This window comes from Corynebacterium efficiens YS-314 (assembly GCF_000011305.1).
GTDB lineage: Bacteria > Actinomycetota > Actinomycetes > Mycobacteriales > Mycobacteriaceae > Corynebacterium > Corynebacterium efficiens.
In genome coordinates this window covers 228,129-343,471 of the sequence record NC_004369.1, presented here as the reverse complement: position 1 = coordinate 343,471, position 115,343 = coordinate 228,129, and the positions used below count along the sequence as shown (strand labels likewise).

Genomic DNA, 115,343 nt, shown 5'->3' with positions numbered 1-115,343 from the left:
CAGTTGTTGTCCTGCTCGCCACCCTGGTCGGGCTCAGCCTCGGACTCCTCGGCGGCGGCGGCTCCATCCTCACCGTTCCACTACTGACCTATGTCGCCGGTATGGACGCGAAGGAGGCCATCGCGGCGTCGCTGTTCGTGGTGGGCACCACCTCCGTGGTCAGCACCATCGCCCATGCCCGGCGCGGCAATGTACAGTGGCGCACCGGGTTGATCTTCGGTGTGGCCAGCATGGCCGGCGCCTTCCTCGGTGGTCTGCTCGGTGGATTCATCCCGAGCGTGATCCTCATGCTCGCCTTCGCGCTGATGATGATCGCCACGGCCACCGCCATGCTGCGCGGCCGGAAGCAGCGGGCCGACACCGGGGAGAAGACGGCCCTGCCCCTGGGCAAGATTCTCGCCGAGGGCCTGGCGGTCGGCCTGGTCACCGGTCTGGTCGGTGCCGGCGGTGGGTTCCTGGTGGTTCCCGCCCTCGCGCTGCTCGGTGGCCTGCCGATGCCGGTCGCGGTGGGCACCTCCCTGCTGGTCATCTCCATGAAGTCCTTTGCTGGACTGGCTGGTTACATGACCTCGGTCAGTCTCGATTGGCCGCTGGTGCTCGCGGTGACGGGTGCCGCCCTGGTCGGCGCACTGATCGGTGCCCGCCTGACCTCGGTGGTGCCGGAGCAGGCACTGCGCAAGGGCTTCGGTGTGTTCGTGCTGGTCATGGGCGTGTTCATCCTCTACCAGGAGCTCCCCGCCCCCTGGGGGCTGGTGGTGGTCGGCGTGGCAGCGCTGCTCGCGGTCGCCGCCTTTGCTTATCGACGCCTCACCCCCGCCCCACAACCGGTATCCAGCTAACCTACAGTATTTTAGGCACAACCGGTCAGCAGCGCGGTGGCGTAGGACGTGAGCACGGTGGCGGTCACCAGCCCCAGGACGATCAGATGCGCGGAAGTCACCACCGCCGCAAGATAACCACGCCTGCCGGTGGCCGGATTCACCAGGTGTGGGATGCGGTCGGGGCCGGCGGCGAAAAGTGAACCGGTGGCTCCCCCAGCGGGTACCGTCCGTTCACCGAGTACCAGGAGGGCGCGGACCAGGGCGGGGGTTCCGGCGCGTCGACAAGCACGCTCGTCGGCTGCCAGCTCCAGGTAGGACGGCAGCGCGGCGGCCGACTCCCGGATGAACGGCACCCGGTGCAGGTAGGTGTTGATGCTGGCCACCAGGTCCAGGAGCAGGTGATGCCGCTGGCGCAGGTGGGTGGCCTCGTGCTCGATCACCGCGGCCACTTCATCATCATGGAGGCGGTCAAGGGCCGCCGTGGACAGTGCGATACCACCCTGACGGGCGGGGAAGGCCAGCGCCCAGGGGCGGGCATCAGCCACGACGGCGACCTCCTGACCACAGATCCGCCGGCGGGTCGATCCCTCCAGGACCACGGCGGCCATCCGCCCGGAGCGGGTGACCCGCGCCCGGTAGTCCACGGCGATGCCGAGTGCCCCGAGCACACCGACCACCACGGGAACGATGACCAGGACGGCTGCGGGGATCCACGTCCCGACGGGGCCGACGGCGAACGGGCTGGCTGCCGCCAGACACTGCTGGCACACCTGCGAGGCCCCGGCCGGCAGAATCACCGGTCCGGATACCACCCAGGCCAGGACCAGACCGAGGGACAACACCGCCGTGGGCCAGATCAGGATGCCGCCCACCAGCAGGGTGATGGCCACACGCGGTGCCCTGGCCAGCGCCGGGGCGGCTCTGCGGAGGAAGACCGGCCCGGCCACCCCCACGACGCCGAGCATGACCACGACGGCCATCACCCACCACACTGACACCCCGGTCATGGTTGCCCCTCCTGCCGCTGCAGGTAGTCCAGGAGCAGGGCGCGGTCGGACTCCCCCATCGAATCGACGAAGTGGAGGATCGAAGCGGTCCGGTTGTGGCTTGCCTCGAGCACCTGGCCCATGACCCCGGCGGTGTATTCCTCCCTGCTCATCCGCACGGCATGTCGGGCTGATCGTCCATCCTTGACCACGGTGACCATCCCTTTTCGCCCCAGGTGGCGCAGGACGGTCGCGATCGTGGTGTAGGCGGGATCAGCCGGGAGATACCCGATGACCTCCCGCACCGTCAGCTCCCCGTGATCCCAGAGGATGCCCATCACCTGTTCCTCCAGTGGCCCCAGGGAGGGGATCTCCCGCATTTGTGCCATCAGTTCCGGTCCCCCGTCCGGGTGGGAACAGGGCAGGACACCTGTCCGCGGAGTCGCCAGATCAGAGCCACGCCGGTGAGGACCAGACCACCGAGCGCCAGATAGGGCTGGACGGGGGCAAACCAGGTCAGCGCACCGGAATATCCCAAGGCCAGGAGGGCGAGCTTGTTGCACACCGGGCACCCGACGGCGAACCAGGCGAGCATGCCGCCCGCCACCCCCATCCGTCCGGATCGCTGGTCGCCGGGGTCCGGGGGATCTTCCTGTGCATCCGGTTCCCCGGGGGAGACATAGGTGGCGATGAGCATGCCGGAGAAGATCGATGTCAGGATCCACACCGGATAGTTCCACCACACCGGTGGGATATCGCGCCCGAACAGGGGATTCGGGATGAGCACGCTGGAGATGCCGATGAGAACCCCGACCCCCACCGCAGCCACCACCGCGATGAGGATATGGTGTGGGGTCCACAGGGACAATGCGCGGAGAATCTCCGGACGTGTGCGGTCTGGCCGTTCAAGGACTGGGACTGCCGTGTTCTGCATGGTGTCCAGACTGCCACAGATCGACTACCCCACATAGTCGACTATGCAACTTAGTCGACGATGTGACATAGTCGCTGTAGCCTTGCATCTACCTCCCCCGCGAGGGGGACGAAGGGACAACACATGACCAGAGGATCCGCTACCCGCGCTCCCCGCAGACAGACCTGGCTGGTTCCGGCAGTCGTCATCACCGTCGCGGTGCTCCTCATCGGCACCGTGCTCATCATCAACCGGGGTGCCGGTTCCGCCGGCTCCACCGAGTCCGCGACCGGAACCCCCGCCGTGATCTCCGGCCAGGAACCGACGGTGTATGACCCCACAGAACCGGATTTCACCGTCGTAGAGACCCGGGACGAGGCGGATCCGTTGGCAGTCGGCCCGGTGGACGCACCCGTCGGCCTGGTCATCTTCTCCGACTACCAGTGCCCCTACTGCGCGAAGTGGAGCGCGGAGACCCTGCCCCTGATGCTGGAACACGCCGAGGCCGGGGACCTGCGCATCGAATGGCGCGATCTCAACCTCTTCGGCCCCGCCTCCGAGCGCGCCTCCCGCGCCGCCTACGCCGCCGCCCTGCAGGGCGGGGACGCCTACCTCGACTACCACCACGCCCTCTTCAAGGACGGCACCAGCCGGTCCGACAACGAGCTTGACGACGACCAGCTGATCGCCCTCGCCCACACACTCGGGCTGGACACCGAGGCCTTCACCGCCGACTTCACCTCCCCCGAAACAGCCGGGACGGTCGCCGCACATGCCCAGCTCGGCATCACCCTGGGGGTCTACTCCACCCCGGCCTTCATCCTGGGCGGACAACCGATCATGGGTGCCCAGCCCTCCGAGGTGTTTGTCGACGCCTTCGAGACCGCACTCGCCACACAGGGTTAAACCCCATGGATATCGGACTGGTGAGTGCCTTTCTCGGTGGTGTCCTCGCCCTGCTGAGCCCGTGCGCCGCGCTCCTGCTGCCCGCGTTCTTCGCCTCATCCGTGGGGGCCGGGCCACGGCTGCTCCTCCACGGGGTCATCTTCTATGCCGGGCTGCTCATTCTGCTCATCCCGCTGGGCCTGGGCGCGGGCCTCCTCGGCGAGTTGTTTGTCACCCAACGTCAGACCATCATTGTGGTCTCCTCGGTCATCCTGGTGCTGCTGGGCATGGTGCAGATCTTCGGGCAGGGTTTCGACGTCTCACGCCTGCTCCCCGGCGGGTCCACCCTGCGGTCTCGGGCTGGTGTCTCCACCGGCCTGGGTAAGAGCCTTGTCCTGGGGATGACCAGCAGCGTGGCGGGTTTCTGCGCCGGCCCCATCCTGGGGGCTGTCCTGACACTGGCTGCCACCAGCGGAAACAGTGTCTCCGCGGCGCTGATCCTCAGCGCCTATGGGGCGGGGATGGTGGTGCCCCTGATGGTCATCGCCGCCCTGTGGTCCCGGATGGGACAACGAGGGCAGCGCATGCTGCGCGGCAGGGTGTTCACCTTCCTCGGCAGGCAGTGGCACACCACCCCCGTTCTCAGTGGTGGGCTGATCATCATCGTCGGCGTCATCTTCTGGACCACCAACGGACTGGTCGGTGTACCGGAACTGATCCCCGCGGAAACCCAGGCCTGGCTGCAGCAGACAGCCTCCCTGTTCGGCAATCCCCTCATCGACATCGTGGCCATCATCATCGCCGCTGCCGTGATCCTCATCCTGTGGAACCGCCGTCAACGGCACCACCGCAGCACCACCCGGACGGCACCCGAGCGTGGCTGGACCATCGAACGCACACCGAGATGATGTACCCGAGCAACAGTCAAGGCCACTGCCCCCATCAGGGACAGTGGCCTTGGCCTGTTGTTTCATGTGGAGCCGCTTAGGAGAATCGAACTCCTGACCTTCTCATTACGAGTGAGACGCTCTACCGACTGAGCTAAAGCGGCGCGGTGACAACACCGAGTGCTGAGTTTACAACACTCTCTCGGTGTCGCCACAATCAGGGAGCACCAATCAGCCCGGCCGCAGCTACCGCACCTTGTAGGCCTTGCGTAACCGGCCCACGAGAGCGTCCATCGCCACGACGGGCCGGACGTTCTGGCCGAAGTATTCCCGGCTCTTGTTGATGGCGTCGAGGCAGTCCAGCAGCCCCTCCGGGGTGACCTTGGTGGCCAGTTCCGTGGACAGGCCCTCCATGTCGGGGTGGGTCAGGCCCACCTCGGCACCGGAGGCGACGACGAGTGCATCGCGGTAGATGCCGGCCAGGTCGATGAGCGCCAGGTCGAGTGCATCGCGGAGGAAACGGGTGCGGCGTTTCTTCTGGTTGTCCTCCAGTGCCTTGAGCTGGCCGCCGGTGCCCTGCAGTGCCTTGTGCACACCCTTGCCGCGGGAGCCCATGCCGAGGGAGGTCTCCAGTTTCTCCCGCTCCTGCTCCTCCAGCGGTTCGAGGGTTTCCACCATCTCCTTCTCAATGCCCTTGATCAGGGAGTTCACCGCCTGGAAGGCCTGGTCGCCGTGGAAGATGAGTTCGGAGAGGTTGAGGATGTTGGCGCGGCGGACCTGGACCTTCTGGTTGTGCACGAGGTGCCGGGCACGCCCGATGTGCCCACCCGAGGAGGCGGCGGCCAGGCGGGCATCGTCTTCTGCCACCCCGCCCTCGCTGACGAGGATGCGGGTGACCTGCTCGATGGTGGGGGTGGGTATGTAGACGTGCCGGCACCGGGAACGCAGGGTCACCATGATGTCCTCCGGGTCGGTGGAGGGTGCGCACAGGATGATGATGGTGCGCTCCGGTGGTTCCTCCACCGTCTTCAGCAGGGCGTTGCCGGCGGGTTCGGTGAGGCGGTCGGCGTTTTCCAGGATGATCACCCGCCAGTTGGACACCGTGGGCAGGCGGGCGGCATCGTCGACCACGGTGCGCATCAGGTCGATGCCGATGGACAACTCATGGGGTTGGATGAACACCACATCACCGTGGGTATCGGCCAGGGTGGCCCGGCAGTGTTCGCACCGCCCGCAACCCACCTCATCAGGGTCGGAGCACACCAGGGCGGCGGCGAAGGCCCGTGCCGCAACGGAGCGGCCGGATCCGGGTGGGCCGGTGAACAGCCAGGAGTGGGTGAAGGTCGAATCCCTCGCGGTCCCCGCGTCACCGGCCCCAGCACCAGCCCCACCGTCGCGCGCGATCTGGCGGGCGGTGGTGGCGGCGTCGATAAGCGTCTGCACAACCGCGGGTGGGCTGGCCAGATTGTCGAAGACACGGGAGTTACTCACAACGTCCACAGTAATAGGTTGGCACTGCCGGTCTCATGTCCGCAGTCACGATAGAGTATTGGGCATGAGTCGACTGCTTCAGGCACTGAAATGGCTGTGGGGCACTTCGTGGCCGCTGTACGCTGCGACGGTGCTGGGCACCAACGTTCTCGGCGCGCTCGCGATCATGCTGTTTGTCCGGTATCTGATCCCGCATCCGACCGAGGCCAGTTTCGACTCCGACATCTCCTACCTGCCGGTTGTCGGTGGTGTGTATCTGGTGTTCGCGGTGCTCGTGGGCATCCTCGTGACGTTTCTGATGTTCCGCCCGGTGCTGGACTGGCAACGCCACCCCGATGAGCATGATCCGAACATGGTGCGCAACCTGGTGATGCGCATCCCCATCTACCAGGCGATCCTGTGTGCGGTGGTGTGGTTCATCGGCATCATCATCGCCACGGCCATCGCCGCCACCATGTCCACGCCCCTGGCGGTGATCGTGTTTGTCTCCACGATGCTGGCCTGCGCGGTGGTGTCCCTGCTGACCTTCCTGGAGGCTGAACGCCTGGTGCGTCCCGTCGCGGCCACGGCCCTGGCGCGGCGCTATGAGGATTCCACCCTGGAACCACCGGTGAGCCAGCGCCTGCGGATGACATGGGTGCTCACCATCGGTGTGCCGGTGCTGGGCATCCTGCTGATGATCCTGGGATACAACTCCGGCATCTTCGGCGATGACGCCTCCGTGATCCTGCCGGCGATCATCTCCCTGGCACTCGCCGCGATGGTCACCGGTTACTTCGGCACCAGTCTGGCGGTGGCGTCCGTGGTGGATCCCATCCTGGAACTCCAGGACGCCATCGGCCGGGTCCGGCGCGGTGACAACGATGTGCAGGTGGACATCTACGACGGTTCCGAGATCGGCGTGCTGCAGGCCGGTTTCAACGAGATGATGCGTGGCCTGCGCGAACGCCAGCGTGTACGCGACCTCTTCGGCCGTTATGTCGGTGATGAGGTGGCCCGTCGCGCGCTGGAGGAACGACCGACCCTGGGTGGTGAGGACCGCAAGGTCGCCGTCCTGTTCGTCGACGTCATCGGTTCCACCACCTTCGCCGTCAACCACGCCCCGGAGGAAGTCGTGGAGGCGCTCAACGAGTTCTTCGAGCGTGTCGTCGAGGTGATCCACCGCAACAAGGGTGTGATCAACAAGTTCCAGGGCGATGCCGCACTGGCCATCTTCGGCGCTCCCCTGCCACTGTCCGACGCCACCGGCCACGCCCTCGCCGCCGCCCGCGAACTACGCATCGAACTCAAGGACCTGCAGCTCAAGGCTGGTATCGGCGTGGCGGCCGGCCATGTGGTCGCCGGTCACATCGGTGGCCACGACCGTTTCGAGTACACCGTCATCGGCGACGCCGTGAACCAGGCCGCGCGCCTGACGGAGATCGCCAAGACCACCCCGGGCCGCACCGTCACCAATGCCGCCACCCTGCGCGAGGCCAATGAGGCCGAACAGGCCCGCTGGACCCTGATGAAGTCCGTCGAGCTGCGCGGCCGCGGCGAGATGACCCAGCTGGCCCGCCCCATCCGGGCGACCCTGGCCGACCGGTCCTGAACAGAGCTTGTCGACGCCCGACAGCCCCCGCCGCCTATCGAACCTGCAGCCTAATCCGCAGGGTGCGATATAGGTGCCATTACTGCAGCTCAACCACCATCGGGGGTGGTTAGCCTGCCTGTTCTATCAGCTCTCTTCCACCCCGGTCATGTCCGGTGCGACTCCTACATTGATCAGTGAGACATCAACCCGCCCCCTCACAGATCAGGAGCCCCAAGCCATGACCACCCCATCCCCACCCGACAACGCCGCACCGAAGAAGAAGAAAGGTGGCTGCATGAAGTGGGGCGCCGGCATCGTCGGTGTCATCGTCGCCATCAGCATCTTCTCCAGCCTCGGCGATGGCAGCGATGACACCACCACCGCCTCCATGGACCGGGATGTGACCACCTCCGTCACCCGGTCGGTGGAGAATCCCGACAACCCAGCCACAGAGGCAGCCCCTGCGGCAGCTCCGGTGGCTGCGGAACCGGATGACTCGGTGCCCACCGAGTACCGGTCCGCCCTCCGCCAGGCCGATACCTACGCCAACTCCATGCACATGTCCCGGCAGGGACTCTACGACCAGCTGACCTCACCCTACGGTGGGCAGTTCACCGCGGAGGCGGCGCAGTACGCGGTGGATAATGTCGAGGCCGACTGGAATGCCAACGCCCTGAAGAAGGCGGAGTCGTACTCCGACTCGATGCACATGTCCAAACTGGGTGTCTATGACCAGCTCATCTCATCCTATGGAGAGCAGTTCACCCCGGAGCAGGCCCAGTACGCCATCGACACCATCGACGCGGACTGGAATGCCAACGCCCTGGAGAAGGCACGCAGCTACCAGGAGAACATGAACATGTCCCCCGGTGCGATCTATGACCAGCTCATCTCATCCTACGGAGAGCAGTTCACCGCGGCGGAAGCCGATTTCGCCATCGCGAACCTCTAACCCCACCCCGGCAACGGACCTCGGCACCATGGACGGTGTCGCGGTCCGTTATTGCATGCTCAGGTCAGTGGTGGGTGCGGGGGAAGAGGCCGTCGATAAGCAACAGCTGCGCCACCGTGTAGGTCCCCATGACCGCGGCGTCGGCGACCCGCGCGGCCGGGGTTCCCGCTGTCAGGAGGGCCTCTCGGACAAACAACACCGCATCGGAGATGAGGAACAGGTTGCCCCCCATGCCCGAGCCCATAGGTGGCGGGTTCACCCGGATTGATGAGGGCGGGATCATCAGCCAGCACCGAGGTGGTGGCCAGCAGTCCGCCGTAGCCAAGCACCACCGGCAGCAGTCCCGGTGCCTTCCTGGCTGCCAGCGCGGTGGCCGCGGCGAGTGGCACCGCACGGATGGCCACACGGGTGGTGCTGGGGCGGGCACCACGGTTGAGCAGAAGGTAGATATAGGCCGCGTGGTTGGCGGCGAAACCGGTGGCCCCGGCCCGGATGTTACCCGGTTTCATCAACGCCAGGTCCCCTGCCCAGCCACCGGCCAGGCCGATCATCCCGACAGTTTTATCCGGGACCCCGGAACGCCACACGCGGCCGGCCAGCAGGGGCATGAGAGCGGGTTTGGTGGTCTCTTTGAGCCGGGACCACCCCAGCAGTGACGCCAGGGTGTTGGTATCCGCGGCCACCAGGTAGGCGGCCCGCTCAGGTTCGCGACCCGCCCGACCAACCGCGGTGACCAGGGCCCGGACACCCTGCCGGGTGCGGTCGATGAACCCCGTCACCGTCTACGACTGCTTCCTGGAACCGGCCTTGACCACGCGCTTGGTGGTCTGGGGTGCACGCTTGGCGGTGGTCTTCTTGGCCGTTGTTTTCTTCGCAGTCGTCTTCTTGGTGGTCTTCTTCTTGGTGGTCTTTTTGGTTGTCTTCTTGGTGGTCTTCTTCGCGGCACCACCGTCGGCGGCTTCCTTCGCCCGACGCTCAGAGAGCAGCTCATTGGCGCGCGCGTCGGTCAGCGACTCCGGCACATCACCCTTGCGCAGGGAGGCATTGGTGATGCCATCGGTGACATAGGGGCCGAAGCGGCCGTCCTTGACGGTCATCGGCTTACCGGAGACATCATTGTCACCAAGGGTCTTCAGCGGTGGCTGCGCGGCGGTGCGGCCACGACGCTTCGGCTCGGCGTAGATGCGGCGTGCCTCGTCGAGGGTCACCGTGAAGATCTGCTCTTCACTGCTCAAGGAACGCGAATCGGTGCCCTTCTTCAGGTACGGACCATAGCGGCCGTTCTGGGCGGTGATCATCTCACCATCGCTGGGATCCACACCCACCTCCCGTGGCAGCGACAGCAGCTTGAGGGCCTCCTCGAGGGTGACCGTGGCGGGTTCCATGCCGCTGAACAGCGAGGCGGTCGCCGGTTTGAGAGTCTCCTCCACCAGCTGGTTGATGCGCTTTTCCTTCTGGGTGGCCGCGGTCTTGGTCTCCCAGTTCTTCGCACGCATCCCATCGGCGGCGCGCTGTTCATCCTCGGCCTTGCGCTCGGCGGCGACAACCTTCTCGGCCTCCGCCTCCGCGCCGGCGCGCTCATCCTCGGTGACCTGCTCGGTGACATAGGGGCCGAAACGCCCCTCCTTGGCCACGATCATGCGGCCGTTAGCCGGGTTGATGCCCAGTTCACGCCCACCCTGCGGGGTGGCGAACAGTTTCTCCGCCACCTCGAGGCTGAGCTCATCGGGGGTGGTCTCCTCCGGGAGGTTGGCGCGCTGGTACTCCGGCTCGCCCTCGGGGGTGGTGCCCACGACACGTTCGATGTAGGGGCCGTACCGGCCGACACGGACGAAGACGGGGCGGCCCTGTTCGTCGTCGAAAAGCTTCAGGGAGTTCACCGACCGGGCGTCGATCTGCTCGAGGTTCTGGTCCACCAGGGCCTTGAGACCACCCTGGCGGGCGACGGATTCCGCCATGGAATCATCGGCCTCGGCATCACCGAAGTAGAAACCGCTGAGCCACTCGGTGCGGCCCTCGCGGCCGGCGGCGATGTTGTCCAGCTCATCCTCCATGGAGGAGGTGAAGTCATAGTCGACCAGGGAGGTGAAATTGGCCTCCAGCAGGCCGACCACGGCGAAGGCAACCCAGGACGGCACCAGCGCATTACCACGCGAGTAGACATACCCACGGTCCTGGATGGTCTTGATGATGGAGGCATACGTGGACGGACGCCCGATGCCGAGGTCCTCCATCTTCTTCACCAGGGAGGCCTCGGTGTAGCGGGCCGGCGGGTTGGTGCTGTGGCCATCGGCGGTGATATCCGTGGCGGTCAGGGCATCACCCTCGGTCAGGCGCGGCAGACGCTTCTCGGCGTTGTCCGCGACATCGCGACCATCGGCGGTGGGGGTGGTCTCCACATAGGCACGCAGGAAACCGGGGAAGGTCAGGGTGCGGCCCGTTGCAGTGAACTCGGTCTTCTCCCCCGAGGTGGCGGCACCGGCGATGGTCACCTTCATGGAGGTACCCTTGGCATCCGCCATCTGGGAGGCGACGGTGCGCTGCCAGATCAGCTCATAGAGCTTGAACTCCTCCGCATCGAGCTGACCGTGCAGCTGACCGGGGGTGGCGAAGGTTTCACCGGCGGGGCGGATCGCCTCGTGGGCCTCCTGGGAGTTCTTCACCTTGCGGTCATAGGTGCGCGGGGTGGGTGAGACATACTCACTGCCGTAAAGCTCCAGGGCCTGGGCACGCGCCGCCTTGAGGCCCTGCTCCGACAGGGAGGTCGAATCGGTACGCATATAGGTGATGTGACCGTTTTCGTACAGCCGCTGCGCGATGCGCATGGTGCGCTCGGAAGTGAAGTGCAGTTTACGGCCGGACTCCTGCTGCAGGGTGGAGGTCATGAACGGCGCGTAGGGGCGGCGGGTGTACGGCTTCTCCTCCACGGAGGCCACCGACATCTCCTGCCCCTGCAGCGCCTCAGCCAGTGCCTCGGCGCGCTGCTTATCCACCACGACCACATCGGAGATCAGCTCACCGCGGTCGTTGAAGTCGCGGCCCTGGGCCACACGCTGGCCGTCGATGGTGGCCAGACGTGCACTGAAGGTGGAGGGGTTGTCCGCATCCGCCTGCGCGGAGGAATCAATGCGGAACTGGGCGGACAGATCCCAGTAGTCCGCGGAGATGAACGCCATGCGCTCGCGTTCCCGCTCGACGATGACACGGGTGGCCACCGACTGGACACGACCCGCCGACAGGCGTGGCATGACCTTCTTCCACAACACCGGGGAGACCTCATAACCGTAGAGACGGTCGAGGATGCGGCGGGTTTCCTGCGCATCCACCAGGTTCTCATCCAGCTCGCGGGTGTTCTCCACCGCCGCGAGGATCGCGGGCTTGGTGATCTCGTTGAACACCATGCGGCGCACCGGCACCTGGGGCTTGAGCACCTCGAGCAGGTGCCAGGCGATGGCCTCACCCTCACGGTCGGGGTCTGTGGCCAGCAGGAGCTCATCGCATTCCTTGAGCTTGGCCTTGAGGTCCGCGACCTTCTTCTTCTTATCCGGGCTGACCACATACAGCGGGGAGAAACCGTGCTCGGTGTCCACACCCAGGCGTGCCCAGGGTTCCTTCTTGTACTTCGGTGGGACATCTGCGGCACCACGTGGAAGATCACGGATGTGGCCGACCGAGGCTTCGACGATGTAGTCATTACCCAGGTACGGCTGGATCTTGCGGGCCTTGGTCGCCGACTCCACGATGACCAGACTCTTCTTCCGCGATCCCTGTTGTTCTGCCACGGGGCTGCATCCCTCTCATTGACTCCAGCGCCCCCTGATGGATTCCGGGACCACTGTTTCTACGTTGTTGTTCACCGACCATCCCCACCCGATGTCAGTCGGGTGCCGGGGTGCCCAGTTCTGTTGAAAAGCATAACCACACAGGTGCAGCTTTCCCTGAATCCGTCACCCCTCATGGGGTTCCCGCGATCCCGGGCCACCACACCGCCACACCATGTACGACGCTCTAGCACGACACCATGCGCGGGGACTGTTCGGCACATTCACCATTGCCCTACACCGTACACAGTATTATCTGGGGCTCCTGCAAACATGAGGAAAGATTCCTCTGGCACACATTACGCACACTTTCCACCCGGCGCGCACGAGTCCCCCAGACTCCCCCGCATCACTTTCCCCCGTGAAATGCGAAAAAACCGGTAACCATGGTTACCGGTTTCTCGATTCAGCTGCGTTTAGACTGCGCGAACAGACTGTGCCTGAAGGCCCTTGGCGCCTTCGCCGATCTCGAACTCTACGAGCTGGTTCTCCTCGAGGGTGCGGAAGCCGTTGCCCTCAATCTCGGAGTAGTGGACGAAAACGTCAGCGGATCCGTCGGAGGGAGCGATGAAGCCGAAGCCCTTCTCCGGGTTGAACCACTTAACTGTGCCCTGTGCCATTTGTCTTACCTTTACTGATTGGAAAAAATACCGGGTTCGATACCCCCGAGTCCCACAGCATGTGGGACATCCGGCGACATCTGGCCGTTGTTGTTCGAACGTCAACAGTTTGAAATGCCGACGCCCGCGTCTATCCTTGCGAGCGTTAAACACTACGCACTGAAACTGCGACCTGCGGACAAGTCTTTCACGTTTCCCCCGCCGGCGATAGTCATATCCAGGTTAAACTTGAGTTTCAGCAGGTCAGCCCCGCTTAACGCCATGACCAGCGGGGGTGATTGCCCAACCACCCCCGATTTTGAGAACGAAAAACTACCCACTATGTCAGGCACCGACGCCCACAGAAGCACCGCCCCGAGTTTCGGTGAGGATCTCAGCCGGATCATCACCCGCCGCCACCCCGAATCCACCCTGACCCACATGGTGACCCTCCCGGCGCGATCAGCCCGCTTCACCCCGTGGCCGCGGTGGGTGCCCGCCGGGTTGCGTGAGCAGCTGGGGCATCGGGGCGTCGACAAGCTCTATGCCCACCAGGCAGAGACCGCCGAGCTGGCCTGGGCCGGGCATCACGTGGTGGTGGCCACCGGCACCTCCTCGGGCAAGTCGCTGGGGTACCAGCTGCCTATCCTGGCCACCCTGGCCACCGACCCGACCGCGTGCGCGCTGTACCTCACCCCGACCAAAGCCCTGGGATCGGACCAGCTCAACGCCACAACCGAGCTCATCCGTGCCACCCCGGAGCTGGCCGGCGCGGGCATCCACCCCGCCCCCTATGACGGTGACACCCCCACGGAGGCCCGTTCCGGCATCCGGGAGCTCTCCCGGTTCGTGTTCAGCAACCCCGATATGGTGCACGCCTCGCTGCTGGCCAACCACGCGCGGTGGGCGCGGGTGCTGCGACATCTGCGGTTCATCGTCGTCGATGAGTGCCATGCCTACCGGGGTGTGTTCGGCGCCGGCATCTCGCTGGTGCTGCGGCGTCTGCTGCGCATCGCCGCCCACTACGGTTCCCACCCCACGGTGATCCTGGCGTCCGCCACCAGCACCGACCCGGCGATCCACGCCTCCCGCCTCATCGGCGCCCCGGTGCGGGCGGTCACCGACGACGGTGCCCCGACCGGGGAACGCACCGTGATGCTGTGGGAACCCGGTTTCATCGAGGGCGCGGAGGGGGAAAACGGTGCACCCGTGCGCCGGGCCGCCAGCACGGAGGCCGCCCACCTGATGGGCACGCTCATCGCCGAGGGCGCACGCACCCTGACCTTCGTGCGTTCCCGCCGTCAGGCGGAGATCGTCGCCCTGCGCACCCAGGAGGAGCTGTCCCTGCTGGGCCGACCGGATTTCGGCGCGCGCGTGGCCCCCTACCGGGCCGGGTACCTCGCGGAGGACCGTCGCCGGTTGGAACGCATGCTTGACGACGGCACCCTGCTCGGCGTCGCCACCACCAACGCCCTGGAGCTCGGCATCGATGTCGGCGGGCTGGACGCCGTGGTCACCGCCGGTTTCCCCGGGACCATCGCCTCCTTCTGGCAGCAGGCCGGCCGCGCAGGCAGGCGCGGACAGGGTTCCCTGGTGATCCTGGTCGCCCGCGATGAACCGATGGACACCTACCTGGTCCACCACCCGGATGCCCTGCTCAAAAAACCGGTGGAGGCGGCCGTGTTCGATCCCACCAACCCCCACATCCTGCGGGGCCATGTCTACTGCGCGGCGGCGGAACAACCCCTCACCGAGGCCGAGGTGGAGGCCTTCGGCGCCCAGGATGTCGTGGAGCAGCTCACCGATGAGGGGTTCCTGCGCCGGCGTCCCCGTGGCTGGTTCGCAGCGCACCGGCCGACCGGTGACCTGCAGGATGGGCAGGAGCTCACCCCGGACACCGCGCACCAGACGGTGAATCTGCGGGGCGGATCGGGGTCCGAGTTCATGATCGTGGACATCAGCGACGGCCGCCTGCTTGGCACCATCGATGCCGCCCGCGCGATGTCCCAGGTCCACCCCGGCGCGGTGTACCTGCACCAGGGTGAACACTTCGTCATCGATGAACTCGACATCGAGGAGCAGCTGGCACTCGCCCGACCGGAGAACCCGGAGTACACCACCTTTGCCCGCAGTGACACCGACATCCGCATCACCGGTTCCCCCGGGGAGGATGAGGTGTTCAACCCCGGCGGGGGCCTGTGGGTGGCGAATGTGGCAGTCGAGGTCACCGACCGGGTCACCGGTTATGTGACCAAACTGCCCGACGGGACCACCCTGGATGCCACGCCGCTGTACCTACCCCCGCAGCAACTGAACACCCGTGCGGTGGCCTACACCATCGATCCGCTGGCCCTGAGCGCCATGGGTATCGCCCCGGCCGATATCCCCGGCGCGCTGCACGCCGCCGAGCACGCCGCCATCGGCATGTTGCCGCTGCTGGCCACCTGCGACCGCTGGGACATCGGCGGGGTGTCCACCGCGCTGCACCCCGACACCGGGTACCCCACCGTGTTCGTCTACGACGGCATGGAGGGTGGCGCCGGGTTCGCCGACTGCGGTTTCCGACGGTTCGGCGAGTGGATCGAGGCCACCTTCGAGGCGGTGCGCAGCTGTTCCTGCGAATCCGGGTGCCCGAGCTGTGTCCAGTCACCCAAGTGCGGAAATGGCAACAATCCGCTGGACAAGGCCGGGGCAATCAAACTCCTGGGCGCGATAGTGACGTTGCTGCAGGGGTGACCACCCGGACTCTTGACGGTGAGGCATCTACTTTCTAGAATGGAAAGTACTTTCTCACCCTCCTTTTCGGAAGGCCCCCGCCATGAACACCAGCCTCAACCCCCACGATGCCCAGCAACTGCTCGACCGGGCCGACAAACTCCGACACTCCGTCGCCGGTTTCTCCCTCAGCTGGATCGGATTCGTCGGCATCTGCGCGGGCAGCGCCCTCTACGCCATCGGCGTCCCTGTCTGGACCACCACCGACTTCCCCCATGCCATCCTGCTCACCACCGCCCTGGCCTGGATCCTGAGCTTCGCTGTCTTCTCCATCGTGGTGGCCATCCGCGCCGGGAGCGCCCCGCGCGGTTTCGCCATCCGGTGGGGCCTGATGATGGCGGCCTGGGCCCTGCTGTGGGTGGTCACCACCTTCCTGGGGCCTGAATTCACCGCGTGGCAGGCGGCGGGAACGGCAGGTGGTTTCCTCCTGCTCGCCCTCGTCGGACCGACCTGGGAACTGATCAGCACCCCCCGATCGGCCCGGTCAGCACAGTGAACAGCACCAATCGCCGGCACCCCCGGCTGGATCTGAACCCGGCGTTCACCAACCCGCTGCGCTTCTCCCTCATGGCGGCGCTCTCGGGCGCGGAATCACTGACCTTCAAATACGCCCGTGACTTCCTCGACACCACCGATTCCACCCTGTCCAAACACATCTCCGCACTGGAGGAACTGGGATATGTCCAGGTGTCGAAGGGGTTCGCCGGTAAATTCCCCCAGACCAGCATCAAACTCAGCGGCGCCGGGAAACGTGCCTGGCGGGACCACCTGGATGTGCTCCGCGCGATCGCACAGTCGGGTCCGGCACCATCCTGACCTGACCACGGTCACACCGGCCCCGCGCGGGCCTCGGCGCTGGTCCCCCGCACCTCGACGGCCACCACGAGGTCCTCGCCGAGGCTGTCACAGGTGAGCAGGGTGGCGTCGTTGAGGTGGGCCACCTGCCCGGCCACGGCACAGGCCGCCGTGGGGGTGTCCCCGGTGGCAAGGCGGAAGGCCCCGGCCACTGCCGCCAGATCCGCCGCACGCTGTGCCTGCACGGAGGCCACCACCGCCCCGACGTGCCAGGCGAGCAGCGCGCAGAGCATCACCAGGACGGCGGAGAACCCCGCGGCCGCCACGGTGGCATAACCGGCGTCAGTGGGTTTCCCGTGGGAAGACCGCACTCGCACTCACCTCCCCCACGGTGGCGGGGATGGACACCGTGGCAGTGACCAGACCGCCGTGTTCCTCGAAGCTGACAACACCCCGCGGGGGGTGGTAGGTCTCACCGATGGCATGGGCCCGGGCCGCAGCCCCCGCACCACCCACCGCCGCCACATACAACGCCAGTGTGGTCAGCACACCGATGATGAGTGCGCTGACCACAACCAGGGAGCTCAGGGCGAGGGCCGCCTCGATACTGACCGAACCCTCCTCATTGCCCGTCCTCTCATGCATGGCGGTTCCCGGTCACGGCGTGGTGCTCAGGGCATCGACGATGATCTCCTCGAAGGCGCTGCCGACCGCGCCGCTGTTGACCACGGTGTAGAGCAGGATGGCCAGGGCTGCGGCCGCGAGGGTGCCCAGGGCGTATTCCACCGTGGTCAGTCCCTCCTCACCGCGCAGGGTCACAAGGGCCCGCTGGACGGGGTTGATGGGGGTGGTCGGTGTGGTGGGTATGGGATTCTTCTGCATGGTCTTCTCCTTTAAGTGGATTGTCGTTGGGGTGGGCCCGGACGGGGAGTCGGTCCCCGTCCGGGAAGTGGATCGGTAAATGGATTGGTGAATGATTACAGGTTGCCCAGCACCTTCGTGCCCAGTCCCAGCACCACCGGTGCCAGGCCGATGATCATGAAGGCGGGGAGGAAACAGGCGGCCAGCGGCAGGGCGATGAACACCCCGGCCCGCTCGGCGGCTGCTGTGCGGTGGTCCGCCGCCGAGGCCACGAGGGCATCGGCGATGCGGTGACAGCCCTGGCTGAAGGCGCTGCCGGACCGGTGGGACACCTCCGCCAGTACAGCCAGGTCCCGCAAGCCGTCGACACCGGTCATCGTGGTGAAGGCCTTCTCCGGCCCCACCCCGATGCCCAGCAGCGCCACCGTCTCCTCCCACAGGCGTTGGTGCGCGGGGTTCGCGGTGCATGCCAGCAGGTGTGCGGCATCACGGGTGCTCAACCCGGCGGCCAGGCATTCGGCGAACAGGGCGATATCTGCTGCGGTATCCAGGGGGTCAGGACCTGACCCACCCGGTGTGAGCGCTGCCGATAACACCCCCAGCCAGCCTGGGGCATCCGGTCCGGGATCAGGGCCGGCCCGGATGCGCTTCTCGCCGGGGACACCGGCACGCACCCCCGGCATCGGCGGGGTGGTGAGCAGGGCGAGGACAACCACGAGGCAGGCGGTGATCATGTCGGGCTCGCCCCCTCGAGGATCTTCTCGGTGAGGATGAAACCCGCCGCACTGAGTAGCACCCCGGTGATCAGCAGGATCCCACCCACCCCACCTCCGGTGAGGAAACCGATCGGATCAGCGCCCATCGCGGTGCCCATGAGCACCCCGGCCAGTGGCAGCAGGGCCAGGATCACCGCGGTGGCCTGCGGTCCCTGCAACTGGGCGGCGGAGGCCTGGCGGTGGCGTTCCTGTGCCTCCAGGCGGTGTTTCAACTGGTCGAGCAGCCTGACCAGCGGGATACCGTGTCGTTCGGACACCTCCCAGATCGTGCCCAGGCGTTGGAGGTCCATGGTGGGGGCGTCGATAAGCACCGCCGCCCCGCTGCCACCTGAGCGCACCCGGCGCGCCGCCGCGGTGAGCGCCACGGTGGTGGGGCCAGCGGATCCGGTGGATCCCGTCGTGTGGGCCAGGGCGTGGTCCATGGCATCGGCCATGGGGGCGCCGGCGCGCAGGTTGCCGATGCACAGACCGAGGAAACCGGCCAGCACCGTGGTCTGCGCCCGTGTGACGCGCGAGGTGCGTCCCCGTTTCAGGCGCCAGCTCACCACGAGTCCGGCGGTCAGCAGCGCCACCACCGTGGCGGGGTCGATGCCGGTGGCGGCGAACAGGGCCACGCACACGGGGACGCCGGCGGTGATGGCCACCGGTGGCAGGGGTCCCCGACCCGGACGCTTCACGACGCCCCGTCCCCCCGCCGGCCCCTGCCCCGGCACCGCGATCCCCGCGGCCAGGAGGATCAGTGCGGAAACCATGTCGCCACCTCTGCGTCCGCATCCACCACGCCGTGTTCCCAGTCCCACACCACATGCGTCTCGACGGGATTGCCCGCAGCACCCCCAGCTGCGCCAGACGTCGGCCCCGGGTGGTGTGGCGCATCACGATGACCACATCCAGTGCGGCGGCCAGCTGGGAGTGCAGCGCATCCCGGGCAAGCCCACCGAGTGCGGCGAGGGCCTCCATCCGGGCGGGGACCTCCGCGATGGAGTTGGCGTGGATGGTGCCCGCACCACCTTCATGCCCGGTGTTGAGCGCGGCCAGCAGTTCCACCACCTCAGCACCACGGATCTCCCCGAGGACGATCCGGTCCGGGCGCATCCGCATCGCCTGTTTCAACAGGTCCGACATGGTGATCGCACCGGCCCCCTCCACATTGGCCGAGCGGGTGACCAGGTTGACCGTGCCGGGGTGGGCGGGGTTGAGTTCGGCGGTGTCCTCGATGCAGATGATCCGCTGGTCAGGTGCCACCTCCCCCAGCATCGCCGCGAGCAGGGTGGTCTTACCCGACCCGGTGCCACCGACGACGAGGAAGGCCCGGCGCTGCGCCACGATGGTCCGCAACACCGCGGCGGTATCCCCGGTGAGGGTGCCACCTGCCACCAGATCATCCAGCGTCAGACTCGCCTGTCGTAGGATGCGCATGCTCAGGCAGGTTCCGGAATCCGCGAGGGGCGGCAGGACCGCGTGGATGCGGATGGTGCTGCCATCATCGCGGGTGATGCACCCATCGACGAACGGCTGGGCATCATCGAGCCGACGCCCGCACTGGAGGGCCAGCCGGGCGGCCAGTCGACGCACCGCCTCCTCCGACCCCAGATCCAGATCAAGCTGTTCCAGTCCCGCACCACGATCGATCCACACCTCACGGGGTCCGTTGACCAGCACGTCGGTCACCCCCGGCAGGGCGAGTGCCGCCTCCAGCGGGCCGATCCCCACCGATTCGCTGCGCAACCGCCTCAGGACGGCGATGACCTCCTCATCGCTGATCACCCCGGCCTGTTCCCGGATCACCTGCACCACCTCCGGGGAGGTGGGGTGCTCCGGCAGCCCGGCCAGCACCCGCTGCACCTGTTCCAGCAGTTCATCCTGTGGGATCGTGGTCGACATCAGCCCCGCCCCCTGATCTCCGCGGCGATGGCGTTGCCCACCGTGACCAGGGGCCTGGGCAGGGTTCCGGTCAGTCCGTGCATCTCGACGGCGCGGGGCAGGCGGGTGATCGTGCCGAGTTCCGCGATCACCGGGGTGCCCAGGATGCGTTCCACCTCGATGACATCCAGCCCGGACCAACCCCGGTGGCGCAACACCACCGACACCGGCACCGGGAAGGCACGCAGGTGTCGCAATCTCTCCGCGGCTGCCGCCACAGCACGCACCTCCGCGGGCACCACGAGGATGAGGTGATCGAGCAGGGGGATCACCTCCCGGGTGATCTCACCCGGGTTCAGATCCACCACCACCTCCAGCTCACCGTCCGCCGCGGTGAGACAGGTTAGTGCCGCGGTCACCTCATCGGGGCCGAGGTCGAAGGTATCCCCCACCGGGGAGCGTGCCCCGGACAGGATGAACATGGTCTCATCCATCACCGGCAGCGCGGCCAGGACATCCTCCGCCTTCACCGCACCCCGGGTGAATCCGAGATCGGGCCACCGCGCCCCGGTGATCTCCTCCGCGCCGACCAGCAGATCGATGCCGCCGGAGGTGGGGACGGCGTCGACAAGCACGGTGCGGTGGGTGGCCGACCGGATCCGCGCCAGCGCCGCGGCGATCGTGCTCACCCCGACCCCGCCCGCCACCCCGAGGACACCGGTGACCGTGGCGTGGTGACGACCGGGCGGGGCGGATTCATCCTCCCGTCCCAGTGCCTGGAGCAGTTCCGCGGTCTGGGCGGGCAGCAGGAGGGCCTGTTCCGCCCTGATCGCCAGGGCGGTGTGATAATCCGGGGGTCCGGGGTCCGATCCGAGGAGGAAGATGCGGTCCCGGCGTCGGTCATTGGTGATCCCCGCGGCGGTGGGCGCATCGATGAGCACTGCGGAGACCTTGTTGAGATGACGGTGGATATCCACCGGGTCCGTCGTGTCCACGATGGCGCGCCCGGTTGCCGCGGCGACATGCATGGCCTCCGGGTGGAGGACCGGATCCTCCACTGCGACCAGAATGGCCTGATCGCGCGTGGACTGTGTTGACCGTGCCGTTCCGGCTGTCCGTGTGGTTGTGGTGTGTGTGGCTGCGTTCATGCCCCACACTCTGCTGGCTGCGGGGCCCGCCCTCAACGACGCAGCCTCCAGCCTGTGGATAACTCCCGGTTTTGTTGACGGTGACCCAGGAAAATGTGGATAACCCGGGAACCTTCGGCCTCCTGGGAGCGGCCCTCCTGGGAGCGGCCCTATGGACGAGGGGTGGAAATGGGGACGGCCCGCGCCTCGGGGGGGGTGTGCGCGGGCCGTCGGTAACCCGACCTCGGGGGGGTGTGGCCGGGGCAGGCCGCACAGTATATCGGGGCCTTGCACCTGAAATTATTGCATAAGAAGCGGAACATGACAATAACCGCCCGCCCACCGCGTGCTGGGCGAATGGGTTGGGGACCGGGGTGCGGAACGGGGTTGGGGATTAGCACATGTGATCGTTAATTCCCCACCGCAGGGCGGCAGAATCACTGAACCCACCAGTACCAGAAACCACACCAGTCACAGGAATGCGGGACTTCATCCGCTGATTCACAGGAAAACTCGCTACACTACCTGTGTGACCAACCCAGATTTCTCACCCCACGGCCCCCACAACGCCGTGGCCCAGGGGGATTCCACCAGGGCGGCACCACGCAGGGTGGCCGCCTTCTTCGATCTGGACAAAACCATCATCGCCATGAGCTCCACCTACGCCTACGGCCGGGAATTCATGCAGAACGGACTGATTTCACCGGTGACGGCGCTGCAACTCTCGCTGGCACAGGCCACCTACATGTTCGCTGGCCACACCAGTGAACAGATGGACAATACCCGCGACCAACTCACCGCCATGGTGCGGGGCTGGGATGTGCAACAGGTCCGCACCATCGCTGAGGAGACCATGCAGACCGTGGTCACCCCGACCATCTACGCCGAGGCCCGCGAACTCATCGACTACCACCGGGAACGTGGACACGATGTCATCATCATCTCCGCATCCGTGAAGGAACTGGTGGAGCCGATCGCCCGGGAACTCGGTGTCAACCAGACGGTGAGCACCACCCTGGAGACCATCGACGGCCGTTACACCGGGGAGGTCCTCTTCTACTGCAAGGGGGCCGCCAAACAACAGGCCGTCCTCAACCTGGCGGATCAGCACGGTTATGACCTCGAGAGCAGCTATGCCTACTCCGATGCGGCAACGGACATCCCCATGCTCGACATCGTCGGGCACCCGGTGGCGGTCAATCCCGACCGGGCGCTGAAGAAGGCCGCACTGGAGCGTGGCTGGGACATCCTGAGCTTCAAGAACCCGGAACCGCTCTTCCAGATGCCGAGCACCAGGGAGATGGGTATCGGCACCGGTGTGGTGGCCGGCATCGCCGCCGTGACCGCAGGTGGCATCTGGTGGGCCAGACGCGCCAGGCGCGGCAGCGCCTGAGACCGTCGGGCAGCACAGGTGCCGGCACCCCGCCGACATAGGAGCGTGGGTCTTTAGTCGGTGACCTGAACCCGGGTGTCTCCCCCCGGTCCTGCTGGGTGACGTGGGATAATAACCTCCATGAGTGGTGGATCCGATGATGGCTTGTTCCCCGAAGAGACTCTCCAGCGGGTCCCGGCCCCGGACCCGGTGGAAGCGCCGGTGGATAAACGCTTCGCCCCGTTCAACCCCCACGCGGTGATGCTGCTGCCGCCGTCGCTGGATGAGTGGCTGCCTGATAACCACCTCGCCCGGTTCATCGCCGACCTCGTCGACACGGAACTGGATCTGACCGGGTTCTATGATTCCTACACCCGGTCCAAGGGGCGCCCACCCTATGATCCCCGGATGATGCTGCGGGTCATGCTCTACGGCTACTGCACCGGGGTACGGTCCTCCCGGAAACTGGAAACAGCGTGTATCGACAGCGTGGCGTTTCGCTGGCTCGCCGCTGGCGCAGGCCCGGATTTCCGGGCGTTTAGCCGGTTTCGGGCCCGCCACCTTCAGGCGTTGGCCGGGGTGTTTGTCCAGGCGTTGGCCCTGTGCCGGGAAGCGGGCATGGTGAAACTGGGCACGGTTGCGTTGGACGGGACGAAGGTGCAGGCGAATGCCTCCCGTCGTAAGGCCATGAGTTACCAGCGCCTGGTCCCGGCCGAGGAGAAGCTGGCTGAGCAGGTCGAGCAGATGCTTAACGATGCGGCGACCACGGATGAGGTCGAGGATCAGCGTTACGGGGTCGATGCCCGCGGTGATGAGTTGCCTGAGGAGTTGGTCAGCCGGTCCGCCCGGTTGGCAACGCTGCGTCGGGCGCGCCAGCAGTTGGAACAGGACGCCGCGGACAAAGCACGGCAGGTGGCGGAAACCAAGGCACGGGACCGGGGTGATGATGACGACACGGTCGCGGACAAGGGGCAGGCCGCGGCGGATACGGCAGTGGTGAAACCCTCGGCGCAGCGTAATTTCACGGATCCGGATGCCCGGATCATGAAGCTGAGTTCCGGTGGGTTTGATTACTGCTATAACGCGCAGACGGTGGTGGATGCTGAGCATCAGGTGATCGTGGCCACCGAGTTGAGTAACACCGCCACCGATGTCGGTGCGACGGTGCCGATGGTGCTGGCCACGGCTGAGCAATTGGGGGTCTGGCCGGCCCGGTGGTTGATGGATGCCGGGTACTGCTCGAAGAAGAACCTCACCGAAGTCGCTGGCCTGGAGGACACGCACGACACGGAGTTTTTCATCGCGACCGGGCGGGTCAAACACGGAGAGAAGATCCCGGATGCCCCACGCGGCAGGATCCCTAACGATGCCACCTTACGGGAGCGGATGGGACGTAGGCTGCGCACGAAGCGGGGCAAGGCGGTGTACGGGAAACGTAAGTCAGTGATCGAGCCGGTGTTCGGTCAGATCGCCACGCGGCAGGGCAAGCACGTGGTGCTGCGGGGGTTGGCGGCGGCTCGGGCGGAGTGGGATCTGGTGGCGGGGTGTCATAACCTGTTGAAGCTGTTTTCCTTCCGACAGACGGCCTGAGCCCGCCGGGAAACCGGCAGGCCCGGTGGCCCGAACCACGGCTTTCTTGCCGGGGGCGGATATCGGGGTCCGATCGAGTGATTCTGGGCGGGTCGGGGCCGGTGGTGGCTCTGGGGAACCGAATTTTGGTGTCCCCCGCTACCGACTAACGACCCACGCTCCATAGGGAAGATGGGCGGGGTGGGCGTGAATAAAGCATCCCACGACGATGTTGGGGCCGAGATACCTCTATCATGTACTTCAGTGCCCTACTCGAACGTGGAACTCACGTCCGTTGACAACATTTGAACAACATTTCCCCAGCTTAACCGCCGGGAACTCCACCCCGGATGAAAATCCGTGGCACGATTGGGTCTAAAGAATGCACAAGTTATACGCCTTAAAGAACACTGGAGGAGCTTCCAAGTGAGCAACAATGACGGCCTTTTCACCGACGGCACGGAGACCTTCTCACCGAAGGTCAACGCGATCCCGCTCAGCGACGTCGATACCAGCATCAGCGGTGAAGCCTCCATCGGCACGCTGATCTCCAACGCCACCTCCCAGATGTCCAGCCTCTTCCGCGCCGAGGTCGAACTGGCGAAGGCGGAACTGGCCGGCGAGGCGAAGAAGGCCGCGATCGGCGGCGGTGCCTTCGGCGCAGCGGGTGTCATCGCGCTCTACAGTTCCTTCTTCTTTTTCTTCTTCCTCGCCGAAACCCTCAAAATCTGGCTCGACAGCTGGCTGTCCTACCTGATCGTCTTCCTCTTCATGCTGCTCATTGCCGCTGTGCTGGCACTGTTCGGCTGGAAGAAGGTCAAGAAGATGGGTGCGCCGAAGAAGACCATTGATTCGGTCAACGAGCTGAAGAACCTGGTTCCTGGGCAGGCCACCTCCAACCTCGAGCGCTCCGACAAGCGTGGTCTCTACACCTCGAACTTCCACGCCCCCGGATCCACGGCAGCCAGCAGCACCACGATCCCCTCGGGTCACGGTTCCACAGCCGTCAGGAAGTAACCACCTCAGACCTCTCACCCCGCCACCGTCCGCGGAGCGCAGGGGTCTGTTTATTTCCATCGCACCGGGCCCCCTCCGGGTTTTCACCCCCGGGGCGCATCCGGGGCCCGCTCTCCCGGTGTCACCTCCCCCGGTGTCCCACGTGACACCCCCGCAGTACCGTCGCGACCCGTCCCCCGCCCATCCCGGTCTATCCATTCCCTGAGGATTCCCATGACCACACGCACCACATCCCCGGGTGGCTCCCCGGTTCATGCTGACCAGTCCCCTGCGTCCCCTGAGTCCCCGAGGAGTCGGATGGTGATCAAGAGATTCACAGAACCCTGGAAGCTGTGGTGGACCGCCCTGAGGCGGAGGCGCTCGGTCAACCGTGCTGTGGCCTCGATTGAGCGTTCCCCCACGGTGGTGGCCGTGGAGGGACCCTACCGTCATGATCATGTCTACGTCCGGGGTGTGCGTCTGCATGTCGCCGTCGCCGGTTCCCCCGCCGATCCCCTGGTTCTGCTCCTCCACGGGGCGTTCGGCGGGTGGTTCGACTACAAGGATGTCATCGCTTCCCTGGCGGCGCGGGGTTTCCATGTCGCCGCGGTGGATCTGCGTGGTTATGGGCTCTCCGACAAGCCCCCCAGTGGTTATGACATCCGTCGTTCCGCCGGGGATATCAACGGTGTCATCGGCGCCCTCGGCCATGATGATGCCATCTTGGTCGGCACCGACACCGGCGGCAGCCTCGCCTGGGCGGTGTCCACCCTCTACCCCGACCGGGCCGCCGGGGTGATCTCACTCGGTGCGGTCCACCCGGCGGACCTGCGCCGTGCTTTACGACGCAAACCCCACCTGTTCGGCTCCCTGCTCGCCAGGATCGCCCTGTTCAGCCTCCCGATCCCGGTGCTGCGCAGCATCCGCTTCGTGGTGCCCCGTGCGTCCCGCCGGGAGGTGACGCGCGGCACCACCGCGTCCTATCAGCGCAGTAATGCCTACACCGGTGCGATCAGGCTCCGTCAGAAGGCCTTGGCGATCGACCACACCTTCACCCCCATCGTGCGCACCAACCGGCTCATGACCGCCTCCCTGCCCGGCAGATCCGATCACCAGATCGCCCGCTGCCCGGTCTGGCTGCTCACCCCACGTGACAACCGCACCGAATACCTGGCCTCCCTGGCACGTTCGCGCACCTCCGGCCCCTTCCGGTTGGTGTCCATCCCGGGGATCACCGCCCTGTCCTTCCTGGAGGACCCCCTGGCCTTCACCGAGATGATCGCCAGTTTCCTCCACGACTCCTGAAACCGACCAGATCAGGTCAGGTCAGGACACGGCGCACTGCAGCGTGTCCACCGGGGTGGTCAGGCTCTGGAGGTCCCCGATGCGTCGCTCCACCTCGGCAGTGGTGAGGACGAAACCGGTGTCGGACCCGTCGATGGCCGCACCGAAGACAACACCGACAACATTGCCCTCCGTGTCAACCATGGGGCCGCCGGAGTTACCGGAGCGGATGTTGCCACGCACCGAGTAGACCTCGCGCTCGTGCTGGCCGGAGGCGTAGATATTGGCACCGGTGATGAGGATGCGTTCGCGGACACGGGCCGGGGAGGCATCGAAAGGCCCGGAGTGGGGGAAGCCCATGACGATGGCATCCGCCCCGGAGTTGAGGGGATCATCGGACAGTGGCAGGGCCTCCAGCCCCAGGTCGGGGCTGTGGAGCACCGCGATATCAGCGTCCGGGTCGTAGAAGACCACCTCAGCGGCGCGGATGCCCACCACGGTGTCGAGGTTGACCGCGTCCGTTCCGGCCACCACGTGGGCGTTGGTGATCACATAGTCGGGGGCGGCGACGAATCCGGAACCCATGAGACGTCGGCTGCATTCCCCGGCGTCACCCATGACATGCACCACGGAGGGCCTCATCTGCTCGACCAGGGCCACATCCGAGACATTGATGTTGGGGGCCTCGACCTCCCGGACCGGTTGATTATCGAATGGGGAGACCAGCGGTGGCAGACCGGTGTCGGTGAGCATCGCGGCGATCCGGGCGGGGAGGGTCTCCAGCCCGCGGGGGGTGTTGTCATCAACGAAGGCGAGGATGCGTGATTCCCGGATCCCGGACGCCACGGTGCCGGGCATGCCGGTGGCCAGGGGGATGGCCACCAGCCACGCCACGATCAGTGTGGCCAGCACCTGGAAGATGGAACCGACGAGGGAATCAAGAAACCGCGAGCTGCGGAACCGGATCCCATCCCGGATCGCGTGCCCCAGGTGGGCACCGATGAGATTGCCCAGCCCCACCAGCAGCACCACGGTGCCGATCGCCAGCAGGAACCGCAGGGCCGGGGAATCGGTCAGACCCATGGCCAGGGGTGCGACAGCCGCACCGATGACCAGGCCGGCCACCACGCCGATGGTGGCCAGCAGGGAGATGAAGGCGCCCTGTCTCCACCCACTCCACAGCGCGAACACCAGGATGATGCCGATGATGATATCGACGACAGGGATCGAAGCTAACAATGTTCTACGGCGCTCTACTCTTTCACAACCCGGGGCGGACCCGCCGGATTTCGGGGCGTTTCAAAATAACGAGTTTAGGCTACCTGCAGACCCTGGCATAAACCCGCGAAAAGCAGTACAGCTCAACCCCCGGTGTGTCCACCCCCGGCCCCGGCTCCTACCTCAGCGGCTCATTGTTACGGGAGGTGGCCAGGGTGTCCTCCAGGTCATAGATGCGGTCGGTGTCCCAGTCCGTCGCCCAACCGGCCTGGTCGATGATGGCGGAGAGCAGACCCCCGGTGAAACCCCAGATCACATACCCATTGATGCGAAACGCGGGGCCCTTCCACCGTCGCCAGCCGACCATGAGGCGGTTGGCGGGGTCGATGAGCTCGTAGACGGGTGCGTCGAACACCTCATCGGCCTCATCAGGGCTGACCACGGCCACCGGTGAGGGGCTGTGCCAGTGCCCGAGGATGGGATAGACCGGGTAACCGGTGGCCCGGATGTGGACCTCCTCCAGCTGCGCGAGCGGGGTCGCGGTGCGCCGGTCCAGACCGGTCTCCTCCCAGGCCTCCCGGAAGGCGCAGTCGACGGCGTTGGTGTCCTCGGGGTCGATCCGCCCACCGGGGAAGGCGATCTGACCGGAGTGCGACCGCATGGTCGGCGAACGGTGGGTGAGCAGCACGGAGGCATCATTGGGCAGGTCGAAGGAGGTTTCCGACCCGGAGAACAGCATGAGCACCGCTGCCTGTTTCTCGGCGTGGGTGGTGCCGGTGACCTCGGTGCCGGCCAGCGGATTGCGCAGGTGACCGGCCTCGATGCGGTCCATCAGGCGCCGCATCCACACCGGGGCCTTGGCGGGTGCCAGTTCGGTGTTCTCACCGGGGAAATCATGGGGCAGGTCCGGGTAGAGGTGGTTGGGGGTCAGATGCCGGGGCATCACAACACCCCCGCCACGGCCGCTTCGAGGTCCTGCACGCTGTCAAAGGTGCGGGGGAAGGTGCCCACCAGCTCACCATCGGGGTCCACCACCACCGTGATGGGGACCACGGCGGGCAGGCCGAGGGTGCCGGCGAAGAGGTTGGAATCATCCTGGTAGCTGGGCAGCCCGACACCGAGATCACCGAGCATGGCAGCGCCGTTGGCGGCGTTGGTGTCGGCGTGGACACCGACCACGTTCAGTTCGGGGTGGCTGGCGGCGAACTCGTCGAAGACGGGCAGTTCATCCCTGCAGGGTTCGCACCACCATGCCCACACATTGACCACGGTGGGCAGGTCATTGCCCTGCCCCTGCTCCCCGCCCAGGCACGGCAGCTGCACGCCCGCCGCACCGTCGTCCTGGCAGTCGGGGCGATCTGCCACGATGCTTGTCGACGCCTCCCCTGCCCCGTCCCCGGCCGCGCCGGTCGCGTCACCGTCCCCAGTGGTGGAACCGGACAGCAGCTGCGGGATCACGGCAACCAGCACCGCGAGAACCACCACCACGCCCACGAGGGACCATTTAGCGCTCGTTGTCATCTGCTTTACATCCCTGCCATCTTCAGCAGGTGCTCCCTGTCATCACTCTTGATCAACTTCTGTGCCTCCATGGGGTCGGCCGGGCCCTCCAGACCGAAGGAGGGACAATCCGCGGCCAGCATGCAGGCCCCGCAGGCAGCGCGCCTGCTATGGCATATCCTACGTCCGTGGAAGATCAACCGGTGTGAGAACAGCGTCCACTCCTTCTTCTCGATGAGTGCACCGATCTCATGCTCCACCCGGACCGGGTCGGTCTCCTCCGTCAGTTTAAGTCTCCGGGCCAGCCGCCCGAAATGGGTGTCCACGGTGATCCCGGGGACCCCGAAGGCATCACCGAGCACCACATTGGCGGTTTTCCTGCCGATTCCCGGCAGCTTCACCAGTTCCTCCAGGGTGTGGGGAACCTCCCCGTCGTGAAGCGACACAAGGGCGCGCCCCAGACCGATGAGCGAGGTCGCCTTGTTGCGGTAGAACCCGGTCGGGCGGATGAGCTCCTCGAGCTCGGCGCGATCGGCGTTGGCATAATCCCAGGCCGTGGGATAACGCCGGAACAAAGCCGGTGTGACCTGGTTGACGCGCACATCGGTGCATTGTGCCGACAGGATGGTGGCCACGGTGAGCTCGAGAGGGTTTGTGAAATCCAGTTCGCAGTGGGCATCCGGGTAGGCCACCGCCAGGGTCCGGTTGATGCGGCGGGCCCGACGTTTCCGCCCGATATCCGTCTCACCACCCTTGTTGGCGATGTGTGAACCCACGCGGGGGCGTGTGAGTGGGGTGATGGATCCGAATTCTGCAGCCATATATCTAAGAGTGCCAGACCCCTGGTGTGCACGCGAAGCCCGTTTCTCGTTACACTGTGGGCTTATGACTGGTCTCCTCGTAGTGTTGATTCCGCTTCTCCTGCTGTTTTTTCTCTTCGCCATGCAGCGGATCGAGTCCTCCCTACTGTCCACCCAGGATGTCAACAGCTCCCGGGATGTCACCACCAGCAGTTCGGATGATGCGTCAGCTGCCGGTGCCGGGGAGGGCGCCTCCGGCGAGGATGGACCCCAGTCGCAGCCTAAAGCTGCTTGATAAGTTAAACTGCTCAGAGCCGAGAAATTAATTAGATAACGCTGTTATCTTTCTGTGAAAGTTAGATTTCTCCGGTTAAATTGTGACAATCTAGGCATTTCAACTATTGCGGTGACCAATCGCATAGTAGAGTGTGGATAACACATTAGGATGCCCCCACCCAGGCACCGTCCGGATTACTGTTTGACCCGAACACTGAAGGTGTTGCCATTCATCCGGACCCAACTCAACATGTGTTCAGATGAAGGAGAAATGTAAGTGGAAGGTGTACAGGACATCTTGTCGCGCGCCGGAATTTTCCAGGGCGTAGACCCGACGGCGGTCAATAACCTTATCCAGGACATGGAAACCGTCCGCTTCCCCCGCGGAGCCACCATCTTCGAGGAAGGTGAACCGGGTGATCGTCTCTACATCATCACCTCCGGCAAGGTGAAGCTGGCCCGCCACGCCAATGACGGTCGCGAGAACCTGCTGACCATCATGGGTCCCTCCGACATGTTCGGTGAGCTCTCCATCTTCGACCCGGGCCCCCGCACCTCCTCCGCGGTCTGTGTCACCGAGGTCCATGCCGCCACCATGAACTCCGAGATGCTGCGCAACTGGGTCTCCGACCACCCGGCGATCGCCGAGCAGCTGCTGCGTGTGCTGGCCCGTCGCCTGCGTCGCACCAACGCCTCACTGGCAGACCTCATCTTCACCGATGTCCCCGGTCGTGTCGCCAAGACCCTGCTGCAGCTGGCCAACCGTTTCGGCACCCAGGAAGCCGGCGCCCTGCGCGTCAACCACGACCTCACCCAGGAGGAGATCGCCCAGCTGGTCGGTGCCTCACGTGAGACCGTGAACAAGGCCCTGGCCACCTTCGCACACCGCGGCTGGATCCGCCTCGAGGGCAAGTCCGTGCTCATCGTGGACACCGAGCACCTGGCACGCCGCGCGCGCTAGTAGCTCACCCCCATACAAGCCCACCGCCCGGGCCCCCTGACAACGGGGAACCGGGCGGTGGTTGTTTTTCTCGATGTGCTGTGTCTAGATCTGGCCGGTATCCACAGCGGAATTACGACCTGATTCCTCCCGCTCCTGCGCCAGCAGGTAACGGATGGCCACATGGGTGGACTGCTCGGCGGCACCGCGCAGCACCGGATCAACATCATCGTAGATGGCATCGATGAGGTCCTTCATGGAGACCTCCCGACCCTGCGTGGCCCACACCCCGCGGATCTGCTCCAGTCGCTGCTCCCGGCGGTCGATGTACTTGCGGGCGAACCAGGACACATCATCCCCCTCGGGACCATGACCAGGCAAGAGCGTGATGTCTTTGCCCCGCTCCTCCAGGATGGCCAGGGACTCCAGGTACTGGCCCAGGTCACCATCGGTCTCGGAGATCATGGTGGTATGGCGACCGGCGATGGTGTCACCGGTGACGATGCCCTCCAGGGTGGACTCATGCGGGGTGCCGCTCCAGATGAAGAAGGACACGGAATCACGGGTGTGGCCCGGGGTGGCGACCACCTCGATCTGTGGGGTCACACCATCGATGGTGATGATCTCCCCGTCGACAAGCTCCCCGGCCTTCTCACAGTAGGAGGGATCAAAGGCACGGATGGGTGCACCGGTCAGCTGACGGAAGCGGGTGGCACCGTCTGCGTGGTCATGGTGGCGGTGGGTAAGCAGAATCAACCCGACCTCCTCCCCCTTGGCGTTGAGCACGTTGAGGTGCCCCTCATCTTCCGGACCCGGATCGATGACGATGCTCCGGGAATCCTCAGATGCGCGGATGATCCAGGAGTTGGTGCCTTCAAGTGAGCTGTAGCCGGGGTTGGGACACAGCACCACGGAGGCGGACGGGGTGACTGGGCGCAGTTGGCTATAAGCAGGATGCTCCATAAGGTTCAGCTTAGCGCCCATGATGACTTTCGTGGAACCGGGGAGGGACATCCCCCACCGCGGGCTTCAGGCAGACCGTGGGGAGGCTGCAGAAAAAGATAAAACCGGAGACAGACCATGTCTCCGGCCTACTCATGGAAAATCTATTCAGAGACCTCGACGACGAGTTCCACCTCGACGGGCGCCCCGAGCGGAAGCTCAGCGACACCAACAGCGGACCGGGCATGGGCACCGGCCTCACCGAAGATCTCCCCGATGAGGTTGGAGGCGCCGTTGATCACGGCCGGCTGACCGGTGAACCCCTCGGCGGAGGACACGAAACCGACAATCTTGAGCACGCGGGTGATCTTGTCCAGACCCACCAAGGCATCCACAGCCGCGAGGGCGTTGAGAGCCGCGGTGCGCGCGTAATCGGCGGCGTCCTCCGCGGTGACCTCGAGTCCGACCTTGCCGGTCGCGGGAAGTTCACCGGCGACGAAGGGGAGCTGGCCTGAGGTCCAGACCTGGTTCCCGGTTTTGACGGCGGGCACATAGGCTGCCACGGGCGCGGCGACGGCCGGGAGGGTGATGCCGAGTTCGGCGAGACGTTCAGAGTGTGTGGTCATGTACCTATGCCACCTCGCGCTTCATGTAGGCGACGAGGTTCTCGGGGTTCATCCCCGGCATGACGGTGACCAGTTCCCAACCATCTTCACCCCAGGTATCGAGGATCTGCTTGGTTGCGTGAGTGATAAGTGGCACGGTGGCGTATTCCCATTTAGTCATGGGTGCCATCCTACCTTCGGAGACCACCCCATCAGGCGGGGTTCCCCCGGCGCTATCCCCGAGCCTTCTCTCCGAAGCGGGGATCGTCGGTCTAGATACCGATCAGTTCCCCACCCTGTGCCAGGTATTCCGCCCAGTTGGTGATGTGGGGGTTCTTGCGCAGCAGCGCACGGCGCTGACGCTCGGTCAGACCACCCCAGACACCGAATTCCACCTTGTTATCCAGGGCATCTGCCACGCACTGCATGGCCACGGGGCAATGACGACAGATGGCGGCAGCACGGCGCTGGGCGGCACCACGGACAAACAGTGCATCCGGATCACCGTTACGACACTTGGCATGGGTGACCCACTCACCGCGCTCAGCGGTGTCCATACGTGCAGCCACCATGCCATCGCGGGAGAAAGGGTTGTTGCGTTGCTCAGGGATGACAGATGTCATGACTCGCTCCTTAATGGGGACCGCGCAGATTAGTTACAGAAGTTAATGTAATCACATGCAAGTTTTGCTGTCGAATGCATCACACCATATGGGGGAGTCTTGGAGATCTCATTCCGGAGAATCCGGACCCCACCCAAGCTGGCAGAAGTGGCACATCTGCGACAAGTACATGTCATCACATATACCTTCACGGTACATCCCGGGGTTGCCGTCGCATCTTCGTAACTCACGCATACACCCCCGGAGATGGGCATGTGCGTGGCGGGGCGGCTCGTCGACAAGCACGGGCCCCGAGGGGCTACCCGGCGGGCATGATCTCACTCTCGGTGACCCACTTGTGGTTGGTCATGTGCATCCCGTCCACCGTCAGGTCCACCATGTACACCGTCTCCTGCGTTGAATAGTCAATCGTGGCCTCGGCACCTTGCATACCGGACATGTGCCCGGCATCCAGGACCACCTGGGTTCCATCAGGGAGTGGGGCCTCACCCGGGTTGACGAGTTCCTCATGAACAACCCACCGGTGATCAGTGACCGGCTCTCCCCCATGGCGTGGGATGAAGCTGACCGAATACACGGTGGTGTCGAAGGCCCCGGAGATCGTGGCCTCGGCACCATCCATCCCCGGCATGTGATCAGCAGTGAGGATGACCTGGCTCCCCACGGGGTAGGTCGGGTTCTCCTCCGTCTGGATCCCCGCCGGTGGCTGACCACCATGGGCAGGGTGATCATGGGCACCGTGTGGGCCCCCGTGCATGGTTGAGCCGGGAGTGGTGGTGTCAGACGTGCCTGTGGGGGTCTCAGCGGCGGATGTAGTGGTGGTGGTTTCTGACGTTGCCGTAGTCGTGGTGGTGTCCGTCCCGGTCTCCCCGCCACAGGCGGCCAGGGCCAGTACGGAGGTCAGGGTGAGGGCAACAAGAGTGGTGTGGTGCTTCAAGGGAGGTCCTTTCGTGGAAACAAGAAGGGGTCAGCGGGTTGCGGTGGCGGAACTCTGAACAAGCACCTCCTCCCCTGCCGCGTCTGTCGGTGCCAGGCGAGCCGGGTCGAGGTCGATGCGGCGCAACAGCTGGGCATTGAGTGCCACGATGACCGTGGACAGGGACATCAGGATGGCACCGACCGCCGGCGGCAGGATGAAACCGATGGGCGCGAGCACGCCGGCAGCCAAGGGAACGGCCACAATGTTGTAGCCCGATGCCCACACCAGGTTCTGGATCATTTTGCGGTAACTGGCCTGCGACAGCTCAATCATCGACACCACGGCACGCGGATCATCGCTGGCCAGAACCACACCTGCGGATTCCATGGCGACATCGGTACCTGCACCGATTGCGACTCCCACCTCGGCCCGTGCCAGGGCGGGGGCGTCGTTGACACCGTCGCCGACCATCGCCACGCTCAACCCACGTTCCTGCAGTTCGAGGACCTTGGTGTCCTTGTCCTGGGGCAGCACCTCGGCGAAGACCTCGTCGATACCCAGCTCCTGCCCGACCGCGTCGGCGACCTGGCGTGCATCACCGGTGATGAGGGCGACCTTCACCCCGCGGTCCTGCAGGGCACGCACCGTGGCGCGGGATTCAGGACGGATCCTGTCCTCGACGGCCACAGCTCCGATGATCTGACCATCACGCACGACGTGGAGGACTCCGGCACCGCGCCCGGCCCACTGGTCGGTGGTATCGACGATGTCCGCCGGAATGTCCAGTTCCAGTTCACGCAGCATGTTCGGCCCGCCGACGAAGACGTCCACGCCCTCGACGGTGGCCCTGACCCCGCGGCCGGTCGCGGCGGTGAAGTTGCTACCGCCCAATTGCTGCTTCGCCGCCTCGGGGTGTTCCGCCGCGGCCGTAACGATCGCACGGGCGACGGGGTGCTCACTGTCCGCTTCCGCGGCTGCGGCCACGGCCAGCAACTGTCCGGTGGACACGCCCGCGGCGGCGGCGACATCGGTGACCGCGTGCGCCCCCTCGGTCAGGGTGCCGGTCTTGTCGAACAGGACCACATCAACGGTGCGCATGCGCTCAAGTGCCAGACGGTCCTTGATCAACAGTCCCGACCTGGCGGCGCGTTCGGTGGAGATGGCGATCACCAGGGGGATCGCCAGGCCGAGGGCATGCGGGCAGGCGATGATCAACACGGTCACGGTACGCACCACCGCCTGGTCCGGGCTGCCGATGATCGTCCAGACGATCGCGGTGATGATTCCGGCGATCAGTGCGAACCAGAACAACCACCCGGCTGCCCGGTCCGCCAGCGCCTGCGCGCGCGAGGATGAGGACTGCGCATCAGCCACCATGCGCTGGATTCCCGCGAGGGCGGTGTCCTCACCGACGGATTCGACGCGGACCCGGACGGTGTTGTCGGTGGCCACCGTACCGGCGACCACCCTGTCACCGGTGTCGCGGAACACCGGGCGGGATTCGCCGGTGATCATCGCCTCGTCGAACTCGGCTGCGCCGTCGATGATGGTGCCGTCGGCAGGCACCCGGGCCCCGGGCCGCACCAGCACAACGTCACCTTCGGCCAGCTCAGCGAGAGGCACGGTGTGGACTGCGCCGTCGATAATCTTCTCCGCCTCATCGGGCAGGAGAGCTGCCAGGGCGTCCAATGCGGAGGACGCCGATCCCAGGGCACGCATCTCCATCCAGTGCCCCAACAACATGATGGTCACCAGCAGGACCAGTTCCCACCAGAAGTCCAGGTCAAACCCGCCGATACCGAGGGTGGTGACCCAGGAGGCGACAAACGCCACGGTGATCGCCATGGAGATCAACAACATCATGCCGGGTTGGCGCGCCTTCAGTTCAGCCCAACCACCCCGGAGGAATGGGTCACCGCCGTAGATGAAGACCACGGTGCCCAGGATGGGGGCGATCCAGCTTGCCCCGGGGAACTCCGGGATGGTGTAACCGAGCAGGTGCGCAACCATCGGGCTGAAGAACACCACCGGTATCGAGAGGACCAGACTGAGCCAGAACCGGTTTTTGAACATCTCCGCACTGTGATGACCGTGCCCGTCATGGCCACCATGGCCGTCATGGCCCCCGTGGCCGCTGTGACCTGCATGATCGTGGCCACTGTGGTCACTGTGGCCACTGTGGTCACTGTGGCCACTGTGACCATGGTGACCATGGTGGTGATGATTGCCATGGTCCCCCGGCGGGGGATGTTCCTCATCGACTGCGGAATGCGGCGGGGTGCCGGGCATGGCCTGACCGTGGGTGTCAGCTTGCCGGCGATGGTCGTGTCCACTGCGCTTATGGTACTGATCACCGTGGTGCGGGTGGGTATTCATGACTCTCCTTATCGCTTGCCCCGGATCGGGGTAATGGGGTTCCTACGCCCTGACAATGCTGCTGGCGTTGTAAATGCTGCGGATCCCTCCTTCGTGTCGGGGGACTGGGTGGGCACTACCGCCATCATATACCCCCATGGGGTATATGGGGAAGGGGCTGGGGAGGCGGGTGCACATGCCCCGGCGCAACACCCCTGGAGGGGTTCGTCGACATACCATCTGGATAAAGCGGAAGACGGATGGTAAAGACAGATCCCGCCCCGAGGCCGGGTGAGGTAGCACCCAGGGTTCCCCCATGGGCTTCGATCAGAGCCCGGGAGATGGTCAAGCCGATACCTGACCCCCCGTTATCCCGGCTGCGAGCGGTGTCCCCGCGGTAGAAACGTTCGAAAATATGCTCAATCTGGCCTTCTGCCATGCCCTCACCGGTGTCAGCGACCTCGATGGCGACAAAATCCTGTCCCTGCTGGCTGGTTCGGACGGTCACCCGGCCACCAGCGGGGGTATGACGAAGTGCGTTGGAGAGCAGGTTGCCCATCACCTGGCCGAACCTTTGCTGATCGAGAACCACCGTGGTCCGTGGCGGAACGGGAATCAGCTGCAGATCCACAGACTTGGCCTGATATGCCTCCCGGACTGCGTTCAGTGAGGTGGAGAGCACCTCTGCCAGGTTCTCTTCCGCCAGCTCGAGAGCAATGCGGTGCTCCTGGACCCGGGAGACCTCATCCATGTCCTCGGTCAACCGGGTCAATCGGCTCAACTGGTCACTGATGACCTTCTGCGTGGCGGTATTCCAGTCGATCACCCCGTCCTGGAGCCCGTCGAGGTAGACCGCGAGTACCGATAATGGTGTGCCCATCTCATGTGCGAGATCCGACAGCATCTGGCGTCGCACCTGTTCGGTCTGCTCCAACCTGGTGGCCATCGTGTTGAAGGCCCGCGCCAACGTGTCTACCTCAGGTCCGGCCTGCCCCACAGGCACCCTGACATGGTAATTCCCATTCGCCATGCCCGCAGCTGCACAGGTAAGATCCCGCAGGGGTGCCCGCAGTCGACGAGACAACACCAGACTGGTCAGCACCGCACAGATCAGTGCGGTGGGCAGAGCGACGGCCAGCGTGATCAGGTTGGCATACCGGTAGGCCTGTTCAGCGTGGAACTGCTCCAGGGACGGATCCTCCAGACCAGCCATGACCAGGTGCTCGTGAAACAGGGGAGGGCCCACCAGGGATGCCACTGCCACTGCCACACTCAAACTGATCGCCACGACCAGTACCTGGGCAGCCAGAAAACGGAACATCAGTCCAGGCCTGTGAGTCATACCTGCCCCAACCGGTACCCCACCCCACGGACGGTGTCGATAAGACCCCTCCCCCGCGCATCGGTACCGAGCTTGCGTCTGAGATTCCCGATATGAACATCAACAATGCGCTCATCACCCACCCAGGTTGTATCCCACACCTCGGTGACCAGCTCCCGACGCGAACAGACCCGGCCGGGACGCAGTGCCAGGGCCAGCAGGAGATCAAATTCAGTAGGCGTGATGTCCACTGCCCCGCCCCCGACGCGGACCGTATGCGCGGAGGGGTCGATGACAAGGTCCCCGATGATCAACGGGGCGTCCGTCCCCGGGCCGGTGACGGTGATGCGGGGGCGGCGCATAACCGCCCGCACCCGGGTGACCAGTTCCCTGATGCCGAAGGGTTTGGTGATGTAATCATCGGCCCCCATGGTCAGACCGGTGATCTTATCCTCCTCACTACCGCGGGCCGTGAGCATGAGGATGTAGCAGTCCGAGAAGGCACGGACCTGACGGCACACCTCAAGACCATCGAGTTCAGGTAATCCAAGGTCGAGGATCACCACATCCGGGGAGAATCTGCGCGCCTCATGGACGGCATCGATCCCGGTGTGTGCCTGAACAGTTTCGAACCCGGCCCGGAGGAGATAGGTCTCAACCATCTGGGCCAGCGGTTTTTCATCATCGACGATGAGCACGCGCCCCGCAGCCAGAGTGTCGGTTGGTGTTTGGACAGCCATGACACCCAGTATCTCCCCCTCGGGGGATGATCCGGGTGTTTCAGACCTCCCACCGGGCAATCTTCATCAACTCTTTAAATATCACCCCGACCACACGCGGTGACTCCCGGTGGTGCACGCAGCCCACCCCGTGACCCGGTGGCCGGAAAAGGACTGCCCACAGGGCGATGCCCCAGTCCGGTTCACACCGGGACAGACCCCGACTCCATGGCGGGGGTGAACGCTGGAGCGTCTCCAATGTCTTCAGTCCGGGACCGACGGTGACCGGGGCCACCCTGGGTCATTCCCCCTCGCTCGGCCAAACCCACAGGCTGAACCTTGACATTTCCTCCACCTGATCCGGGTGTGCTAGAGAAAGAACCAAGAACATCTGTCAATGGCAATCCCCTCCCTCCCTCACGATTCAAGGAACCCCACGTGAAAAGAACAGCGATCATCCTCGCCACCCTCTCCCTCACCCTGGCCGGATGCTCGGCCACGAACCAGGATCCAGCCCCCACAAATGACGCAGCGGACACCACCGCCACAAATGGCACAGCAGCCACCCAGGACCAGTTCCTCGCCAGCCACGGTCTGGCCGACTTGGATGCCTCCCAGATCATCGACCACCTGGATGCACTGCCCGTCGCCGAGCGCCCCACCGATCTGATCGCCTCGGTGCGCACCGATGAACTGGTGTTGAGTGATGACAACCAGGAGCTCGTGCTCGACCTGCCCGAGAATCAGACCTATGTGTCCATCGCCCCCTATCTCACCCAGACACATGACTGCTTCTATCACAGTCTGACCACCTGCCTCGGTGAGCTGGGCAATGAACCGGTCCACGTCACCATCACCGATGAGGCATCCGGGGAGGTCCTGGTCGATGAGCAGGCAACCACCTTCGACAATGGTTTCGTCGGTTTCTGGCTTCCCAGTGAGACCACCGGCACGATCGAGATCACCCACCAGGACCGGACGGGCACGACCGCATTCTCCACCAGCGACGACGGGGCGACCTGCGTGACCGATCTCCGCATGACCTAGCGGTTCCGCCGAACCCGATCGACCCCACAGTTGTCCCCGCAGCATGAGACACAGCATGGACCACAGCATGGTTGGCCAGATTCACGAAACAGGCTTCAGTAGCTAGGCTGTTACCGTGTCCTTCCCAAAGTCCATGACCAAACTCCTGGCATCCACGGTGGCAGCGGGGCTGCTCGGCGCCCTGGCGCTGGTGCCCGTCGCCAGTATCACCGGGGTCGCCTTCGCACGCACGAATGAGACGATGCAGTCCAACCTCGCCGATCTCGAGGATGGACGTGGCCCCGGGGTCACCACCATCACCGATGCCACCGGCGAGCCACTGGCCTACCTGTATTCGCAGCGGCGTTTCGAGGTGACCGGGGATCAGATCTCCCAGCCGATGAAAGATGCCATCGTCTCCATCGAGGACCGTCGGTTCTATGAACATGACGGCGTTGACCTGCAGGGATTCGGTCGCGCGATGCTCACCAACCTGGCCGCGGGTGGAGTGGAACAGGGTGCCTCCACCATCAACCAGCAGTATGTGAAGAATTTCCTCCTGCTGGTTGATGCCGATGATGAGGCCGAGCAGGCTGCCGCCATCGAGACCTCCATCCCCCGCAAGCTGCGTGAGATGCGGATGGCCTCCGATCTGGATGACAAGCTGAGCAAGGATGAGATCCTCACCCGGTATCTCAACATCGTCCCCTTCGGTAACGGGGCCTACGGTGTGGAGGCTGCCGCCCGTACCTATTTCGGGATCTCCGCTGCGGAACTGACTGTCCCGCAGTCGGCGATGCTCGCCGGTATCGTGCAGTCCTCCTCGTATCTCAACCCGTACACCAACCATGACGGGGTCTTCGAGCGGCGCAACACGGTGCTGTCGGCGATGGCGGATACCGGCGCGATCACCCGGGAGGACGCGGCAAATTACCAGCAGCAGCCGCTTGGTGTGTTGGAGACCCCGCAGGGTGAGCCCAACGGGTGCATCGGTGCAGGCGATCGTGGTTTCTTCTGTGATTACGCCCTGAGTTACCTCGCGGAGCAGGGCATCACCCGGGACATGCTGGACAAGGATGCCTACACCATCCAGCTCACCCTGGATCCCGTGGTGCAGGACGCCGCCCGCGCCTCGGTGGTGAACCACACCGACCCCGCCGCCCCGGGTGTGGCCGAGGTGGTCAATGTCATCGAACCCGGTTCCAACTCGCGTGACATCCTGGCCATGGCCTCCTCCCGTAACTACGGGCTCGACCTGGAGGCCGGTGAGACGATCCTCCCGCAGACCAGTTCCCGGGTGGGTAACGGTGCGGGTTCCATCTTCAAGATCTTCACGGCCGGAGTCGCCATCGAGCAGGGCATGGGCCTGGACACCATGCTGGATGTGCCCACCCGCTATGAGGCCAAGGGGCTGGGAACAGGTGGTGCGCAGAACTGCCCACCCAACACCTACTGCGTGGAAAACGCCGGTACCTACAAGCCCCGGATGACTCTGCAGGAGGCGCTTGCCTACTCCCCCAACACCACCTTCATCCAGCTGATCGAGCAGGTCGGTGTGGACAAGGTGGTGGATCTGTCGGTGAAGCTTGGCCTGCGCAGTTACACCGAGGAGGGCAGTTTCGATGGAACCTCCTCCATCGCGGACTACATGAAGAACGCCAACCTGGGTTCCTACACCCTGGGTCCCACCGCCGTGAACCCCCTGGAGCTGTCCAACGTCGCCGCGACCCTGGCATCCGGTGGCGTGTGGTGTGCACCGAACCCGATCGTCTCGGTCCACGACCGTGACGGCAACGAGGTCTACATCGACCGTCCCGAATGCGAACGCGTGATGGATGAGCGGGATGCCGCCGCCCTCACCGTGGGCATGAGCGAGGACATCACCGAGGGAACCGCCGCGGGAGCCGCGAGCATGTACGGCTGGACCCAGCCGATCGCGGCGAAGACCGGTACCACCGAGTCCAACCAGTCATCTGCTTTCCTGGGCTACAACGACAAGTTCGCAGCCGCGCCGTATATCTACAACGACGGCACCACCACCACGCCCCTGTGCAGTTCTCCGGTGCGCCAGTGTGGCTCCGGTGACCTCTACGGTGGTCGGGAGCCTGCCCAGACCTGGTTCCAGCTCGCCAACAATGTCCCGGCGGCACTCGCAGGTTCCATCCCGGACAACTCCAATGATTTCCAGCTGGGGGCGAACGCGGCTTTCATCCGTGAGCTCACCGGGCAGAGCGAAGCCGCCGCGAGGCGTGCAGCGGAGGCCGAAGGCTACCGGGTGACCACGCGGACGGTCCCGGGCAGCGGGCGACCACGCGGCACGGTGGTCGCGGCGCGCCCGGAGGACGGGACGCTTGTCGACGGTGGGACCATCATCCTCGACATCTCCGACGGTTCAAGCCCCACCCCACCACCGGCCACCAGCCCCGACACCACGCAGGATGCACCGGCACCCCGGCCGACAAGCCCCACCACCCCACAGGCACCCACCGTCCAGGATGGCGTGAACGCTATCAACGATGCTCTGAGGCAGTTGCTGGGCAACTAGGAGCCACTATGCGGTGCGGGTGAATTTGATGTGCCAGTCGGTCGGCCCCTCCCGGAGGTACTCAAGCTCGAAGGTCTCTTCGCGGGCCTCAACCTCCTTGAGGAGCGGCAGCGGATTGTGCGGGGCGATGAGGATCATGGCTTCGCCTACGTTGCGGGTGCCGAGCGCGCCGTGAATGGCGCCGTGGCGCACCGCATGCGGAATCTCGGAGGCGTTGAGGGTGGGGATCTGACCGGCCTGGCCGGTTGCGGAGATCGGAAGCTGCATCGTACACATCCTGTCTGTGGGCGGGAACGGGAAATCCGGCCCGATACTTGGGGAACGGATGAGTTAATAGTACGATAAAACCCGTGCAAATAAAGCATCGTTCCCCGTCGCGGACGTGGAACCCGCCACTGGCGCTGCGCTTCGGTTTCCTGATCTTCGCCGGTATCTCCGTGATCACAGGCCTGCTCGCCGGCACGGTCAAGCTCGGTTACCTGCTGGACAGCCCCGCGACCTCCCTGGCCCAGGACCATGGCCCACTCATGGTCTTCGGGTTTGTCGGCGGGGCGATCGGCATCGAACGCGCCGTCGCCGTGCGCACCAGGTGGGCGTGGCTCGGACCGCTGGCGCATGCATTCGGGGTGGTCACCACGCTGTCCGGTTTTCCCCGGCTGGTACCCGGCGCGTTCTTCGCCCTCAGTTTCCTGGTCCTGGGGGCGACCTACCTCAAGGTCCACCGGCGTCAGGCCACCTTCGCGGTGCTGACCCAGGCTGCCGGGGTCATCGGTGGTGTCGCCGCGGCGCTTGTCTGGGCCCTCGGTGCGCCCTTCGCCTATGCGATGCCGTTCGCCGTGGTCTTTACGGTGGCCACCATCATCGGTGAGCGGCTTGAGCTGGCCCGCATCTCCTTCGGCGGCGTTGCGGCGGAAACCACCGTCACGGCGCTCGTCCTGACGCTGACCGCCTCCTCGCTGCTCTTCAGCTTCTCCCCCCAGCTCGGTTTCGCCGTCATGGGCGTGGCTCTGGTGCTCGTCGCCGTGGCCACCGTGCGTGTCGACGTCGCCCGCCACCTGGTCAAATCACGGGGTCTCCCGCAGTTCTCGGCGGTGTGCATGCTGCTCGGTTATCTCTGGCTCATCATCGGCGGTGTCATCTGGGTCGCGTTTGGCTTCACCGAGACCGGCTTCGCCTTCGACGCCGGTGTCCACGCGGTCTTCCTCGGGTTCGTCATCTCGATGATCCTCGCGCATGCGCCGATCATCCTGACCTCCGTCATCCGCTACACGCTGCCCTACCACCCGGTCATGTACGTCGCGGTGGCGCTGCTGCACGCCGGTCTCGCCCTGCGCCTGCTTGCCGACGCCCGCAGCCACACCACGCTCTGGCAGGCCGGGGGGGCTGATCAACGTCACCGCCGTGATCGTCTTCCTGCTCGTGTCCGTTGTCCTCACGGTGCGCCATGCGCGTCGTCGGGCGGCCACCCGGATGGAGGGAGCACGGGTATGAGCACCCTCAGCGTCTCGGATGTCTCGCTGCGTGCGCGGGGTCGGTGGCATGCCACCGCCGGCGCGGTTATCGCGTTCTGGCTCGTCGTCGGTGTCGCGGCGACGCTCGGTTACCGCCTCGGGCGGGGCGTGACCTGGTGGGATGTCATCCACCCGTTCACCATCGGCGCGCTGACCACCGCGATTATCGCCTACTCCACGCATTTCGCCGAAGCCCTCACCCGCACCGTCACCGCCGGCTACCGCGGCGTGGGTCTGCGGGTGGCGATCGTCAACCTCGCCATGCTCGGCCTCCTCATCGACCGCGCCGGTTACGACTGGGGCCCGCTTGCCGACGTCAGCGCCACCGCCGTCATCGCCGTGCTCCTCTGGCAGATCGCGGTCGTCGTCAAGCGCCTGCGCGGCTCCCTGGCCGGCCAGTTCGCCGTCACCGTCCCGTTCTACCTGACGGCGGCGGGTTTTCTCATCGTCGCGATCCTCCTGGCCATCCTGGCCACCCGGGTCGGAAACTACTCCGACCTCATCGCCGCGCATTCACGGGCCACGGTGTGGGGGTTTGCCTGGCTGACGGTCATCGGCACCGTCGTCACGCTGCTCCCCACCCTGGCCGGCTCCCGGATCCCGGATATCGCCCGGCGTCGCTGCACCCGCGCACTGCAGGTCCACGGTGGCGCACTGGGCGCGGCGCTGCTGCTGCATGCGCTCGGGGAGCCCGCGTGGGCCGGGTTGGCGCAGCTGGTGATGGTGCTGGCTGCCCTGCTGGTGGTGCAGCCGGTGATCGGCACGTTGTTTTCCACCGGTGCGACGTGGACGACCGCCACGGTCTCCGTGGTCGCGGGCCTGCTGTGGATGCTCGCCGTGGCCACCGCCGACGCGGTGATCCTCATCGTCGGAGGGGATCCGCGCGCCGGCACCCTGCTGCTGCTCCCGGCGCTGCTCGGCAGTGGCCTGCTGCAACTGGTCACCGGCGTGCTCCACCACCTGCTGCCGACCCTGGTCGGCGGCGGCCCCGGGAAGGTGCGCGTGGCGCGCGCAACCGCGGACCGAGCCGGCGGTGCCCGCCTGACGCTGATCAACCTGGGCGCACTTCTCACCCTGCTCGACGTGACCGGACCCGCCCGTTCAGCCGGTCTCATCCTCATCGGCCTCGGCCTCATCGGGCACGTCATCACCATCACGCGGGCAATCATCACCCAGTACCGAATGGAGAACTAGAACCATGAGCATCCCGATCGGACCCGCCGGCGGCGCCGGCTCGAATCCCGCGCCGAAGAAACCCCTCGGCGGCGACAACGGCGTCGAATGGGCCTCGTGGGTGCTCGTTGGCCTGGCGATCGCCACCGTGGTCATGCTCGCGATCCTCGCCAGCAGTGGCTTCGGTTCCACAGGTCAGACGACGACACAGGCGTCGACAAGCAGCGGACAGACCGTCACCGACGGTGACACGGTCACACACCAGGTGGACATCGAGGGCATGCTTTTCACGCCGAACACGGTCGAGATCCCGGCCGGGTCGACGTTGGTGTTGGAGATCACCAACAACGACTCACAGAACCACGACCTTGCACTCAACGGCATCAACACCGGCCTGATCCCCCCGGGTGAAACCGTCACCCGGGACTTCGGTATCTTCAACGAGTCGACCGCCGGCTGGTGCACCGTCGCCGGTCACAAGGCGATGGGAATGACCTTTGACGTGACGGTCACCGGCACCACCGGAGCCGCCCCGGCGGGCGGAACCAACCCGGCCGCCGTCGACGTACCCGGAGTCGGCGCCCGCAGCGTCGACCACGAGGGCTTCACCCCGGTCAACCCGGTCCTGGCCCCGGCCCCGACCGGTACCGTCCACGAATACAGCTGGGATATCACCGAGGAGGTCCGCCAGGTCGCACCGGGTCATGAGCAGGTGGTCTGGCTTTTCGACGGGCAGGCGCCCGGACCGACCCTGCGCGGCAGACTCGGCGACACCTTCCGCATCACCCTGCACAACAAGGGCACGATGGATCACTCCATCGATTTCCACGCCGGCGAGGTCAACCCGGACACCAACATGGCGCAGACCCCCGTCGGGGAATCCCTGACCTACGAGTTCGTCGCCAACCGCTACGGCATCTGGATGTACCACTGCGCGACCGCCCCCATGAGCCTGCACATCGCCAACGGTATGTTCGGCGCGGTCATCATCGACCCGCCGGCCGACTCCGCGGAGTCCCTCAGTGAAGTCGATGAGGAGTACCTGCTGGTCGCCAGCGAGATGTTCCTCGGCGAAACCGAAATCGGCGCCGACGCCCAGCGCGTCAACGACCGCGACTACGACCTGACGGCGTTCAACTTCTATCCCAACCAGTACGACCTGGCCCCCATTGAGCACAAGGTCGGCGACACCGTGCGGGTGTGGCTGATGAATGTGGGCCCGGACCAGTCGCTGAGTTTCCACGTCGTCGGGGAGGTCTTCGACACCGTCTTCTCCGAGGGTCGCTACCTCATCCGCGACGCGGGGACGCGTGGCACCGGTTCACAGGCCGTGAACGTGTCCGTCGCCCAGGGCGCGTTCATCGAACTGACCTTCAACGCGCCCGGCAACTACGCGTTCGTCAACCACCAGATGACCGACGCGGAGAAGGGCCAGCACGGATTCTTCACCGTCACCGACTAAACAGCTGATCCCTCCTAGGACAGGCGACTCTTCACAGCGGTGGAGAGTCGTTTGCCGTCCACCTGGCCGGCGGCCTTTCCGGTGGCAGCCTTCATGACCTGCCCCATATGTTTCATGGTGACTTCCTCCCCCGTGGCCTGGGAGATCTCGGCGATGCTGTCGTCGATAAGCGCTTCGAGCTCGTCGTCGCTCAGCTGCGCCGGCTGGTAGGCCTCCAGGATGGAGGCCTCCTTCAGCTCGGCGCTGGCCAGTTCCTCACGGCCGTTCTGGGTGTAGATCTCGGCTGATTCGCGACGCTTCTTGATCTCGCGCGCGATGATCCTTAAAACATCCTCATCGGTCAGTTCATGCTTGGCCCCGGTGGTTTCCTCCTGCGTCAGTGCGGAGAGCAGCATACGCAGGGTGCCGGTCGTGTCTTTATCCCGGGCTTTCATGGAGGTGGTCAGGTCTTCACGGATTTTCTTCTTCAGATCACTCATGTTTCCCCAATGTACTCCCCGGGTAGGGTGAATAACGTGCCAACAAATGTTAAAACCTTCGCTAAGACCGCCGGCGGCATTCTCGGGGCCGGCATCGCACTCGGGCTGGGCACCGCTGCCTGGGGTTATTCCGAGCTGACAAAATTTCAGCTCAAGACCCACACACTGCCCCTTCTCGAGCCCGGGACGCTCCGCGGTCAGAAGGAGTTCCGCATTCTCCACGTCTCCGATCTGCACATGATTCCCGGCCAGGACACCAAGAAGGCGTGGGTGTCCGCCCTGGATTCCCTGGAACCCGACCTGGTGATCAACACCGGCGACAACCTCAGTGATGAACGGGCCGTGCCCGATGTCCTCCAGGCCCTGGAGCCGCTGCTCAACCGCCCCGGAATGTTCGTCTTCGGCACCAATGACTACTGGGCACCGCGACTGGTCAACCCCTTCCGGTACCTGCTGCGCATGAAACGCCCACCGAGCTATGTCGACCTCCCGTGGCAGGGCATGCGGGCTGCCTTCATCGAACGTGGCTGGCGGGACGCCAACCAGAAGCGGGTGGAATTCCAGGTCGGTCGGGTCCGGCTCGCCGCAGCGGGTGTCGACGACCCACACCACCACCTCGATGACTACTCCGAGATCGCCGGTGCCCCCAACGTTGATTCCGACCTTGCCATCGCCCTGCTGCACTCCCCTGAACCACGTGTTCTGGAGAAGTTCGAGGCTGATGGGTATCAGATCGCCTTCGCCGGCCACACCCATGGTGGTCAGATCTGCCTCCCCGGTGGTCGCGCCATCGTGACCAATTCCGACATCGACCGCAAACGTGCCTCGGGCCTGCACCGGTTCGGCTCCATGGGGCTGCATGTCTCCAACGGGCTGGGCACCTCCAAATTCGCCCCGGTACGCATCTTCTGCCGCCCCAGCGCAACCCTGCTGAAGATCACCGAGCGGGAAGCATAGATCCTGTCAGTTCTCTGTCAAGCCACCCCACAATCAGATCTCTGAGCTGGCGTTTTGGCCTATACAACTCAGAGGACTAAAGTGGGGCAGGTACCACGGGATATGGCGCAGCTTGGTAGCGCGCCTCGTTCGGGACGAGGAGGTCGCAGGTTCAAATCCTGTTATCCCGACCAATAAACAGGACGGTTTTGGGTTACACGCCAGAATCGTTTGGGAAACTGCTAGACAAGAACGATCCCCGCTGATTTTCAGCGGGGATCGTTCGTTTTTCCTCTTTTCTTGGGGCTTGACAGCTCCTCCAGAGAACTTCGCGGCCCCCTCACGGTGCCGCGCTCCACTTACTGGCATGGCAGATCACCAGCGGTCCACAGGATCGCCGGTGTTCAAATTAAAGTATGCAATTCTTCGCGTTTAGGCTGCGATCTCGCCAGGCATATTGTGCGGAGGTCCATGAGGTTGGCCCACCGACGACGATTCATCAGATGGAAATGGAGGTGTCGTCACCGGCGGCGGCACCGTGAGGTTGGCAGCGACCCGGTGAAGAAACCGCGCGATCAAGGAGAGATTCATGCTGATGACTCCTAGTGCGGTGAACATCCATGCGGCGGTGAAGCCGCGCACTAGACGACGAGTGTGATCACCAATGGAGGAACCCATGCCTCGGCCGTTCTTAAGGAGGTCGTTACGCGTCTCGCTGACGTTGCGGGAGATGCCGAATATCTCCCGCCACTTCGCAGTTCGATATGCCGGTCCGGTCTGACGGTACTTCATCCCCTCACTGTGAGGGATGCTCACCGAGGTCGGATTGTTACAGCACTTACGACGATCCTTTGGCAGCTGGGCCGGGATAACACGGAATAGCCTCTTGTTCTGAGCATCCTCACGCTCTGGCTTTTGAGCGTTCGGACAGTGCACCGTCTTGCCTGATCCCCGTGCGGGACACATGAATGCCATGGACGTACCTGTGTCGTCGGCACCTTTACGGCGCATCGCGTACAAGCGCCGTTCCTCGATACGGTCGTCATAAGTCTCCTGGTCAATTCGGCCAGCCTGCTTATCTTCAGTGGCATGGACGAGGGAATCCGTAATGGCCGGGCAGTACCACCCGCCCTCCACTAATTTCATCGACTCAAACTCATGGGTCTTACCCAGCTTATTCTTCGGATAGTCACCCACCAGCGTGTATCCCGCGCGACGCAGTGGCTTGTGGTAGTTTTCCGTCAACGCATGGGGAAAATAAACTCTGTCGCCGACGATGGTGCCTTTGGGCACGTTGTCGTTACCTATGAGATGCCGAATGGCCTCAAGGGCGCGGACAGCTGGCTGGTGGCCGGGCCTGTCCATGGACATGGCGTGAATCAGATGCGGTTGTTGGTGAGGGCCTTGATCGGTCATCACGCCAGCGACAATGGTGGCTTCGTAACCCCATCGCACCTCGCTCTTGGTTTTTGCCAGTGCTTTCTGAGTGCCCTTATGATCGTCTTCACGCACGTACCACCCTCCTTCGGGGTCGCTGGAGACAAGATCATTTGGACGCAAGTTTTTGCGCGTTCCGCGCTGGGAGCCGGCAATGAACGTACCGTCCACAGCGAGGTCACCGAGCCAGTTGTCGCGGTAGTGCTGTGGCAATTCCTCTATCGACGCAGCAATGAGCCTGTTGAAGAATTCTGTCGCTCTGGCCCAGCACAGTTTCTCGCGATCCTCGTCATGTTTAGCCATGATCGCGTCATATTCCTTCTTGCTGAGCCTGCGCCAATGCGGAATATCACTGAAGGGGTCAATGCAACGGAGCACTCGTTTGAGTGCACGCCATAACCTGTCATACCAGCGCCGATAGGTATTCTCGTAGGCGTCACCGAGAGCGCGCGCCTCATTACGGGCGGGAAGGCCCAGCAGCTCCAGCGCTTTATCGGTGGTGTCAGGATCAGTGAGCAAGCTAGTGCATTGTGTCAGATGCAGCGGGTGGCCGGAGGTGGCCACGATGAGAAAAGTGATGAGTATTGCGCGATCAGACACGATCGCAGGCCGCCCACCCCTGCGGGGGTCATTGCCGTCTTCGGCACGCCATTGCGCCAATAGGTCGCATGCCCCGGCTCGGTCGACAATGGCACCGAAGCGCCTAACCTGTTCCGCATCCAAACGAAAAAGTGGTCGCGGCAACGGTGTGATCGTTGATCCCATGTAGTTCACCTCCTTTCTCCAGCCTGATTAATCTCTCAGGTGTATCGGGGGCTACATGGCCGTTAATGGTGGGTAGTCAGTAAATTCAATGCCGCCTTGCCAGGCGTTGTACTCTTCCCCACTCATCACGCCGGTGGAAATAATGGTGCGCTTATAGGCCCGGTCAAGACCTCGGTTGATGCCGGCGGCGTGGTTAAGAAGTTCGAAGGGAACATGGTGACGGGCATGCCCGATCACCCACGTGTGTCGCAACCGTCTGACAACGGGAGCGCGGCCATAACCAACGGTTTTACTGCGCTCGATGAACTTCCTGACGACCTTGGTTGGTGGTTGCCGCGTAATAGTTCCCCTCTGGGACGCGACGATCGGAGATGAAGCTGTGTGGCCAGGTGGCCTGCAATGGAGAACGTCTGAAAGTACTGCGTCCCAGGGCGTAGTCACGGGGATATAACGACTTCGCGTCCCTGGAGCTCCGCGGGTGAACACGATGATGGCGTGCGCGTGAGCCGTCACGTCGTCGTAGGTGACGCCGGTCATTTCACCGATCGTGATCCCGGCTCCCAGGGCGAGAGCGACGATCGAGGCAGCGCGGCGCTGGGAGTAGGACGTTGGTTGAACGTTGATCCAGTCCACGACGCCACGCAACTCGCGCGTCGTGTATGGCAGAGACTGAGGCGGCTGTCCCAGGCCGTACGGTTCTGGGATCCAGTGATGCGCGGACTCATGATATAGTGAAGAATCATCGCAGCATTCCTTAAGGTGTCGGACCAGCCGGGTAAGCACCCTAAGTTCCTGCTGCAGCGTGGACGGTTTCTTCCAACCCTCGTGAGCATCAATGTAGTTCTGCACCGCCGCGTGATCAGCGATGTACGGTAGCGCTGCCCGCAGTTCAAGTTCGAATCCATAATGCTCGTGAAGCCACGTAATGTACGTCGTGAAATGTGAGTATTGACTCCGCCGGGTATTTTCATTGCCTGCAAGAATGTCATATCTTTTATGGAGCTCGTCGACCATAGTCGTCACCTGCTTCACCTTGTCACGCCGTAAGCGTTGTTGAAATTCGGTACTATTCGGAGGCTGAAGGTGATGGCGAGCACGCCGCGAGATCCCTGGGGCGACATTCCCCGCAATGCCCCTATCCGCAGCCACCCTGCCTGGCCTCATGCTGCGGATATCACTGATCCCGTGATGCTCAAGCTTCAGGACTTCGCCCGGACTATTGAGGAGTTGATCAACTCCGGGGAAGTAGCCAGCAGCGCCGCACTGGCCAGACGCATTCACCGGGACAAGTCCACAATCACGCGCATCATCCGAGGCCAGTTGATTCCAACCGCGACTATCATCGCTGAGATCGAGCAGGCGTGTGGACGAACCCTGTGGCCGGATCATGATGTCCAGCGTTTCGGCGGTCCACCCGCCAGGTAAGGCCCCTGCGCTAGGCGCATCAGAGGCGGGAACCGAGCGAAGATGTGGTGATGCAACATATTCCATACCTTCGTAGTACCTGTGGACAGGACACCATTTCTAGGCACACGTGTGATACTTATAACATTTATTAATAAATTATTCATTGTTCATACCCTTTGAGCAGCCGCAACGCCGATATGGGCAAAACCCGAAGCATTGCGTGCGTAAGCACTAAATTGCGTATCCGCAACCCCTTGAGCAGGTTTATGAACTCGAACTTTCCCACGCTCAGTGCCCGGATGCTTAACTTGCGGGAGGGTCGGGCCCCTGTCCACCTTGGAGCATGAACCGAAAGTTCTGCGCTCGTGATCGGCCGGCCTCAAGGACGTAGTCCTCGAACTGAGCCAGACTCCTCAACCCGGCGGCGACGCAGATCACGTCCTCAGGGACGCCACTGAGGATGCGCGACTTGATCCACGTATTCCGCAGTCGCCTCGCGTCCGGGGCTGCGGTCGCCGTGGACAGCGTCGCCCGGCGCAGATAAGCAGAAAGTTGACCCACATTTTCATTAGTGCGCCCAGGACGAAAGATGTAGTCCTCAAACTCCCGCCGCTCCAGTACCGCATCGATGTGCTGATGAAACAACAGGTGAAGTGGCACAGCCCTTCGGGCCGCCCCACGGTAACCGTGAGGATGAACGATGATGCCAAAGGGGTCACGGCGGACGTCCTTGGCGCGCAGTGTACATATCTCACCGGCACGCAACCCAGCCCCGAGGGTGAGTGCCAGAACGGTGTGAAAGTTTTCGTGTCGCTGGGGCGTGGGCTGGCTGTTGGCCCAGTCGGTGAAGCGCTGGACGTCGTGCGTGTCGTAGGCAGCCAGCGCAGGCTCGTAGGTCACAGGATGCTGGAAGTCAGCATCCCATTCCGGGTTCACGGCCTCACCGATACGCATGAGTAGCGAGCGCTGCGTACCCACGGTTGTGCGATTCAGAGGTTTAGTCTCGGGAGATTCGAAGTAGTCGCCAATAATGCTGGGATGAAAGACCGCCTCCAGGCTAACGGCTCCGTAACGGGTCCATACCCAAGCGGAGAGTTTGGCCACGGCACTGAGCACGTTGCGCAGCGCATCGCGGCTGGTTGTCGCCGCACTGATCCTCAGCGAGCTGACGACGCTGCGGACGAAGTCCTCGATGTGTGCCCATACTTCTGGCCGAACACTTGTGGGCGCGTAGTTCATGATGATCCGGGCATAGTCTGCGTCGGTGAAGTAATGGGGGGACATGGTGGCCGGATACCTTTCTCCCCGTGAGGGACATCATCGCTGTGAGCAGCCGCCACACATGCGTGAGGGGATTCACAACTAACGAGACAGAGGGTGTTGCGTGCTGACCTGTCGTCGGATACGGAATGTTCTGTCATCTTGCACCCTCATTGTTCGTCGCGGATCCGCAACTGTCAATGATGTATCAAGCGAAATTGGGAGACGGATTAGTGCCGTACGCAGGAGCTTTCCCGAGATCCCCGAGGCTTGGAGCCGTATCTCCACCATTATTGCGGTGGGAACCTGCGACCCGAGATGGGCGAGCATTGCCACCAGATAATCGACGAAAGTCGCATAGGGCAGAACTCGTGGGAACAAGTACCCCTATATGGGGGCACATTTCTTAAAGTTGCACATCCGCAACATCTCATCCCCCTGCCGTTACACATTCGCAATGCTAGAAAATGCTGTTTTCCCAGAGCGAAGCCCGCGGCGTTCGGGGGAGAGACGCCACGGGCTCCTCACCGCCGGGGGCGCTCTCGAGGGATAGCGCCACGCCAGGCGGCCGATGGAAGTATCCCACAGACACAGTGAGCATGCCGAGCAGTCCCTGCTCACTGGAATGTGCAAATGCGTTTCCATCCCGGATCACCGCTTCTTATTTGCATAACCGACCAGACCGGCAACCAGCATGAAACCCAACTTGGCCCATTTTGACTTGCCGACGATCATATTGACACGCCGACCAGGACTGTTGAGGGCGGCAGCCTGGGCTTTTCGACACTAAGGAAGTCGGCGTCGGGGACGATTCACCTACTTCACCCATTCAGATTTAACGGTAAAAATGTGGATCAGCTTGCCTATTTTGACATACAGGCGTTCCTGGGCTGAGCAGCACGACACGATCGCCTGCCAGACCACCCCACAACCTCTATCTGGACTGGCCACAAGCGCCAGCGCCCGACCCCTGAACACGAGAAAGTCAAAGCAAACCTACTGGCTGCGCGAGAACTTATCGATGATCGCTACTCTCCGGCCCGGAAGCGCCCCGCGAGCTGCAGATGAGTCATGCAGCACCGAATGCGGCCCTGACCGTCGGCAATCACCGCTGCACGAATGGAATTGGAGCTATAGCCAGATCTATAATTGTCAAATAAATGTTCCATTACGTAGTTCATATGCCGACCCCGCAGTGCATAGTATATTGAGAAACAGGAAGCGGAAGAGGCTGACGACATGATGCATGGTTAGCGACTCGAGACCCGAAACCCGTTCACAAGTACACCGCCGAACCCTTGGTAAAAACATACGGACACCACCCTGTCATCGAACAGTTATTCTGTGGTGAGGGGCTGCGCCCACGTCGTATGGGATAGTTGTATACATCAAGATGCCAGACTTCCGAACAGTGGGGGCTGGATAAGGAGGCTAATTGTCTATCAAGACCGTGTTCTACTCGTTCCACTACAAGCGAGACGTGTACCGGGTCCAGATGGTTCGCAATATCAATGCAATCCAGGGGGACCCCATCCTGGGGGCCCAGGAATGGGAGACAGTCAGAAACCAATCTCAGCCGGCGATCGTCAGGTGGATCGACAGCCAGATGAGCCACAAGCGCGCGGTGGTGGTCCTTATTGGCCAGGAGACTGCTTCACGAGACTGGGTAAAGTATGAAATCAAGAAGGCATGGGACATGAATAAGCCCATGGTTGGAGTGTATATTCATGGTCTTGCATCGCTTCCGATAGGTTCAACTGACTCCAAAGGCGCAGACCCATTTTTGAAAGTTCCTGGAGTCGGTAATGTTCCTACTTTTGACCCCACTAAGTTTGATTGGCTTGGCAGGATTGATTCCAAGGCAACGTATGCCAACCTGAGCCAGAACCTTGAATACTATGTTTCCCAGGCACGGAGGCGAGTTGAACGCTGATACCTGCGCCTTTTGCACGATCATCGCAGGGCACGATCCGGATGTCAGAGAAGTGTACCGAAACGATCACGTCGTAGCCTTTCATCCCACGGAACCCGCAACACTTGGCCATACACTAGTTGTCCCTCATCGGCACGTGGAGAACGTCTGGGACTTGGCTGCTGAAGAAGCTAATCATCTTTCCCAAGCAGTGTTGCTCTTGAGTGATGCCGTGCGCGCCGCTGTCCATCCGGAAGGGCTCAACATTATTCAGTCCAACGGAGAAGCCGCCACGCAAACAATTCCTCATCTTCATGTCCACCTTGTACCACGCTTCGCAGATGACTCCATGGGCGACATCTGGCCAGTTTCAACGAACTTCTCTGAACAGAAGAAGGATGAAGTTCAGTCAGCGATCCAAAGATCAGTTAGGACAAATCCGAGATTCTTCGACATCCCGCCCAATCCTGAAGATCGGCGTAAACACCTCGATCTCATTCAAGCAGTCATTGCTAGACAATCCGCAGCTTCTGCCTCGGCGAAGAGTTGGCTGCTTCCGATAATCACGGCGACCTTCGGTTTTGCTCTGACCCAAGAATCCTGGCAGTTAGGGCTCATTGGTGCAGTCGTTATCTCGCTATTTGCATTCCTAGACGTCAGTTATCTGCATAGTGAGCAAATGTTTCGAAAGCTCTACGCAGAGGTTATTCGGCCTGGCAATCAGGTTCCTCTGTATTCGCTAGACCCCATGCATACAAATCTTCCAACCACTAAGGAAGCTGCTACGTCTCAAAAAAAGGGAAGAAGGCCGTTCTTACCCCCATGGCCTGTTTGGTGGTCCTGGTCAATTGCCCCCTTCTACACAGCCCTTCTCGCAGTGAGCCTAGTAGTCATATTCGCAGCTTCAGGTAGCAACGAAGCTGAAGAAACAGGACAGAGTGACACCGTCCATGTGCTGATCGAGCGATCTAATCCTTAGTTAGATTTGCAGTTGGCTCAACAGCAGGAGAGATGGTGTTTGTCTCGATACGTCGGTAACTTACTGCCATCCACGAGATCTCCTTCGCTGGGATGACAATGCTGCTCCATCCAGGGTTAGGGTGTTTGACTTCTGTGCCCAGCTGTATCTCGAAAGGTGGGCGCAGCACTATTTCACGGTTTTCCAACTCGAGATCAGCGGTATAGTGCACCACTCGGCCTTTCCACAGACCCCCACTATGAGTTCCGATGGTGACTTCCGGAATGGAGCCCTCGGGAAGTTGTTCTCGGAGAGCCTTGGTCCATCCAGAGGTTGAAGATAGATTCGGACGTGACCAGCTTTTTCTACGGATGCCCAGGCCCCATGCGATGAGCATCGAAACCGCCACGAAACCCACGATAACGCTAACTGTCCCGAGTAACTTTGTTTCGACTAAGACCAGATCTAGCGTTAGCAGTTCCTGCAACGTGGGAACCTGGTCAATGCCAGCACTTTGTATTCGCTGAAGAACGGTTAACACCAGGAAAACTGCCGGAGTAGAACAAAGGGTGGATACAAGAGCGACTCGGCTGATTTCACGGAAAGTCGATTCTTTCTCTGGCACAGCCGTTCGTGCCCGCCTCAAGTCGTAGACAATTCCAGGAGCCACAAACAAAACAAAGGCCAGGAACCCGCTCCACCCAACCGGGATCATCGCTTAGTCCTCTGGACCCGAGTGGTCCGTGCTTCTTGCAGTTTCAGGGCTGGCACCGAAAAAGCTGTCTCCACCAGGAGGCGGGTCGTATATCTCGGCTGGCGGAACGGGAAACGAGTCCATCCGGTTCTTGTACCCGGGAGCTTCTTCATTGGAATTCTGTGGGCGTCTATCTCTGAAAGTCATTATGATTTCTCCTGTTCAAACAAGTTCTTAATGACAAGGCGAAGCCCCATGGCTTCCGTTATTTTTACCAAAATTTCGGTCGAGACATCAGTTCCAGCTTCAACCCTAGCGACACTTGCCCTTGGCACCTCTGCCTGATCCGCAAGCTTCTGCTGAGACCATCCTCGATTTTTTCGGGCAACCCGAAGTGGTTCGTCCCGGGTCTAATGGAGGGTAGGAAATTGGAAGAGGAAACCCTACATGCCCGTCAAGTACACCGACGAACTCAAGCAGCGCGCTGTTGAACTCGTCATCCACGCTCAGGCCGATCCCGACACCGCCTACGGAGCGGTTGCCCGGATCGCTGGCGAGCTCGGCCTGAGCAAAGAAACCCTACGGGTCTGGGTCCGCAACCATAAAAACTCCGGGGCGGACACCCCCGCCGAATCGGTGGATCTCGCCGCGGAAAACCGCAGGCTGCGCGCGGAACTCGCGGAAGCCAAACGCGCCAACGAGATCCTCAAGAAGGCCTCGGCTTTCTTCGCGGCGGAGTGTGAGCGCCCACAGAAGTAACCGTCAAGTTCATTGACGACAACCGGCAGGAGTTCGGGGTCGAGCCGATTATTCGTGTCCTGGCCACCACCAGCGCGAAGATTGCCCTGAGCACCTACTACGCCCACAAATCCAGACCTCCCTCAACCCGGTCTATCCGGGACAAACAGATCCGCCGGGCACTGCGCCGGATCTTCCACGACAACTACACCTGTTACGGAGCCCGCAAACTCTGGGCCGAAATCAACCGCGAAGGAGAATTCGGCCACGTCGCCTGCTGCACCATCGAGCACCTCATGGCGGTGGAAGGAATCCGCGGGATCCGGCGCCGGAGGAAGAAACCTGCCACACGCAGCGTTGATCCTGCTGATTGTCCGGTTGACCTGGTCGACCGTGACTTCGATGTGGACACCCCGAACACGTTGTGGGTAGCCGACATCACCTATATTCCAACCACCCATGGGTGGGTCTATGCCGCGTTCGTGATGGACGCCTACTCGCGCGAGATCGTCGGCTGGCAGATCACCAATCACATGCGGGCCTCCCTTGCCAGGGATGCGTTGGACATGGCGTTGTCTGCTCGTCTTCGCGCTGGTGAGACCGTTTCCGGCCTCATCCATCACAGTGACAGAGGAGTGCAGTATCGATCGGTTGTCTACGGTGAAGCTCTGGCGGAGGCGAAGGTCGTGGCGTCGGTCGGTTCCCAGGGTGACTCCTACGATAATGCGATGGCCGAGGCATTGAATTCGGTGTTCAAGGCCGAGCTGATCGACCGGAGGATATGGCCGGCATTAACGGATGTTCTCGTGGAGTCCTCGAAGTGGATCAGGTGGTACAACAACCGCCGGCTGCACTCCTCGTTGGGTTATCGCCCACCGAGGGAGGTCCATCAGGAATGGAACACCCTTCAGGTCCACGCGGCCTGATCAACAAGTAAATGACCCTCTACAAAACTCGGGGCTTGACAGCAACCGTTTTCACCACGGCGTCGAAGGACAACAGATCGACCCGCGCCGGATCGTCCGACCAGAGTGCGAGGGTCGGCTCCGTCACGATGTTCCCCCAAACCAGAGGCGACCACCGCGCCTCGCCAACTCCTGCTTGCGTTCTTCGTAGTCAGGCATGACGCGGGCGAGCAGCTGCCAGAACGCGGGGCCGTGGTGAGGTTCGCTCAGGTGCGCGAGCTCGTGCGCCAACACGTAGTCAACGAGGGATGGTGACAGCTGGAGCGTCGCCCAGTGGATGCGCACGCGCCGTCCCGCTGTGGCGCTTCCCCACTTGTGGCCGAGGTCTGCCACCTCGATAGGTCCCGCAGCGACTCGTAGTCGCTCGGCCCATGCCCCGGAGCGAGGTCGCAACCATGCCTCGCCGCAGCGCTGGTACCAGGCGATCAGACTCGCTTCCCCTGTTGCGACTAGATGCCGAGGTAGGACGAGTCGGCCGCGCTCCAGGCGGACAGCGCCGTCCATGTCGTCGATCTTCAGTCGATGGTTGCGACCCAAGTACAGAAAGCCCTCGCCGTCGACGAGCTCCTTGGTGATGGGCTCGTGCTGCAGGGCTTCCTTCTCCGCTAGCTTGCGGTAGACCCACTCGCGTCTTGATGCCAGGAATTGCTGCAGTTCCTCGGTCGCCACGTCCTCGGCGGCCCTCAAGCGCAGCGATCCGTCGGCTTCAATGGTGAGCCGAGCCTTACGGCTGCTGCCACCGATCTCGACCGGTACGCGCAGATCGTCAAGTTGCAGGACGGCGGTCATGAGCGCCCCCGTGCACGGAGTTGCTCCCTGATCAAAGACTGGTTTGAGCGCGCCAGCTCCATGAGGCGGTCAGCTATGGCTGCCTGTTCGGAGAAGGGAAACAGGTCGCGGTCATCTAGCTGATGGACGATGCCCTTACGCAGCTCGTCCTGGGCGTGCGGGTTCTGCCAGAACCGGACGATGCCGGCGTGCCGCAGCACCTCGACGACGATGTCTTCGGCCAGATGCATGATGTCCGCTCGCACCTCGTCTGGCAGAGTGGCGCTGGTAGCGTACTCACTCTCCAGAAGGCCATAGAAGCGCGCAACGAGCGGGTCCTCGTGCACGCGCGACGAGCTCGACTCGTCGGTGATATCGCCGAGTAATACCTTGAGCGCGAGGCTGAGCTGGTCCCACTTGCCAGTAAGTGTCTTCAGGATCTCGTCGAGGCGCTCGGAGAGTTTGGTGTAGCGAGCGGGATCTTCGTCGAAGTTCTTCCGGATGTGGAACCGCAGGGCGTGCTCCATCTCCGAGGCCTTCGCCTTGTCGGAGGTGAGACTCTTAACCTTCGCGAGGAAGTCCGGGTCAGTGACCGAGACGGGTGGGATCTTCGTCGCAATGTCGAGCGCCGTGACGTGCTCATCGATCAGAGCGCGCACCTTCTCGCCGTACAGCGAGGCGTTGAAGTCTCCGAGGCCGTCGTCTCGATAGCGTCGCCAGGCAACCTTTTGGATCAGGCCGAGCCGCTTGGCGTCGGCCACAAAGGGCAGCGCCTCCGGCCGGGGCAGGATGGTGTCGAGCGTGGTAAGGAATCGCTTCAGCAGCACCCCGAAGCGGGCCCTGAGGGCGTCGTCTGAGAGCACGTCGACGCAGGTCTCGATGTCCTCGTCTAGGTCGAACGTCTCAATGCCAGCCTGGGCGAAGAGCGCCACCACCCGGGCGTGCCGATCGCGCAGCTTGGGCACCTCATCCGCGATCGAGGCCAGGGCCCCGATCGCATCCTCGGCGTCCTCAGGTGCATAGGCCTGCAGCGCCTTCTGGAGGTGGGCGCCAACGCCGAAGTAGTCGACGACCAGGCCGGCGGCCTTGCCAGGGCTAGTCCGGTTAACACGGGCGATGGCTTGGAGCAGTTCCGCATCCTGGATAAAGCGATCGAGGTAGAGCGCCTGCTCGACGGGTGCATCGAAGCCGGTTAGCAGCATGGTGCGCACCAGCAGGAAGGCGACGGGGCTCGTCTGCTCGCCCGGGAGGCCCAGCGGCTTCTTGAACTCCGCGATTACCGCCTCCTGGCGGGCTTTGTCGGTCCACTGCAGCCAGGTCGGGTCATCGTTGTTGCTGCCCGAGATGACCGGAACGAAGTCCAGCATCCGGATGAGCTCAAGGTGCGGCAGGGCGCGGACCAGGACCTGCTTGGGCCGGTCGAGCCCGTCGATGTCCAGGCCGCCATCCTCCGCCCCGCGCACGAGGCGCTGCGGCAGGCGCTCGATCTGAGCGACGAGGTCGTCCCGCGCGGCGAGGAGCGCCTCGCGGTACCGAACCGTGGCCAGGCGGCTGGTAGCTGAGAGCTGTGCCTTGAAGCCACCTGGCAGTACCGTCGATACGTAGTGCCAGAGAATCGACTTCGCCTTGGCCGCGATGAGTTTCGGGGCTTCCAAGACGGCGCCGGTCGTGGCGTAGCGCGCCTTGAGTTTCTCGATCTCCTCGTCGGTGTGCTCGGCGAACATGTCCTCGAACAGCTCGTCCAAGTCGCTACCGCCAGCCACCGCTCCCTTAGCGGTGCGTCCTTCGTAGAAGATGGGGACGACGGCGCCGTCGTGCTCGGCCTGGCGGATCGTGTACTTGTCGATGAATGACCCGAAGATGGCGTCGGTGCGCTTCTTCCCTTCCCGCATGATCGGGGTGCCGGTGAAGCCGATCTTGGCCGCGTTTGGCAGGGCCGCCATGAGGTTGGCGTGCAGCGTGGAGGTCTGGGAGCGGTGCGCCTCGTCGACGAGGATCACGACGGTCTCGTCGGTATTGAGAACCTCGGGCGCATCGTTCTTCTTGTCCGCGGCCATGCGGCTCTCACTGGCGCCGGCCCCGTCCGTATCCCGGTACTTCTGAATCATGGCGAAGACCAGTGCAGGGCCCTTCTCCGCCAGGATGGTCCGCAGCTGAGCCGTATGCCGGGCCCGGACGACGCCCTCACCAGACAGCTTGGCGGTCTCAGAGAGCTGCTTTTCGAGGTCGGTCCGGTCAGTGATGACCACGACCTTGAAGGCGCGCAGCACCGGATCAGAGCGCAGTGCCCGCACCAGGAACACCATAGTCAGAGACTTACCCGATCCCTGGGTGTGCCAGATCAGACCGCCACGGCGGTCGCTCTCGCCGTCCTGGGCTCGTGTCTTGCCGGTCCGGAGCCGCGTGAGCGCCCGGCCGACGGCGCGGTACTGCTGGTAACGGGCGACGATTTTGATTCGCCGGCCGTTGACCTCCGTGAAGAGGGTGAAGTGCCGGACGAGGTCGAGCAGGTTAGACGGTGCCAGCATCCCGGCAACCAGCAGCTCTTGTCCGGTCAGCTCGGCTGCAGGCTTGCCGAGCCGCGAGGCCAGTTCATCACGAGAGAGCGGGAAGGCGTCCTTCCACTCCAGGAAGTGCTCCGGTCCCGCGGTGAAGGTCGCGACACGAGCCTTGTCGCCGTAGGTCGAGACCACGAACTGATTGGTCCAGAACAACTGCTCGTTGCCCTCGGGGAGGCCGAGGTGACGCTGGTTGGCGTAACGACGTAGCTGGGTGATCCCCTCCGTCATGGGGTCGGTGATGTACGGGCTCTTGCACTCAATGACCACCAGCGGGATACCGTTGACGAACAGCACGATGTCGGGAGCGACGAACTTCTTGGCCTGGCCGCCGGGCTCATCCACCCGGAACTGGCTGATCGCCAGGAAGTCGTTGTTCGTCAGGTCGCCGAAGTCGATGAAGTGGACGCGCTGGGAGCGTCCCTGATCCCAGTCCGGTAGACCGGCCACGGACACGCCCTCAAGGAGACGCTCGGTCATTCGCTCGTTGAGCTCGATGAGCTTGCCTACCTCGGAGCGCGTGAGCGACGAGACCACCTCGGCCAGGCGCGTATCGTCGAGCCACGGCAAGCCGTCTGGTCCCGGGTTGATCTTGAGCAGCACGGCGCGGAGCCGGTCTTCGAGGATCGAGCCGCGGAATAAGTCGCGCTCGGTGACTGACGGGTCGGACTTCGACCCCTCGATGACCTGCCAACCGAGACCCTCCAACTGGTCAAGCAGTGGCTTCTCGACCTCGGTGTACTCGGGGCCCTGGCTCATGAGGCGACCTCAGCAGGGACGCGGACACGTCCAGAGAGGAGGTCCTCGAAGAGGCCACGCCGCATGGCTTGGAGCTTAGTCAACGCAATGCGTTCTGATTCTTGCCTCTCCTGAAGCGCTGTCATCACCCGAGCAACGTTCCGCTGGTATTGAATAGCGGGCGATGGAAACGCGAACTTCTTGAGAACGTGGATCGATACCTCTGCTCTAGTAGTGCCGACCACCGCGAGGTCGAGCCGCCTCTGCGCCTCTCGACTCAACAAATAATAGCGTGCAAACGCCGGATCCGTTCGAGCGGAGAACCGGATTCGCGCTATCTCTCGACTGATATTGCCGTTGTAGGTATCCGGTACGATACCCACCTTACCGATCGTCCCCTTGATCGAGAGCAGGACGTCTCCCGGAGCAACCCGGCTTCGCCGATACTGCGCATCAATCGACCTTGATGTCAGATGAACACCCGTCTCGAAATCGCCATCGAGATCACGAATAGCGAGTACCGGCACTCCGCCTGGAACAAATACTCCAGACTGGACAATGCCATAGCAAATGTCCGCAGTACAGAGATCCGCAAGCGGGACGAAGTCGGCTGGCGAAAGCTCTTGCACCAGCCGATCGAGTACTCCTTCCGCTTCCAGTCTCAGTTTCGAAAGGATGCGCCTAGAAGCAGCAATCTGTTCATCGATCGCATCCAGTATGCGCGCTATCCTCAGCTGCTCCGGCATCGTAGGGAGTACCAGTTCAGCAGACAGCAATGCTTCATCTGCAAAGTTTGTCTGAGATTCCGCCATACCTGTCGTCCGGGCATTCAGGTATTCCTGGACGACTTTGGTCGAGAGAAGACCCGCCAGTATTTGCGGTAGCACGACTGACGTCCTTGGCCGAAGGCCGACCATCTTCCCAGACACCATGAGATGAGGCCGCGTAGACCGCACATGAACCACTACACCAACGCGATGACGAGGTCCAGCCTTCGTGATGAGAACGTCCCCTGCGCGAACCTCGATAGATTCGTTTCCCCAGTAACTTGCTGGTGGCACTTTGTGGGCTTCCTCTCTCCAGCCGTCCCACGTTACCGCGGTGGTCTTGAGTAGCCCCCACTCATCATCACTAGCAATTGGGCGCTCGTCACACGTCGGACTCGGTCCAGTGAACTTCTTAGTGATTAGGTCTCGCACATGGACTTGGGTCCACCCGTCAGGCACTGCAGTGTTATTCATACCCAAGCTCCTTTAGGAACCCGGCGAGGGTCATGGCGGCTGCGTCACGCTCGGCTTCGAGGGTCGCAAGCGGCGTCCGGTACTTGTCCCACCAGGTCTCAAACGCCGCGATCACCATCCGACGATGCCGAGTAATACGGTCTTGGGCTTCCGCTACCAGATCCCGCTCCATGGCGTCGAGCACAATCCGGCGGGCGATGGCGTCATCGAGAGCGGCACCGGCGGCCTCGAGGCGTTCGGCGAAGGTACCCTTCTCCGACTTGAGCTGCTTCTTGGTGGCCGTCAGTTTGCTCTTTAGCTTCTTGACTTCGGCCGGGGAGAGGGCATCCTCGCTTGGCTCGGCGTCCTCCTCGTCATCCGAGGCAGTAGCCGCCTTAATCGTGCTGTCCAGCTCTGCAACCTCAGCTTCGAGGGCGGCCAGCCGATCGAGGTACTCGGGCAGCAGTGCCCGCGCCACCTTGTGGTCGAGCGGGTTGACCTTGGCCTTCACCTCGGCCAGGGCGTCGAGCACCGTGGCGACCCAGGCCTCGATGAGGCCGCGATAACCGTGCGTCGCGAGCGCTTTGAGATCAGGCAGGCTCTCGCCCCACCAGGACGCGACGATGCCACGGATCGCGAACGGGTCCAGTAGCGGCGTGGAGGCCAGCGCGTCTCGGAACGTCTCGATCAGGTCCTTGCGCAAATCGACGAGGTCACCAGGCGACTCCACCTTGTCGAAGCGTGCTTCCTGCACGTCCCACCAACCCCCGATGGCGTCGAGGACGGCGCTCTCCGTGGCGACCACGCCGGCATCAGACTCGATCAGGCGACGCAGATCGCGCCGCTCAGTCACGACGTCGGCAAACTGTAGGTAATCGTCACTCTTCGCTACCAAGAGGTGCTCTGGCATCAGACCATGGGCGGCGAAGAGACCCGCCTTAGCGCTGACCTCGCTCTTCGGGATGCCGCCGTGCAGATGCGCCCGCACGTCCTGCGGCTCGGGAGGTGGCGTGGTTTCGACGTAGCGGCGGATGTTGAGGTTGTCTTCGTTCTCTGCCAGCTCACCGCGGGAGACGACACGCGCGAAGCCGGGAACATCCTCGAAGGCCCGGTAAGCCGAAACGATCTTCTCGATGTGCTCAGGCTCCAGGTAGTTCTGCGCCCGGCCTTCCCGGTAGTCCCGGTCCGCGTTAATGAACAGCACCTTGTCTTCGCGGTGTTGTGGCTTCGAACCGAGCGGCCGCAGCACGAGGATGCAGGCCGGGATGCCCGTCCCGTAGAAGAGCTGGGGGCCGAGACCGATCACGGCCTCAAGGAGGTCGTCGTTCAGGAAGCCGGTGCGGATCTTGCCCTCGTCCCCACCACGGAACAGCACCCCGTGCGGCATGACCGTCGTCACGAGGCCGCCGGGCCTGGTGACCGCCAGCATGTGCTGGACGAACATCAGGTCAGCCTTCTTGCCCTTCTCGGGCGTGTAGCCGTAGCGGAAACGCTCAGAGAATGGGATGGCGTCGGCTGAGTAGTTCATGGAGAACGGCGGGTTCGTGATCACCCGGTCGAAGCGCTGAAGTTCGCCGCCCGCAATGTGCGCCGGGTCTTCCAGCGTGCCGTCGTCATTGTTCCGGAGGTCAGCGTCGGGAATGCCGTGCAGCAGCATATTCATCTTGGAGATGGCCCAGACGCTGCCGTCCTTCTCCTGGCCGGCGAGCGCCAGGTTGCGCCCGTCGCCGCCAGACTCCTCGACGTACTCCTTGGAGAGGATGAGCATGCCGCCAGATCCCGTGCATGGGTCGTAGACGCTCATGCCGGGACGTGGGTCGGCGATCTGCACCATGAGCCGGACGACGTCGCGCGGGGTGTAGAACTCTCCACCCTTCTTGCCGGCTGAGTCAGCGAAGTCACGAATCAGGTACTCGTACGCTGCGCCAAGGAGGTCGGGGAACTCAAAGTCCTGCTGTCGCAGCGGCACCTTGTTGAAGTGCATGATCAGCTCACGCAGCTTCTTGTCCGACATCGACGACTGGCCGATCTTGCGGTTGAAGTCGATGTGCTGCAGGACGCCGTCCAGCGAACGGTTACTGTGCTCCAGCTCCTCCAGGGCCTTGTTCAGGCCGCTACCGACCGACTTGTGAAGATGATCCCGAATCTGATCCCAGCGTGCCCGCTGAGGGACGTAGAACGCCCGATAGAACGACGGGGACTCAGCCCGCTGCTCCGCCTCCGCCTGGGAGCGCCCGCGGGAGCGCTGCTCGGCGATGACCTGCTGCTGTTCCGCCTCGAACTGGTCCGAGGCGTACTTCAGGAACAGCATCCCGAAGATGTACTCCTTGTAGGCGGAGGCCTCCATGGAACCGCGGAGTACGTCCGCAGCGGCGAACAGATGCCGCTCTAGCTGCGGCAACGTCAAGCGAGGCATCTGGCAGCTCGTCCTCTCTGGTACTCGACAGCCCCGGTCCCGGGAACTAAGTCGGTCCAGGCGGAGCTACCTCCTGCAACCTTAACCGTGAGGGTCGACAGAACAGTGTCGGTTCCCTCGCCCTTAGACTGTGCGTCACCCACGACGCCCGCCGCTGGTAGCTGCAGAACAGACAGGGCCGCACGCCGATCAAAGCCCCTGCACTTAACAGGAATTTCTAACTTATCCGAATCACTAACAATAGAAAGGGTGCTCATTAATGATATTAATATATTCCAACCCCCGCCGGGTGGCAATTCGCAGCGAATTAGGGGCTGTTCGCGTTTCGCGAGTGCGTAGCTGACCACCAGGTGGGGCTCGGGGTGGCACAACATATAGGAGTCCTGACAGGTCACAAGATGCGAGTTACCACACCATCATGTGACCGAACCAGGACCCTACTGTGCAGCCTACGGGCAACCTCGTAGCCGACACCATCTGCTGCACCGTAGAAATGGGACTGACCATCACCGGTGCCGCTGATGCCGGCACCATCATCGTCACCGGCACCATCATCGTCACCGGCACCATCACCATCATCGACGCCGCACCCGTGGCCGTGAACCACACCTGCCCCGACTGCGGACACCCCGGGAAGCTGCGGGCTCACACCCTGCGTCGGCTCGTCGACCTTCCGGTCGTGGGGTTCCCTACCCGCCTGCATGTCCGCGTCCCCCGCTTCCTGTGTGCGGACCCGTCCTGTCCGAGGAAGATCTTCCAGGCATCTCTGACCTGTACGGATGACAGTGCCAAGCTCACCCACCGGGTCACCCGCTGGATTCTCCAGCGCCTGGCCATCGACCGGATGAGTGTATCTGCCACTGCCAAAGCACTCGGTGTCGGCTGGGCGCTGGTCAACCAGGTGGCATTCGATGCCTGTCGCCGGCTCGTCTACGACGACCCGCACCACCTGGACGGCATACGCATCCTTGGCGTCGACGGACAGGTGTGGAAACACACCCGCCGCCCGACCAAGCCCCCGAACCTGGTGACCATCCTGGTAGACCTCACCTCGCTGATGGATGGGCGTGGTCCGGCCCGCCTGCTGGACATCCGTCCCGGACAAAGCGCGCAGGTGCTGCGTACGGGGCTGCAGGAACGCGATCCCAGCTTCCGAGAGAAGGTACAGGTCGTAACGATGGACGGCTTCACCGGTTACGCCAGTGCTGTGGACCAGGTCCTCCCTGACGCGACCGAGGTCATGGATCCGTTCCATGTCGTGCATCTGGCAGCTGACAAGCTCGACCTGGTGTCGGCAGCGACTGCAGCGTGAGACCACCGGACGCCGCGGACGGAAGGACGACCCGCTGTACAAGCACCGCCGTACGTTGTTGACCAGGACGAATTATCTCACGCAGTGGCAGAAACAGCCTCTAGACATGTTATGGGCCACCGATGATGACTTCGTGGCTCTGGAGGTGACGTGGCTGTTCTACCAGGACCGGATTGCGGCGTACGGGCATCCGAAGAAGTGCGAGGGCAAGAAGTTAATGAGCAGGGTGATCAACAGCCGGCGTAAGGGCTTACCCCCTGGATTGAAGGAGCTTGTCCAGCTGGGGCGCACCTTGTGGCGCCGCCGGAGGACGTGCTCACTTACTTCGATATCCGTGCGTCCACTGGGTCTGTCGAGGCCGTCAACGGCAGGCTCGAGCACCGGCGTGGGATCGCCCTGGGGTTCAGGAACCTAAACCACTACATATTGCGGTGCCTGATCCACTCCGGGCAGCTGCAGGGCCAGATCAACGCAGTCTAAAACGCGAAGAGCCTGTCAAGGGTGGGAATCAAGGCCTCCGGTGCCTGGCGTGGTGTGGTCGCACTCTCCTCTGCCCACACCGGAGACCGCCCTATTCCCGTTACCTTGAGACTATCCCCACGAATTTCGCAACAGAACCTAGCCCTTGACATCATCCTGTGGCCATCGCCCGGAGAGGTCCGTGAAGGATTGGTACAGCATCAGGGCGTGGGCCCTTCCTAAAACCACGCCGTGACATAGGAAAAGCATCTTCGCACTATGCCAGCACGCAAAGAGAGTAGGTTCAGTGAGAACTCAGGACCCCTCTCGGGCGATCAGCCCGACAATCGGATAGAACTGGAGGGACCGCCGCCTAGAGTCACACTTAGGTCCACCGGGCACCGTTCGGCATCGGGGTTGAGCATCGATGGTCTTTCCTTCCTCCGGTGGATCCCGACCAACCCTTCGACGACCGTACGAGGAGCCCTATTGTTGCGGCCATTGGCCCCACGAGGCCCTATTCTTGGCCCCAACCGCGCGATCCCGTGGCATTCACACCTATAAGTACTCAAGGAAAGAGTCGTGCCAGATTTTTTTGACCTTTTCCCTCAGGACAAGCTGGGGCGAGCCCTTATCGACTTCGCCTTAGAAACCAATGAGTTGGCGAAGTCTCCCCCGTCTTTGTCTCTCGAAGCACAAGATCGAGTCAACGAGATCTTCAAGCCACTCTTAGACCATGAGATCAACAGCAACATCGCATTAATGGCCGACGAAGCTGTAGCTAGTCACCTCCAAGCGGCTGGTAGTGCTGTCTACGCCATTGGGCAAGTCTTACTACGTGGAGAACAGGGCCCACTGGTTCCAGCCACCCTGGCGAGAACAGTGTTAGAGAACTCTGCCGTAGTGGTCTTTCTATGTGAAGTTGATGACCATGTCAGACGTACTGGTCGCGCAGTTAATACCTTTCACCTTGGATTACTTAATGCAGGCGCGCGTTCGTCAAGCCATCCGCTACAACCAATGGCGCTAGCATTAGAGGAGTTGAAAGAAAGGATGGGAAGCGTCGGCGTGCAGAGCTCAGACAGATTGACGTCACAGTACAACATGTTGGTGGAGACTCACCTCGAAAGCATCGAGGCTGGAAACCTCTATAAGGTTCTCAATAGATTCGTCCATCACAATATGGTTAGTCAGGTAGGGGTCATGACCAGCGCTGACCATCAGACCCTACATAACTATGTAGATATCTATGATTTCTCCTCACGTGCAGGAGCTGCGCTCATCTGTGCGATCGACGCTGCCATCCCGTTCAAGCACGAAACCAAACCAGATCTAACCATCGCTAGGCAAGAGGTTCTCCAACGATACGGGGAGTTCGTCATATACTGCATAGAAAAGCAAAGATCAAACCAGGGCAAATCCACCTAAAGAATCTCGCCGAAGATACACGCACCTCGGATCGTTTAAGAGTACCAAAGACCATGGGGGACACCCCCCTCCTAAGCTATCCATATTCATGCTCACACTTCTGGCCTTTACGTGCTTTGTGCTGACAGTTCTATCAGCACGAAGCACAGTGCAACGCCCCGACTTTACAACAGCACATGTAACTTCGGGGAGCAAGTACAGTACCTCACTGGTGAAAGTCAGAGGGCGGCGGCTTAAGGCGAGAGTATTTTTCCTGATCAAATTCTGCAGGATCGTAGGTCTCAGCGTCATACGCGACGCTGATGAGTTTACCTTTCTTGAAGCGCATACCATATGCCCGTTGTGCATCTACCTGCGTTTTCTTCATTGCTAGGTATTCGCGAATCTCGGCATCCTTTTTCTGTGAATTATCGAGGATACCGCCGGTATAGACAGTGAGCAGAGTGACTTGGTTGATTGCTTGACCTACCAATACTGACGTGAAAAAGTGGGAACGGCCATCTTGTACGGCCATCTGTTCCAACTTTTCCATGACCCCCCGAAGATCCTCTTGGACGTCCTCTGCAGTAGATAGAAGGTCAGCTCCAAAAGCGACCCATTGTTCAAAGCCTTGCTGCCTGGCCTGCTGGACATATGGAAGCATAGGAACATTCTTGATTTTTGGCTTAGGCGCGTAGCCATAAAACCATGCATCGACTAGGGCAGTGCGCGAAGGCACCATTACTACAGGAGCCGGAGAAAGCTCGGCACCAACATTATCAACGCTACGATCCACCTCCACCCACATTCCTGTTTCTCGGAACTCGAGAAAAAGGTCGAGTTCATCTGTGCTCCAATACCTAGAAACGATATCGGCACTAGTGCGACGTCGAAGATATGCAATGAGCTCGCCAGGTTCTTCAATCATCTCAAGCAGTAAGGACAGGTCATTATAAGATACTATCCACGGGAGCGTGCCACCATGTTGAAGTAGGTCAACTTCTTCTAACGATAGTTGGTTTGTTCCCAGCTCCAAGAGATCGTCGAGAGTCACGATAATCGTGTGCACTTCTCTAATACTTGCTAAATCGAGCCACTCTTTTTTCAGAGAGTAGAAGCCGCCGTCCGACAAAATTGCTTCGGCAGCCTGATGAATCTGCTTCGAAGCCTTAGTAATACTGGCATTAATTTTGCGCGTGAAGCTACCTGGATGGTTCTTCTTTTCCGAATCTCGAAGACTACCGCTTTTTACCTCAACTATGAGGGCAATATCACCATTGCAGATTAAAAGGTCAATTTCTCCCCGTTGATTATCTTTTGACAAATAGTGCACTTGCGAACAAACTGCTTCATCATCAAAGAACTGGACAAAACATAGCTCTACAAGGTCTTCAATTGTGCGGCCCTTGACCTCCGCATAGAGGGGATGATTCTTAAGTTTCCCTTCTATCCTGGTTTTCAGCCCAGGCAGCATAAGTGCTTCATTAATTAATAAGTAGCGCGCCCCTTCGCGATGAAAGGGATAGCCTGCCACTGGTTTTATTCCATTTAGCCTGGATACACCGATGTGATTTAGGGGTAGCGGCGTGGGAAAAAGAGAAACGCCCTTCTGAACTGGGATAATACGACTTGTCGAAGGTCTGTATTCCCCATCCAGGAGGGCATCTCTCAGGTGCAACTATCTCACACCCCCGCAGCCATATCCATTTCCTTTGATGACCCCACCCTCGTGTCGTCTGCAGGCCTGGTCCCGACCATGCGCCTGGCTGATGCCGCAGGGCTGTCAGCCCTGGCGCAGCACCGGATGACTGTGCCAGGCGACAAGGGCGCCAATGCCGGGGCGAAGATCACCTCCCTGATCGCCGGGATGGTCGCCGGTGCCGACTCGATTGACGACATGGATCTGCTGCGCCACGGCGGCATGAACCGACTGTTTAGCCGGATCTACGCACCCTCGACCCTGGGTTCCTTCCTCCGGGCCTTCACCTTCGGGCATGTCCGCCAACTCGACGCCGTCGCCTCCCGGTTCCTGATCAACCTGGCGGACCAGGCACCTACCCTGGTACCCGACCCGGCTACCACCAGCGGGTACGTCTTCGTCGATGTCGACGACACCATCATCGAAGTCCACGGACACCAGAAACAAGGCGCCGGCTTCGGCTACTCCGGTATCCGCGGACTCAACGCCCTGCTGGCGACTGTCACCACAAGGGAGTCCGCCCCGGTGATCGTGGCCCAACGCCTGCGCCGCGGGGCCTGTGGCTCCCCGCGTGGTGCCGGCCGGTTGATCGCCGATGCCATCACCACCACCCGACGCCTACCGGCCATGGCAGGGCAGAAGATCCTGATGCGCGCTGACTCCGCGTTCTACAGCCGTTCCAGCATCCACGCAGCACGCACCGCAGGTGCGGATGTGTCGGTCACCGCGCGGATGACGCGCAACATCCGCCAGGCGATCACCACGATCCCGGACACCTCCTGGGAAACAATTGAGTACACCGACGCACTCTTCGACGAGGACACCCAGGCCTGGATCTCCTCAGCAGAAGTCGCAGAAATCCCCTTCGTTGCTTTTGCATCGAAGCCGGAGGCAGATCAGGTCCCCGGACGTCTGGTGGTCCGCCGGATACCGGAGTTGAACAAGAAGGACGTGGATCAGCCCGGCCTGTTTGATCTGCACCGTTTCCACGCGGTGTTCACCACCGCCGACCCAGACATCCTCGATACCGTGGCCGCGGATAAAACCCACCGGCAGCACGCGATCATTGAGCAGGTCAACGCCGATCTGAAGAATAGCGCCCTGGCGCATATGCCATCAGGGAAATTCACCGCGAATGCGGCGTGGTTGGTATGCGCGGTCATGGCCTTCAACCTCACCCGCGCGGCCGGGGTCATTGCTGGTACCAGCCTGGCCAGGGCCACGACTGCGACGATCCGGCGTCGGATCGTCATCGTGGCGGCCCGGGTGGCGCGTCGGTCCCGGCGATTGGTGCTGCACCTGCCGGAGGGCTGGAAATGGGAAGCCCAGTGGCGGAAGCTGTTCACCCACGGTCACTCGCCTCCGGTGGCTGTCCCCGCCTGACCACCTGCGCCGAAGTCCTTCGGCCCGAGCTGACCTACCAATTCGTGGAACAACCAGACGACGACGTGATCTGGGGATCACTCCTGCCCGAAAATCTTGGTGGTTCCCTCAGCTGAGATCAACCGATCACCGAAGGACCATCGGCGGATCCAGGCTTAGGAGGAGCTGCTTTACGTCTGCAGGTGTGCGCTGTCCATAGTCGAATGAGCATTCGTCGAGAACAAGCCGGACTATGTCCTCCTCCAAGTCAATGTGAGTGAGCAAGGACTCCACGTCGAAAGTAGCTTCGTCCACAGACGGCGGTAGCGCCATAGTCTGCGTATATTCAACCATGCGGCGCATACCAGCCTCAGAGAGTGCTTTCTCTTTCTCATTAGAGAAGCCTGCCTGCCTGATCTCCTCCCAATGGGTCTCCATACGCGCACGGTATTCAAGTTGAACGGCCTGGATCACGTCTAATGCTTCAGTAAAGGTGAAACGGGCCCGACCCCCGGAAAGTGGACGCTGATAATGGGAGTACGGGATCGGAGCCATCCGAAATGACCCCAAAGTGGACTGGCCACACTGTGTGCCTTGCTCGTGATCTGTCTTTCGGAGTAGTTCCGGTCCCGTACCGCGATCCGGAGTTTCGGTCATGACCTTATAGGAGCGTGACCGTTTCCGTGACCACCCTGGCAGGTGTCATGGTAGTAGTCCCATCAGCGTCTTGTCTGTCTGAAGCTCCGGATATGTGGATCCCCCGTGTCCCACCGCTTCAGAAAGCCCGTGAACATCATGCCCACACCAACCATTGACCTTGCTGGCCCCGTAGCCGGCATCGATACGCACACCGATACCCACACCGTGGCCATCGTGACCGAGACTGGTAAACATCTGGCGACCGATACCTTTCCCACCACCAGCAACGGATACCAGCAGGTCACCGAGTTCCTCTCAGCTTACAGCGTCGTAGCTGCGGGGATAGAAGGTACTAACTCCTACGGAGCTGGTCTGACCCGGCATCTTATTGGCCATGGACATGTAGTTTTCGAGGTTTTGCGTCCTACCCGTGCCCTTCGACGCCGGGATGGCAAATCAGACCCTGTTGATGCACTCGCCGCCGCCCGGCAGGTGCTCACCGGTCAAGCACTCAGCATCCCGAAAGACACCACCGGGCCAGTGGAGTCACTGCGCATGCTCCAGATTACCCGCCATCAACTGGTCGCCACGGCGGCAAAACTATTGACTCTCATCAAGTCTCTGCTGGTCACGGCCCCCGTGACTGTTCGGCAGCGTTATGCGACGATGACGACCACCACCCTGGTTATGACATTGTCGCGGTGCCGCCCACCCGCAGATGTCACTGATCCCGTCAATGGCACCTTAACCAGTTTGAAGAGCTTGGCTACCACCTACAACATGCTGCGGGCGCAATGCGATGAACTCGATAACAAGATCACCGATCTGGTCGAGGTCATCAATCCCGCGATGACACAAATTTTCGGCTGCAGGGCTGTTACTGCCGCAGAATTGCTGGTGAGCCTCGGTGAGAATCCACAACGGATCCGATCACAGGCTGCGTTGGCTCATCTGTGGGGCGTTGCACCTATCCCGGCGAGCTCAGGGCGGACGAACCGACACCGGTTAAATAGAGGGGGTGATCGCCAAGCCAACGCAGCACTGCACCGCATAGTCCTGGTCAGGATGCGTCACGATGAACGCACCAGGGACTATGTTCAACGTCGAATCAAAGAAGGGTTGTCGAAGAAAGAAATCATGCGGTGCTTAAAACGCGCCATCGTCCGAGAGATCTATCAAGTGCTGTGTCTGGGGCGACCTGTGAGACAATCCAGTGGGTTGCGTAGCGATGAATTCAGAGCTCTGCGCTCGAAAAAAGGGCTTTCACAAACCCAAGTCGCCAAGAAACTTGGATGCGCTCCAGCAAGAATTAGCGATATTGAAACCGGCAAGCGTCGACTATCGGAGTTGAAGTTAACCTACGAAGAATTCCTTAAAACTGCTTGACACACCATAGGAGCATCACGAAGGATTTAATCAGGAAGCAGATTTCAGGATAGCAGGACCACGCTCCTCAAACACCGCAGGGGCGAGATATCTGCACCAGGAATGCCGGCGCACCGTGTTATAGCGGGTACACCAGCGGAAGACGTCCCGGCGACAGAGCAACTGGTTCATGAATGTCTTGGAATCCTGGAGGACTTCCCGCTTCAGTGCTGCGTTGAAGGACTCCGCGAGGGCGTTGTCAGCACTGGTCCCGATTGATCCCATCGACTGCTTAATCCCGAGGTCTTTACAGGCGTCCTGGAATGCGTTCGACGTATAAACACTGCCGTGGTCCGAGTGAAAAATCGCACCCTTGAGGTTTCCGCGCTGGCCCTTGGCCATCAGCAGCGCATCCTGGACCAAGCTCGTGCGCATGTGATCTGCGATAGAAAAACCCACCAACCTGCGGGAATAACAATCAATAACCGTGGCCAGGTACATATTCGACCCATCCGCGATCGGTAGGTAGGTAATGTCCCCGACGTAGAGCTGGTTCGGCTTGTCGGCGGTGAATTTCCGACCGACAAGGTCAGGAAACACTGGTTTCTTCTGATCGGACACGGTGGTGGTGACCTTGCGTTTCTTGGTGTATCCACACAGTTTCAACGAGCGCATGATCCGGGCGACCCGCTTGTGATTCACGGGGTCATGATCTATCTGATCTTTGAGTTCGGCCGTGATCCGTTTGGCCCCGTAGCAACCATTTTCGGCGGTGAAGACAGTCGTGACCCGTGCACCGAGGATGGCGTCGGATATGAGTCGTTTTCTCCGGGCTGAGCTGCTGTTTTTCCATTTGTAATAGGAGGACCTGTTGAGTTTCAGGACTTCACATATCCGCTTAACCGAATGGTTCTTCTGGGCGTCGTCAACGAACTGGAAGCGGATCACCAGTTCGTCTCTTCCGCGAAATATTTGGCTGCTTTCCGCAGGATGTCACGCTCTTCGCGCAGTCGGCTGACTTCCCGTTCTAGTTGGCGGATCCGCTCAGCCTCGGTCACCGACATCGACGAGGGCGACTCGGACCTGACCCCCGTTTGGTAGACACCTAACATCCCAACATTCTGGGACAGAAAGGTAATCTGCCACCATGCCAAGCAAGACCTACACAGAGGAGTTCAAGCGCGACGCCGTCGCCTTGTATGAGAACTCCCCGGGGGCTTCGATTCAGACCATCGCCACTGACCTTGGGATCAATCGCGCCACGTTAGCGAACTGGGTAAAAAAATACGGCACCGCAACTCCCAGCGAAACGCCTTCACCAGCCTCGGTGACTGAGGCTGAGCGGATCCGCCAGCTGGAACGGGAAGTTAGCCGACTGAGAGAAGAGCGCGATATCCTGCGGAAGGCCGCTAAATATTTCGCGGAAGAGACGAACTGGTGATCCGCTTCCGGTTCGTTGATGACGCCCAGAAAAACCATTCGGTTAAGCGGTTATGCGAGGTGCTGAAACTCAACAGGTCCTCCTATTACAAATGGAAAAACAGCAGCTCAGCCCGGAGAAAACGACTTATCTCTGACGCCCTCCTCGGTGCCCGGGTCAAGACGGTCTTCACCGCCGAAAAGGGTTGTTATGGGGCCAAACGGATCACGGCCGAACTCAAGGACCAGGCCGATCAAACCCCCGTGAACCACAAGCGAGTTGCGCGGGTCATGCGTGAACTCAAACTGTTTGGCTACACCAAGAAGCGCAAGGTCACCACCACCGTGTCAGATCAGAAGAAACCAGTGTTCCCTGACCTTGTCGGTCGGAAATTCACCGCCGACAAGCCTAACCAGCTCTATGTCGGGGACATTACCTACCTGCCGATCGCGGACGGGTCGAATATGTACCTGGCTACGGTCATTGATTGTTATTCCCGCAGGTTGGTGGGCTTTTCCATCGCAGATCATATGCGCACCAGCTTGGTCCAGGATGCACTGACCATGGCTAAGGGCCAGCGTGGAGACTTGAAGGGGGCGATCTTTCATTCGGATCACGGGAGCGTGTATACCTCTCATGCATTCCAGGGCGCCTGTAAAGACCTGGGGATCAGGCAGTCGATGGGATCAATTGGAACCAGTGCGGATAATGCTTTGGCCGAGTCCTTCAATGCCGCGATGAAGCGGGAAGTTCTTCAGGATTCCAAGACATTCATAAACCAGTTGATCTGCCGACGGGATGTTTTCCGCTGGTGTACTCGTTACAACACGGTACGCAGACATTCCTGGTGTAAATATCTCGCGCCTGCGGTGTTTGAAGAGCGCGGTCCTGCTATCCTGAAATCTGCTTCCTGATTAAATCCTCCGTGTCCACCATCCGGGGGTCGGGCCCCTCCGCGGTGCCGGTTTTGGTGCGCGCACCTGTCCCGTACTTCTTTAACCAGTTATGAAGGGTAGCCCGGTTGATCCCGAGGTCAGCGGCAATGGTCTGAATCGAAGCCCCTGGGGAGTTCTCATACAAGGCGACAGCGTCGCGCTTGAACTCCTCTGTGTAGGTCTTGCTTGGCATGGTGGCAGATTACCTTTCCCAGCATCATGCTGGCATCAGGGTGTCTACCATCCGGGGGTCAGGTCCAACCGAATGTTTCTCGCATCAGGTTTTCCATCGAATCATCTGCAAAAATGACGCTATACGTATCGGCTAATATTTGCGTATAGCTTGCTTCACTTATCCACAAATGAGACAGCTCAGTGCGAGAAGCAATAGAAGCCTTAGAATGTTGTGCGTCGCCACCAAGTAGGATGAGCATTGACAGAAGGCGCCCGATATCTCGAAGCAAGGGAATGACCACCTCGTCAATTAGATGCTGTGGTTCACTATCGCCTTCAGAGCTCTTATCTACCGGCTGCCTTTCAACGCAGCTCAAAGATGCTGGGGACAACAAAAGGAGCGATGCCCCCAGGTCGATCAAAAACAATCCATCACTGATATTAGGATTGGGGCCCCCGGTATACAGTGGCATGCTGTAGCGAAGTCTTAGGCCGCCGACAATTTGAACAGGACTGTAATGGGACATTGCAGCACTCAGGTCGGCCCATGCGTGATCAAGCTTGGTGTCTAGATGTTGTCGCAGAGCTACATGGTCCTCAGGTTGTCCATCAAATCCTTGAAAGACTTTGTCAAAGAATTCGATTCCCTCAAACAAAGCAAGGGTCAGCGAGTCTTTTTCTAGCCGCTGGCGACGGGCCTTCTCTTTATTTTTCTTCTTTGATTTGCGATAAGCGATTTTAAAGCTCCTCTAGCTCCGGTGAAATACAGATTACCTGGGGACGGATATAAACTAGTGGATAAATTGTAGATGAACTACTAAATGTGTTTATATCCTCATAGGTAGGATTTAACTCTAATTTTCCGCGTGTTTAGGGTTTTTGAATTACGAAACACTGGAACCACTTGGTGGCTTTGAGAGCATCCAGCGGTCGGTAAGCACACCGCAAATGAAATCATAGTTGGTCAACTATCTCCCCCAAGGCTCGGATGCTTTGATTTATGTCAACGACAAAATAGAGCCAAAGCACATGGGGACCCTAACCAACCCTTGCAGGCTATGTTCGTTCGGAAACGGGTTGTTCATGTCCCGTTGGGACATCTCGACACGCCAGATCGGTATAGGTATAGAGGAAATCCCGTCCGGCTGACTGTCTCTAGGAAAAGTGTCAACTAGTACCGCAGCTGTGGTGACGAAGCCGCCAATGACACCCCGTCGAACCCATGGAATTTTCCACGGAACTCGAGGGAATCAGGGATGGAATTCCCTAGAGAAACCTATGCTGAACAGGGTTTCCCAAACCCGTCAACAGGCTGGAAGGTTATTTACCTTCCAGCCTGTTTTTCAGGGTTAAGCACCAAAATGTGTGTCTGGCTTCGGCGTGTCGCCGAGGCCAGATCGTTTATTATCGGCCTACCGATCCCTGTCTGATACCCATAGAGTGTGAATACGTGGAGTCGATCGCGGTGTCGTAGGTAGCTGGTCGGCCGTCATCGTGTCCGTGGATGTTCCCGATCTCGGTTTCCAGCACCGTGGCTGCAAGCTGACGTGCGTGTTGACCCCACTGCTGGTGCCCGGCGATCCGAACAGGATCGTCGGGTGCTTGCGTCTGGAGGTACAACCACCAATCCAGGGCTATGCGTTGGCGGTGGATCGGCAGGCCACGATGTAACCGGGCCTGGTGTTTCAACGGCGCGTTGAACCCACCTTCTAGCGCGTTAGTGGTCGAGGCGAGCTTCTTCGGTTCAACACTGCCGTGGGGGGGTTGGAGCCAGGTGAATAGGAATCCTCGTTTGTAGGCGTATTCCAGCTGGCTGTAGGCCTTACGTACCCGGGCATGGGTAAAAGACCAGTCTTTGTTACCGCGGCGTTGAGTAGTCGGCAGGTAGGTTTTCTCGTCCATATAGCTGCGGTAGACGGTGTTGAAATCGTGCAGGTGGGTGACCCAGGTTGCTGCTTGCTCTGGGGTGGTGACCTTGGTGAGGTTTAATGCGATGCGGTAGATGGCCTTGCCGGCATCGGTTCTGGGCCTGCTGGTGGTGTTGCGGCGGACGTTGCGCTGGATATGAACCAGGCAGCGTTGGATCTTCGTGGTCGGCCACAGGGCTTTAATCGCTGAGTAGGCACCTTGTCCGCCGTCGATGACCACGATCAACGGTGGGGCCAGTGGTTCTAGCAGGGCGGTGTAGGCGGCTTTGTTTTCTTTCTGGCACCAGTGCCAGGAGATGACATGGTCGGTGGTGGAGGCGATCAGGAGGCATCCGCCGTTGAGGTAGGTACCGTCGAGGAAGATCTGGTCGTAGATGCGGTGGGCGTCTGGGGTGGTCGGTGGTTGGATCCACCAGCACCAGGTGAATCGTCTGGCCAGTGTGTTGCGGTGGCAGCGGTGGTCGCGGGCCAGTTCGGTCAAGGACTTCTTGCCGGTGATCCAGGTGATGAACAAGGCGAAGGTCGCAGCGTTTTTGTGGGTGGTTTGGGTGGTTCTGGTGAAGCTGTGTCCGCAGTGGGTGCATCGCCACCTGGTGGTCCCTTTGGTGGTGGTGCCGTTTTTCTTGGTGAGGTTGCTGCATATGGGGCAGCGTGGTCGGTTGGTCGTCACCCATAGTTATCCAACCGAGGGGGGTTATCAGATTCGTGGTGTGGGGTGGGGGAAGGCGGTGGGAATAGCTGTCGGGGAGCTATTAACCGTCAATTTAGGTGCGGTGGCCTGGGGTTGAGGGTGTCAAGATTTTTGTGTGTGGGGCTCCTGGATTTAAATATTAAAGGTAAGCCTCAAAGCGGTCCGGGAACGCCACCGCCATCTGATTAATCGCCTGCTTCCAGTTGGCGACCTTGCGGCCCTCGATCAACCGGCCGCTGCTAGCAGCCACCCGTTTTCCCTGCTTAGCGCGTTTCGCCGCCCGCTTGTCCTCGATATTGCAGATCATCAACCACAAGGTTTTAATCGCGGACTCATCATTGGTGAACTGCACCCGGTTCCGGGTGGCTTTCCGCAGCTCATTGTTCATCGATTCGATCGAGTTCGTCGTATAAATCACCTTTCTCGCCATCGGCGGGAACTGCAAAAATGGGATGAACCGATCCCAGGCATCACGCCACACCTTCGCCGATTGTGGGTACTTCACTCCCAGTTCAGATGCCTCGAATTCCTCCAACGCCGCGATAGCGGTGTCCTCGGTGGGGGCCGTGTAAATCTTCCTCAACTGCGCCGACACGGCCTTGCGATCGCCGTAGGCCACCCACCGGTTCGCCGCCCGGATCAGGTGCACGACACAGGTCTGGACCATGGAATCAGGCCAGGTGGCCTCCACCGCCTGTGGCAGGCCCTTGAGCCCATCACAGCAGACAATAAAGACGTCCTGGACTCCCCGGGTGGCGAGGTTGGCACACACATTCGCCCAGAACGACGCTCCTTCTTCCTTCGCCAACCAGATCCCTAAGATGTGCTTGATCCCGTCCATATCCACCCCGATGGCCAGGTAGACGGACTTGTTGACCACCCGGCCCCCGTCACGGACTTTGATGCGTAACGCATCGAGGAAGATCACCGGGTAGAAGTCATCAAGTTGGCGGTTTTGCCAGATCATGACCTCATCCAAGACGGCATCGGTGATCGCGGAGATTGTTTCATGGGAGATATCAACACCCATGGAGGTGATCATGTGGTGTTGGATATCTCGCACGGTCATCCCGCCCGCATACAAGCTGATGATCATATCGTCGACGTCGGTGAGCCGGCGGGAGCCTTTGGGCACCATGGTCGGTAGGAAGGAGCCGTTGCGGTCCCTGGGGACAGCAACATCGATGGGACCGTAGTTGGAGTCCACGCGTTTGGGGTAGTACCCGTTGCGGTGATTTCCCTGGCCAGCGGCTGTTTTCCCATCCCGATCACTATGCCCGTAGCCGAGGTGGGCATCCATTTCCGCGTTCAAACCACGGTTAATTGACGCCTGTAACAGGCCCCGGACGAGGTCATTGGCATCGGTGGTGGACGTGCCGAGCTCATCGATGAGCTTTGCCATTTCTGGGTTGGCTAGGAGCTTTTCCTCGATTGCTTTGATCCGTGCGGAATCTGCTGGGTCTTGTTTAGCCACGGTGGTCATTATGGTTTATCTCCTTGATGTGAGGGGAGTCCCTCACACACAAACCATTAGACACTCTCCTGGGGTTCTTCCGAAATCCGGACACACTTTTTAGGGCTTAACCCCCAGTTTTCCTCCCCTGCCGGGACACATTTTTTAAGGCTAAGCCCATTTAACCCACTTAACCTGAGCCCGGTGGGGAGACAACCCACGCGATGCAGCCACCCTGGGCAGCCGTGAGTACTTCCCCGTAACATCCCGCTGAAGCGTGGGGTGCAACTACCCGGTGAGCACCGTATCCACCCGGAGAAGCTCTCTCAGAGGTGTCATCACGAAGATGAAGAAATCCTCATTTTCATCTCATCGTGGATTCATCATGGGCCGTGATCATGGTTCTTACAGCGCCACACCGGCGGTGTTGAATGTATTGAATGTAGAGAGAGAATTCGCCCATGATCAAGCGCAATGACATCAGATTGATCCCTGCTGTTCTCGTTGCAGGGCTGACGTTGGTGTTTTTCGCTGTGGTTCTGCACGCTGTGTTGATCGCCCGGGTTCATCATCAGGCCCGGGTGGATGTGCAATCCACCGCGCGGGATTTTGTTCAATTCTCGGGTTCCCGGGAAGCGGATTCTGCGCATTCGCTCCTGGTCGAGTTTATTGAACAGCACCCCGTCAGCACCGATGAAGCCCTGGTGGGTATCACCCCGGAGCAGCTGATCCAGTCCGACTGGGCAGAACAGCCCCTCGATTCCGGAGATGCCCTTGTCGTGGCAGCCACGAACAACCCGGAGGCAACCGGGGTGGTGGAGAAAACGGAGGGGCCCGTCTACTGGGCATCGGTGGAGATTGAGACCACTGATTCTTCCCTGCTCATCGCCCGGTTCACCGGCATGGACATCCACCACACCCAGCGTCTCATCCGGATGGTGGTGTCACTTGCTGTAGCGGGTGTCACGGTGGTGGGAATGTTGTGGTGGTTTTTCCCCAAGGCTCGTCGAACCCCCCGGCTGGTGGAGGGGAACCTGAGCACCGTGGGGAAAAGCATCGGGGAACTTTCCGGCCTGGAGCTGGCCCTCCCATCCGATCCGCGGGTCACCGTGCGTGTGGATGTCTCCGCACTGGGCACAGCGCTGAGGGCTGCCGCCGATTTCTGTCGAGGCACCGCAGCCGGGGTGAGTATCCGGCACCACACCGTCACCCTGTGGGTGCATTCCCCGGACACCCAGCTCACATCACATCACCTCAATACAACGTTCAACGCTCCTGAAATGCGTCCGGTGCTCGATGCCAGCCAGCGGCATGGTGGTGTCGCCTGGGTGGAATCCGCTCCCCGGTCAGGATGCACCATCGGCATCGATCTGCCCATCCATCAGGACAGGAGAAACCATGCGCACCATCACTGACAGCTTCATCGGCCCCAGATACCGTGTCTATGCCACCCCGCCGGGGTCAACCTCCCGTATCCGACAGCTGATGCCCATTGTCAGCGCCCTGTTCATCCCCATGGTCTGGTTCATGACATCGCAGGCGACCTCGGACACAGCAGGTGCTGCCCTGGACACTGATGCCCGGGTGACCCTGGTGGTCTTCGCTGTTGCGGTATGGATGTGGGTGTTTTCCGCAGTATCAGACACCTTCGTAGCACTCAGTGCGGCGAGCGTGTTGGTGTTGTTGGGAATCATCAGCGCAGAGGCACTATTCTCCCCACTGGGAAGTGAAACAATCTGGTTGCTGATCGGTGCCTTCATCATCTCCTCCGCCGTGACCGGATCCGGCCTGGCCATACGGGTGGCTGTGCGGATCAGCGTGGGGATATCCTCACCGCGTATCCTCGTCCATGTCCTCACCTTTGCCACGGTACTCACAGCTTTTGTTGTTCCCGCCACGAGTGGTCGTGCTGCATTGATCCTGCCTGTATTTCTGGCGTTCTCCGCTGTGCTACCCCCATGGTTGTTGCGGGTGCTGGCCATTACCCTCCCCAGCGTGGTGCTGTTTTCCGCGGTGGCATCATTGATCGGCGCTGGTGCCCATCTGATCACTGAGCAGATTCTGCTCGATCAGGGTTTGGAGGGCTTCAGTTTCGCACGCTGGTTATTGCTGGGGTTACCGTTCGCCCTGTTCAGCTCCCACCTTGCGGCTGAGATCATTCTGCTGGCGCTTTCCGACGACCAGCAGCGCGCCCAGCGCCTGGTGATCACCGGGAAGTCGCTCAACCAGGGCAGAGACCAACAGCCCCTCGGTGCGAAGGAACTCCGTTCCCTGCTGGTGCTGGGAGGGGTGGTCATTTTATGGTTCACAGAATCCATCCACCACATTCCTCCGGCAATGGTGGCCGTGCTCGGTGCGCTGCTGGCTGCGTCACCACATATCGGAACAGTGGATCTGGCTGAAGCTGTCCGGAAAATCCCCTGGTCCCTGTTGCTATTCATGGCGGCAACCATCGCCATCAGCCAGGCACTGACGGAATCCGGTGCCGTGGAGATCCTGACCTCATCACTGCTTCAAGGACTCAATGGCACCATGTTTGTGCTGGTGATCATAGTCGTCTCCGCTGCTGCACACCTGGTCATCCAATCCCGGTCTGCCCGCTCAGCCGTCCTGATTCCCATCGTGGTGGCGCTCGCCCCGGCGGTGGGGGTGAATCCCGTGGCCGCAGCGTTCATCTCCACCGCTGCCGCCGGATTCTGTCATACCCTGCCGGCCTCGGCGAAACCCCTGGCTATCTTCCGCGGGGATGACACCGGCGCCAAACAGAATTTCGACCCCTCAGACCTGGCCCGCATGTCGCTGCTCATGGCACCCATGTTCATCGCGGTGACCGCTGTGTTCGCCTTCTACATCTGGCCGGCCCTCGGCCTTCCCCTCTTCAACTAAACCCACATCAAGGAGCTTTCCCATGACTTTCTACCTACCAGAACGTATTCTTGTCGCCCCTTCCGGCTTCAAGGAATCCCTGTCTGCCGTGGAAGTGTCCGATTCCATTGCGGCCGGTGTGCGCCGCGTCCTGCCCGGCGTACGTGTGGATACCTTCCCTGTCCCAGATGGTGGTGAAGGCACTCTGGAAATCCTCAGTTCCCGTTCGGGAACCCTCCTTCATACCGAGCAGGTGATGGGTCCGGTCGGAAAGGAAGTCACTGCCCGGTGGTTGGAATATGTCGATGAGGGCGTAGGCGTCATCGAGATGGCCCAGGCGGCCGGACTCAGCCTGGTGCCACGTGATCAGCGTGATCCCACTGCCACCACCACCTACGGAGTGGGGCAACTTATCGCCCGCATGCTTGACCACGGCATCAACCACATCATCATCGGCTGCGGTGATTCCGGAACCTCGGATGGTGGTGCCGGAGCACTCAGCGCACTCGGTGCCAAAATCCTGGATGATTCCGGTGCCCGGGTATCCCCGGGTGGTAGAGGCTTGAGCGCTGCGGTGAAAATTGACACCACAAAGCTCCACCCGAAGCTGGCTGATGTCTCCCTCACCCTGGCCTGCAATATCCATAATGTTCTCACTGGGAAGAAAGGTGTCGCCGCTGTATTCGGCCCGCAGAAGGGGGCCACAAAGAAACAGGTCAAGCAGCTATCCAGAGCGCTGGAGCAGTGGGCCACCCTGCTGGACCACACCTTCTCCTCGGCGGCAGACCTCCACCGTGGTCCCGGTTCCGGTGCCTCCGGGGGGCTCGGCGCAGGTTTGATGGCCCTGGGTGCAGTAGCCCGGGACCGTTTCGATGTCCTGCTCTCGGACCTTCCCACCCCTACCAATCTTGATGATCTCATCAGTGCTTCTGATCTCATCATCACCGCCGAGGGGGCCATTGATTTCCAAACGCCCCGGGGCAAGGTACCCGCCGAGGTGGCACGGCGTGCACGTGTCACCGGAGTTCCAGTCCTGGCGTTGGCCGGTTCGCTGGGCAAGGGAGCACCCCAGGTGCATGAGGTGGGTATCGGTGCCATCCAATCCATCATGACTGTTCCAATGGCCATGGAGGATGCGGTCCGCGATGGAAGCGAACTCCTGACCGATGCGGCAGAACGCGCAATCCGCCTGCTCATGCTCGGCTGTGCCGTCTCCGGAAGGCGCGAAGATCATATCCGTGCCCACTTCCAGGCAGCCACCTGAGTCACCATGAAAACTCTCATCCCCATTTCATCTTCAGAGTCAATGATGGAAGTAGATCAAGAAACCCAAGGGAGAACACCATCATGAAGTCACTTCCGCGCTTCGCTCCGCTTATCGCCATCCTGGTGCTGCTCGTGCTCGTCGCCATCGGTGGATCAGCACTGGCCAACAACACCTCCGCACCTGAGGTGGATGCGGAAACAGCCACCGTGCGGTTGAACACCGGCAGTGATCCGGATCTTCCTCGGGATCAGCCCTCTTCCCGGTCAACGACATCACCTGAAGCTCCTGAACCGGATACTGAGCGCCAGGCTTCTTTCCCAGCACAGTCCGCTGACACCGCACCAATCCCAGACCAGGTGCCGGCACCCGCCTACAATCCCGCACCGGCACCGGCCCCCCGGGTACCGCTGAACTATCAGTACTGGGAAGATGACGATGATGACTGGGATGATGACTGGGACGACCACGACGATAACGATGGGGACGACGATTGGGATGACGACTAAGCCAGTGCACCCCGACTCCTCCCCCTTCCCCACCCTGCTACCCGGATGAGCAGACTCAAGCTCCTCAACAATTCGCCAGCATCACTTCGCTGGCGAATTGTTTTCTGGATGACCGCGGTCGTGGTCACCACGCTGACCAGCGTCGTGGTGATCACGCGTTCTGTGTTGCTCTCTGATGTGGTCGCTGCGGCCAACGCAGCTGTTGAACAGGAGATCAGCGAGTTCCGCCGTTTTGCCGATGAGGGTACGGATCCCACCACAGCCGCCCCCTTCCACTCCCCCCAGCGATTGATTGAGGTGTATCTCTCCCGGCAGATCCCGGATGACAATGAAGCCATCGTGGGTATCTTCTCCGATCAACTGATCCAGGTGGATTTCTCCCAGCTCAGTGGGCCACACCCGGAACCGCTGACCTATAACGAACCCCTCGTCGATGAAGTCCTCGCATCCCCATCCCATTCCGGGGTGTTTGATGATCCGGTTCGGGGGAGGGCCTATTGGGGGCGGGTGGCCTTTGAAACAGCTCCCGGTACCACGGATGGGCATTTCATCGTCGCCTATTTCACGGAACCAGGTGAAGCAGCCGTCAAGCAGCAGGTCAGGGTCCTGTCGTTCGTAGGTGCCGGAGGCGTGTTGGCTTCCGTCTTGATTGCCTGGGTGATCGCAGGGCAGATCATCGCCCCCATCAGGCGGGTCAGCAAGGTCGCTTCAACGATTTCCAATTCTGACCTGACCCGGCGCGTTCCGGTGGAGGGTAACGATGAGATTGCACAGTTGGCCCGTACCTTCAATGAGATGCTGGATCGTTTGGAGACGGCGTACAACGATCAGCGTCAGTTTGTGGATGATGCAGGTCATGAACTGCGGACACCGATCACGGTCGTGCGTGGTCAATTGGAGTTGCTGGAGAGTTCGCCACCGGAGGAGCGCACACGGTCAATTGAGTTGGCCACCACGGAATTGGATCGGATGGCACGGATGGTTAATGATCTGTTGACCCTGGCGGTGGCGGATTCAGGTGAATTTCTCCACACAGCACCGGTGGATGTTACGGAGTTGACCATTGATCTTGAGGATAAGGCACGCACCATCAATGGTCGGGTGATGTTGGTCGATGCTGCCGAAGGTGTGGTGATCCTGGATGAGCAGCGGGTCACAGAGGCGATTCTTGAGCTCTATGGCAATGCGCTGCGCTATTCGGAGGGACCGGTGGCTCTCGGTTCTGATTTCCAGGGGTCGGGAGCTCAGCGGGTATTCCGGATCTGGGTGCGGGACAGTGGTCCGGGTATTGAGCAGGATGCACAGGAGGCACTTTTCAGTAGGTTCTCCCGTGGCCGGCAGGCTGATCCCCGGCATCCGAACCGGCCGAAGGGTGCGGGTCTGGGTTTGTCCATTGTGAAAGCCATTGGCGAGGCCCATGGTGGGCGTGCCTATGTTGAGTCCACGGTTGGCCTGGGGTCGATCTTCGGCCTGGAGATCCCCGCCCCGGACACAGCACTTGTAACAGAGACGGAGGAGTAGATGGCCACGGAACGGATTCTCATCGCGGAGGATGATGATGGCATTGCGGATTTCATCAGGCGCGGCCTGGTACAGGAGGGTTTCGAGTGCGAGGTGGCGGTATCCGGCGCGGCCGCTTTTGCACGTGCCCACAGTGGTGATTTTGATCTGATGATCCTGGATCTGGGGCTGCCGCATATGGATGGTGCGGATGTTCTGGAGCAGCTGCGTGTGTTGAAGGTGTCGCTACCGATCATTGTACTCACCGCCCGGACGAACATTGAAGATCGCATCCGGTCCCTGGAGGGCGGGGCGGATGATTATATGCCCAAGCCCTTCCAGTTTGCGGAGCTCCTGGCGCGGGTAAAGTTGCGTCTGGCCAGCCGTCAGCCGGTGGAGAGGACCACGAATACGCACCTGCTCAAGCACGGCACTCTGGAACTGGATCTACGCACCCAGAAGGTGTTTGTGGCAGATAAGTGGCGTGATCTTTCCCGCCGTGAGTTCGACCTGCTGGAGACGCTCATGCGTCATCCGGGTCAGATTCTCTCCCGTGCCCAGTTGTTGAACATGGTGTGGGATATGAGCTTTGATCCGGGGTCCAATGTGGTGGATGTGTATATCCGTGCGCTGCGTAAGAAGATCGGCACGGAGAAGGTGGAGACCATCCGGGGTTCTGGATACCGACTCGTTTAGCCGGGCGGCCCGGGTACAGAACACAGCTCCCCGCTCTGAGCGGTCAGGGGGTTGACGTTGTTGCCTCTCCGTCCACACCTTCGCGGTCCGGTATGTCATCGGATGCCACCTCAATAACCGCCGCAGGCGCAACACGCCGCAACATCACCCCGCCGATGAGCAACAGGCCCCCCAACACAGCCGCACCAACCCACACTGGGGTCAGGGTGCCGCCGTTGCCCAGGGCGGTCAGGGCGAAGGTGGGATAGTGCAGGGGCATCAGTCCCGCCAGGATCTGCCACACGGTACCGATCTCAGCCATAGCGGTGACATTCCAGACGTGTCCCACCACAGCGACCTGCGCGATCCACCCGATCACGGTGGTTATCACCGCTCCGGTTACGCCGAATGCCTGGATGAGCACGCGGGCGATCACCGCCGAGACCATGGTGGCCAGGAGCAGCATGGCCACGGCTCCTGCCAGGGCCGCAGCACCCATACCGAGCGCCACGGTGAACAATACGACACCACCCAGTGCGGTGATGCCCAGCAGGATGAAGGCCAGCAGCCACCGGTTACGCAGCGTGACCCATCCGAGTGCCACCCCGGCCAGCATCACCACGGTGGCGATCAGGAAGGCGTACATCGGTGGCAGGGATGCCGACTGCGCCCCGGGTCCGGATGCGGTGAGTTCCACCCCCGCAGCTGGTGCCTGGGGTGCCGGGAGAGCCCGCTGGACGGCTCCGGTTTTCTCCTGGTTGAGTGCAGCCATGGCATCGAGGCGGGAGGCACCCTCATCCAGGGCGCTGAAACCTGCGACGGCCTCGCCGACACCCGCTTCCAGCTCACCGAGTCCCGCCGCCAGTTCAGCAGCACCGTTGGTGGCTGTGTAGATGCCGTCGTGATAACCGTAGCCGGGAACGGCCAGCTGGTTGGCCAGGTCGCGGGTGCCGGAGCGCAGCTCGTCGAGGCGGTCGGTCATCTCCACGTCGAGCCCCACCCTCTCCAGCTCGCCCTTCAGGTTTGTGAGCTGACCCCGGACCTCCTCGGCCTCCGGGCGGTCCATGGCCGCGAGGTCACGGTCGGCCTGATCCAGGGCCACCCGGATCTGCTGTGTCAGGATCACCAGGCCGGTCATCTGTTCCACCGCGGAGGCCACACCATCGGCGATCTCGGTGGCGCCGGTGCCCATCTGCCCCGTGCCGGCCTGCAGCTCGATGAGGCCCTGGTGGAGCTGACGGGCGCCCTCAGCCGCGGCACCCACGCCCTCCTGGAGGGGGGCTGCGGCGTCGACAAGCTCCTGGGTGCCGGCGGTGAGCTCACCGGTGCCGCTGGCGAGGAAACCTGCCTGGGCGCCGGCCTCACCGGCGGCGCGACGGGCCTCGATGAGGTCCTGACTGTTCGTCGATGCCGGCGCGGGTGCACCCGTGACCTCCCCGGCAGGTGACCAGGACCGGGAGATATCCATGCCGGTCGCGGTGGCGAACACCGTGCCCGCGATGAGCGGGATCAACAGAAGCAGCGCAGCCAGAATCCCACCCCTGCGGGTGGCTGGTGTTTCGGTGGGGGCGACAACAGCAGACATACTTAGGAAATGTAGTGACCCCGACTGGTGTGAGCTGGTAGGCGCACCGGGTGATCACACTGGTAGATGCCCATCAGGCGAAACGCACCGGGCAACACCCACCAGCACGGGGTTGGGGCGGATCCACACCACTTGGTGAACCGGTATATCTATCGTGCAGGTTTATCAGCCTGGGCCCGGAGGGAGTTTATGTCCTCCTCCAGCTCGTCGTACTGCCAGTGCTCCATCTTCACACCCGTCAACAGGGCTGACCTGGCCACAGCTGTACTGCCCACTGCGGACGTACCCAGCTGGATGACGATGATGGTCAGGGCCAGGAAAAGGTTCATCCAGGACAGATTGTGAAACAGTGCTCCCGCAACTACCAGGATGATTCCGATGCCGCCGGCGGTGCCCAGGGCCGAAACACGCATGTACACGTCTGGGAATTTGAGGAAACCGATACCCGCAGTGACAAACACGAGCAGCCCCAGGAGGATCATCACATCACCGATGACTGAAATGTAGTCGCTCATCGACGGCCTCCCAACAGCGCGCGGGCCAGCGATAATGCCCCCAGGAAACCAACCAGCGAGGTCACGAGAACGATATCAAAGGTGTAGTCACTGCCGCCCCGAATACCAAAGAGCGCCAACAGCCCCACCGTGGCAAATATCAAGAGATCAGCTGCAATCACGCGATCGGCGTTTGATGGGCCGATCACCATGCGGTACGCCGCAGGCACACAGGTCAACCCGATGACAATGATTGCGATGTTTACCACCGTCATGATGTCTCCTTCCGGATCCGTACCGCTTTCAGCATTCGATCCTCCATGTCTTTGAGTTCCGCCCGCAGCGCATCGGCATCAGATGAATACAGGCTGTGAACATAGAGCTTCCTCGGCTCCCCTTCACCCCTGGTCGTGGTTCCCAGGGAGAGAGTCCCTGGAGTGAGTGTGATGAGGACGGAAATCAGGGAAAATTCGAATTCTGTTTCAGAACGGCTCTCGAACAGACCGATACCGGGAGCGGAATCCTGACCAGGGGTGAGGACGTCTTTCAACACCGCGATATTTGCTGTGACCAGCGCGCCGATGTACCAGAATAGGAAACCTATAATTCGAAATGGCCAGGTTAACGAGTCAATCATGGTGTCAATACCGCCTCAACATAGGGACCTGTATTCAGCAGACCTTGGGCCGCAGTTTCAGACCAGGCAAGCAAGGGTTCCGCACCCAATCCGATGCTCAGGGTGATGAGCGCGAGAGCAACTGACGGCAGAACCAGGGAGAGTTTCACCTTCGGCAGGTCTTCTGCGCTTGTGACCTTCTCCACCGGATCCACCAGTGTGAGAGTTGTCTCCCGCTCTGTGGCCCGGGCTGTGTCAGATGTTGCCCCATTCGAAAGGTGAGCACCGGTGGTGGGGGAAGTCCCGTCCGGATCATCAGCAGGCCGACGACGACGTCCCACGGTGGCCCACGGTAGATCCCAAAACACCCCTGACCAGATCTTGAGCATGGACAGCAGTGTGAAGAGACTGACAATCACCATGAGCGCCACGGCAATCCATTGTCCAACCTCGGCTGCCGCGACAATCAGCGCAAGTTTCCCAACAAACCCGGAGAAGGGTGGTAGACCCGCGAGAGAAAGTGCAGCCGCCATGAACGCCACGGCGAGGAGCGGCTCACGCTTGGCCATGGGAGGCAGCGCACCGAGTCTGCCGGTTCCGTGCGTAACCTCCAATGCTCCGGTGGACAGGAAGAGGGAGGCTTTCACGATCATGTGGTGGACCAGGTAGAAGATACCTGCTGTGAGACCGAGCTCCGTGAACAGCGCCACCCCCAACATGATGTACCCGATCTGACTGGTCATGTGGAAAGCCAGAATCGAACGAGTGGTGTGCTCCCCCACCGCGCCGAGCACACCGACGAGCATGGTCAGGCTGAAGAACACCACACCGATCCACAGGTAGGTTTCATCCCCATCGAATACCACAGCGTACAGCCGGTAGATGGCGTAGTTGGCCACTTTGGTGTGGATACCGGAGAAGAGCGCGGTGATCGCCGGAGTTGTCAGCGGATAACTCCTGGCCAGCCAACCATGGGTCGGAACAATGGACGACTTGATGGACAGTGTGAACAGGCACACCGCGGTTGCCAGCGCCACAGTGTCGTTCTCGGCGGCAACACCCGCGAGTTCAGCGATATTCACCGTGCCCACGACCCCGTAGATGAACCCCACACCGGCAAGAAACACCGTCGAGGTGAAAAGATTCACGGTGAGGAACAAACGGAGACCGGCAATCCGCGAACGCGGTGTTCGCCCCTGCCCCTTCGGGGAGAGCACGTACAGCCCATAGGCCGGCAGCAACATGACCTCGAGAAAGACGAAGAAGTTGAAGATATCCGCCGTCAATAGAGCACCGTTGACACCGGTCACCATCACCAGCACCAGCGGGGCGAAATACGGTGATCGGTAGAAACCTGCCGCCAGTGCAAAGGCGACACAGGCAATCGTGATGATACCGGTCGCTGCCAGCATGAGCGAGGAGAACATATCCGCGACCAGTGGAATGGCAATACCACCGGGCCATAGTCCGATTGAATGCGCATAGACGCCACCGTCTGAGGTCAGCCAGATGAGTGCACCCGCTCCGCACAGCGAGGCAGTCAGGACAGCCAACAAAACGAAGGCGTGGAACATCCGGCTGCCCCGGAAAAGCAACAGGAGACCGGAAGCCAGGAGCGGGGCAATGACAAATGCTGCGAGAGAAGAGTCACTGATGTTCATTACTCACCCTCCTTATCCACGAATCCGACGGTGCGTTCATCTTCTGTGGGGGGACGGTGTCTGTGCTCGGCGCGAGAGGCGCGAACCATGTCGAGCTGTCCTGCCGGGATCTCCTGCCCTTCCTCGAACAACTCAGGGTTGCTGCGGATATCCTTACTGGATTCAACCGCGTCATCACGACGCCCGGTGACGGTGAGTACAAGCATGAACACGGTGATGGAAAAGGCAATGACGATGGCTGTGAGCACAAATGCCTGTGGTAGAGGATCAGCAGCGGTTGTGGAACCACTGCCGAAGGGTTCATCCCGGCGGAATACCCCTCCAGACGCCATGAGGATGATCACCGAGGTATGTCCCAGGAAGACAAAACCCAATGTGACGCGGAGCATATCGCGACGGAGCATCAGATAGACGGCAGCGGTCATCAACAAACCTGCAGAGATCGCGATGGTCATGCTTTCACCTCACGGCTATGGTCATTGGCGGTCGCGGGATCCGGTGACTCAACGGGATCCGGCGGGATCGCTTCGTTGTCTTTAACCGGTGGGGTTGACTGTCCCATGAGATTCACGGCAACCAGAACCATTCCGATGACCGCCAGGTAGACCCCGATGTCAAAGATGAGCGCAGTTGTCATGTGTACACCGAGGACATCGAAGTGGATGGGTTTCAGGAAGGATCCCTCAATGAAACCGGCGATGCCGGTGATGACACCAACCAGCACACCACCACCGATCAGTGCGACATAGGGCAACCGGATGAACCGGGACCTGTCAGTTGCGGACGCAAGATACAACAGAGCGAACCCTGCACCGCCCACCAGTGCGCTGATGAAGCCTCCGCCGGGTTCATTGTGTCCACGCACCAGGAGCACCAGCGAGACAAGAATGATGACAGGCACAATGATCCGGCTGATGGCCCGGAAGAACACTGCATTCGCCCATGGGTCATCCAGTGGATGCGGTCCGGGGTTGGTGACGTGTGGAATCGGGGCGGGACGACGTGCCTGAAGGAGGACAATCACAGAGATGCCCGCTACGCCCAGAACTGTCAGCTCCCCAAGGGTATCCAGCGCACGGTAATCCACCAGGATGGTGTTCACGATGTTGTCGCCGCCGGAGATCGGAGCCGCCTCATTCAAATACCATCGTGTGGCATCGGCGAATTCCCGTCGTCCGGTAAATGACCACACGGCGAGGAAGGTTACCAAGCCTGCAGCTATGGCGAGCAACATCGACCATCCCTTCGTGCCCGTTTGCTCCGCTGGAAGCTTCGCCGGAAGTCGACGAAGCACCAGCACCAGCACCAGCAACGTCAGGGTCTCCACCAGCAACTGGGTCATGGCGACATCCGTGGCCCCCAGATTGAAGAACCAGAGAGCAACGCTATAACCGGTCACACCCAGGATCACCACGATTCCGATGCGTGTTGTACTCCGAAATGCACCGATAACACCTACGGCCAGCAAGCCGACCAGTAGCCAGTCAATGATCTGAGTATCACCGGCGATCCTCTCAGGGAGAGTGGTGAGCGCGAAAACCCCACCCACCGCTATCAGGATGAGACAGAGGATGGGTATTACCAGATGTCTGGTCAGAGAACTGGTTCCCGCCTGGTGCGACACCTTCGTGCCGAAGGCGAAGACCGCATCACGGAACCCCTCCACCGCCCGGAGACCCGAGACTGGAGCGTGGAACCGCGACAGGAAACCGGATACCGGTTCACGCAGAAGGACCAGGATGATACCGACCCCGATGATCAGGGCCGACAGCAGGAGCGGGAGGTTAAAGCCATGCCAGATCGACAGGTAGATTGCTGCAGGCTCACCGGTCACCGCATTGGCAGCCCACGTCACCACCGTGTCCAGCAGCCCCGGGATCAGACCGAAGGCCAGTGTGCATACAGCCAGGACAGCGGGTGCCAGGTAGAAGGTGGGGGTTGCCTCCCTGATCACCGTCCTGGAGGCACCATCATTCTTCTGCTTCTGTGATCGTACCTTCCGTGGCCAGATCGCGAGGATATAGCGCAGGGAGTAAGCAAACGTCATCATCGATGTGAGAACCACGCCGGCGGTGACCAGCACCATCACGAAGGCATTCCCCGGAGTTTCAACGAGAGCTGTGATCAACGATTCCTTGCTGATGAAACCGAACGTCAGCGGCACGCCCGCCATTGAGAGGGCGGAGATGGTGACCACCGTGGTGGTGATGGGCAGACGCAGATCGAGCTGAGCGAGTTCACGTCTGTCACGGGTACCCGTCTCATGCTCGATGATGCCGACGGTCATGAACAGAGCGGCCTTGAACAATGCGTGGGCGATGGTATGGACCACGGCCGCGGTCAACGCCACGTCGGAGCCCACGCCGATCATGGTGACCAGAAGGCCGAGCTGACTGATCGTTGAATAGGCGAGCAGTTCTTTCAGATCATTGCGTTTCACGGCGGTAAATGCCCCGAACAGGGCAGTGATGAGTCCGCATGTGATCAGGAGAATCTGCCAGGTGGGAATATTCGACATTGCCGGGGAGAAACGCAGGGCCAGGTAGATACCCGCTTTGACCATGGCTGCGGCATGGAGGTAGGCAGAAACAGGTGCGATGGCCACCATTGAGTCCGGCAGCCATGCCTGGAAGGGGAACTGGGCGGATTTGGTGAAGACCGCACCGGCCAACAAGAAGGCGATCGCTACAGTGAAACCGGTATCCTGCGTCCAACTGGTATCACCGAGAATCTCGCTGATTCGTGTGGTTCCAGTGCGAGCCATCAGCATGGCGAAGGCTGTTAACAACGACAACCCGCCCGCGACGGTAACCAACAGGGTACGTATCGCGGGATCACGGCCTTCAGGCCCAGAGCGTGCGATTAACAGATATGAACACAGCGTGGTTATCTCCCAGGCAAAGAAGAACACCACGAGGTCATCTGTGAGTACCAGAAGCAACATTGCTGCCGCGAACAGACTCATCAACAGGTAAAAGTGACCTGGGTCGGCTTTGCCCAGATATCGGGTGCTGTAGATGAGCACAGCAGCGCCGATGAGCAGTACCAGCATGGAGAAGACCAGAGAAAGGCCATCCAGATGGAAGGAGAAATTAACTCCCAGGGTAGGCATCCACGGTACGGCTTCATGGATGTTCAGTGCAGCCGGGGCGGCGTTTCCCTGAAGCGACTGCAGGATGAGTCCCGCTGCTACCACCAGTGGGATCGCGAGGATCCCTCCTGAATTACGGCCAGCCCATCGTCTGAATGGTACTGCCAACACGCAGCCAAACAGGACTACAATTAAAGAACTCGATAACATTCGGCAACCTTGATCCGGGGGAAGATGACGGAATCTTAGCGAGCCGGTTCACTGGAATGTGGTCGCTGATCGAGACATCAGGACACTAGGCTACCGGCTCAGACTCGACTACGGGAGTGGTGCCGGAAAGGTACTCACCCCACGTAGGAAGATAACCGTTGGTCCCCGCGGGTGGAAGCACCCGGAAAAGCGGCCGGAAGACACGCCGGGAAACAATAGTGGTCTGGAACATAGTCGCTGATCATAGCAGAGCGGGCCATCCCGGGGGCACATGAGCCACATGTCCGACCCCTGCCGACCAGCAGGCCGACCGTCGTGGCGGTTGACGGACGCTTTTCGACGCACCACCCCCACCGCCTCCCGCACCCTGGTGGTAAAGGTGCGGGAGGCGGGCGTCGTTAAGCAGCCCTTTCCCTGTTTTTCATCAGCGGACCGCTGAATTCGCAGGTTTCCTGAACTACTATCGAATGTGATTCATCCATTGTCCGATCAAGTGAAGGAGTACCCCATGCGTTTCAAGAAGCTCGCTGCTGTGGCGCTGTCCACAGCCCTCATCTTCGGTGGCACCACCGGCGTCGCCCACGCACAGTCCGCAGCACCGGCCCCAAGCTCCGAGATCCCGATCCCGCCGGAGCTGGTCGGTTTTGTCACCCAGTTCAACGTCCCCGCCGATGTTGCCTACGCGGGTCTCCAGATCGCTGCCGCATGGTTCGCTGTCGGCCTTGGTTCCAGCGCCCTGAGCCTGGGCAGCTCCGCCCTGGGCACCGGCAGCGCCGTGCTCAGCTCCCCGCTCTACTGATAGATCGACACCACCCCTGTGTCTGCCGAGGCGAGCACAGGGGTGGTGTTCTTTTTATCCAGTGGACAACCCCACCTGCAGTTCAGGACGCAGGTGGGGTTTTCACATCACACGGTGGGAGTAGGTCACACTACTTCTTGTCGATGTCGTCACCGGTGGAAGAGGTGTGCTCGGCTGCGCCGGCTGCCTTCTTCTGCAGGTAGAGCTCCTTGACGCGTGCGCCGAGGTTCTCGTCCACGTTGGTCCAGTACTCGTAGACGCGTGGCTCGGTCTCCTCGGAGATGCCCTGCATCGCGTTGGAGATGTTGTCTGCGAGACGTGCCTTCTCCTCGTCGTTGTACACCTCGCGGTAGAGGATGCCGGCCTGCATGAAGTCGTCATCATCCTGGTGCTTGACGTAGGCTGCGCGGACCAGGTCGGTGCCGTGCGGATCCGGGTTGACGTAGATGTCGGAAGCCTGGCCGTAGGAGGTGTGGTTGGAGGAGGAGGTCTCGCCGTCATCCAGGTAGCCTGCACCCTTGGTGTAGCGGTTCGGGCTGTAGGAGGGCTCACCCTCGGCATCGAAGACGTACTGCATGTGGCCTTCGCGGCTGTAGGTGTTGACCTCGTTGATCGGACGGTTGATCGGCAGGTCGCGGTAGTTCGGTCCGATGCGGTAACGCTGCTGGTCGGCGTAGGCGAATGCACGGGCCTGGAGCATGCGGTCCGGGGACAGTCCGACACCTGGGACGATGTTGCCCGGGTCCAGGGCGATCTGCTCGATCTGCGCGAAGAAGTTGCGTGGGTTGCGGTTCAGGATGAAGTAACCGACATCAATGCGTGGGTAATCCTTCTTGGACCAGACCTTGGTCAGGTCGAAGGGGTTCCAGCGGTAGTTCTCTGCCTCTGCGAACGGCATGATCTGAACCTTGACGTCCCAGATCGGGTAGTCGCCACGCTCAATAGCGTTGTAGAGGTCCTCGCGGTGGTAGTCGGCATTGATGCCGGCCATCTCAGCTGCCTCGGCGTCGGTGAAGTTCTCCACGCCCTGACGGGAGATGAAGTGGTACTTGACCCAGAATGCCTCGCCGTCCTTGTTCACCCACTGGAAGGTGTGGGAGCCATAGCCGTTCATGTGGCGGGTGGTCTTCGGGGTACCGCGGTCACCCATCAGGTAGGTCACCTGGTGTGCGGATTCGGGTGCGCGGGTCCAGAAATCCCACTGCATGTCGGCGTCGCGCAGGCCGTTCTTGTTCAGACGCTTCTGGGAGTGGATGAAGTCGGGGAACTTCATGCCGTCGCGGACGAAGAAGGTCGGGGTATTGTTACCGACGATGTCGTAGTTGCCCTCCTGGGTGTAGAAGCGGAGTGCGAAACCGTGGACATCGCGCCAGGTGTCAGGGGAGCCCTGCTCACCGGCAACGGTGGAGAAACGGACACCCATCGGGGTGACCTTACCCGGCTGGAACAGATCAGCCTTGGTGTACTGGGACACATCCTCGGTGATGTGCAGCTCACCGAAGGCGCCATGACCCTTGGCGTGGGGGATACGCTCAGGAACGTTCTCACGGTTGAAGTGTGCGAGCTTCTCAATGAGGTGGATGTCATTGAGAATGTTCGGGCCCTGCGGGCCGGCGGTTACGGAGATGTTCTCGGAGGCAACCGGTGCACCGTTGTGGCGGGTGGTGTTTCCGGCCACCTTCGGACGCATGCCACGGTCGATGATCTGATCTGCTGCTGAGTTCTCAGTCATGTACTCAACCTTCCTGAATTTCGTTTTTCCTATTGATCGGAACTTATTGATAGCCTAGCGGATAAAGTCATGTCGCGCTACCCCTTTGACGCCTGTCATGCCACCGGAGTGCGTTTATCCAGTAGGGAACGGAGGTGACCTGCGGGACAGAAAACCTCGTTGCCCCCAAACGTACCCCCTCCGACGCGGTGGCGCGCGTGATTACCCACGTTGGTGGCTAGTCTGAAGCACCGCTGTGAACTGGTATTCTTTCCTGTTGTGAAGTCCCCCGAGCGTAACGACGCCCACGTCACGGAGCTGGCCCTTGCCGCCGGACGTGGAGACCGTGACGCCCTCACCGAATTCATCCGCGAAACCCAGGATGATGTGTGGCGCCTGCTGGCCCACCTCGGTGGCCGGGAGATCGCCGATGATCTGACCCAGGAGACCTACCTCCGCGTCATGAGCGCACTCCCCCGCTTCGCGGCCCGCTCCTCCGCCCGCACCTGGCTGCTCTCCCTCGCCCGGCGCGTCTGGGTGGACAACATCCGACACGACATGGCCCGCCCCCGCAAATCTCACGTCGAATACGAGGACACCGGAGTCACCGACGCCACCAACTCCACCATCTGGTCCGAGTGGATCGATGTGCGCACGCTTATCGACGCACTACCCGCCGAACGTCGCGAGGCACTGATCCTCACCCAGGTTCTCGGCTACACCTACGAGGAGGCGGCCAAGATCGCCGGCGTGCGGGTGGGAACAATCCGGTCGCGTGTCGCCCGCGCCCGGGCTGATCTCATCAACGCCACCTCCGCCCCGGAGGCGTACGGGACGTAGGTAGCCTGGGCACATGACCACTCCCACCCGAGGTGATCAGACCAGGCTGCCGGATGTTGTTTCCCGTGCCACCCGGCGGGGCATGATCCTGGCCTGGTGCACCCTGGTCTATCTGGTGATCGACACGATCATCCTCTTCCTGATCAAGGGTAACTCCCAGGCCATGCAGGCTGCCTGGGTGCAGGACCTGCTGGGGATGGTGCCACCCCTGGCCTTCCTCATCGGGGTGAAGGTGGCACGCCGTCGAGCGTCACCTGCGCACCCATATGGTTACGCCCAGTCCATGGACATCGCACACCTGGTCTCCGGCATTGCCCTGACGGCCTTCGGTGGTTTCCTGGTGTATGAATCCACCATGACACTGGTGGGACGGGAACGACCTGACATCGGGCAGTTCACCCTCTTCGGATATGACCTCTGGCAGGGCTGGGTGATGATCGCCTTCATGTTCATCACCGTCTTCCCTCCCCTGATTCTGGGGCGGTTGAAGATGGAACCCGCGAAGATCCTCCACAGTAAGGCCCTGTTCACCGATGCCCGCATGAATCGTGCGGACTGGATGACCGGGGTGGCCTCCATCGCCGGTATCACGGGTATCGGCCTGGGGTGGTGGTGGGCCGATGCCGTGGCTGCCATCGTCATTTCCCTGGACATCCTCGAAGACGGGTACAAGAACCTCAGAAGCTCCCTGACCTCCATGATGGATTCCGTGCCCAGGAGTCTGGACAGCGGCGAACCGCATCCGATCCCGGGCCTGGTCAACGCCCGCCTGGCTGAACTGGACTGGGTGAAGGAGGTGGGCAACCGCACCCGCGAAGAAGGCCATGTCTTCCATGTGGATGCATTCGTGGTGCCCGTGGATGCCTCGGAGGTCACCGCGGAGGATCTCATCGAGGCCCGCGAACTGTGTCAGCAACTGCACTGGAAGGTCAGCGATGTCTCCGTGATCCCGGTGACCGAACTCTCCCCCCTGCTGCGGACAGAGACCGCCACCAGCGAGGATGTGGCCCCCTGAGACGACACTGGCCCACCTGAAACATCAGGTGGGCCAGTGACGGACAGTGGCTACTTGACCAGCAGCTCCGCAATCTGGATGGTGTTGAGGGCAGCGCCCTTGCGCAGGTTGTCACCGGACACCACGAACACCAGGCCACGGTTGTCATCAACGGTGGAGTCCTGGCGGATGCGGCCGACGAGGGACTCATCGATGCCGGCGGCGGCGAGGGGGGTCGGGACGTCGACAAGCTTGACGCCCGGCGCGGCTGACAGCAGCTCCTTGGCCTGATCCACGGTGATGGGGTTGGCGAACTCCGCGTGGATGGTCAGGGTGTGGCCGGTGAAGACGGGCACGCGCACGCAGGTACCGGAGACCTTCAGGTCGGGCAGGCCGAGGATCTTGCGGGACTCGTTGCGCAGCTTCTGCTCCTCATCGGTCTCGAAGGAACCGTCATCGACGAGGTTGCCGGCGAACGGCAGCACGTTGTAGGCGATCGGGGCGACATAGGGGCCCAGGTCACCGGCATCGGCTGCCTGACCGTCGTGGACGAACTCCACGTTGTGGTCACCGAGCTCGGAGACCTGCTTGGCCAGGGTCTCCACACCCGCCAGACCGGAACCGGAGACCGCCTGATAGGAGGAGACATGCAGCTTGACCAGGCCGGCGGCCTCATGCAGCGGCTTGAGCACCGGCATGGCAGCCATGGTGGTGCAGTTCGGGTTGGCGATGATGCCCTTGGTCAGGTTGTCCTTGGCGGACGGGTTGACCTCGGAGACGATCAGGGGCACCTCATCGTCCTTGCGGAAGGCCGAGGAGTTGTCCACCACGGTTGCGCCGGCGGCGGCGAACAGCGGTGCGTACTGCTTGGAGGCGGTGCCACCAGCGGAGAACAGTGCCACGTCGATGCCCTTGAGGGACTCCTCGGTGGCCTGGGTGATGTCCTCAACCTCGATCTCCTGGCCGCGGAAATCGAGCTTCCTACCGGCGGAGCGTGGGGAGGCGAAGAAACGGACGGAATCAGCCGGGAAGTCGCGCTGCTCCAGAAGGGTGCGCATAACCTGGCCGACCTGGCCGGTGGCGCCGACAACAGCGATGGTGGTCATGGAAAACCTGCTCCTTAAAGATGGTCCTGGGGTCCTGACAGGGGAAAGCGTGGGGTGAGGGAGGCGGGGCTCAACGCCCGGGGATCAAGGTCCGGTGATTAACGCCCGGTGCCGGCGTAGACGGTGGCTTCCTCATCGCCACCGAGCTGGAACTTCTCGTGCAGTGCCTTCGCGGACTTATCCAGGTCATCCTCACGGATGAGCACGGAGATGCGGATCTCGGAGGTGGAGATCAGTTCGACGTTGACGTTGACGTCACGGAGAGCCTCCATGAACTCGGCGGTGACACCCGGGTGGGACTTCATGCCGGCGCCGACGAGTGAGACCTTACCCACCTGATCGTCGTAGAGCACGTTGGTCCAGTCACCCTGCTGCTGCATCTTCTTGAGCAGCTCCATGGCGCGTGGTCCGTCGGACCGGGGGCAGGTGAAAGTGATGTCGGTGGTGCCGTCCTCGACGGAGGAGACGTTCTGCAGGACCATGTCGATGTTGATCTCGGCGTCGGCAAGCGCACGGAAGACCTTGGCGGCCTCACCCGGCTTGTCGGGGATACCCAGAACGGTGACCTTGGCCTCGGACTTGTCGGTGGCTACACCGGTGAGAACTGCTTCTTCCATAGGAATATCCTCCATCGAACCGGCGATCAGGGTGCCGGGGTCATTGCTATAGGACGAACGGACGCGCATCGGAACATTGAATGCACGGGCATACTCAACGCTGCGCAGCACCAGGATCTTGGAACCGACGGCCGCCAGTTCCAGCATCTCCTCGAAGGAGAGGCGCTCCAGCTTCTGTGCATTGGGGACGATGCGGGGATCAGCGGTGTAGACACCATCCACATCGGAGTAGATCTCGCAGACATCGGCCCCGAGCGCTGCCGCCAGCGCAACTGCCGTGGTATCGGAACCGCCGCGACCTAGCGTGGTCACATCACGGGTTTCCTTGTTCACACCCTGGAAACCGGCGACGATGCAGATCTTGCCCTCATCGAGCGCCTCACGCACACGCCCCGGGGTGACATCCACGATCCGGGCGTTGCCGTGACGTTCGGTGGTGAGCACACCGGCCTGGGAACCGGTGAACGACTGGGCCTCGGCGCCGAGGGATTCAATGGCCATGGCCACCAGTGCGTTCGAGATCCGCTCGCCGGCGGTCAGGAGCATATCCATCTCACGGGCGGGTGGAACCGGGTTGACGGCCGCGGCAAGATCAAGGAGTTCATCGGTGGTGTCGCCCATCGCGGAACAGACCACGACGACATCATTTCCGGCCTTCTTGGTGGCAACAATCCGTTCAGCAACATTCCGGATGCGTTCCGCACTCTCCAGTGAGGAACCGCCATATTTCTGTACGACTAGGGCCACCCTTGCGCACCTTTCGTTCACGGTACTGACAGTTACGCCTTATCACTCTACCTTTCCAGGTCCGCGATACACATACGAGGGAAACTTTTGGTCCCTCCTGGTATTCCTTTTGCTTACCGGCTTGCTTATCGACGCCCACCGCCCCACCCTGCCGGACCTCCTCCCGGGCGTCCCACTTGCCCGCGCCCCTGCTGCATCCACTAACGTTGATCGGGTGCAAAGCGATCTGTTGGCCGTGCTGTTCGCATTGGCATCAGCCCTCACCATCGCGTGGGGAACCGTGGTCCGGCACGGTATCGCTGTCAGCGCGCCGGCGGGCAGCTCCCCCATGCTCACCGCCATCCAGAAACCGATGTGGTGGGCGGGCATGTCCACCGCCATCATCGCCTACGGCCTGCAGGTGGTCGCCCTGTCCTTCGGCCCCCTCCTGCTGGTCCAGCCGTTTCTGGTGATGTCGCTGATGTTCACCCTCCCGCTGTCGGCCGCCTACAGCAAACGACGCATGTCCTGGGCTGAGATCATGTGGTCCACCCTGCTCACCGCCGCGGTGGTGGTGGTCCTGGTGCTGGGACGCCCCATCGGTGGTGAGGATCAGCCCCCCATCCAGCGGTGGATCCCCGCCCTGCTGATCGGCATGGTAGTGCTCAGCGGGATCTACCAGCTCGGTGCGCGATCCGACAAGCGTCGCAGGGCACTGCTCCAGGGCCTGGTCACCGGTGCCATCTTCGGCTACGTGTCGGTGTTGTCCAAGGCCGTGGCCGACAACTTCAACTTGGGGGGTTTCTCCGGTCTGTTCACCGCGTGGGAGCTCTATGCCCTCATCCTCGCCGCCACCGTGGGCACCTGGGTTCAGCAGAATGCGTTCAATGCCGGCGCCCTGCGCACCTCCCTGCCGGCAATGAAGATCGGCGAACCCATCGTGGCCTTCACCCTGGGTTATGCGGTGTTGCTGGAGCGGTTCCAGGCGGTTGACTGGGAGTGGATCGGAATGGGCGCGGCACTCGCGGTGATGGTCTTATCCACCGTCGTGTTATCCAGAAAGAGTCTGTAGGCTCCTGCCCCTCACCGTGGAAATGACTGTGGCCCGCTCCCCCTGCCTTCAGGGGAAACGGGCCACACGTACTATCCGGGTTGTTCAAACTCCCCCGGTTGTCGGGCTACCAGCTGTATTAGCTGCTGGCAGGCACGGAGGACAGGAAACCGGAGCTTCCCGCGCCGTTGATGATGTCGTAGAGACTCACGGACAGGTCGATCAGAAAATCAAAGACGGATGATCCGACATAACCGAGATCATCGATCACGATCGGGATAGGAATAATCATCATGGTGGGGCTCCCTAGAGTGTGTTGTCAATGGAGGGGACAAGGTGGAGGCCAGCCCGGAAGCTGACCTCCACCTGTCAGGCCCTGTGGTTTAGGATTCGTTGCGACGTCCGCGGAGGACGAGCCACGTACCCAGCAGCAGAATCATGATTCCGCCACCTGCGAGCCAGATGACATCAGCGCCGGTGGAGGCAAGTCCACTACGCTGTGCCTGCGGAGCAGCACCCTGCTGAGCCATCGGGGCTGCGCCCCGCTGCGGCTGGATGCCATCCTTTGGTGAAGGAGGCTGGATGCCGTCCTTCGGGGAGACCTCCGGAACAAGCGGTGCGGCCTCTGCCGGAGTGGTCGGCGTCGGTGCAATCGGTGCCGGTGGGACGGAGGATCCGCCACCGATCGGAACCAGCGGGAGCGGGATCGGGATGATGATCAGCGCGCTGGAACCGGTCTTGTTCTCCAGTCCGACCTGGATGGGAGCGTCCGGATCGGTGATGGTGATGACACCGGACGGGGAAGCGCCAGGCTCATCGACAACGCCCTCGCCGGACCAGACGATATCGCCCCACTTGACGTTGCCGACGCTGGTGTTCGCGCCGACCTCGGTCAGGGTGATCTCCGTGTTCAGAGGCAGACCAACCAGGTTAACCGGCTCGCCGGGAACGACGTTGAAGGTGCGGGACTGCTCATTGCCCTGCAGATCCAGCCAGTTGGCGCGGATCTGGAAGACAGCTTCGTCATCGTTTTCAACCTCATCGCCCTTCGGTCCGGTCACCGTCTTGTCGACGATGATCTCGCCACCAGGCTCGATGTCGAAGGACTGATCCTCGTCTTCCGGCTCCTTGTGCTCAGCAACCGGCTGACCGGTGGTGGCATCGAAGAGTTCCTCGAAGACCACCAGCTTCTCGCCGGCGTACTCAACAGCCTGGGCCGCGGTGATGGTGAAGGTCACCTGGGCGGTACCGGAGACATAGCGCTCTCCTGCCGGTGCTGCCGGGGTGGTGAAGGTAGCTTCAGCGGTGATGCCCGTCGGGGTCACGGTAGCGCCGTCGACGTGCATGAGCTCACCTTCGAGGCGGTACTCGGTCTCGGGGAACAGGTCGGTGTAGGACACGGTGTCCACGACCTGGCCGCCGGTGATGGGGAGCACCTTGGTGGTAGTGCCGGTGACATCGGCACGGGTGCCGATCTCAGGGGTGCGGTCCTCGACCCGGAAGGTCTGGTCCTCGTCGTTTTCGTCCTTGTGCTCGGCGATCAGTTCGCCGGTGGCAACCAGGTACAGCTCCTCGAAGACGACCAGGTTCTGACCACCGTACTCGTAGGCCTGATCACCAGTGATGGTGAAGGTCACCTCGGTGGTGCCGGAGACGTAGAACTCACCTGGCTGTGCAGCCGGGGTGGTGAAGATACCTTCGGCGGTGATGCCCGTGCCGGTGACGGTAGTACCGTCGACGTGCATGAGCTCACCCTCGAGGCGGTACTCGGTCTCAGGGTCCAGGTTGGTGTAGGACACGGTGTCCACGACCTCGCCACCGGTGTTCGGCAGCAGCTTGGGGTCACCGCCGTCCTGAACCTGGGCCAGGGTGCCGATGTTGATCTCCGGACGCTCAATGGTGAAGGTCTGCAGCTGATCATTCGGGTTCGTGTGCTCAGCAACCAGTTCGCCGGTGGCAACCAGGTACAGATCCTCGAAGACCACCAGGTCCTGGCCACCGTACTGCGCGGCCTCATCGGCGGTGATGGTGAAGACGACCAGGGTGGTGCCGGAGACGTAGAACTCTCCTGCCGGTGCTACCGGGGTGGTGAAGGTAGCTTCAGCGGTGATGCCCGTGCCGGTGACGGTAGTACCGTCGACGTGCATGAGCTCACCCTCGAGGCGGTACTCGGTCTCAGGGTCCAGGTTGGTGTAGGACACGGTGTCCACGACCTCGCCACCGGTCAGTGGCAGCAGCTTGGTGGTGGGACCGTTGGTGGCAGCAGAGGTTCCGATATCGACACCAGGCTGCTCCACGCGGAAGGTCTGGTCCGCATCAGTTTCGTCCTTGTGATCGGCGATCAGTTCGCCGGTGGCAACCAGGTACAGCTCCTCGAAGACCACCAGGTTCTGACCACCGTACTGCGCAGCCTGCGCCGCGTTGATGGTGAAGGTCACCTCGGTGGTGCCGGAGACATAGAGCTGTCCAGCCGGGGCAGCCGGGGTGGTGAAGATACCTTCGGCGGTGATGCCCGTGCCGGTGACAGTGGCACCATCAACGTGCATGAGCTCACCCGCGAGGCGGTACTCGGTCTCCGGGGCCAGGAAGGAGTAGCTGACGGTATCAACGACCTCTCCACCGGTCAGCGGCAGGAGCTTCACGTTGGGGCCGGAGACCTGCGCGAGAGTTCCGATCTCCGGGGTTGGCTCATCCACCCAGAAGGTCTGGTTGGCATCATTGGGGTTGCGGTGCTCCGCAACCGGTGCGTCCACGCCGACCTCGAAGAGGGTTTCGTAGACCACGAGTGTCTGGTTCGCCCATGCCGCGGCCTGTGCCGCGGTGATGGTGAAGGTGACCTCGGTGGTGCCGGAAACGGTGAGCTGACCAGCCGGTGCATCCGGGGTGGTGAAGGCACCGGAGGCCGTGATACCGGTTGCGGTCACGGTACCGTCTGCAGCAACCGCAACGATCTCACCATCGAGGGTGTAGTCGGTGTTGGGCTTCAGGTTCTCATAACGGACGGTATCCACAACCGTGCCACCGTTGAGCGACAGGATGTTGGTGGAGGAACCCTGAACCTGGGCGGTGGTGCCGATCTCCGGAACATCCGGGGCGATGAAGTTGTTCAGTGCAACCTCAACATTGCCATTCTGGGTGGTCTGGATCAGTGCGAAGGGACGTCCGTCAGCGAAGGTACCGGTGGTGACACCGGCACCGGAGAATACCGGGGTGTCCCAGGTGTGGCCTGGAACTGCGGGTGGGGTGACCTCACTGAGTCGGATGGTCCAACCGTCGGGACGGATGGACAGACCGGTGACCGGGGTGCCATCGCCACTGACGGTCACTGTGTAGGTGCCCTCGGGGTTATCAGGGTCTGCCTCGTATCCACCGGGGACGTACTCCTCCACCAGGACGGTGAACTCAGCCTGCAGCGGGTCGAAACCAGCTGGTGGTGTACCGGTGACATCCTTGGTCAGAGCGAAGGAACCACGGTTGACACCGTATGCGGATCCACCGCTGTCCAGCCACTGACGCACATTGCTGGTGGCCGTAGCGCCACCACTGGTGATCGTATTGTTGTACTCGGTTCCGACCGGATCGAGACCACCGGAAGCGGTGCACAGACGGTAGCTGAGGAGCATGTCCGAGGAGGGATCATCCGAACCAAACCCATTCGCCGGACGTTCAATGGTGAAGGTCACCTGATTGCCAACAACGACGGGATCAAGCAGAGTCGGAGTTGGGTTGAATGGGTGCAGGAACTGCAGATTGGGGTCTGTACACAGGGTCAGCTGGGAATCGAAGGTGTCAACCAGGACGACATCAGTGTCGACGAGGGCCCAGTTATCAGAACTGATATTGACCGCGTAATTGACAGCAGTGCCCGGCGCTTCACCCTGGCCGGTAGCAGTGAGCAGGGTTCCGCGCTTGGCCAGATCAATATCGAGAGCGCGACCCTGGAAACCGAAGTTGGAGTTTTCAGCAATAACACGTGCTGAACCGAAGAAGTCTCCGCCACCGGTGATGGCACCGGCCGGAATGTTGTCAATGGTGCAGGTGTAGGAGGTCAGGTCGGGGGAGGGAACGCACTGGCCCCACCTCCATGTCGCGCCTCCACGGGTTTCATTCAGATCAATGACCTGGGACACGGCAGCTGCAGAGCCCTCGAAGTCGATGATGAACTGATCACCGTTGACAAGGGGAACACCAGCGCGGGATGCATCCCAGGTGCCACGGAATTCAACGTTGTCACCAACGTAGATCGGATCTCCGACAACTCCGCCGTCAACCCGGAACTGAAGGTTCGAGACCAGGTCATAGATGGCCATCGGCCTGATGATGCTGTTGGTCTCTGCAAGCATGCCCAGCGCATCATCAAGGGTGGAGACGGTGTCCTCCAGGCCGGGGTCTGCATCGCCGGTTCCACCCTCGTCGCCGGAGGTGGCAGGTGCTTCGGCTTCCTCGATCAGGATCGGGTCGGTGGATATCTCCAGATTGTCAGCAATCTCGCTGATAGTGAGGTTATCTGCGTCAGTCTCATCAGCTCGTGCGGTCGTCATCGATGGCAGAACAGTAAAGATGAGAGCCAGGACGGCGAGAAGGACCGTCATGGAGATCCAGGGGGACACCCCCTTCCCGAATCCACGTGTGGATAGATATTTATTCATGATTCCCCTTTCAAGGACATGTTCCCACCTTGCGGGCGGATCAATGTTTCAAGGTATTTCACAGCGAGCAGACCGACCAGCAGTTGCGCCAGTTCCCGCTCCTCGCGCCAGACTAACAGGGGTAAAATCCCAGCTCAACGGATAAAAGTTGATAAATTTTTACTTAGTAAACTAAGTAAAAACACATACTGGATACCGCCGCGGGCGATCTACCTTTCCTGCCCTTTACCTGTAAGTTTGATCACAAAACCTTTACTGCATAATTGCGCGCTAATGTATGGAAACTGAGAATCAGCTGAGCTACCTTCACCCCCACACGGGGTCGCCTGCGGAAAAGGAGAGCTTTCAGGCAGTTCTCCACAATCCTTCTTGCAGGTTTGTTCCAGCCTTATGGCATGAAACATCCCCCGACATGTTGCGCCCCACTCGGTGACCACCGGAATGCGCCGCACCCGTGCGGGACCCTACGAAAATCTCCCATTTGCCATCCCCCGGCGAGATTTCGGTTATACTCCATGACATGTTCTCATCACATGAGCGAAGCGCTCTTCTTCTTCGCCGCGGCGGGTCCCAGAGGTCATAAGCGACCGGCACCCCGTCGCGGAGTTTGTGTTGCCGGTCGTGAACCCGCAACAGCGCTAGAGTTTGATTCCAGAAAACAAGCGCACACTCCACGAAAGATGAGCACCCATCATGTCCCCGAATGACGCCTTCATTTCCGCACCATCCGAGATCCACACCCCAGACGGTGATCGCCAGCCCAACCAGCCCGCCTGGAATAAGCAGCGCAATTCCTCCATGCCCGTGAAGCGCTACCTCCCCTTCGAGGTTGAGGTGGAGGACATCACCCTGCCGGACCGCACCTGGCCGGACAAGAAGATCACCCAGGCACCACAGTGGTGTGCCGTTGACCTGCGCGATGGCAACCAGGCACTGATTGATCCGATGTCCCCGGAGCGCAAGCGCCGCATGTTCGAACTGCTGGTGAAGATGGGCTTCAAGGAGATCGAGGTCGGTTTCCCCTCCGCATCGCAGACTGATTTCGATTTCGTCCGGGAGATCATCGAGAAGAACATGATCCCGGATGATGTCACCATCCAGGTCCTGGTCCAGGCCCGTGAGCACCTGATCCGTCGTACCTTCGAGGCATGCGAAGGTGCGAAGAACGTCATCGTCCACTTCTACAACTCCACCTCCATCCTGCAGCGCGATGTGGTGTTCCGCATGAACAAGGATCAGGTCAAGACCCTGGCCACCGATGCCGCTGAGCTGATCAAGACCATCGCGCAGGACTACCCGGACACCAACTGGCGCTGGGAGTACTCCCCGGAGTCCTACACCGGCACCGAGGTGGAGTACGCCAAGGAGGTTGTGGATGCCGTCGTGGAGGTCATGGACCCCACCCCGGAGAACCCGATCATCATCAACCTGCCGGCCACCGTCGAGATGATCACCCCGAACGTCTACGCGGATTCCATCGAGTGGATGCACCGCAACCTCAACCGTCGTGATTCCATCATCCTGTCCCTGCACCCCCACAATGACCGCGGCACCGGTGTCGCAGCAGCGGAGCTGGGTTACATGGCCGGCGCTGACCGCATCGAGGGATGCCTGTTCGGTAACGGTGAGCGCACCGGCAATGTCTGCCTGGTCACCCTGGCACTGAACATGCTGACGCAGGGTGTGGACCCACAGCTGGACTTCTCCGACATCAAGCACATCCGTCGCACCGTCGAGTACTGCAACCAGCTGCGTGTGCCCGAACGCCACCCCTACGGCGGTGACCTGGTCTTCACCGCGTTCTCCGGTTCCCACCAGGACGCCATCAACAAGGGTCTGGATGCCCTGGCCGCCAAGGTCAAGCCGGGTGCCTCCTCCACCGAGGTTGCGTGGGAGGAGCTGCGCAGCACCGAGTGGGAGGTTCCCTACCTGCCCATCGACCCGAAGGATGTCGGCCGCGACTACGAGGCTGTCATCCGTGTGAACTCCCAGTCCGGCAAGGGCGGCGTCGCCTACATCATGAAGACCGATCACGGTTTGAAGATGCCACGGTCCATGCAGGTGGAGTTCTCCGCCGTGGTCCAGAACGTCACCGACGCCGAGGGCGGTGAGGTCAACTCCAAGGAGATGTGGGATATCTTCGCCACCGAGTACCTGGACCGTTCCGCCCCGGTTGAGCAGATCGCCCTGCGCGTGGAGAATGCCCAGACCGAAAATGATGATGCCACCATCACCGCGGAGCTGGTGGTCGATGGTGAGAATCAGACCGTCTCCGGCCGTGGTAACGGCCCGCTGGCGGCCTACGCCAACGCCCTGGAATCCCTCAATATCGATGTGGAGATCCAGGAGTACAGCCAGCACGCCCGCACCTCCGGTGACGATGCAGAGGCCGCAGCCTATGTCCTGGCCGAGGTCAATGGGCGCATGGTGTGGGGTGTCGGGATCGCCGGCTCCATCACCTACGCCTCCCTGAAGGCGGTCACCTCCGCGGTCAACCGTGCACTGGACTTCAAGCACCAGCAGCTGCAGAACGGCGGCGTCTAACAACCAGGTGCCTATCGACGCACCCCCTGGCTCCCCAGGGAGCTGACAACTGAAAGCCGACGCGAGCTTGAGCTCGCGTCGGCTTGTTCATTCAGCGTGGTCAGCGCTTATTTCGACGACCACGGATGGTCAACCATGCTCCTGCCAGCAGCAGCACCGCAGCACCTCCGGCGATCCACAGGATATCGGCGCCGGTGTGCGCCAGAGCTCCCTTCACGGGGGTCTCCCCCGTCGGTCGCGTAGCGCCCGGAGTGGTTTCACCTGGCTCTGTGGGTGTGAGTGGGGCTGCCACCGGGGTCAGCTCAGCTGGGATATCCGGCTCCCCCACGGGTGGAGGAACCGAGGATCCTCCACCGGGGACCAGCGGAAGTGGGATGGGGATGATGATCAGGCCCGTGACTGAGGCCCTGTTGTCAAGGACGATCTGCAGCGGGATACCGGGATCGGTCAGGGTCACCGTTGCCTCGCGGGAGTCACCGGTTCCATCGACCACCCCCTCACCCGACCAGATGATATCCGCCCACCTGACGTCGGGGACGCTGGTGTAGGCGCCCTCCTCGCTGAGGGTGATCTCGGTGTTGAGGGGGAGCCCGGAGAGGGTCACCGGCTCACCAGGCACCACATCAACCGTGGTGCGATGCTCCACGCCCATGTCATCAGACCAGGATGCCACGATCTGGAAACGGGCCTGTTCATCAGCATTGATCTGATCGGCGTTGCTCCCGGTGACGGTTTTGGTGATAACCACATCCCCGGAGGGCTCCACCGTGAAGGATTGTGCCTCATCCTCAGGATCTTCATGGACGGCGATCTCAACGTCACCCAGGAACAACTTCTCGAAGACAACCAGCTTCTCCCCGGCATACTGCGCAGCGGTAACGCCGTCAATATCAAAGACGACGGTTGCCTCACCGGAGACCTCGGTGGCACCCTCCCCAGCATTACCGGTGGTGAATGTCGCCTGGGCGGACACACCGGTCGGGGTGACCACACCATCAGAGGTGACATGGACCAGTTCACCGGTCAGTACATACTCGGTGTTCGGACGCAGACCCGTATAGGACACGGTATCCACCACCTCACCACCGGTTACCGGCAACACCTTAGCGGGTGAACCCGTCACCTCGGCGGTGGTGCTGATCGCGGGTACCGCATTCTCAGTGTAGGTGTTGGTCACGGTTACCCGGACGGGATCATCCTCGTTCACCGTCACCGACCGCGGGGCGATATCAACCGAGACAAAGGTATGACCCGGAATCACGACCTCCTCAGGGGACTCGGTGAAACTCACCACGGTGCCCGCCGGCAATTCTGTTGTGGAACGAACGAAGTCACCGGTGGCGGGCAGAGTCAGCGTCTCAGAGCCACCATCCCAGGTGGCCTCCACCTCGAAGCTGAGCTCCTCGAGCAGCTCCTGATCCTGCACCCCCTCTACCAACTTCCTCACCTGGAAGTGCCCCATCGCGGGGACCTCGACCCTGGTATAGGTGTTGGTAGCCTTCACGCTGACATGCTGGTCAGCACTGGTCTCGATCTCAGGGTTGAGAATGCTGGGCTGGTCGTCCACGATGTAGTCCACCCCGTCATAGGTCACCCCATCGACTGCAGCGGGGGTTTCTTCAGCGATGACACAGGTCATGCCTTCGGGGATGTCAAAGCTCCTGGATTTACCAGCCAGCAGGGTGAAGGTTTCCTCGACAGGCAAGATGGTGCCATCGGTAGGCGCGCAACGGAGGGTGAAGGTGAATTCCTCACCGTCGACAAGCTCAACGCCGGTTCCGGCCAGCTCCTTGGACACCGTGATCTTGCCCCAGCCCGGTTCGGGGTCGGGGATCACCGAATAGAAGTTGGTGGCGGTAACCTCGCCATTGCCGCCCTCTTCGATCGTCAGGGAGGCGGGATCGAACTCAACCCGGTCGAAGTGATATCCAGTTGCGGTCAGTGGCGCGGGCTCGGAGAAAGTGACCGTTGTACCCACCGGAATGTTGTCAACGGTAACGGGGGTTCCGTCCGGAGAAAGCTCCACCGCGCGGGTGACCTCCTCGCCTTCTTCACTGTCCCAGGTGGCATTGACCAGGAAGGATGTATCCACCGGGAAGGCATCCGCGTCGATACCGTCGAGCTTCTTCTTCAGTGTGAACTGACCGGTTTTCGGTTCGGTTTTCTGTTCCACGGTGAAAGTCTGTGCCTCATCCCGTGGGTCGGTGTGTTGCGCCACCCTGGTGCCACCTCGATTGAGGTATTCAAACACCACCAGCTTCTGACCGGCATACCGGCTGATCTGATCACCGCTGATCTCAAATGTCACCTCGGTGGTCCCATTGGCAGCATCCGGTGTGAACTCATGGGTAGCGGTGATACCTGTGGCTTCACCTGCGGGGACGGTGCGCAGCTCACCCTCGAGGTTATATCTGACCCCGGGAGTGAGACCCGTGTAGGAAACGGTGTCCACCAGGATTCCTCCGCTGAGGGGTAGCACCTTGGTATCGGAATCCTTCACCTTCACCGTGGTACCGATCTCCGGTGTGGAACCGCATGGGGTGAATTTTCCGGCGAAGGGGAAATGATGTTGCTCTGATCCCCTCAGCTCACCGGAGCGGATGATGATATTGCCATCCACATTTGCCTGCTGCTTATCAAAATGAGCCCTGGGCGCCAGCACCGAGCCGATGATGGAATCGCCGCTCAGTGTGAGATCCTCCGCCTCGGGGAAGTTCCACAGCATGCCGGGCGCATTGGCATCTGGGCTGACACCCGCAAGATTACTTCTGAAGGTGACATCGGTTCCGGAGATATTGGTGAACAATGGGGTGGCTGCGGTGGGGGCAGGGCTTCTGAAGGTGATCTCGGTGGTGTTGCTGAAGGTTTCACCATCGAGATTCCAGATATTCTGCACGCCTTCCTTGAGCTTCACATAGAATCGTCCCCCTTCCATCCAGTAGGCGGGTTCCTGACCTGCTGCGGCCTGTTCATTCTCCACCTGCTTGAGCACATGGGGGGCCTGACATTCAGCACGGGAGGCTGCTGCCAGGCGGTCCGAGATATCCTCTGCGGCATCGGCGCGGAGCAGGGTATCCCACCGGTCGGCGTCATAACCGGACTGGTTCGCCCGGTGACCGTTTTCATTGACCTGGATTTTCGGCGTGGAGCCGTAGGGTTGACCGTCCTTCACCACATTGATCTGTACTGCGGCGTTGTTATTGTCACGGTCAAGGGCGGTGCTGCCCTCCAGGTTGATGCTCAAGGGGTGGCCGGTCACCCGGTGTCCGGGGTTGATCTGAAGATCACCGGCGGAGTTGGCCCAATCCAGGCCACCTTGAACCACCAGGGCGACGGGAAGTGCCGATCTCTTGGCGATAATCTGCGTTTGAGCCCAACTGAGTTTGCCTCCCACGGCAACGGGCCCCTCCGATTCTGCGACTTTATGAAGATCTCCGAAAGCGACGACATTGAAATCCGTATAAGGGGCCAAGGGGTTATAGGATTCCGTCTGCAGCGAGGGCTGAAAGTCAAGTTCTTGGCTACCAGCGGTGGTGGTCGACAGGCCACCCACGGCCAGGGCTGCCGCCACTAGCGTAGCGAAAGTCCGCTTCACCCCCTTCGACCCACTGAATCTGTCAAAAGCACTACCCATCATGCCGTCCACCTCCGAAAAGTACATAAATGCGATCTGTCCACTGCTAGATACGCAGACATGATGGGTTAAATTACACCTTTTCACCATGCCTGACTAGGCCTTGATGTGCACTTATGTAAATTTCATGGGAGCTTTGATAAGTATTTCATAACGATTTCTCAGATAAATCCTTTTGAATGTAAAACAATAAAAAGAAAAGCGCAGCCCGGTAATCTCCCCTGCACCCCGAGGTGAAATAATCTAAGCATCCATTCAGCTTCGTCAAAGGCGAAACATTTCCCCGACTTCATGCAAAACCACGCAAAAACACCCCCATATAGGGCTTTTTATTACAGGTTTACAACGTTTTGCTTTTATCTAAGTGAATTTTTCCGCAATCCTCCACGGATTCCACTCGCACGTCCCGGATAAGCCACCCCACCGACGCTCACAGATGGCCACATCAACTCATCCACCCACTAGACTCATGGGAATGAATTCATTTGGGGCCGATGATAAAAACACCGGCGGGGTTTCCCCCACCAACTCTGACACCCAGCCTCAGACCCTCCCCGGAGAAGATCGGGGAAGGAGAGAACAGGAGCGACAGGCCCAGGAACGCGCCCGTCAGCAGGCGATCACGGATGCTCCTTATGTAGCAGTGACCATACAGAGCAGTGGCATCCATCCATCCACCTCCCGGATGATCACCTTCACCGCCATCACCCTCACCGCGGACAATGAACCGGTGGAGACCTTCCATGCCGTGCTCAACCCGGGTTCCGACCCGGGGCCCTTCCACCTGCACGGCGTCACGGATGAGGAGTTCCGTTCGGCGCGGCGCTTCTCGCAGATCCTCAAGGCGGTGGACAGGTTGATCGACGGTCGCACCCTCATCCTCCACAATGCGCCCCGGACGTGGGGTTTCATCGTCTCCGAGGCCAAGCGGGCCATGAATGACGCGGCGCGCGCGAACCGCAGCACCAGCCGCAACAGCCGACGTGGGGGGCGGGGCCGGCGTCGCCAGCGCGTGGGGCATATCCCGCGGCCGGTGTTGATCGTCGATACGCTCGCGTCTGCACGCCGGCAGGGGGTGGTGCTTGACGACGTCCGCATCCGTGGCGTCGCCCACGCCCTCGGTCTCGACACCCCACCAGCTGTTGCCACCACCGAGCGTGCCGGGGTGCCCCATGAGCAGCTCTGCCGCGAGTCCACCCGGCTGGTGGCGGATCTCTACTTCACCCTGCGCGAGCGCGGTGAGCTGGCCACCCAGACCCCGGACAATCTCCGCGCCGACAGGTTCGGCCTGCAACGCTCCCACATCCGGGTGCAGGCGCAGGAGGAGAAGCCGACGCTGATCAACCCGGGTGTCTATCAGCCGGGCACGTCGCTGGTCGCCGGCATGGAGGTGGTGGTGGCCCCGGAGATCGAGATGGACCCGGACATCATCATCCAGGCGGCGGTGGATGCGGGCCTGAGCTACTCGGAGAAGCTCACCCGTCAGACCTCCGTGGTGGTGTGCAACCAGACCCGCGACATCGACGGCAAGGCCATGCACGCGCAGCGTAAAAACATCCCCCTGTTGTCGGACGTGGCATTCCTCCGGGCTGTGGAGCGGGTGCGGGACGGAAAGGTGGCGGAGTAGGGCGTCGACAAGCGTGCTTGGGCAAGGTCACACCCAGCCGACCGGCGCGATTCACTAGACTCTAAACCCATGAAGCCTCGCCTGCCTGATTCCCTGCGCCGTCTGCGGACCCGCGCGGCCATGACCGCCGCGTATCTCGCCACAACCGCCTCACGGATCACCGGTCGCGGATCCGGTGGCATGATCGGTGGACTCGTGG

The 115,343-nt window shown here is 61.7% G+C and carries 94 protein-coding genes, 2 tRNA genes and 6 pseudogenes (2 of these 102 cut by a window edge); 43 read left to right on the top strand and 59 right to left on the bottom strand.

Annotation, left to right across the window (positions count from 1 at the left end; genetic code table 11):
• Window positions 1–839 carry the 3' portion of a sulfite exporter TauE/SafE family protein gene (locus tag CE_RS01835; protein WP_006770198.1) on the top strand. The gene continues 16 nt to the left of window position 1, outside the view, so only the last 839 of its 855 coding nucleotides appear in the window; the start codon falls outside the window, past its left edge; its stop codon occupies window positions 837–839.
• Window positions 840–850: 11 nt separating this feature from the next.
• Here the strand turns inward: CE_RS01835 and CE_RS01830 are convergent, their stop codons facing one another.
• Genes CE_RS01830 through CE_RS01820 form a run of 3 tightly spaced genes read right to left on the bottom strand, consistent with a single transcriptional unit; the run spans window position 851 to window position 2,741 of the window.
• Window positions 851–1,828 carry a M56 family metallopeptidase gene (locus tag CE_RS01830; protein ID WP_006770199.1) on the bottom strand — a complete coding sequence of 326 codons (978 nt, stop codon included), beginning with the start codon at window positions 1,826–1,828 and terminating at the stop codon, window positions 851–853.
• On the bottom strand, window positions 1,825–2,196 hold the full coding sequence (locus tag CE_RS01825) for a BlaI/MecI/CopY family transcriptional regulator (protein WP_006770200.1): 372 nt from the start codon (window positions 2,194–2,196) through the stop codon (window positions 1,825–1,827). The genes CE_RS01830 and CE_RS01825 overlap by 4 nt, the downstream gene beginning before the upstream one ends.
• Window positions 2,196–2,741: a hypothetical protein gene (locus CE_RS01820; RefSeq protein ID WP_006770201.1), complete on the bottom strand. Its 546-nt coding sequence runs from the start codon at window positions 2,739–2,741 to the stop codon at window positions 2,196–2,198. The genes CE_RS01825 and CE_RS01820 overlap by 1 nt, the downstream gene beginning before the upstream one ends.
• 123 nt (window positions 2,742–2,864) lie before the next feature.
• On the opposite strand from CE_RS01820, the gene CE_RS01815 reads away from it, so the two are divergent.
• Complete coding sequence (locus CE_RS01815; RefSeq protein WP_006770202.1) at window positions 2,865–3,626, top strand: DsbA family protein; 762 nt, start codon at window positions 2,865–2,867, stop codon at window positions 3,624–3,626.
• Between the two features lie 5 nt (window positions 3,627–3,631).
• Window positions 3,632–4,513 (top strand): cytochrome c biogenesis CcdA family protein, encoded by an 882-nt coding sequence (locus tag CE_RS01810; protein ID WP_006770203.1) that lies wholly within the window; start codon window positions 3,632–3,634, stop codon window positions 4,511–4,513.
• 67 nt (window positions 4,514–4,580) lie between these two features.
• Here the strand turns inward: CE_RS01810 and CE_RS01805 are convergent.
• A tRNA-Thr gene (locus CE_RS01805) sits at window positions 4,581–4,656 on the bottom strand.
• Between the two features lie 82 nt (window positions 4,657–4,738).
• Window positions 4,739–5,983, bottom strand: coding sequence for a DNA polymerase III subunit delta' (locus CE_RS01800; protein ID WP_011074924.1), 1,245 nt, complete (start codon window positions 5,981–5,983; stop codon window positions 4,739–4,741).
• A 64-nt stretch (window positions 5,984–6,047) separates the two neighbouring features.
• Between CE_RS01800 and CE_RS01795 the strand changes: the two genes are divergently transcribed.
• Complete coding sequence (locus CE_RS01795; protein WP_006770205.1) at window positions 6,048–7,574, top strand: adenylate/guanylate cyclase domain-containing protein; 1,527 nt, start codon at window positions 6,048–6,050, stop codon at window positions 7,572–7,574.
• A 148-nt stretch (window positions 7,575–7,722) separates the two neighbouring features.
• The gene (locus CE_RS01790) at window positions 7,723–8,508 is read left to right on the top strand and encodes an Ltp family lipoprotein (protein WP_006770206.1); all 786 of its coding nucleotides are present in this window, start codon (window positions 7,723–7,725) and stop codon (window positions 8,506–8,508) included.
• 64 nt (window positions 8,509–8,572) lie between these two features.
• Here CE_RS01790 and CE_RS15730 read toward each other — a convergent pair whose 3' ends face one another.
• The 4 genes and pseudogenes from CE_RS15730 to CE_RS01775 all read right to left on the bottom strand — a co-directional run bounded on the left by CE_RS15730 (window position 8,573) and on the right by CE_RS01775 (window position 12,949).
• Complete coding sequence (locus tag CE_RS15730) at window positions 8,573–8,740, bottom strand: lysoplasmalogenase family protein (protein WP_269208249.1); 168 nt, start codon at window positions 8,738–8,740, stop codon at window positions 8,573–8,575.
• 106 nt (window positions 8,741–8,846) lie between these two features.
• Window positions 8,847–9,116 (bottom strand): annotated as a pseudogene (locus CE_RS15725) (lysoplasmalogenase family protein); the annotation flags it as partial.
• 174 nt (window positions 9,117–9,290) lie between these two features.
• The gene (gene topA, locus CE_RS01780; RefSeq protein ID WP_006770208.1) at window positions 9,291–12,290 is read right to left on the bottom strand and encodes a type I DNA topoisomerase; all 3,000 of its coding nucleotides are present in this window, start codon (window positions 12,288–12,290) and stop codon (window positions 9,291–9,293) included.
• A gap of 455 nt (window positions 12,291–12,745) precedes the next feature.
• Window positions 12,746–12,949: a cold-shock protein gene (locus tag CE_RS01775; RefSeq protein ID WP_006770210.1), complete on the bottom strand. Its 204-nt coding sequence runs from the start codon at window positions 12,947–12,949 to the stop codon at window positions 12,746–12,748.
• A gap of 321 nt (window positions 12,950–13,270) precedes the next feature.
• On the opposite strand from CE_RS01775, the gene CE_RS01770 reads away from it, so the two are divergent.
• The 3 genes from CE_RS01770 (at window position 13,271) to CE_RS01760 (ending at window position 16,519) form a co-directional block, all read left to right on the top strand.
• Window positions 13,271–15,664: a DEAD/DEAH box helicase gene (locus CE_RS01770; protein WP_035109980.1), complete on the top strand. Its 2,394-nt coding sequence runs from the start codon at window positions 13,271–13,273 to the stop codon at window positions 15,662–15,664.
• 82 nt (window positions 15,665–15,746) lie between these two features.
• Window positions 15,747–16,199, top strand: a complete 453-nt coding sequence (locus CE_RS01765; protein ID WP_006770212.1) for a hypothetical protein — start codon at window positions 15,747–15,749, stop codon at window positions 16,197–16,199.
• Window positions 16,196–16,519, top strand: a complete 324-nt coding sequence (locus CE_RS01760; protein WP_006770213.1) for a transcriptional regulator — start codon at window positions 16,196–16,198, stop codon at window positions 16,517–16,519. The genes CE_RS01765 and CE_RS01760 overlap by 4 nt, the downstream gene beginning before the upstream one ends.
• Before the next feature lie 11 nt (window positions 16,520–16,530).
• On the opposite strand, the gene CE_RS01755 is transcribed toward CE_RS01760, so the two are convergent.
• The 7 genes and pseudogenes from CE_RS01755 to ssd form a co-directional block, all read right to left on the bottom strand.
• Window positions 16,531–16,869, bottom strand: a complete 339-nt coding sequence (locus CE_RS01755) for an Rv3654c family TadE-like protein (RefSeq protein WP_011074920.1) — start codon at window positions 16,867–16,869, stop codon at window positions 16,531–16,533.
• The gene (locus tag CE_RS01750; protein ID WP_006770215.1) at window positions 16,841–17,143 is read right to left on the bottom strand and encodes a hypothetical protein; all 303 of its coding nucleotides are present in this window, start codon (window positions 17,141–17,143) and stop codon (window positions 16,841–16,843) included. The genes CE_RS01755 and CE_RS01750 overlap by 29 nt, the downstream gene beginning before the upstream one ends.
• Before the next feature lie 12 nt (window positions 17,144–17,155).
• The gene (locus tag CE_RS01745; protein WP_006770216.1) at window positions 17,156–17,380 is read right to left on the bottom strand and encodes a DUF4244 domain-containing protein; all 225 of its coding nucleotides are present in this window, start codon (window positions 17,378–17,380) and stop codon (window positions 17,156–17,158) included.
• A gap of 95 nt (window positions 17,381–17,475) precedes the next feature.
• Entirely contained in the window at window positions 17,476–18,093 is a 618-nt protein-coding gene (locus tag CE_RS01740) for a type II secretion system F family protein (protein ID WP_006770217.1), read from the bottom strand.
• Entirely contained in the window at window positions 18,090–18,887 is a 798-nt protein-coding gene (locus CE_RS01735; protein WP_041628368.1) for a type II secretion system F family protein, read from the bottom strand. The genes CE_RS01740 and CE_RS01735 overlap by 4 nt, the downstream gene beginning before the upstream one ends.
• Window positions 18,872–20,019, bottom strand: a pseudogene (locus CE_RS14680) (TadA family conjugal transfer-associated ATPase). The gene CE_RS01735 and the pseudogene CE_RS14680 overlap by 16 nt, the downstream one beginning before the upstream one ends.
• Window positions 20,019–21,146, bottom strand: a complete 1,128-nt coding sequence (ssd, locus tag CE_RS01725) for a septum site-determining protein Ssd (RefSeq protein WP_006770220.1) — start codon at window positions 21,144–21,146, stop codon at window positions 20,019–20,021. Before ssd ends, CE_RS14680 begins: the two are co-directional and overlap by 1 nt.
• Before the next feature lie 550 nt (window positions 21,147–21,696).
• Between ssd and CE_RS01720 the strand changes: the two genes are divergently transcribed.
• The 4 genes from CE_RS01720 to CE_RS01705 all read left to right on the top strand — a co-directional run bounded on the left by CE_RS01720 (window position 21,697) and on the right by CE_RS01705 (window position 26,367).
• A complete protein-coding gene (locus tag CE_RS01720; protein ID WP_006770221.1) occupies window positions 21,697–22,518 on the top strand; it encodes an HAD family hydrolase in 822 nt (273 codons plus the stop codon).
• Between the two features lie 120 nt (window positions 22,519–22,638).
• On the top strand, window positions 22,639–24,087 hold the full coding sequence (locus tag CE_RS01715; RefSeq protein WP_006770545.1) for an IS1182-like element ISCef1 family transposase: 1,449 nt from the start codon (window positions 22,639–22,641) through the stop codon (window positions 24,085–24,087).
• 405 nt (window positions 24,088–24,492) lie between these two features.
• A complete protein-coding gene (locus tag CE_RS01710) occupies window positions 24,493–25,083 on the top strand; it encodes a phage holin family protein (protein WP_006770222.1) in 591 nt (196 codons plus the stop codon).
• Between the two features lie 297 nt (window positions 25,084–25,380).
• Window positions 25,381–26,367, top strand: a complete 987-nt coding sequence (locus tag CE_RS01705; protein ID WP_006770223.1) for an alpha/beta fold hydrolase — start codon at window positions 25,381–25,383, stop codon at window positions 26,365–26,367.
• A 21-nt stretch (window positions 26,368–26,388) separates the two neighbouring features.
• Here CE_RS01705 and CE_RS01700 read toward each other — a convergent pair whose 3' ends face one another.
• From CE_RS01700 to nth, 4 genes are all read right to left on the bottom strand, one after another.
• Window positions 26,389–27,585, bottom strand: coding sequence for a MarP family serine protease (locus CE_RS01700; RefSeq protein ID WP_006770224.1), 1,197 nt, complete (start codon window positions 27,583–27,585; stop codon window positions 26,389–26,391).
• Window positions 27,586–27,742: 157 nt separating this feature from the next.
• Window positions 27,743–28,507: an NUDIX hydrolase gene (locus tag CE_RS01695; RefSeq protein WP_006770225.1), complete on the bottom strand. Its 765-nt coding sequence runs from the start codon at window positions 28,505–28,507 to the stop codon at window positions 27,743–27,745.
• Window positions 28,507–29,085: a TlpA family protein disulfide reductase gene (locus CE_RS01690; protein ID WP_006770226.1), complete on the bottom strand. Its 579-nt coding sequence runs from the start codon at window positions 29,083–29,085 to the stop codon at window positions 28,507–28,509. The genes CE_RS01695 and CE_RS01690 overlap by 1 nt, the downstream gene beginning before the upstream one ends.
• Before the next feature lie 5 nt (window positions 29,086–29,090).
• Entirely contained in the window at window positions 29,091–29,885 is a 795-nt protein-coding gene (gene nth / locus CE_RS01685; protein ID WP_006770227.1) for an endonuclease III, read from the bottom strand.
• A gap of 64 nt (window positions 29,886–29,949) precedes the next feature.
• On the opposite strand from nth, the gene CE_RS01680 reads away from it, so the two are divergent.
• Window positions 29,950–30,159 (top strand): hypothetical protein, encoded by a 210-nt coding sequence (locus CE_RS01680; protein ID WP_006770228.1) that lies wholly within the window; start codon window positions 29,950–29,952, stop codon window positions 30,157–30,159.
• Between the two features lie 258 nt (window positions 30,160–30,417).
• On the top strand, window positions 30,418–31,101 hold the full coding sequence (gene glxR / locus CE_RS01675; RefSeq protein ID WP_006770229.1) for a CRP-like cAMP-activated global transcriptional regulator GlxR: 684 nt from the start codon (window positions 30,418–30,420) through the stop codon (window positions 31,099–31,101).
• Window positions 31,102–31,185: 84 nt separating this feature from the next.
• Here glxR and CE_RS01670 read toward each other — a convergent pair whose 3' ends face one another.
• The 8 genes from CE_RS01670 to CE_RS01640 form a co-directional block, all read right to left on the bottom strand.
• Entirely contained in the window at window positions 31,186–32,043 is an 858-nt protein-coding gene (locus tag CE_RS01670) for an MBL fold metallo-hydrolase (RefSeq protein WP_173362559.1), read from the bottom strand.
• A 143-nt stretch (window positions 32,044–32,186) separates the two neighbouring features.
• On the bottom strand, window positions 32,187–32,648 hold the full coding sequence (locus tag CE_RS01665; protein ID WP_006770231.1) for a RidA family protein: 462 nt from the start codon (window positions 32,646–32,648) through the stop codon (window positions 32,187–32,189).
• Between the two features lie 4 nt (window positions 32,649–32,652).
• The gene (locus CE_RS15150; RefSeq protein WP_006770232.1) at window positions 32,653–32,808 is read right to left on the bottom strand and encodes a DUF4177 domain-containing protein; all 156 of its coding nucleotides are present in this window, start codon (window positions 32,806–32,808) and stop codon (window positions 32,653–32,655) included.
• Window positions 32,809–32,899: 91 nt separating this feature from the next.
• Window positions 32,900–33,250: a WhiB family transcriptional regulator gene (locus CE_RS01660; RefSeq protein WP_006770233.1), complete on the bottom strand. Its 351-nt coding sequence runs from the start codon at window positions 33,248–33,250 to the stop codon at window positions 32,900–32,902.
• 298 nt (window positions 33,251–33,548) lie between these two features.
• Window positions 33,549–34,187 (bottom strand): YdhK family protein, encoded by a 639-nt coding sequence (locus CE_RS01655; protein ID WP_006770234.1) that lies wholly within the window; start codon window positions 34,185–34,187, stop codon window positions 33,549–33,551.
• Between the two features lie 30 nt (window positions 34,188–34,217).
• Window positions 34,218–36,545: a copper-translocating P-type ATPase gene (locus CE_RS01650; RefSeq protein WP_081447263.1), complete on the bottom strand. Its 2,328-nt coding sequence runs from the start codon at window positions 36,543–36,545 to the stop codon at window positions 34,218–34,220.
• 124 nt (window positions 36,546–36,669) lie between these two features.
• Window positions 36,670–37,866 carry a sensor histidine kinase gene (locus CE_RS01645; RefSeq protein WP_011074908.1) on the bottom strand — a complete coding sequence of 399 codons (1,197 nt, stop codon included), beginning with the start codon at window positions 37,864–37,866 and terminating at the stop codon, window positions 36,670–36,672.
• Complete coding sequence (locus CE_RS01640; RefSeq protein WP_006770237.1) at window positions 37,863–38,585, bottom strand: response regulator transcription factor; 723 nt, start codon at window positions 38,583–38,585, stop codon at window positions 37,863–37,865. Before CE_RS01640 ends, CE_RS01645 begins: the two co-directional genes overlap by 4 nt.
• Window positions 38,586–39,002: 417 nt before the next feature.
• On the opposite strand from CE_RS01640, the gene CE_RS01635 reads away from it, so the two are divergent.
• Both CE_RS01635 and CE_RS01630 read left to right on the top strand, forming a co-directional pair.
• Complete coding sequence (locus tag CE_RS01635) at window positions 39,003–39,611, top strand: CueP family metal-binding protein (protein ID WP_006770239.1); 609 nt, start codon at window positions 39,003–39,005, stop codon at window positions 39,609–39,611.
• A 133-nt stretch (window positions 39,612–39,744) separates the two neighbouring features.
• Window positions 39,745–42,135, top strand: a complete 2,391-nt coding sequence (locus CE_RS01630; protein ID WP_006770240.1) for a transglycosylase domain-containing protein — start codon at window positions 39,745–39,747, stop codon at window positions 42,133–42,135.
• Window positions 42,136–42,141: 6 nt separating this feature from the next.
• On the opposite strand, the gene CE_RS01625 is transcribed toward CE_RS01630, so the two are convergent.
• Window positions 42,142–42,402: a DUF2249 domain-containing protein gene (locus CE_RS01625; protein WP_006770241.1), complete on the bottom strand. Its 261-nt coding sequence runs from the start codon at window positions 42,400–42,402 to the stop codon at window positions 42,142–42,144.
• Window positions 42,403–42,485: 83 nt separating this feature from the next.
• Between CE_RS01625 and CE_RS15565 the strand changes: the two genes are divergently transcribed.
• Together CE_RS15565 and CE_RS01610 are read left to right on the top strand one after the other, a co-directional pair.
• On the top strand, window positions 42,486–44,840 hold the full coding sequence (locus CE_RS15565) for a hypothetical protein (protein ID WP_011074904.1): 2,355 nt from the start codon (window positions 42,486–42,488) through the stop codon (window positions 44,838–44,840).
• A 4-nt stretch (window positions 44,841–44,844) separates the two neighbouring features.
• Window positions 44,845–46,281 carry a multicopper oxidase domain-containing protein gene (locus CE_RS01610; protein WP_006770244.1) on the top strand — a complete coding sequence of 479 codons (1,437 nt, stop codon included), beginning with the start codon at window positions 44,845–44,847 and terminating at the stop codon, window positions 46,279–46,281.
• Between the two features lie 14 nt (window positions 46,282–46,295).
• Here the strand turns inward: CE_RS01610 and CE_RS01605 are convergent, their stop codons facing one another.
• Window positions 46,296–46,760: a GatB/YqeY domain-containing protein gene (locus tag CE_RS01605; protein ID WP_006770245.1), complete on the bottom strand. Its 465-nt coding sequence runs from the start codon at window positions 46,758–46,760 to the stop codon at window positions 46,296–46,298.
• Window positions 46,761–46,769: 9 nt separating this feature from the next.
• On the opposite strand from CE_RS01605, the gene CE_RS01600 reads away from it, so the two are divergent.
• Both CE_RS01600 and CE_RS01595 read left to right on the top strand, forming a co-directional pair.
• Complete coding sequence (locus CE_RS01600) at window positions 46,770–47,717, top strand: metallophosphoesterase (RefSeq protein WP_006770246.1); 948 nt, start codon at window positions 46,770–46,772, stop codon at window positions 47,715–47,717.
• 96 nt (window positions 47,718–47,813) lie between these two features.
• Window positions 47,814–47,890 (top strand) — tRNA-Pro (locus CE_RS01595).
• Between the two features lie 238 nt (window positions 47,891–48,128).
• Here the strand turns inward: CE_RS01595 and CE_RS01590 are convergent.
• Window positions 48,129–49,898, bottom strand: a complete 1,770-nt coding sequence (locus CE_RS01590; protein WP_049783601.1) for a hypothetical protein — start codon at window positions 49,896–49,898, stop codon at window positions 48,129–48,131.
• Window positions 49,899–49,949: 51 nt separating this feature from the next.
• A complete protein-coding gene (locus tag CE_RS01585) occupies window positions 49,950–50,912 on the bottom strand; it encodes a site-specific integrase (protein WP_006770248.1) in 963 nt (320 codons plus the stop codon).
• A gap of 171 nt (window positions 50,913–51,083) precedes the next feature.
• Here CE_RS01585 and CE_RS01580 point away from each other — a divergent pair, with 171 nt between their 5' ends.
• Window positions 51,084–51,323, top strand: a complete 240-nt coding sequence (locus CE_RS01580) for a helix-turn-helix transcriptional regulator (protein ID WP_143758393.1) — start codon at window positions 51,084–51,086, stop codon at window positions 51,321–51,323.
• A gap of 285 nt (window positions 51,324–51,608) precedes the next feature.
• Here the strand turns inward: CE_RS01580 and CE_RS01575 are convergent, their stop codons facing one another.
• Window positions 51,609–52,589, bottom strand: coding sequence for a site-specific integrase (locus tag CE_RS01575; protein WP_006770250.1), 981 nt, complete (start codon window positions 52,587–52,589; stop codon window positions 51,609–51,611).
• A 1,411-nt stretch (window positions 52,590–54,000) separates the two neighbouring features.
• Here CE_RS01575 and CE_RS01570 point away from each other — a divergent pair.
• Together CE_RS01570 and CE_RS14670 are read left to right on the top strand one after the other, a co-directional pair.
• Window positions 54,001–54,498 carry a TIR domain-containing protein gene (locus tag CE_RS01570; protein WP_006770251.1) on the top strand — a complete coding sequence of 166 codons (498 nt, stop codon included), beginning with the start codon at window positions 54,001–54,003 and terminating at the stop codon, window positions 54,496–54,498.
• The gene (locus CE_RS14670; protein WP_143758392.1) at window positions 54,464–55,456 is read left to right on the top strand and encodes an HIT family protein; all 993 of its coding nucleotides are present in this window, start codon (window positions 54,464–54,466) and stop codon (window positions 55,454–55,456) included. The genes CE_RS01570 and CE_RS14670 overlap by 35 nt, the downstream gene beginning before the upstream one ends.
• Here the strand turns inward: CE_RS14670 and CE_RS15145 are convergent.
• A complete protein-coding gene (locus CE_RS15145; RefSeq protein WP_011074899.1) occupies window positions 55,446–56,150 on the bottom strand; it encodes a DUF6338 family protein in 705 nt (234 codons plus the stop codon). The genes CE_RS14670 and CE_RS15145 overlap by 11 nt on opposite strands.
• A 185-nt stretch (window positions 56,151–56,335) precedes the next feature.
• Window positions 56,336–56,512, bottom strand: a pseudogene (locus CE_RS15810) (helix-turn-helix domain-containing protein); the annotation flags it as partial.
• Between the two features lie 64 nt (window positions 56,513–56,576).
• Between CE_RS15810 and CE_RS01560 the strand changes: the two are divergent.
• Window positions 56,577–56,888, top strand: coding sequence for a transposase (locus CE_RS01560; RefSeq protein ID WP_006770254.1), 312 nt, complete (start codon window positions 56,577–56,579; stop codon window positions 56,886–56,888).
• An 11-nt stretch (window positions 56,889–56,899) separates the two neighbouring features.
• Entirely contained in the window at window positions 56,900–57,793 is an 894-nt protein-coding gene (locus tag CE_RS01555) for an IS3 family transposase (RefSeq protein ID WP_035109990.1), read from the top strand.
• Window positions 57,794–57,916: 123 nt separating this feature from the next.
• Here CE_RS01555 and CE_RS01550 read toward each other — a convergent pair whose 3' ends face one another.
• The 4 genes from CE_RS01550 to CE_RS01535 are packed head-to-tail and all read right to left on the bottom strand — an operon-like array spanning window position 57,917 to window position 65,532.
• Window positions 57,917–58,621, bottom strand: coding sequence for a SprT family zinc-dependent metalloprotease (locus tag CE_RS01550; RefSeq protein WP_006770256.1), 705 nt, complete (start codon window positions 58,619–58,621; stop codon window positions 57,917–57,919).
• Window positions 58,618–61,917: a type I restriction endonuclease subunit R gene (locus CE_RS01545; RefSeq protein ID WP_006770257.1), complete on the bottom strand. Its 3,300-nt coding sequence runs from the start codon at window positions 61,915–61,917 to the stop codon at window positions 58,618–58,620. Before CE_RS01545 ends, CE_RS01550 begins: the two co-directional genes overlap by 4 nt.
• Window positions 61,914–63,137: a restriction endonuclease subunit S gene (locus CE_RS01540; RefSeq protein WP_143758390.1), complete on the bottom strand. Its 1,224-nt coding sequence runs from the start codon at window positions 63,135–63,137 to the stop codon at window positions 61,914–61,916. Before CE_RS01540 ends, CE_RS01545 begins: the two co-directional genes overlap by 4 nt.
• Window positions 63,130–65,532: a type I restriction-modification system subunit M gene (locus CE_RS01535; protein WP_006770259.1), complete on the bottom strand. Its 2,403-nt coding sequence runs from the start codon at window positions 65,530–65,532 to the stop codon at window positions 63,130–63,132. Before CE_RS01535 ends, CE_RS01540 begins: the two co-directional genes overlap by 8 nt.
• Before the next feature lie 442 nt (window positions 65,533–65,974).
• Here CE_RS01535 and CE_RS14660 point away from each other — a divergent pair.
• Window positions 65,975–67,324 (top strand): annotated as a pseudogene (locus CE_RS14660) (ISL3 family transposase).
• A gap of 561 nt (window positions 67,325–67,885) precedes the next feature.
• On the top strand, window positions 67,886–68,731 hold the full coding sequence (locus CE_RS01520; RefSeq protein ID WP_011074894.1) for a hypothetical protein: 846 nt from the start codon (window positions 67,886–67,888) through the stop codon (window positions 68,729–68,731).
• Between the two features lie 205 nt (window positions 68,732–68,936).
• Here CE_RS01520 and CE_RS01515 read toward each other — a convergent pair whose 3' ends face one another.
• Complete coding sequence (locus tag CE_RS01515; RefSeq protein WP_143758389.1) at window positions 68,937–70,244, bottom strand: nuclease-related domain-containing protein; 1,308 nt, start codon at window positions 70,242–70,244, stop codon at window positions 68,937–68,939.
• Between the two features lie 138 nt (window positions 70,245–70,382).
• Between CE_RS01515 and CE_RS01510 the strand changes: the two genes are divergently transcribed.
• Window positions 70,383–71,792: an IS1380-like element ISCef6 family transposase gene (locus CE_RS01510; RefSeq protein ID WP_011074819.1), complete on the top strand. Its 1,410-nt coding sequence runs from the start codon at window positions 70,383–70,385 to the stop codon at window positions 71,790–71,792.
• 126 nt (window positions 71,793–71,918) lie between these two features.
• On the opposite strand, the gene CE_RS01505 is transcribed toward CE_RS01510, so the two are convergent.
• Window positions 71,919–72,209, bottom strand: a complete 291-nt coding sequence (locus CE_RS01505) for a hypothetical protein (protein WP_143758388.1) — start codon at window positions 72,207–72,209, stop codon at window positions 71,919–71,921.
• Between the two features lie 357 nt (window positions 72,210–72,566).
• On the opposite strand from CE_RS01505, the gene CE_RS01500 reads away from it, so the two are divergent.
• Complete coding sequence (locus CE_RS01500) at window positions 72,567–73,796, top strand: IS110 family transposase (protein WP_006770550.1); 1,230 nt, start codon at window positions 72,567–72,569, stop codon at window positions 73,794–73,796.
• 30 nt (window positions 73,797–73,826) lie between these two features.
• On the opposite strand, the pseudogene CE_RS01495 reads toward CE_RS01500, so the two are convergent.
• Window positions 73,827–74,854 (bottom strand): annotated as a pseudogene (locus CE_RS01495) (IS3 family transposase); the annotation flags it as partial.
• 68 nt (window positions 74,855–74,922) lie between these two features.
• Between CE_RS01495 and CE_RS01480 the strand changes: the two are divergent.
• Window positions 74,923–76,109 (top strand): IS3 family transposase gene (locus CE_RS01480; protein ID WP_143758376.1). Its coding sequence is split into 2 segments (ribosomal slippage): window positions 74,923–75,196 and window positions 75,196–76,109, totalling 1,188 coding nucleotides; the frame shifts between segments, so codons are not numbered across the junction.
• Here CE_RS01480 and CE_RS15560 read toward each other — a convergent pair.
• The 4 genes and pseudogenes from CE_RS15560 to CE_RS01465 all read right to left on the bottom strand — a co-directional run.
• A pseudogene (locus tag CE_RS15560) lies at window positions 76,102–76,323 on the bottom strand (transposase); the annotation flags it as partial. The gene CE_RS01480 and the pseudogene CE_RS15560 overlap by 8 nt on opposite strands.
• 58 nt (window positions 76,324–76,381) lie before the next feature.
• On the bottom strand, window positions 76,382–76,960 hold the full coding sequence (locus tag CE_RS15135) for a hypothetical protein (protein WP_143758387.1): 579 nt from the start codon (window positions 76,958–76,960) through the stop codon (window positions 76,382–76,384).
• A 748-nt stretch (window positions 76,961–77,708) separates the two neighbouring features.
• Window positions 77,709–78,902: an IS1249 family transposase gene (locus tag CE_RS01470; protein ID WP_035109062.1), complete on the bottom strand. Its 1,194-nt coding sequence runs from the start codon at window positions 78,900–78,902 to the stop codon at window positions 77,709–77,711.
• Between the two features lie 160 nt (window positions 78,903–79,062).
• The gene (locus tag CE_RS01465; RefSeq protein ID WP_011074885.1) at window positions 79,063–80,406 is read right to left on the bottom strand and encodes an IS256 family transposase; all 1,344 of its coding nucleotides are present in this window, start codon (window positions 80,404–80,406) and stop codon (window positions 79,063–79,065) included.
• A 431-nt stretch (window positions 80,407–80,837) separates the two neighbouring features.
• Here CE_RS01465 and CE_RS01460 point away from each other — a divergent pair, with 431 nt between their 5' ends.
• From CE_RS01460 to CE_RS01435, 6 genes are all read left to right on the top strand, one after another.
• The gene (locus CE_RS01460; RefSeq protein WP_006768450.1) at window positions 80,838–81,791 is read left to right on the top strand and encodes a hypothetical protein; all 954 of its coding nucleotides are present in this window, start codon (window positions 80,838–80,840) and stop codon (window positions 81,789–81,791) included.
• The gene (locus CE_RS01455; RefSeq protein ID WP_006768451.1) at window positions 81,775–83,262 is read left to right on the top strand and encodes an SLC13 family permease; all 1,488 of its coding nucleotides are present in this window, start codon (window positions 81,775–81,777) and stop codon (window positions 83,260–83,262) included. Before CE_RS01460 ends, CE_RS01455 begins: the two co-directional genes overlap by 17 nt.
• 22 nt (window positions 83,263–83,284) lie before the next feature.
• Window positions 83,285–84,505 (top strand): glycerate kinase family protein, encoded by a 1,221-nt coding sequence (locus tag CE_RS01450; protein WP_011074883.1) that lies wholly within the window; start codon window positions 83,285–83,287, stop codon window positions 84,503–84,505.
• Window positions 84,506–84,588: 83 nt separating this feature from the next.
• Complete coding sequence (locus tag CE_RS01445; RefSeq protein WP_006768453.1) at window positions 84,589–85,014, top strand: hypothetical protein; 426 nt, start codon at window positions 84,589–84,591, stop codon at window positions 85,012–85,014.
• Window positions 85,015–85,122: 108 nt separating this feature from the next.
• Complete coding sequence (locus CE_RS01440; protein WP_006768454.1) at window positions 85,123–86,535, top strand: sensor histidine kinase; 1,413 nt, start codon at window positions 85,123–85,125, stop codon at window positions 86,533–86,535.
• Window positions 86,536–87,210, top strand: coding sequence for a response regulator transcription factor (locus CE_RS01435; protein WP_006768455.1), 675 nt, complete (start codon window positions 86,536–86,538; stop codon window positions 87,208–87,210). It abuts the gene before it with no gap.
• 43 nt (window positions 87,211–87,253) lie between these two features.
• Here the strand turns inward: CE_RS01435 and CE_RS01430 are convergent, their stop codons facing one another.
• From CE_RS01430 to CE_RS01400, 7 genes are all read right to left on the bottom strand, one after another.
• Window positions 87,254–88,774, bottom strand: coding sequence for a membrane protein (locus CE_RS01430; RefSeq protein ID WP_006768456.1), 1,521 nt, complete (start codon window positions 88,772–88,774; stop codon window positions 87,254–87,256).
• Between the two features lie 149 nt (window positions 88,775–88,923).
• Entirely contained in the window at window positions 88,924–89,289 is a 366-nt protein-coding gene (locus CE_RS01425; RefSeq protein WP_006768457.1) for a cation:proton antiporter, read from the bottom strand.
• Complete coding sequence (locus CE_RS01420) at window positions 89,286–89,543, bottom strand: monovalent cation/H+ antiporter complex subunit F (protein WP_006768458.1); 258 nt, start codon at window positions 89,541–89,543, stop codon at window positions 89,286–89,288. The genes CE_RS01425 and CE_RS01420 overlap by 4 nt, the downstream gene beginning before the upstream one ends.
• Entirely contained in the window at window positions 89,540–89,905 is a 366-nt protein-coding gene (locus tag CE_RS01415) for a Na+/H+ antiporter subunit E (RefSeq protein WP_006768459.1), read from the bottom strand. The genes CE_RS01420 and CE_RS01415 overlap by 4 nt, the downstream gene beginning before the upstream one ends.
• A complete protein-coding gene (locus tag CE_RS01410) occupies window positions 89,902–91,545 on the bottom strand; it encodes a monovalent cation/H+ antiporter subunit D family protein (protein WP_006768460.1) in 1,644 nt (547 codons plus the stop codon). Before CE_RS01410 ends, CE_RS01415 begins: the two co-directional genes overlap by 4 nt.
• Window positions 91,545–92,000, bottom strand: a complete 456-nt coding sequence (locus CE_RS01405) for a cation:proton antiporter subunit C (RefSeq protein WP_006768461.1) — start codon at window positions 91,998–92,000, stop codon at window positions 91,545–91,547. Before CE_RS01405 ends, CE_RS01410 begins: the two co-directional genes overlap by 1 nt.
• Complete coding sequence (locus CE_RS01400; protein WP_011074881.1) at window positions 91,997–94,846, bottom strand: DUF4040 family protein; 2,850 nt, start codon at window positions 94,844–94,846, stop codon at window positions 91,997–91,999. The genes CE_RS01405 and CE_RS01400 overlap by 4 nt, the downstream gene beginning before the upstream one ends.
• 508 nt (window positions 94,847–95,354) lie before the next feature.
• Between CE_RS01400 and CE_RS01395 the strand changes: the two genes are divergently transcribed.
• Window positions 95,355–95,645, top strand: a complete 291-nt coding sequence (locus CE_RS01395) for a hypothetical protein (protein WP_143758386.1) — start codon at window positions 95,355–95,357, stop codon at window positions 95,643–95,645.
• A 130-nt stretch (window positions 95,646–95,775) separates the two neighbouring features.
• Here CE_RS01395 and CE_RS01390 read toward each other — a convergent pair whose 3' ends face one another.
• A complete protein-coding gene (locus tag CE_RS01390; RefSeq protein WP_006768464.1) occupies window positions 95,776–97,377 on the bottom strand; it encodes a catalase in 1,602 nt (533 codons plus the stop codon).
• Between the two features lie 258 nt (window positions 97,378–97,635).
• Between CE_RS01390 and CE_RS01385 the strand changes: the two genes are divergently transcribed.
• Window positions 97,636–98,196, top strand: a complete 561-nt coding sequence (locus CE_RS01385) for an RNA polymerase sigma factor (RefSeq protein WP_006768465.1) — start codon at window positions 97,636–97,638, stop codon at window positions 98,194–98,196.
• A gap of 13 nt (window positions 98,197–98,209) precedes the next feature.
• Window positions 98,210–99,211: a cation diffusion facilitator family transporter gene (locus tag CE_RS01380; protein WP_011074879.1), complete on the top strand. Its 1,002-nt coding sequence runs from the start codon at window positions 98,210–98,212 to the stop codon at window positions 99,209–99,211.
• Window positions 99,212–99,261: 50 nt separating this feature from the next.
• Here the strand turns inward: CE_RS01380 and CE_RS01375 are convergent, their stop codons facing one another.
• Together CE_RS01375 and CE_RS01370 are read right to left on the bottom strand one after the other, a co-directional pair.
• On the bottom strand, window positions 99,262–100,296 hold the full coding sequence (locus tag CE_RS01375; protein ID WP_006768467.1) for an aspartate-semialdehyde dehydrogenase: 1,035 nt from the start codon (window positions 100,294–100,296) through the stop codon (window positions 99,262–99,264).
• 98 nt (window positions 100,297–100,394) lie between these two features.
• The gene (locus CE_RS01370) at window positions 100,395–101,660 is read right to left on the bottom strand and encodes an aspartate kinase (RefSeq protein ID WP_006768468.1); all 1,266 of its coding nucleotides are present in this window, start codon (window positions 101,658–101,660) and stop codon (window positions 100,395–100,397) included.
• Between the two features lie 214 nt (window positions 101,661–101,874).
• Here CE_RS01370 and CE_RS01365 point away from each other — a divergent pair, with 214 nt between their 5' ends.
• On the top strand, window positions 101,875–102,711 hold the full coding sequence (locus CE_RS01365) for a DMT family transporter (protein ID WP_173362558.1): 837 nt from the start codon (window positions 101,875–101,877) through the stop codon (window positions 102,709–102,711).
• Window positions 102,712–102,829: 118 nt separating this feature from the next.
• On the opposite strand, the gene CE_RS15340 is transcribed toward CE_RS01365, so the two are convergent.
• Window positions 102,830–102,985 carry a hypothetical protein gene (locus tag CE_RS15340; RefSeq protein WP_006768470.1) on the bottom strand — a complete coding sequence of 52 codons (156 nt, stop codon included), beginning with the start codon at window positions 102,983–102,985 and terminating at the stop codon, window positions 102,830–102,832.
• A gap of 88 nt (window positions 102,986–103,073) precedes the next feature.
• Window positions 103,074–107,231, bottom strand: a complete 4,158-nt coding sequence (locus CE_RS01360; protein WP_143758385.1) for a VaFE repeat-containing surface-anchored protein — start codon at window positions 107,229–107,231, stop codon at window positions 103,074–103,076.
• 801 nt (window positions 107,232–108,032) lie between these two features.
• Here CE_RS01360 and leuA point away from each other — a divergent pair.
• Entirely contained in the window at window positions 108,033–109,883 is a 1,851-nt protein-coding gene (leuA, locus tag CE_RS01355) for a 2-isopropylmalate synthase (RefSeq protein WP_006768473.1), read from the top strand.
• Window positions 109,884–109,983: 100 nt separating this feature from the next.
• Here the strand turns inward: leuA and CE_RS01350 are convergent, their stop codons facing one another.
• The gene (locus CE_RS01350; RefSeq protein WP_231295062.1) at window positions 109,984–113,517 is read right to left on the bottom strand and encodes a choice-of-anchor A family protein; all 3,534 of its coding nucleotides are present in this window, start codon (window positions 113,515–113,517) and stop codon (window positions 109,984–109,986) included.
• 379 nt (window positions 113,518–113,896) lie between these two features.
• Here CE_RS01350 and CE_RS01345 point away from each other — a divergent pair, with 379 nt between their 5' ends.
• Both CE_RS01345 and CE_RS01340 read left to right on the top strand, forming a co-directional pair.
• Window positions 113,897–115,144: an exonuclease domain-containing protein gene (locus CE_RS01345; RefSeq protein WP_407921247.1), complete on the top strand. Its 1,248-nt coding sequence runs from the start codon at window positions 113,897–113,899 to the stop codon at window positions 115,142–115,144.
• 69 nt (window positions 115,145–115,213) lie between these two features.
• Window positions 115,214–115,343, top strand: partial view of a Mur ligase family protein gene (locus tag CE_RS01340; protein WP_006768476.1) — the start only. The gene runs 1,142 nt beyond the window's last position; only the first 130 of its 1,272 coding nucleotides appear in the window; its start codon is at window positions 115,214–115,216; its stop codon lies off the right edge, out of view.

Bases quoted from the DNA above. Each gene is read 5' to 3' on its own strand.
- CE_RS01830 (WP_006770199.1), bottom strand. From the start codon at position 1,828: ATGACCGGGGTGTCAGTGTGGTGGGTGATGGCCGTCGTGGTCATGCTC.
- CE_RS01825 (WP_006770200.1), bottom strand. From the start codon at position 2,196: ATGGCACAAATGCGGGAGATCCCCTCCCTGGGGCCACTGGAGGAACAG.
- CE_RS01820 (WP_006770201.1), bottom strand. From the start codon at position 2,741: ATGCAGAACACGGCAGTCCCAGTCCTTGAACGGCCAGACCGCACACGT.
- CE_RS01815 (WP_006770202.1), top strand. From the start codon at position 2,865: ATGACCAGAGGATCCGCTACCCGCGCTCCCCGCAGACAGACCTGGCTG.
- CE_RS01810 (WP_006770203.1), top strand. From the start codon at position 3,632: ATGGATATCGGACTGGTGAGTGCCTTTCTCGGTGGTGTCCTCGCCCTG.
- CE_RS01795 (WP_006770205.1), top strand. From the start codon at position 6,048: ATGAGTCGACTGCTTCAGGCACTGAAATGGCTGTGGGGCACTTCGTGG.
- CE_RS01790 (WP_006770206.1), top strand. From the start codon at position 7,723: ATGTCCGGTGCGACTCCTACATTGATCAGTGAGACATCAACCCGCCCC.
- CE_RS15730 (WP_269208249.1), bottom strand. From the start codon at position 8,740: ATGGGGGGCAACCTGTTCCTCATCTCCGATGCGGTGTTGTTTGTCCGA.
- CE_RS01775 (WP_006770210.1), bottom strand. From the start codon at position 12,949: ATGGCACAGGGCACAGTTAAGTGGTTCAACCCGGAGAAGGGCTTCGGC.
- CE_RS01770 (WP_035109980.1), top strand. From the start codon at position 13,271: ATGTCAGGCACCGACGCCCACAGAAGCACCGCCCCGAGTTTCGGTGAG.
- CE_RS01765 (WP_006770212.1), top strand. From the start codon at position 15,747: ATGAACACCAGCCTCAACCCCCACGATGCCCAGCAACTGCTCGACCGG.
- CE_RS01750 (WP_006770215.1), bottom strand. From the start codon at position 17,143: ATGCATGAGAGGACGGGCAATGAGGAGGGTTCGGTCAGTATCGAGGCG.
- CE_RS01745 (WP_006770216.1), bottom strand. From the start codon at position 17,380: ATGCAGAAGAATCCCATACCCACCACACCGACCACCCCCATCAACCCC.
- CE_RS01740 (WP_006770217.1), bottom strand. From the start codon at position 18,093: ATGATCACCGCCTGCCTCGTGGTTGTCCTCGCCCTGCTCACCACCCCG.
- CE_RS01735 (WP_041628368.1), bottom strand. From the start codon at position 18,887: ATGGTTTCCGCACTGATCCTCCTGGCCGCGGGGATCGCGGTGCCGGGG.
- ssd (WP_006770220.1), bottom strand. From the start codon at position 21,146: ATGAACGCAGCCACACACACCACAACCACACGGACAGCCGGAACGGCA.
- CE_RS01715 (WP_006770545.1), top strand. From the start codon at position 22,639: ATGAGTGGTGGATCCGATGATGGCTTGTTCCCCGAAGAGACTCTCCAG.
- CE_RS01705 (WP_006770223.1), top strand. From the start codon at position 25,381: ATGGTGATCAAGAGATTCACAGAACCCTGGAAGCTGTGGTGGACCGCC.
- CE_RS01695 (WP_006770225.1), bottom strand. From the start codon at position 28,507: ATGCCCCGGCATCTGACCCCCAACCACCTCTACCCGGACCTGCCCCAT.
- CE_RS01690 (WP_006770226.1), bottom strand. From the start codon at position 29,085: ATGACAACGAGCGCTAAATGGTCCCTCGTGGGCGTGGTGGTGGTTCTC.
- nth (WP_006770227.1), bottom strand. From the start codon at position 29,885: ATGGCTGCAGAATTCGGATCCATCACCCCACTCACACGCCCCCGCGTG.
- CE_RS01680 (WP_006770228.1), top strand. From the start codon at position 29,950: ATGACTGGTCTCCTCGTAGTGTTGATTCCGCTTCTCCTGCTGTTTTTT.
- CE_RS01670 (WP_173362559.1), bottom strand. From the start codon at position 32,043: ATGGAGCATCCTGCTTATAGCCAACTGCGCCCAGTCACCCCGTCCGCC.
- CE_RS01665 (WP_006770231.1), bottom strand. From the start codon at position 32,648: ATGACCACACACTCTGAACGTCTCGCCGAACTCGGCATCACCCTCCCG.
- CE_RS15150 (WP_006770232.1), bottom strand. From the start codon at position 32,808: ATGACTAAATGGGAATACGCCACCGTGCCACTTATCACTCACGCAACC.
- CE_RS01660 (WP_006770233.1), bottom strand. From the start codon at position 33,250: ATGACATCTGTCATCCCTGAGCAACGCAACAACCCTTTCTCCCGCGAT.
- CE_RS01650 (WP_081447263.1), bottom strand. From the start codon at position 36,545: ATGAATACCCACCCGCACCACGGTGATCAGTACCATAAGCGCAGTGGA.
- CE_RS01645 (WP_011074908.1), bottom strand. From the start codon at position 37,866: ATGACTCACAGGCCTGGACTGATGTTCCGTTTTCTGGCTGCCCAGGTA.
- CE_RS01640 (WP_006770237.1), bottom strand. From the start codon at position 38,585: ATGGCTGTCCAAACACCAACCGACACTCTGGCTGCGGGGCGCGTGCTC.
- CE_RS01630 (WP_006770240.1), top strand. From the start codon at position 39,745: ATGACCAAACTCCTGGCATCCACGGTGGCAGCGGGGCTGCTCGGCGCC.
- CE_RS01625 (WP_006770241.1), bottom strand. From the start codon at position 42,402: ATGCAGCTTCCGATCTCCGCAACCGGCCAGGCCGGTCAGATCCCCACC.
- CE_RS01610 (WP_006770244.1), top strand. From the start codon at position 44,845: ATGAGCATCCCGATCGGACCCGCCGGCGGCGCCGGCTCGAATCCCGCG.
- CE_RS01605 (WP_006770245.1), bottom strand. From the start codon at position 46,760: ATGAGTGATCTGAAGAAGAAAATCCGTGAAGACCTGACCACCTCCATG.
- CE_RS01600 (WP_006770246.1), top strand. From the start codon at position 46,770: ATGTACTCCCCGGGTAGGGTGAATAACGTGCCAACAAATGTTAAAACC.
- CE_RS01590 (WP_049783601.1), bottom strand. From the start codon at position 49,898: ATGGGATCAACGATCACACCGTTGCCGCGACCACTTTTTCGTTTGGAT.
- CE_RS01585 (WP_006770248.1), bottom strand. From the start codon at position 50,912: ATGGTCGACGAGCTCCATAAAAGATATGACATTCTTGCAGGCAATGAA.
- CE_RS01575 (WP_006770250.1), bottom strand. From the start codon at position 52,589: ATGTCCCCCCATTACTTCACCGACGCAGACTATGCCCGGATCATCATG.
- CE_RS14670 (WP_143758392.1), top strand. From the start codon at position 54,464: ATGTTTCCCAGGCACGGAGGCGAGTTGAACGCTGATACCTGCGCCTTT.
- CE_RS15145 (WP_011074899.1), bottom strand. From the start codon at position 56,150: ATGATCCCGGTTGGGTGGAGCGGGTTCCTGGCCTTTGTTTTGTTTGTG.
- CE_RS01560 (WP_006770254.1), top strand. From the start codon at position 56,577: ATGCCCGTCAAGTACACCGACGAACTCAAGCAGCGCGCTGTTGAACTC.
- CE_RS01550 (WP_006770256.1), bottom strand. From the start codon at position 58,621: ATGACCGCCGTCCTGCAACTTGACGATCTGCGCGTACCGGTCGAGATC.
- CE_RS01545 (WP_006770257.1), bottom strand. From the start codon at position 61,917: ATGAGCCAGGGCCCCGAGTACACCGAGGTCGAGAAGCCACTGCTTGAC.
- CE_RS01540 (WP_143758390.1), bottom strand. From the start codon at position 63,137: ATGAATAACACTGCAGTGCCTGACGGGTGGACCCAAGTCCATGTGCGA.
- CE_RS01535 (WP_006770259.1), bottom strand. From the start codon at position 65,532: ATGCCTCGCTTGACGTTGCCGCAGCTAGAGCGGCATCTGTTCGCCGCT.
- CE_RS01505 (WP_143758388.1), bottom strand. From the start codon at position 72,209: ATGGAGACCCATTGGGAGGAGATCAGGCAGGCAGGCTTCTCTAATGAG.
- CE_RS01500 (WP_006770550.1), top strand. From the start codon at position 72,567: ATGCCCACACCAACCATTGACCTTGCTGGCCCCGTAGCCGGCATCGAT.
- CE_RS01465 (WP_011074885.1), bottom strand. From the start codon at position 80,406: ATGACCACCGTGGCTAAACAAGACCCAGCAGATTCCGCACGGATCAAA.
- CE_RS01460 (WP_006768450.1), top strand. From the start codon at position 80,838: ATGATCAAGCGCAATGACATCAGATTGATCCCTGCTGTTCTCGTTGCA.
- CE_RS01455 (WP_006768451.1), top strand. From the start codon at position 81,775: ATGCGCACCATCACTGACAGCTTCATCGGCCCCAGATACCGTGTCTAT.
- CE_RS01450 (WP_011074883.1), top strand. From the start codon at position 83,285: ATGACTTTCTACCTACCAGAACGTATTCTTGTCGCCCCTTCCGGCTTC.
- CE_RS01445 (WP_006768453.1), top strand. From the start codon at position 84,589: ATGAAGTCACTTCCGCGCTTCGCTCCGCTTATCGCCATCCTGGTGCTG.
- CE_RS01440 (WP_006768454.1), top strand. From the start codon at position 85,123: ATGACCGCGGTCGTGGTCACCACGCTGACCAGCGTCGTGGTGATCACG.
- CE_RS01435 (WP_006768455.1), top strand. From the start codon at position 86,536: ATGGCCACGGAACGGATTCTCATCGCGGAGGATGATGATGGCATTGCG.
- CE_RS01430 (WP_006768456.1), bottom strand. From the start codon at position 88,774: ATGTCTGCTGTTGTCGCCCCCACCGAAACACCAGCCACCCGCAGGGGT.
- CE_RS01425 (WP_006768457.1), bottom strand. From the start codon at position 89,289: ATGAGCGACTACATTTCAGTCATCGGTGATGTGATGATCCTCCTGGGG.
- CE_RS01420 (WP_006768458.1), bottom strand. From the start codon at position 89,543: ATGACGGTGGTAAACATCGCAATCATTGTCATCGGGTTGACCTGTGTG.
- CE_RS01415 (WP_006768459.1), bottom strand. From the start codon at position 89,905: ATGATTGACTCGTTAACCTGGCCATTTCGAATTATAGGTTTCCTATTC.
- CE_RS01410 (WP_006768460.1), bottom strand. From the start codon at position 91,545: ATGAACATCAGTGACTCTTCTCTCGCAGCATTTGTCATTGCCCCGCTC.
- CE_RS01405 (WP_006768461.1), bottom strand. From the start codon at position 92,000: ATGACCATCGCGATCTCTGCAGGTTTGTTGATGACCGCTGCCGTCTAT.
- CE_RS01400 (WP_011074881.1), bottom strand. From the start codon at position 94,846: ATGTTATCGAGTTCTTTAATTGTAGTCCTGTTTGGCTGCGTGTTGGCA.
- CE_RS01395 (WP_143758386.1), top strand. From the start codon at position 95,355: ATGCGTTTCAAGAAGCTCGCTGCTGTGGCGCTGTCCACAGCCCTCATC.
- CE_RS01390 (WP_006768464.1), bottom strand. From the start codon at position 97,377: ATGACTGAGAACTCAGCAGCAGATCAGATCATCGACCGTGGCATGCGT.
- CE_RS01380 (WP_011074879.1), top strand. From the start codon at position 98,210: ATGACCACTCCCACCCGAGGTGATCAGACCAGGCTGCCGGATGTTGTT.
- CE_RS01375 (WP_006768467.1), bottom strand. From the start codon at position 100,296: ATGACCACCATCGCTGTTGTCGGCGCCACCGGCCAGGTCGGCCAGGTT.
- CE_RS15340 (WP_006768470.1), bottom strand. From the start codon at position 102,985: ATGATGATTATTCCTATCCCGATCGTGATCGATGATCTCGGTTATGTC.
- CE_RS01360 (WP_143758385.1), bottom strand. From the start codon at position 107,231: ATGACGACCGCACGAGCTGATGAGACTGACGCAGATAACCTCACTATC.
- leuA (WP_006768473.1), top strand. From the start codon at position 108,033: ATGTCCCCGAATGACGCCTTCATTTCCGCACCATCCGAGATCCACACC.
- CE_RS01350 (WP_231295062.1), bottom strand. From the start codon at position 113,517: ATGGGTAGTGCTTTTGACAGATTCAGTGGGTCGAAGGGGGTGAAGCGG.